The organism is Pseudoalteromonas sp. bablab_jr010, from assembly GCF_016464105.1.
GTDB classification, from domain to species: Bacteria; Pseudomonadota; Gammaproteobacteria; order Enterobacterales; family Alteromonadaceae; genus Pseudoalteromonas; species Pseudoalteromonas simplex.
This window is the reverse complement of sequence record NZ_JACDWV010000201.1, coordinates 115,344-230,686: the sequence shown is the minus strand read 5'-3', so window position 1 is coordinate 230,686 and position 115,343 is coordinate 115,344. Positions and strand designations below refer to the sequence as shown.

The 115,343-nt window shown below is 41.2% G+C and carries 108 protein-coding genes and 1 pseudogene (2 of these 109 cut by a window edge); 58 read left to right on the top strand and 51 right to left on the bottom strand.

From position 1 onward, the window contains the following. Together JIG37_RS21760 and JIG37_RS21755 are read left to right on the top strand one after the other, a co-directional pair. A protein-coding gene (locus tag JIG37_RS21760) for a GMC family oxidoreductase (protein WP_199530263.1) crosses the window boundary here: on the top strand, positions 1-1,263 show its 3' portion. Its footprint begins 432 nt before the window's first position; the window shows 1,263 of its 1,695 coding nt (coding positions 433-1,695); its start codon lies off the left edge, out of view; its stop codon occupies positions 1,261-1,263. Next, a complete protein-coding gene (locus tag JIG37_RS21755; RefSeq protein ID WP_199530262.1) occupies positions 1,256-1,768 on the top strand; it encodes a hypothetical protein in 513 nt (170 codons plus the stop codon). The genes JIG37_RS21760 and JIG37_RS21755 overlap by 8 nt, the downstream gene beginning before the upstream one ends. Before the next feature lie 30 nt (positions 1,769-1,798). Here JIG37_RS21755 and JIG37_RS21750 read toward each other — a convergent pair whose 3' ends face one another. Then, a complete protein-coding gene (locus JIG37_RS21750) occupies positions 1,799-3,130 on the bottom strand; it encodes a sugar MFS transporter (RefSeq protein ID WP_199530261.1) in 1,332 nt (443 codons plus the stop codon). 159 nt (positions 3,131-3,289) lie between these two features. Between JIG37_RS21750 and agaR the strand changes: the two genes are divergently transcribed. After that, complete coding sequence (gene agaR, locus JIG37_RS21745; RefSeq protein ID WP_166338756.1) at positions 3,290-4,054, top strand: transcriptional repressor AgaR; 765 nt, start codon at positions 3,290-3,292, stop codon at positions 4,052-4,054. Between the two features lie 46 nt (positions 4,055-4,100). Further along, positions 4,101-4,256: a twin-arginine translocase TatA/TatE family subunit gene (gene tatA / locus JIG37_RS21740; RefSeq protein ID WP_082389242.1), complete on the top strand. Its 156-nt coding sequence runs from the start codon at positions 4,101-4,103 to the stop codon at positions 4,254-4,256. A gap of 11 nt (positions 4,257-4,267) precedes the next feature. Here the strand turns inward: tatA and JIG37_RS21735 are convergent, their stop codons facing one another. After that, complete coding sequence (locus tag JIG37_RS21735) at positions 4,268-5,347, bottom strand: mechanosensitive ion channel domain-containing protein (RefSeq protein ID WP_199530260.1); 1,080 nt, start codon at positions 5,345-5,347, stop codon at positions 4,268-4,270. Positions 5,348-5,469: 122 nt separating this feature from the next. Between JIG37_RS21735 and JIG37_RS21730 the strand changes: the two genes are divergently transcribed. From JIG37_RS21730 to JIG37_RS21715, 4 genes are all read left to right on the top strand, one after another. Beyond that, positions 5,470-6,435 carry a YihY/virulence factor BrkB family protein gene (locus JIG37_RS21730; protein ID WP_199530259.1) on the top strand — a complete coding sequence of 322 codons (966 nt, stop codon included), beginning with the start codon at positions 5,470-5,472 and terminating at the stop codon, positions 6,433-6,435. A gap of 189 nt (positions 6,436-6,624) precedes the next feature. Further along, positions 6,625-8,274: a HAMP domain-containing sensor histidine kinase gene (locus tag JIG37_RS22900; RefSeq protein WP_199530258.1), complete on the top strand. Its 1,650-nt coding sequence runs from the start codon at positions 6,625-6,627 to the stop codon at positions 8,272-8,274. Positions 8,275-8,371: 97 nt separating this feature from the next. Beyond that, entirely contained in the window at positions 8,372-9,214 is an 843-nt protein-coding gene (locus JIG37_RS21720; protein ID WP_054552745.1) for a pirin family protein, read from the top strand. 9 nt (positions 9,215-9,223) lie between these two features. Further along, positions 9,224-10,195, top strand: a complete 972-nt coding sequence (locus JIG37_RS21715; protein ID WP_199530257.1) for a glutathione S-transferase family protein — start codon at positions 9,224-9,226, stop codon at positions 10,193-10,195. Between the two features lie 41 nt (positions 10,196-10,236). Here JIG37_RS21715 and JIG37_RS21710 read toward each other — a convergent pair whose 3' ends face one another. The 4 genes from JIG37_RS21710 to JIG37_RS21695 all read right to left on the bottom strand — a co-directional run bounded on the left by JIG37_RS21710 (position 10,237) and on the right by JIG37_RS21695 (position 11,952). Next, on the bottom strand, positions 10,237-10,812 hold the full coding sequence (locus JIG37_RS21710; protein WP_199530256.1) for an AAA family ATPase: 576 nt from the start codon (positions 10,810-10,812) through the stop codon (positions 10,237-10,239). An 89-nt stretch (positions 10,813-10,901) separates the two neighbouring features. Beyond that, a complete protein-coding gene (locus JIG37_RS21705) occupies positions 10,902-11,159 on the bottom strand; it encodes a hypothetical protein (protein WP_054552742.1) in 258 nt (85 codons plus the stop codon). Next, a complete protein-coding gene (locus JIG37_RS21700) occupies positions 11,159-11,605 on the bottom strand; it encodes a hypothetical protein (RefSeq protein WP_054552741.1) in 447 nt (148 codons plus the stop codon). Before JIG37_RS21700 ends, JIG37_RS21705 begins: the two co-directional genes overlap by 1 nt. Before the next feature lie 5 nt (positions 11,606-11,610). After that, entirely contained in the window at positions 11,611-11,952 is a 342-nt protein-coding gene (locus JIG37_RS21695) for a hypothetical protein (protein ID WP_054552740.1), read from the bottom strand. Positions 11,953-12,411: 459 nt separating this feature from the next. Here JIG37_RS21695 and mraZ point away from each other — a divergent pair, with 459 nt between their 5' ends. The 16 genes from mraZ to lpxC all read left to right on the top strand — a co-directional run bounded on the left by mraZ (position 12,412) and on the right by lpxC (position 30,142). Then, the gene (gene mraZ, locus JIG37_RS21690; protein ID WP_054552739.1) at positions 12,412-12,870 is read left to right on the top strand and encodes a division/cell wall cluster transcriptional repressor MraZ; all 459 of its coding nucleotides are present in this window, start codon (positions 12,412-12,414) and stop codon (positions 12,868-12,870) included. Between the two features lie 30 nt (positions 12,871-12,900). Next, the gene (rsmH, locus tag JIG37_RS21685) at positions 12,901-13,836 is read left to right on the top strand and encodes a 16S rRNA (cytosine(1402)-N(4))-methyltransferase RsmH (RefSeq protein WP_054552738.1); all 936 of its coding nucleotides are present in this window, start codon (positions 12,901-12,903) and stop codon (positions 13,834-13,836) included. Continuing rightward, the gene (gene ftsL / locus JIG37_RS21680; RefSeq protein ID WP_054552737.1) at positions 13,836-14,162 is read left to right on the top strand and encodes a cell division protein FtsL; all 327 of its coding nucleotides are present in this window, start codon (positions 13,836-13,838) and stop codon (positions 14,160-14,162) included. Before rsmH ends, ftsL begins: the two co-directional genes overlap by 1 nt. Further along, positions 14,159-15,976 carry a penicillin-binding transpeptidase domain-containing protein gene (locus JIG37_RS21675; protein ID WP_199530255.1) on the top strand — a complete coding sequence of 606 codons (1,818 nt, stop codon included), beginning with the start codon at positions 14,159-14,161 and terminating at the stop codon, positions 15,974-15,976. Before ftsL ends, JIG37_RS21675 begins: the two co-directional genes overlap by 4 nt. Continuing rightward, positions 15,969-17,447: a UDP-N-acetylmuramoyl-L-alanyl-D-glutamate--2,6-diaminopimelate ligase gene (gene murE / locus JIG37_RS21670; RefSeq protein ID WP_187489731.1), complete on the top strand. Its 1,479-nt coding sequence runs from the start codon at positions 15,969-15,971 to the stop codon at positions 17,445-17,447. Before JIG37_RS21675 ends, murE begins: the two co-directional genes overlap by 8 nt. Next, positions 17,444-18,832, top strand: a complete 1,389-nt coding sequence (murF, locus tag JIG37_RS21665) for a UDP-N-acetylmuramoyl-tripeptide--D-alanyl-D-alanine ligase (RefSeq protein ID WP_166338770.1) — start codon at positions 17,444-17,446, stop codon at positions 18,830-18,832. The genes murE and murF overlap by 4 nt, the downstream gene beginning before the upstream one ends. Next, complete coding sequence (gene mraY, locus JIG37_RS21660) at positions 18,826-19,908, top strand: phospho-N-acetylmuramoyl-pentapeptide-transferase (protein ID WP_054552733.1); 1,083 nt, start codon at positions 18,826-18,828, stop codon at positions 19,906-19,908. Before murF ends, mraY begins: the two co-directional genes overlap by 7 nt. Beyond that, positions 19,909-21,234 (top strand): UDP-N-acetylmuramoyl-L-alanine--D-glutamate ligase, encoded by a 1,326-nt coding sequence (gene murD, locus JIG37_RS21655; protein WP_054552732.1) that lies wholly within the window; start codon positions 19,909-19,911, stop codon positions 21,232-21,234. After that, positions 21,231-22,406, top strand: coding sequence for a cell division protein FtsW (ftsW, locus tag JIG37_RS21650; RefSeq protein ID WP_054552731.1), 1,176 nt, complete (start codon positions 21,231-21,233; stop codon positions 22,404-22,406). Before murD ends, ftsW begins: the two co-directional genes overlap by 4 nt. Next, on the top strand, positions 22,403-23,476 hold the full coding sequence (murG, locus tag JIG37_RS21645; RefSeq protein WP_054552730.1) for an undecaprenyldiphospho-muramoylpentapeptide beta-N-acetylglucosaminyltransferase: 1,074 nt from the start codon (positions 22,403-22,405) through the stop codon (positions 23,474-23,476). Before ftsW ends, murG begins: the two co-directional genes overlap by 4 nt. Before the next feature lie 2 nt (positions 23,477-23,478). After that, positions 23,479-24,930: a UDP-N-acetylmuramate--L-alanine ligase gene (murC, locus tag JIG37_RS21640; RefSeq protein WP_138598840.1), complete on the top strand. Its 1,452-nt coding sequence runs from the start codon at positions 23,479-23,481 to the stop codon at positions 24,928-24,930. After that, a complete protein-coding gene (locus tag JIG37_RS21635; RefSeq protein ID WP_199530254.1) occupies positions 24,927-25,847 on the top strand; it encodes a D-alanine--D-alanine ligase in 921 nt (306 codons plus the stop codon). The genes murC and JIG37_RS21635 overlap by 4 nt, the downstream gene beginning before the upstream one ends. A 1-nt stretch (position 25,848) precedes the next feature. After that, on the top strand, positions 25,849-26,628 hold the full coding sequence (locus tag JIG37_RS21630; RefSeq protein ID WP_054552727.1) for a cell division protein FtsQ/DivIB: 780 nt from the start codon (positions 25,849-25,851) through the stop codon (positions 26,626-26,628). Next, entirely contained in the window at positions 26,625-27,857 is a 1,233-nt protein-coding gene (ftsA, locus tag JIG37_RS21625; RefSeq protein ID WP_054552726.1) for a cell division protein FtsA, read from the top strand. The genes JIG37_RS21630 and ftsA overlap by 4 nt, the downstream gene beginning before the upstream one ends. A gap of 21 nt (positions 27,858-27,878) precedes the next feature. After that, positions 27,879-29,126: a cell division protein FtsZ gene (gene ftsZ / locus JIG37_RS21620; RefSeq protein ID WP_054552725.1), complete on the top strand. Its 1,248-nt coding sequence runs from the start codon at positions 27,879-27,881 to the stop codon at positions 29,124-29,126. 104 nt (positions 29,127-29,230) lie between these two features. Beyond that, positions 29,231-30,142: a UDP-3-O-acyl-N-acetylglucosamine deacetylase gene (gene lpxC, locus JIG37_RS21615; RefSeq protein WP_036971181.1), complete on the top strand. Its 912-nt coding sequence runs from the start codon at positions 29,231-29,233 to the stop codon at positions 30,140-30,142. 71 nt (positions 30,143-30,213) lie between these two features. Here the strand turns inward: lpxC and yjjG are convergent, their stop codons facing one another. Genes yjjG through JIG37_RS21600 form a run of 3 tightly spaced genes read right to left on the bottom strand, consistent with a single transcriptional unit; the run spans position 30,214 to position 32,388 of the window. After that, the gene (gene yjjG / locus JIG37_RS21610) at positions 30,214-30,888 is read right to left on the bottom strand and encodes a pyrimidine 5'-nucleotidase (RefSeq protein ID WP_199530253.1); all 675 of its coding nucleotides are present in this window, start codon (positions 30,886-30,888) and stop codon (positions 30,214-30,216) included. Positions 30,889-30,899: 11 nt separating this feature from the next. Beyond that, positions 30,900-31,439: an inosine/xanthosine triphosphatase gene (gene yjjX / locus JIG37_RS21605; RefSeq protein WP_199530252.1), complete on the bottom strand. Its 540-nt coding sequence runs from the start codon at positions 31,437-31,439 to the stop codon at positions 30,900-30,902. Positions 31,440-31,488: 49 nt separating this feature from the next. Next, the gene (locus tag JIG37_RS21600) at positions 31,489-32,388 is read right to left on the bottom strand and encodes a phosphoribulokinase (protein WP_199530251.1); all 900 of its coding nucleotides are present in this window, start codon (positions 32,386-32,388) and stop codon (positions 31,489-31,491) included. A gap of 230 nt (positions 32,389-32,618) precedes the next feature. Between JIG37_RS21600 and JIG37_RS21595 the strand changes: the two genes are divergently transcribed. Further along, positions 32,619-33,488, top strand: coding sequence for a hypothetical protein (locus tag JIG37_RS21595; protein WP_199530250.1), 870 nt, complete (start codon positions 32,619-32,621; stop codon positions 33,486-33,488). A 169-nt stretch (positions 33,489-33,657) separates the two neighbouring features. Here the strand turns inward: JIG37_RS21595 and JIG37_RS21590 are convergent, their stop codons facing one another. The 6 genes from JIG37_RS21590 to JIG37_RS21565 all read right to left on the bottom strand — a co-directional run bounded on the left by JIG37_RS21590 (position 33,658) and on the right by JIG37_RS21565 (position 39,071). After that, positions 33,658-36,228 carry a M1 family metallopeptidase gene (locus tag JIG37_RS21590; RefSeq protein ID WP_199530249.1) on the bottom strand — a complete coding sequence of 857 codons (2,571 nt, stop codon included), beginning with the start codon at positions 36,226-36,228 and terminating at the stop codon, positions 33,658-33,660. Positions 36,229-36,340: 112 nt separating this feature from the next. After that, a complete protein-coding gene (locus JIG37_RS21585; RefSeq protein ID WP_199530297.1) occupies positions 36,341-37,018 on the bottom strand; it encodes a hypothetical protein in 678 nt (225 codons plus the stop codon). Positions 37,019-37,133: 115 nt separating this feature from the next. Continuing rightward, positions 37,134-37,484, bottom strand: a complete 351-nt coding sequence (locus JIG37_RS21580; protein WP_054552718.1) for a DUF2750 domain-containing protein — start codon at positions 37,482-37,484, stop codon at positions 37,134-37,136. A gap of 17 nt (positions 37,485-37,501) precedes the next feature. After that, positions 37,502-38,080, bottom strand: coding sequence for a glutathione S-transferase family protein (locus JIG37_RS21575; protein WP_194441977.1), 579 nt, complete (start codon positions 38,078-38,080; stop codon positions 37,502-37,504). A gap of 60 nt (positions 38,081-38,140) precedes the next feature. Next, the gene (locus JIG37_RS21570; protein ID WP_054552716.1) at positions 38,141-38,422 is read right to left on the bottom strand and encodes a peptidylprolyl isomerase; all 282 of its coding nucleotides are present in this window, start codon (positions 38,420-38,422) and stop codon (positions 38,141-38,143) included. A gap of 73 nt (positions 38,423-38,495) precedes the next feature. Then, positions 38,496-39,071, bottom strand: coding sequence for a glutathione peroxidase (locus JIG37_RS21565; protein WP_199530248.1), 576 nt, complete (start codon positions 39,069-39,071; stop codon positions 38,496-38,498). Positions 39,072-39,146: 75 nt separating this feature from the next. Here JIG37_RS21565 and JIG37_RS21560 point away from each other — a divergent pair, with 75 nt between their 5' ends. The 3 genes from JIG37_RS21560 (at position 39,147) to JIG37_RS21550 (ending at position 42,877) form a co-directional block, all read left to right on the top strand. Beyond that, a complete protein-coding gene (locus tag JIG37_RS21560) occupies positions 39,147-39,638 on the top strand; it encodes a GNAT family N-acetyltransferase (protein ID WP_138616213.1) in 492 nt (163 codons plus the stop codon). Positions 39,639-39,780: 142 nt separating this feature from the next. Continuing rightward, the gene (locus tag JIG37_RS21555) at positions 39,781-41,730 is read left to right on the top strand and encodes an ATP-binding protein (protein WP_199530247.1); all 1,950 of its coding nucleotides are present in this window, start codon (positions 39,781-39,783) and stop codon (positions 41,728-41,730) included. 19 nt (positions 41,731-41,749) lie between these two features. Continuing rightward, complete coding sequence (locus JIG37_RS21550; RefSeq protein WP_199530246.1) at positions 41,750-42,877, top strand: response regulator; 1,128 nt, start codon at positions 41,750-41,752, stop codon at positions 42,875-42,877. A gap of 16 nt (positions 42,878-42,893) precedes the next feature. On the opposite strand, the gene queG is transcribed toward JIG37_RS21550, so the two are convergent. From queG to JIG37_RS21515, 7 genes and pseudogenes are all read right to left on the bottom strand, one after another. Then, a complete protein-coding gene (queG, locus tag JIG37_RS21545) occupies positions 42,894-44,027 on the bottom strand; it encodes a tRNA epoxyqueuosine(34) reductase QueG (protein WP_199530296.1) in 1,134 nt (377 codons plus the stop codon). Positions 44,028-44,098: 71 nt separating this feature from the next. Next, a complete protein-coding gene (locus JIG37_RS21540; RefSeq protein ID WP_199530295.1) occupies positions 44,099-45,316 on the bottom strand; it encodes a methyl-accepting chemotaxis protein in 1,218 nt (405 codons plus the stop codon). A gap of 84 nt (positions 45,317-45,400) precedes the next feature. Next, positions 45,401-46,095: pseudogene (locus tag JIG37_RS21535) on the bottom strand (glycerophosphodiester phosphodiesterase family protein). Beyond that, positions 46,095-46,961 carry a DMT family transporter gene (locus JIG37_RS21530; RefSeq protein WP_199530245.1) on the bottom strand — a complete coding sequence of 289 codons (867 nt, stop codon included), beginning with the start codon at positions 46,959-46,961 and terminating at the stop codon, positions 46,095-46,097. The pseudogene JIG37_RS21535 and the gene JIG37_RS21530 overlap by 1 nt, the downstream one beginning before the upstream one ends. An 87-nt stretch (positions 46,962-47,048) precedes the next feature. Next, entirely contained in the window at positions 47,049-48,575 is a 1,527-nt protein-coding gene (locus tag JIG37_RS21525) for a polyamine aminopropyltransferase (RefSeq protein ID WP_348535096.1), read from the bottom strand. After that, a complete protein-coding gene (locus tag JIG37_RS21520; RefSeq protein WP_054561029.1) occupies positions 48,565-49,383 on the bottom strand; it encodes a hypothetical protein in 819 nt (272 codons plus the stop codon). Before JIG37_RS21520 ends, JIG37_RS21525 begins: the two co-directional genes overlap by 11 nt. Before the next feature lie 20 nt (positions 49,384-49,403). Next, positions 49,404-50,252, bottom strand: coding sequence for a DUF350 domain-containing protein (locus JIG37_RS21515; protein ID WP_194441970.1), 849 nt, complete (start codon positions 50,250-50,252; stop codon positions 49,404-49,406). A 215-nt stretch (positions 50,253-50,467) separates the two neighbouring features. Here JIG37_RS21515 and JIG37_RS21510 point away from each other — a divergent pair, with 215 nt between their 5' ends. The 5 genes from JIG37_RS21510 (at position 50,468) to rlmB (ending at position 55,899) form a co-directional block, all read left to right on the top strand. After that, positions 50,468-50,794 carry a multidrug efflux SMR transporter gene (locus tag JIG37_RS21510; protein ID WP_054552883.1) on the top strand — a complete coding sequence of 109 codons (327 nt, stop codon included), beginning with the start codon at positions 50,468-50,470 and terminating at the stop codon, positions 50,792-50,794. A 14-nt stretch (positions 50,795-50,808) separates the two neighbouring features. Further along, the gene (locus JIG37_RS21505) at positions 50,809-51,927 is read left to right on the top strand and encodes a histidine kinase (protein ID WP_166338796.1); all 1,119 of its coding nucleotides are present in this window, start codon (positions 50,809-50,811) and stop codon (positions 51,925-51,927) included. After that, a complete protein-coding gene (locus JIG37_RS21500) occupies positions 51,924-52,526 on the top strand; it encodes a response regulator transcription factor (RefSeq protein WP_199530244.1) in 603 nt (200 codons plus the stop codon). The genes JIG37_RS21505 and JIG37_RS21500 overlap by 4 nt, the downstream gene beginning before the upstream one ends. A gap of 146 nt (positions 52,527-52,672) precedes the next feature. Beyond that, the gene (rnr, locus tag JIG37_RS21495) at positions 52,673-55,156 is read left to right on the top strand and encodes a ribonuclease R (RefSeq protein ID WP_199530243.1); all 2,484 of its coding nucleotides are present in this window, start codon (positions 52,673-52,675) and stop codon (positions 55,154-55,156) included. Next, positions 55,153-55,899 carry a 23S rRNA (guanosine(2251)-2'-O)-methyltransferase RlmB gene (gene rlmB, locus JIG37_RS21490; RefSeq protein ID WP_199530242.1) on the top strand — a complete coding sequence of 249 codons (747 nt, stop codon included), beginning with the start codon at positions 55,153-55,155 and terminating at the stop codon, positions 55,897-55,899. The genes rnr and rlmB overlap by 4 nt, the downstream gene beginning before the upstream one ends. A gap of 69 nt (positions 55,900-55,968) precedes the next feature. Here the strand turns inward: rlmB and JIG37_RS21485 are convergent, their stop codons facing one another. Further along, positions 55,969-56,895: a manganese-dependent inorganic pyrophosphatase gene (locus JIG37_RS21485; protein WP_199530241.1), complete on the bottom strand. Its 927-nt coding sequence runs from the start codon at positions 56,893-56,895 to the stop codon at positions 55,969-55,971. A 151-nt stretch (positions 56,896-57,046) separates the two neighbouring features. On the opposite strand from JIG37_RS21485, the gene JIG37_RS21480 reads away from it, so the two are divergent. Both JIG37_RS21480 and mutM read left to right on the top strand, forming a co-directional pair. Then, positions 57,047-57,538 carry a hypothetical protein gene (locus tag JIG37_RS21480; protein ID WP_054552702.1) on the top strand — a complete coding sequence of 164 codons (492 nt, stop codon included), beginning with the start codon at positions 57,047-57,049 and terminating at the stop codon, positions 57,536-57,538. An 11-nt stretch (positions 57,539-57,549) separates the two neighbouring features. Continuing rightward, the gene (mutM, locus tag JIG37_RS21475) at positions 57,550-58,359 is read left to right on the top strand and encodes a bifunctional DNA-formamidopyrimidine glycosylase/DNA-(apurinic or apyrimidinic site) lyase (protein ID WP_054552701.1); all 810 of its coding nucleotides are present in this window, start codon (positions 57,550-57,552) and stop codon (positions 58,357-58,359) included. A 33-nt stretch (positions 58,360-58,392) separates the two neighbouring features. Here mutM and JIG37_RS21470 read toward each other — a convergent pair whose 3' ends face one another. Genes JIG37_RS21470 through JIG37_RS21455 form a run of 4 tightly spaced genes read right to left on the bottom strand, consistent with a single transcriptional unit; the run spans position 58,393 to position 61,975 of the window. Further along, positions 58,393-58,881 carry a DUF3299 domain-containing protein gene (locus JIG37_RS21470; protein ID WP_199530240.1) on the bottom strand — a complete coding sequence of 163 codons (489 nt, stop codon included), beginning with the start codon at positions 58,879-58,881 and terminating at the stop codon, positions 58,393-58,395. An 8-nt stretch (positions 58,882-58,889) separates the two neighbouring features. Beyond that, complete coding sequence (locus tag JIG37_RS21465) at positions 58,890-60,200, bottom strand: ABC transporter permease (RefSeq protein ID WP_199530239.1); 1,311 nt, start codon at positions 60,198-60,200, stop codon at positions 58,890-58,892. Next, the gene (locus JIG37_RS21460; protein WP_138598859.1) at positions 60,187-60,885 is read right to left on the bottom strand and encodes an ABC transporter ATP-binding protein; all 699 of its coding nucleotides are present in this window, start codon (positions 60,883-60,885) and stop codon (positions 60,187-60,189) included. Before JIG37_RS21460 ends, JIG37_RS21465 begins: the two co-directional genes overlap by 14 nt. Positions 60,886-60,901: 16 nt before the next feature. Beyond that, positions 60,902-61,975, bottom strand: a complete 1,074-nt coding sequence (locus JIG37_RS21455) for a CDP-glycerol glycerophosphotransferase family protein (protein ID WP_228482591.1) — start codon at positions 61,973-61,975, stop codon at positions 60,902-60,904. A 217-nt stretch (positions 61,976-62,192) separates the two neighbouring features. Between JIG37_RS21455 and JIG37_RS21450 the strand changes: the two genes are divergently transcribed. The 9 genes from JIG37_RS21450 to JIG37_RS21410 all read left to right on the top strand — a co-directional run bounded on the left by JIG37_RS21450 (position 62,193) and on the right by JIG37_RS21410 (position 71,462). Then, positions 62,193-63,299 (top strand): phosphoribosylaminoimidazolesuccinocarboxamide synthase, encoded by a 1,107-nt coding sequence (locus tag JIG37_RS21450; RefSeq protein ID WP_138598860.1) that lies wholly within the window; start codon positions 62,193-62,195, stop codon positions 63,297-63,299. 352 nt (positions 63,300-63,651) lie between these two features. Then, on the top strand, positions 63,652-64,305 hold the full coding sequence (locus JIG37_RS21445) for a methylamine utilization protein (RefSeq protein WP_138598861.1): 654 nt from the start codon (positions 63,652-63,654) through the stop codon (positions 64,303-64,305). Further along, on the top strand, positions 64,298-66,613 hold the full coding sequence (locus JIG37_RS21440) for an EAL domain-containing protein (RefSeq protein WP_138598862.1): 2,316 nt from the start codon (positions 64,298-64,300) through the stop codon (positions 66,611-66,613). The genes JIG37_RS21445 and JIG37_RS21440 overlap by 8 nt, the downstream gene beginning before the upstream one ends. Beyond that, complete coding sequence (locus tag JIG37_RS21435; protein WP_199530238.1) at positions 66,600-67,433, top strand: DUF3034 family protein; 834 nt, start codon at positions 66,600-66,602, stop codon at positions 67,431-67,433. Before JIG37_RS21440 ends, JIG37_RS21435 begins: the two co-directional genes overlap by 14 nt. Beyond that, the gene (locus JIG37_RS21430) at positions 67,433-67,852 is read left to right on the top strand and encodes a group 1 truncated hemoglobin (RefSeq protein ID WP_194441943.1); all 420 of its coding nucleotides are present in this window, start codon (positions 67,433-67,435) and stop codon (positions 67,850-67,852) included. The genes JIG37_RS21435 and JIG37_RS21430 overlap by 1 nt, the downstream gene beginning before the upstream one ends. 81 nt (positions 67,853-67,933) lie before the next feature. After that, entirely contained in the window at positions 67,934-69,004 is a 1,071-nt protein-coding gene (locus tag JIG37_RS21425) for a CDP-glycerol glycerophosphotransferase family protein (RefSeq protein WP_244664422.1), read from the top strand. Then, positions 69,001-69,408: an adenylyltransferase/cytidyltransferase family protein gene (locus JIG37_RS21420; protein WP_054552692.1), complete on the top strand. Its 408-nt coding sequence runs from the start codon at positions 69,001-69,003 to the stop codon at positions 69,406-69,408. Before JIG37_RS21425 ends, JIG37_RS21420 begins: the two co-directional genes overlap by 4 nt. A gap of 339 nt (positions 69,409-69,747) precedes the next feature. After that, positions 69,748-70,626 (top strand): capsular biosynthesis protein, encoded by an 879-nt coding sequence (locus JIG37_RS21415; RefSeq protein ID WP_244664421.1) that lies wholly within the window; start codon positions 69,748-69,750, stop codon positions 70,624-70,626. Then, the gene (locus JIG37_RS21410) at positions 70,623-71,462 is read left to right on the top strand and encodes a sulfurtransferase (RefSeq protein WP_199530236.1); all 840 of its coding nucleotides are present in this window, start codon (positions 70,623-70,625) and stop codon (positions 71,460-71,462) included. Before JIG37_RS21415 ends, JIG37_RS21410 begins: the two co-directional genes overlap by 4 nt. Here the strand turns inward: JIG37_RS21410 and JIG37_RS21405 are convergent. From JIG37_RS21405 to JIG37_RS21395, 3 genes are all read right to left on the bottom strand, one after another. Beyond that, positions 71,437-72,975 (bottom strand): sulfotransferase, encoded by a 1,539-nt coding sequence (locus tag JIG37_RS21405; RefSeq protein WP_199530235.1) that lies wholly within the window; start codon positions 72,973-72,975, stop codon positions 71,437-71,439. The two genes, JIG37_RS21410 and JIG37_RS21405, sit on opposite strands and share 26 nt — an antisense overlap. An 83-nt stretch (positions 72,976-73,058) precedes the next feature. Beyond that, positions 73,059-75,500, bottom strand: a complete 2,442-nt coding sequence (locus JIG37_RS21400; RefSeq protein WP_199530234.1) for a TonB-dependent receptor — start codon at positions 75,498-75,500, stop codon at positions 73,059-73,061. A 180-nt stretch (positions 75,501-75,680) separates the two neighbouring features. Next, positions 75,681-76,037: a DUF5522 domain-containing protein gene (locus JIG37_RS21395; protein ID WP_199530233.1), complete on the bottom strand. Its 357-nt coding sequence runs from the start codon at positions 76,035-76,037 to the stop codon at positions 75,681-75,683. 43 nt (positions 76,038-76,080) lie between these two features. Here JIG37_RS21395 and JIG37_RS21390 point away from each other — a divergent pair, with 43 nt between their 5' ends. Continuing rightward, on the top strand, positions 76,081-76,401 hold the full coding sequence (locus JIG37_RS21390) for a hypothetical protein (RefSeq protein ID WP_199530232.1): 321 nt from the start codon (positions 76,081-76,083) through the stop codon (positions 76,399-76,401). Positions 76,402-76,467: 66 nt separating this feature from the next. Here JIG37_RS21390 and rapA read toward each other — a convergent pair whose 3' ends face one another. Further along, positions 76,468-79,362 (bottom strand): RNA polymerase-associated protein RapA, encoded by a 2,895-nt coding sequence (gene rapA, locus JIG37_RS21385; protein ID WP_199530231.1) that lies wholly within the window; start codon positions 79,360-79,362, stop codon positions 76,468-76,470. Positions 79,363-79,661: 299 nt separating this feature from the next. Here rapA and JIG37_RS21380 point away from each other — a divergent pair, with 299 nt between their 5' ends. The 3 genes from JIG37_RS21380 (at position 79,662) to JIG37_RS21370 (ending at position 85,441) form a co-directional block, all read left to right on the top strand. Further along, positions 79,662-81,059: a PhoH family protein gene (locus tag JIG37_RS21380; protein ID WP_055197676.1), complete on the top strand. Its 1,398-nt coding sequence runs from the start codon at positions 79,662-79,664 to the stop codon at positions 81,057-81,059. Positions 81,060-81,120: 61 nt separating this feature from the next. Further along, on the top strand, positions 81,121-84,549 hold the full coding sequence (locus JIG37_RS21375; RefSeq protein WP_199530230.1) for an ATP-binding protein: 3,429 nt from the start codon (positions 81,121-81,123) through the stop codon (positions 84,547-84,549). After that, positions 84,518-85,441 (top strand): diguanylate cyclase, encoded by a 924-nt coding sequence (locus JIG37_RS21370; RefSeq protein WP_199530229.1) that lies wholly within the window; start codon positions 84,518-84,520, stop codon positions 85,439-85,441. Before JIG37_RS21375 ends, JIG37_RS21370 begins: the two co-directional genes overlap by 32 nt. 37 nt (positions 85,442-85,478) lie before the next feature. Here the strand turns inward: JIG37_RS21370 and JIG37_RS21365 are convergent, their stop codons facing one another. After that, positions 85,479-85,859: a DUF3192 domain-containing protein gene (locus JIG37_RS21365; protein WP_199530228.1), complete on the bottom strand. Its 381-nt coding sequence runs from the start codon at positions 85,857-85,859 to the stop codon at positions 85,479-85,481. Between the two features lie 163 nt (positions 85,860-86,022). Further along, complete coding sequence (locus JIG37_RS21360; RefSeq protein WP_199530227.1) at positions 86,023-86,967, bottom strand: D-2-hydroxyacid dehydrogenase; 945 nt, start codon at positions 86,965-86,967, stop codon at positions 86,023-86,025. Between the two features lie 94 nt (positions 86,968-87,061). Between JIG37_RS21360 and zntR the strand changes: the two genes are divergently transcribed. From zntR to JIG37_RS21340, 4 genes are all read left to right on the top strand, one after another. Further along, the gene (gene zntR, locus JIG37_RS21355) at positions 87,062-87,475 is read left to right on the top strand and encodes a Zn(2+)-responsive transcriptional regulator (RefSeq protein ID WP_199530292.1); all 414 of its coding nucleotides are present in this window, start codon (positions 87,062-87,064) and stop codon (positions 87,473-87,475) included. Continuing rightward, positions 87,459-88,688 (top strand): SO_0444 family Cu/Zn efflux transporter, encoded by a 1,230-nt coding sequence (locus JIG37_RS21350; RefSeq protein WP_138616258.1) that lies wholly within the window; start codon positions 87,459-87,461, stop codon positions 88,686-88,688. The genes zntR and JIG37_RS21350 overlap by 17 nt, the downstream gene beginning before the upstream one ends. Before the next feature lie 155 nt (positions 88,689-88,843). Continuing rightward, complete coding sequence (locus JIG37_RS21345) at positions 88,844-89,974, top strand: 1-acyl-sn-glycerol-3-phosphate acyltransferase (protein WP_199530226.1); 1,131 nt, start codon at positions 88,844-88,846, stop codon at positions 89,972-89,974. 99 nt (positions 89,975-90,073) lie between these two features. Continuing rightward, on the top strand, positions 90,074-90,319 hold the full coding sequence (locus JIG37_RS21340; protein ID WP_138616262.1) for a DUF1289 domain-containing protein: 246 nt from the start codon (positions 90,074-90,076) through the stop codon (positions 90,317-90,319). On the opposite strand, the gene JIG37_RS21335 is transcribed toward JIG37_RS21340, so the two are convergent. Beyond that, positions 90,316-91,020 (bottom strand): transporter substrate-binding domain-containing protein, encoded by a 705-nt coding sequence (locus JIG37_RS21335; protein WP_166338838.1) that lies wholly within the window; start codon positions 91,018-91,020, stop codon positions 90,316-90,318. The genes JIG37_RS21340 and JIG37_RS21335 overlap by 4 nt on opposite strands. 151 nt (positions 91,021-91,171) lie before the next feature. Between JIG37_RS21335 and JIG37_RS21330 the strand changes: the two genes are divergently transcribed. The 3 genes from JIG37_RS21330 to JIG37_RS21320 are packed head-to-tail and all read left to right on the top strand — an operon-like array spanning position 91,172 to position 96,321. Then, positions 91,172-91,372, top strand: a complete 201-nt coding sequence (locus JIG37_RS21330; protein ID WP_036966037.1) for a DUF3283 family protein — start codon at positions 91,172-91,174, stop codon at positions 91,370-91,372. Positions 91,373-91,374: 2 nt separating this feature from the next. After that, entirely contained in the window at positions 91,375-91,800 is a 426-nt protein-coding gene (locus tag JIG37_RS21325; protein ID WP_054552678.1) for a GNAT family N-acetyltransferase, read from the top strand. Positions 91,801-91,815: 15 nt separating this feature from the next. Continuing rightward, a complete protein-coding gene (locus JIG37_RS21320) occupies positions 91,816-96,321 on the top strand; it encodes an EAL domain-containing protein (protein WP_199530225.1) in 4,506 nt (1,501 codons plus the stop codon). 21 nt (positions 96,322-96,342) lie between these two features. On the opposite strand, the gene JIG37_RS21315 is transcribed toward JIG37_RS21320, so the two are convergent. Together JIG37_RS21315 and JIG37_RS21310 are read right to left on the bottom strand one after the other, a co-directional pair. Beyond that, a complete protein-coding gene (locus JIG37_RS21315; RefSeq protein WP_054552676.1) occupies positions 96,343-97,296 on the bottom strand; it encodes an ion transporter in 954 nt (317 codons plus the stop codon). A gap of 9 nt (positions 97,297-97,305) precedes the next feature. Beyond that, complete coding sequence (locus JIG37_RS21310) at positions 97,306-99,975, bottom strand: bifunctional acetate--CoA ligase family protein/GNAT family N-acetyltransferase (protein WP_054552675.1); 2,670 nt, start codon at positions 99,973-99,975, stop codon at positions 97,306-97,308. A 169-nt stretch (positions 99,976-100,144) separates the two neighbouring features. On the opposite strand from JIG37_RS21310, the gene JIG37_RS21305 reads away from it, so the two are divergent. Continuing rightward, entirely contained in the window at positions 100,145-100,861 is a 717-nt protein-coding gene (locus JIG37_RS21305; protein WP_054552674.1) for an SIMPL domain-containing protein, read from the top strand. Here JIG37_RS21305 and JIG37_RS21300 read toward each other — a convergent pair. From JIG37_RS21300 to JIG37_RS21260, 9 genes are all read right to left on the bottom strand, one after another. Beyond that, positions 100,850-102,106, bottom strand: a complete 1,257-nt coding sequence (locus tag JIG37_RS21300; protein ID WP_199530224.1) for an oligosaccharide flippase family protein — start codon at positions 102,104-102,106, stop codon at positions 100,850-100,852. The two genes, JIG37_RS21305 and JIG37_RS21300, sit on opposite strands and share 12 nt — an antisense overlap. 4 nt (positions 102,107-102,110) lie before the next feature. After that, positions 102,111-102,794, bottom strand: coding sequence for a hypothetical protein (locus tag JIG37_RS21295; RefSeq protein WP_054552672.1), 684 nt, complete (start codon positions 102,792-102,794; stop codon positions 102,111-102,113). A 99-nt stretch (positions 102,795-102,893) separates the two neighbouring features. Further along, positions 102,894-104,729, bottom strand: a complete 1,836-nt coding sequence (locus JIG37_RS21290; protein WP_166338844.1) for a DUF885 family protein — start codon at positions 104,727-104,729, stop codon at positions 102,894-102,896. Positions 104,730-104,769: 40 nt separating this feature from the next. Beyond that, entirely contained in the window at positions 104,770-105,903 is a 1,134-nt protein-coding gene (gene hemW / locus JIG37_RS21285) for a radical SAM family heme chaperone HemW (RefSeq protein ID WP_199530223.1), read from the bottom strand. Further along, entirely contained in the window at positions 105,900-106,499 is a 600-nt protein-coding gene (locus JIG37_RS21280) for an XTP/dITP diphosphatase (RefSeq protein WP_058586594.1), read from the bottom strand. Before JIG37_RS21280 ends, hemW begins: the two co-directional genes overlap by 4 nt. A 7-nt stretch (positions 106,500-106,506) precedes the next feature. Continuing rightward, positions 106,507-106,947 carry a DUF4426 domain-containing protein gene (locus tag JIG37_RS21275; RefSeq protein WP_054552668.1) on the bottom strand — a complete coding sequence of 147 codons (441 nt, stop codon included), beginning with the start codon at positions 106,945-106,947 and terminating at the stop codon, positions 106,507-106,509. Positions 106,948-107,005: 58 nt separating this feature from the next. Further along, the gene (locus tag JIG37_RS21270; protein ID WP_054552667.1) at positions 107,006-107,539 is read right to left on the bottom strand and encodes a YggT family protein; all 534 of its coding nucleotides are present in this window, start codon (positions 107,537-107,539) and stop codon (positions 107,006-107,008) included. A gap of 23 nt (positions 107,540-107,562) precedes the next feature. Beyond that, positions 107,563-108,384, bottom strand: a complete 822-nt coding sequence (gene proC / locus JIG37_RS21265; protein WP_199530222.1) for a pyrroline-5-carboxylate reductase — start codon at positions 108,382-108,384, stop codon at positions 107,563-107,565. A gap of 17 nt (positions 108,385-108,401) precedes the next feature. Further along, positions 108,402-109,115: a YggS family pyridoxal phosphate-dependent enzyme gene (locus JIG37_RS21260; RefSeq protein WP_138598891.1), complete on the bottom strand. Its 714-nt coding sequence runs from the start codon at positions 109,113-109,115 to the stop codon at positions 108,402-108,404. Positions 109,116-109,117: 2 nt separating this feature from the next. On the opposite strand from JIG37_RS21260, the gene JIG37_RS21255 reads away from it, so the two are divergent. Together JIG37_RS21255 and JIG37_RS21250 are read left to right on the top strand one after the other, a co-directional pair. Beyond that, complete coding sequence (locus tag JIG37_RS21255) at positions 109,118-110,158, top strand: type IV pilus twitching motility protein PilT (protein ID WP_054552664.1); 1,041 nt, start codon at positions 109,118-109,120, stop codon at positions 110,156-110,158. Positions 110,159-110,172: 14 nt separating this feature from the next. Beyond that, positions 110,173-111,306, top strand: coding sequence for a PilT/PilU family type 4a pilus ATPase (locus JIG37_RS21250; protein ID WP_054552663.1), 1,134 nt, complete (start codon positions 110,173-110,175; stop codon positions 111,304-111,306). 67 nt (positions 111,307-111,373) lie between these two features. Here the strand turns inward: JIG37_RS21250 and ruvX are convergent, their stop codons facing one another. From ruvX to JIG37_RS21220, 6 genes are all read right to left on the bottom strand, one after another. Continuing rightward, positions 111,374-111,823, bottom strand: a complete 450-nt coding sequence (ruvX, locus tag JIG37_RS21245; protein WP_054552662.1) for a Holliday junction resolvase RuvX — start codon at positions 111,821-111,823, stop codon at positions 111,374-111,376. Between the two features lie 20 nt (positions 111,824-111,843). Further along, complete coding sequence (locus JIG37_RS21240) at positions 111,844-112,401, bottom strand: YqgE/AlgH family protein (RefSeq protein ID WP_054552661.1); 558 nt, start codon at positions 112,399-112,401, stop codon at positions 111,844-111,846. A 24-nt stretch (positions 112,402-112,425) separates the two neighbouring features. Beyond that, a complete protein-coding gene (gene gshB / locus JIG37_RS21235) occupies positions 112,426-113,379 on the bottom strand; it encodes a glutathione synthase (RefSeq protein WP_199530221.1) in 954 nt (317 codons plus the stop codon). A gap of 68 nt (positions 113,380-113,447) precedes the next feature. Then, complete coding sequence (gene rsmE / locus JIG37_RS21230; protein ID WP_187490296.1) at positions 113,448-114,182, bottom strand: 16S rRNA (uracil(1498)-N(3))-methyltransferase; 735 nt, start codon at positions 114,180-114,182, stop codon at positions 113,448-113,450. A gap of 62 nt (positions 114,183-114,244) precedes the next feature. After that, complete coding sequence (locus JIG37_RS21225) at positions 114,245-114,712, bottom strand: hypothetical protein (RefSeq protein WP_054552658.1); 468 nt, start codon at positions 114,710-114,712, stop codon at positions 114,245-114,247. Between the two features lie 28 nt (positions 114,713-114,740). After that, a protein-coding gene (locus JIG37_RS21220; RefSeq protein WP_054552657.1) for a hypothetical protein crosses the window boundary here: on the bottom strand, positions 114,741-115,343 show its 3' portion. The gene runs 291 nt beyond the window's last position; 603 of the gene's 894 nt are visible here — the last part of the coding sequence; its start codon lies beyond the right edge, outside the window; its stop codon occupies positions 114,741-114,743.

Below are 115,343 nucleotides of genomic sequence, written 5' to 3'. Positions count from 1 at the left end.
TATCAAGATATTGCGCCTTGGTACGATAAAGTCGAAGCCTACATCGGGGTTATCGGCGAAGCGCTGAACTTACCTCAGCTACCAGATGGACCTTACTTACCTCCTTTTGCGCTTAATGCCGTAGAGCAGCAGCTTAAACAAAGTTTATTAACTCACTACACTAATCGGCACCTCACCATCGGGCGAGTTGCGCATTTAACTAAGGCCAAGCCTGAGCAAGGTCGTGCTCCATGCAGCAAGCGCAACCGCTGTATGCGAGGTTGTCCAACCGGTAGCTATTTTAGTAGTTTAGCCTCGACCTTACCTGCAGCGATGCGTACTGGGCGACTCACTATTCAGACTCACTCCATTGCTAAAGAGATTATTTACAATCCAGAAAGCGGGCAAGCCACAGGTGTGAAAGTAATTGATGCTGAATCTAAAAAAGAGCGTATCGCGCAAGCGAAGATTATTTTTTGCTGCGCATCAACGGTGGCTACAACAGCCTTGTTATTAAATTCAACCTCTGCACGTTTTCCTAATGGCTTAGGGAACGATAGTGGAGAGCTTGGGCATAACCTCATGGATCACCATTTTAGGGTTGGCGCAACGGGTGAACCAAAAGGTTTTGCTGATGACTTTAATGATGGCGATAGACCCGTTGGCTTTCATATCCCGCGTTTTCGAAACCTTAATGATAGCGAGCAGCATAGCTTTATTCGCGGCTATGGCTATCAAGGATACGCAACACGCAAAGATTGGCGACGGGGCTTTAAAGAACTTAGCTTTGGTAAGGCTTTTCGAGAAGAGCTTGCCAAACCTGGGCCTTGGCAAGTTGCATTAATAGGCTTTGGTGAATGCCTGCCTTATCATCGTAATAAAATGAGCTTAGATCCGGTATTAAAAGATCAATGGGGATTACCTTTAGTTAATTTTGATTGCCAATTTGCTGAAAACGAGCAGCGCATGCGCGAGGATATGAAAGCGCAAGCCGTAGAGATGCTCAGCAAAGCTGGTTATCAAAATGTGCAAGCGTACGATAAAGGCTCAGCGCCGGGGCAGGCCATCCACGAAATGGGAACTGCGCGCATGGGACATGATGCTACAACCTCAGTGCTTAATCGTTACAACCAAATTCATAGTGTGCGTAACGTCTATGTCACTGACGGCTCGTTTATGTGCTCGTCGGGTTATCAGAACCCTTCGTTAACCTATATGGCATTTACTGCGAGAGCCGCCGATCATGCTGCACGACATTATCAAAATGGGGTGTTCAATGGCTGATCTACAAAGGCGAAATGCCATTAAATGTTTAGCTGCATTATTCGGTGCGGCTATTACGCCAGTGGCTGCGACTCAGCTATTTGATAAAGTGGATGACAATCATTTTGAGGTGCTTAAAACAGCGGCGCATCGGGATGTGGTCACGCAAATGCAGGCGGTTATTTTAGAACTGGAGCCAAATGAGCAGCTGTATTTTAATTTAGTCGCTTTCACAGATTTAATGCTAGCAAATACACTAACAGTGACTGAACGTGCGGCATGCTTAAAAGGCGCTGAGCTGATTGCAGACGGTGCTTTTTCATCGTCGCAATTAGCAGATAAACTCACAGGCTTATTTACTATCTCTTTGCAGCAGCAACAGCGCATAATAGCGCAGCAAGCCTTGCCTCTTTCAGAAGTGAGCCCTGATAAGCGTGACGAGTACTTAATATATAAGTGTATTTTTACCGTGCGTGAATTTTTGCTACTGGGCTATTTCACATCAGAAAAATTGCAGGCTAGTTAAACAGTAAAACAACTAAGCCTGCCCATGTCGTTACTTACGCCAACTTGTTAGTTTGTGACCAATCAGTGCGTAATAAAGAATAAACGCATAGCAAGGGATCAACAGATAGTAAGCTTGTTGTGCATTGTCCGTATATTCTGCAAACACACCGTATACCAAAGGCAATAGAGCGCCACCAGAAATCCCCATAATCAGTAATGCCGCGCCGGTTTGAGTTTTATCGCCGAGATTTGCAAGGGCCATAGGCCAAATGGTCGGCCAAACTAGCGCATTCGATAAGCCAAGTAATGCAACAAATAACACGGTATCTGGAAAACTGTTATCAGCAAGCCAAAAGAGCACTACGTTTGCAATCGCAGTTTGTTGCGGATCAATCAAAATGATGCCAAGTGAAAACACACAACCACTTAACGCGGAAAATATCAGCGCCTGTTGCTGACTAAAAAAACGAGGAATTAACACGATACCTAACACATAACCTAGCACCATAAAGCCCATGGTGTAAGAGGTGAGTTCAGCGAACTGCAATACCCCTTGTTCTTTGCCGTAAAGGCCAATGGTGTCGCCGGCAATAACTTCTGCGCCTATGTAAAAGAATAGAGCTATCACGCCTAAAACCAAGTGTGGGAATTGCAGTACTGATTTACTCTCGCTGTTGTTGCTAGTTTTTGGTTGCTCAATATCAGGTAATGGAGCCAGCATAATCAACGCCGCTAATATCGCTAATGCGATTGCCATTACAAGGTAAGGAGTAATTAAACGATTAGCCAGTTCTTGTAACTGCAATTGCTTTTGAATGCTGTTCAATTGGGCGAGAGCTTCAGGGCTAAAGCTGGCAATGTCGCTAAACACAATCGCAGAGAAGAGCAATGGAGCAACCACACCTGCGCTCTTATTGAGAATACCCATGATGCTAATGCGTACGGCTGCCGTGTCTTTAGAACCAATTAGCACGATGTAAGGATTCGCAGCGGTTTGTAATAAGGTGAGGCCGCTTCCTAAAGTAAATAAGGCAACCAAAAATAACCAATAAGCCTGAATTTGTGCGGCAGGAATAAACAACAACGCGCCAAATGCCATGGTGCCTAAACCAAATGACATACCATGCTTATAACTAAATAATTTCAATATCTTAGCGCTCGGCAGTGCCATGACGGTATAGGCGATATAAAACACCAATGTCACCATGTAAGCTTCAATATGGTTGAGATCACAGACCATTTGTAGAAATGGAATCAAAGATCCATTGAGCCAAGTTATAAAGCCAAATAAGAAAAACAAGCCACCTATGATCAACATAGGTAGTAATTGTGTACGGTTGGTGTGTTCTGTTTGCTCTAATAGTGAGCTTTGTGTTGTCATTTTTGTCACCAATAATTTAACGGTAGATTAATGATAAAACATTTTTCGTAAGTTTTGAAAGTTTTATTTTATTTCGAAACTAAGCTTGGCTTTGAAACTGTAAATTGTGTAATATTGAACTACGAATTTGAAAGCAGCTATATAAACAACAGGCCAGCTATGCTAACCACAATAGAAAGAAGACAAAAAATCGTTCTGATGACCGAGGAAAATGGCAAAGTAAATGTTAAAGATCTTGCGAAAACTTTTGATATTTCTGAGGTTAGTATTCGCCATGATCTTAACGAACTGGGCAAGCGTGGTCTGGTTGTTCGTTCTCGCGGCGGCGCAATTGCTTGTGATAAATTGGTCAAAGAGTTATCAGTTAAAGATAAGCATAACGAAAATTATGCTGTGAAAGTTCTACTGGCAAAAGCTGTTGCAAATTTAGTTGATGATGGCGATTCACTAATTATTGATTCGGGCACCACAACCGAAGAAGTCGCGAAAGCATTGACCAACAAACAAGACTTAACCGTGATGACAAACGGCCTCAATATTGCACATGTACTGGCAGATATAGACGATGCCAATGTATTTATGCTGGGTGGGCAATTGCGCAAGAAATCAATGTCTTTTTACTCAAATGAAGTTGAACAAGCACTCAGTAAATATAATTTCAAAAAGGTTATTTTAGGAGTGGATGGCATAGATCCTGAAGCGGGGATCACCACCCATTATGAGCCTGAAGCAATGTTAAACCGAACAATGTGCACACGTGCAGATCAAGTGATTGCTGTAACTGATTCAAGTAAATTTGGTAAACGGGCTTTGTATAATGTATTACCACTAAAATCAATCGATGTGCTAGTAACCGATAAAAACATGCCAGCTGAATTTGTTGAGTCATTGGTTGCTTTGGGGATCGACGTAATCACTGTTTAGAGCTAGTAGCATACTGACAAATTACCTAAACCTTAAGGAGGTTATTATGGCAGGAATAAGTGTTTGGCAATTAGCTATTATTGCCGCAATTGTGGTGCTTTTATTTGGCACAAAAAAACTGTCACGGATCGGTGGTGACTTAGGGACATCAATTAAAGGGTTTAAACGTGCAATGCAAGATAAACCCAAAGACGAAGCCTGATAATCTTTGTCTCAAATAATATTATTACCTTGCTCTGGGTCGCGAGATTGATCTGCTTGTTCGCGGATATCATCGGCATCACTGCTAACATCATCAAGGCTATGGTCGTCGAGTGATTTTGCTGTTTTTAGCTCTGCGCTTACATTATTGTTTGGCTGTTCGGTATCGTTTTCGCTATTTAAAATAATTCGCTCGCGAGCATCATCCGGCATGCTTATTTGCTCCGCTAAATAAGTATTGACCAACTCTCGCATCAATTGTGAGGCCACTTTGATAGTACTGTGTTCGTTACTATTTACCCAAAAATAAATGGTTAGATTAAGAGTTGCTGAGCCTAATGAATTAATAAGTACTTGGCTTGGCGGATCATTAATAACAGCAGGGTTTTGATTAACCACTTTCATTGCTAATTGTTGGGCATAGCGAATTTCATTATCGTAGCCAATGCCAACATTAAAGTGGCCCCGCATTTTTGGGTTTGCGGTGAGGTTTTTAATGACGTTTTTATAGACGGTCGCATTGGGAATTTGAATATGATTACCGTCAAAGTCAACCAAGGTGGTGGCGCGCGCCGTAACCTTTTTAACTACTCCTAAACGACCATCAACTTCGATAACATCGTCAATACGAAAAGGGCGCTGTACGCTAAGTAGCATACTTGAGATAAAGTTTTCGGCGATATCGCGAAAAGCAAAACCTAAAATAAGCCCAACTAAGCCAGTGCCACTCATAATCGCCACAGCAAAGCTGGTTAGCCCTGCTAGACGTAAAAATAAGTAAACGCCAAACAAGATAATAATAATGCTAAAAAAGCGCCTCGTAACGACATGTAAAAGTTTGCTTTCGCTCACAAAGCCAAGCGGTTTTATTAATAGATAAGATAAAGGGCGGGCCAACAAGTAACAGATAATGATGGCCGCAATACCAAGTGTCAGTGCAGGTAACATTTGCCATGCAGTATGTAAAAACTGCGTAATTTGAAAGTTTAAGTCTTGCCAAGATAAGCTTTCAGAAACTGTTTGAGATGCTATGGAAATTGATGCTGTTAAAACGTTAGCTAGTTGATTTTCAGTAAGTAAATAATAACTCATTGCACCGCTCCATGGATCTTTAAGTTGCTTCAATAAGTTTAGTTCAATGCAATTCAGGCGCCATAATTACTGGCAAGTTGTTTGCAGCATTGTACTTTTCACAGTCATTCTTTGGGTCACTTATGGCGAATGGTAACCGCGGTTTTCAAGCTCGTTCACCGATGGAAATCCCAATTCGAGGTTGGTGGGATATCAGTAAACGGGTTTATCACAACCTATCTCAAGACAATTTATCTTTTGTAGCAGCAGGCGTGGCATTTTATGCTCTTTTAGCTATTTTTCCTGCTCTGGCAGCTATTGTATCCGTATATGCCTATTTTGCTTCTCCCACAGATATCCATGATCAGTTAGATAAGGTGATTGCGATATTACCTGCAAGTAGTCGTGACATCATTTTGCTTCAAGTTAGCGATATCACTCAGCAGTCAAATAAGGTATTGAGTGCAAGTGCCATAGGTACCTTGCTATTAACTATTTGGAGTAGCAGTAAAGGCTGCCAAGCACTTATTACCGCCTGTAATATTACTTATCATCAGCGTAATAAGCGTCAGTTCCTTATGGCATTAGTGGTGCGTTTTTTATTTTCTCTGGGTGCTATTGTAGTTGCGCTGGTGGCATTATTGATCATTGGTATCTTACCGATTGTACTCAACTTAGTTGGCTTAACAGAGCTTATCGACTTAATGATTCAGCTCATTACTTGGCCATTGTTAGCCATTATTTTTAATCTTGCTTTAGCGTTTTTATATCGTTATGCGCCTCATCGAACTCCAGCTAAATGGCGCTGGATCACGCCGGGCTCAATGCTTGCTACGTTAATGTGGATCATCGCATCAATTGGTTTTTCATATTATGTATCTCAATTTGCTAGTTATAACGAAACCTATGGATCGCTAGGTGGTGTGGTGATCATGTTGATGTGGCTTTATATCAGCGCATATATCATCATTTTTGGTGCGGCTATCAATGCCAGTACAGAGCAACAAACTCTAGTTGATAGCACTATTGGGCCAGAAAAAGCTGTAGGGAAACGCGGCGCGATCGTGGCCGATAGATTGACAATTAAACAACGAGAAAATGAGCAATAAGACGCAGTCGAGTTACTCCTTTAGGTAACCCCTAGGCCCTAATTGACATTTTTAGAATTGACTTCTATTAAATATTTAATCCTAAAGTTCGATTTTGGTTTTTATGACTCGTACTGTGATTTTACGTATCAGTAGGTCAGAAAGTTAAATCTGCGATCTCTAGCTGTAATCATATTTATAGGTCATGAAATGCAAAAAGAGCTCCAACTTAATATTAAGCGTTTATCTTTACTTAATTTGGTTGCTGTAATTCTAGCTGGGTTAACGGCTTTGTCAGTTTATTTAATGTATGGCAGTTTAAAAACCATAGAGGCTGAAACTAAGGTTAGGTATCAGTCTTATATTTTGGCTGAGCAAGTCAGACAAAGTTCAGATCAATTAAGTTTAATGGCAAGGGCTTATACGGTAACAGGCAATACTAAATTTTTAGACTTTTTTAACCAAATTCTAGCTATTCGAAATGGTGAAGCTCCACGTCCAGAATATTATCACCGCGTTTATTGGGATATGTTAATGCCTCATAACGGTAAGGCTCCATTTCCTGACGGTGAAAAAAAATCACTCCAAGTTATGCTAAATTCCATTGGTATAACAGATGAGGAGATGCAACAAATCCGGCTTGCAGAAAAAGCATCAAATGATTTAACAAAAATTGAGTACGCTGCTTTTCAAACTTTAGCAAATAAACCTGACGAGAATATGGAAAAGGAGCAAATTGACGCGATTCTGAGTTTGTATAGTGATGATTACTTTTTGGCAAAGTCAGAAATAATGAGTCACATTAATAACTTTTTGTTTATGTTAGATTATCGAACCGAACAAAACCTTGATATCGCGACGCGAGATCACTACTTGATGTCGCTTTTCTCTTTTTGCTGCTTTATTACCATTTTAATTGTGCTGTATTTTATCGGCCGTTTGCGCAAATCACTTAATCATTTATATGTGTCTTCACTTGAAGCTGAAGTGGCAGAAAAAACATCTTCTTTGACTGAGAAAAACTTGCAGCTTAAAGAATCTATGGATTTAATGGCAAAGACTCAAAAATACTTAATGGAAGCAGAAAAAACAGCAGCACTAGGTCGTCTAGTTGTTGGGGTAGCACATGAAGTCAACACGCCTGTAGGTATATGTATAACAGCTGTCAGTTACCTTGAAGATGAAAATAAAAAGATGGGAAAAGTGCTAGCTGATAAACGCGTTAGTAAAGGCTCACTTGAAAAATATGTACATACTTCAGAAGAAATTAGCTTATTACTTCATTCTAATTTAGATCGATTAGTTGAATTGATAACAAGCTTTAAACAAATTGCCGCTGATCAGCATTGTGATGAATTAAGGTTAATTAACTTGAATCCGCATCTGCATGATATTGTGATGTCGTTTAAGTCAGATTCTAAAAATAAAAATGTTGAGGTGATTTTTAACATACCCGATGATTTAAAAATTCAAAGTTACCCAGGAACATTTAATCACGTTATGACAAACTTGTTTTCAAATGTTTTTTTTCATGCGTTTGATGGGCAGATTAAAGGCGCAAAAATAGAAGTTTCGGCAAGTTTTAAACATAATAATGTTTTTATAAGTGTTAAAGACAATGGCTGCGGCATAAGCGAAGATATTCAAGATAAAATATTTGATCCTTTTTTTACTACTAAGCGTGTCCAAAAAAATACTGGTCTAGGGCTTTATGCTGTTATGAATTTAGTTACGCAAAAATTAAAGGGCTCGATTAGTTTCGAATCTGAAGAACAGACAGGCACCACTTTTTATTTAACTTTGCCAAATCTTCAAACTGAGCATGAAATAACGCAGAGCGATGATATAGAAGCTCTTTAGTATTCGCTTTTATAGAATGTTAGGTGCTTATTTTACTCATGGTTGTTAGTTAAAATAGCGCCTAAAATCACTTCATACAATTTACGGGAGTAAAGTTATGAAAGTGATTCAACAATTAAATAGCCATGCCACACAAGATGGTGATGGCGTAAACATCAGCCGTATTCCAGGTTTTGATGGCAAGTACTTAGACCCTTTCTTAATGATCGATGAGCTTAAATCCGATGATCATAGTGATTTTATGGGCGGCTTTCCTGCGCACCCTCACCGTGGTATCGAAACCTTTACTTATATTATTAAAGGTGGCTTTGAGCACCAAGATCAAATGGGTAACAAAAAAGCAATTCGTGCTGGCGATGTGCAGTGGATGAGTACCGGTTTTGGTGTGATCCACAGTGAAATGCCATTAGCAGATGCTAAAGAAGGTATGCATGGCTTTCAGATTTGGTTAAATATGCCAAGTGCCGAGAAGCTAAGAGCGCCGCGATATCAAGATACCACTGAAGCGCCAGCACCAACGACTCAAAATGAGCAAGGTGTTGAGCTAAAAGCATTAGCTGGAAGCTGGCAATTTGCCGGTGAAAAGCAGGACTCTAGCCTACAAGATCTCGCCGCTGATGGCATGCTTGCTGATGTGACTTTACCGGCTGGCACGCAGTTTTACCATACACCGCTTACACAAACTAAGGTGATGATCTATATCCATACCGGAGAAATTCATACTGAACAGGGCGGACCAGTTAAAGCAGGTAGCTTATTGATTTTAGAGCCTGGCAGTGACATTGAGTTTAACTCGCAAACGGGTGCAGGGGCGTTAATTCTAGCCGGTGAGCCGCTTAAGCAACCAATCGCTCATATGGGCCCGTTTGTAATGACAACCCAAGCTGAGTTACAACAAGCAGTACGTGACTATCAGCTAGGTAAATTTGGCACACTATAGGAGGTTATTGTGGGATTACTAGTAAATGGCCAATGGCAAGATAAATGGTACGACACCGATAACAATCAAGGTGAGTTCAAACGTGAGGCAGCCCAGTTACGCAACTGGGTTACAGCAGATGGTAGTGCAGGGCAAAGCGGTGATGCGGGCTTTAAAGCTGAGAAAGATCGTTACCATCTATATGTCTCTTTAGCTTGCCCGTGGGCTCATCGCACTTTGATTTTTCGCCATTTAAAAGGCCTTGAAGATTATATCAGTGTGTCGGTTGTCAGTCCTGACATGCTAGAGCATGGCTGGACCTTTGATAAAGACAATCACAGCACCGGTGATGCACTTTTCGATAGCGACTTTATGCATCAAATTTATACGCGTAACAAAGCCGATTATTCAGGTCGTGTTACGGTTCCCGTGCTTTGGGATAAAAAAACGCAGCGTATTGTTAGCAACGAATCTGCTGAAATTATCAGAATGTTTAATAGCGCGTTTAATTCCCTAACAGGTAATGAACGCGACTTTTATCCGCAATCGTTACGTTCTGAAATTGATGAAGTTAATGAGTTTGTTTATCACAACATTAATAATGGGGTGTATCGTGCAGGCTTTGCGACAACGCAAGAAGCTTACACTGAAGCCTTTGATGATCTCTTTGCAGCTCTTGATAAAATTGAGCAACGATTATCAGCTAATCGTTATTTAGTGGGGGACACACTGACTGAGACCGACTGGCGTTTATTTACTACTTTAATTCGCTTCGACAGTGTTTATGTGGGCCACTTTAAATGTAATTTGCGTACTATTGAGAGCTATCCGGCGATCAGCAACTATTTACGTGAGTTATATCAAATTGAAGGTGTAAGTAAGACCGTTGATTTTTATCATATAAAACGTCATTACTATTTTAGCCACACCATGATCAACCCAACTCAAGTTGTGCCAAAAGGGCCTGATATAGACTACGCTCGGCCTCATAACCGTGGTTAATAAACCTTGATAACTAACAGTTTAATGACTTGATTGAACTGTTAGTTATAACTATCCATAACCTTGCGGATAGTGTCGATGCCAAACATCACCTTTTGAATAAATGACTCAGAACTTTTCACTAAATTAAAATTAGGGTGCTGAGACCAAACTGCTTGCAGTTTGTCATCAAGCAATATGGCTTGCTGATCAGACTCGTTTCTGACTGGGTTATTAGAATGAATACTTTGCCCAGACTTCGCTGCTGTTTCAAAAAAGATCACTGCATCATATTTATTCAGCTCGGTATGTAGGTTGGTATTCAGACACTCAAAAAACTCATCTTGCTCACCGGGCCAGTAGGCAAGTCCATCTAAGCTACCACGATCGCAAAGCATTAAACGATCTGGGTGCATGGTTCGTTGAATATGTTCAAGGTGTTTTTGTAAGCTGAAGATAGCTTGTTGGTGAGCTTTGATCAGGTGAGTTGCATCACCACGTTCTATACCACCGCTGAACAGCATGGTCGCAGATTCTGGTACAACAACAATTTGATTAGAAAATTCACGTCTTAATAGATCGATGGCTGTTGTTTTACCACCGCCAGGGCCACCAGTTAGTACAATCCTTTTCTTCACCTTACATCCTCACAAATTGCTCGTTTGTGTTTAAGGTAATGAAAATAGGTGGCAAAGAGAAGTAAAAAGCAAACATTACATGATAATGATCACAACAAACGCAGTAACCAGCTGAAGCGGCTGACTTGTTTCAATTTACTGTCCTTGTGGTCTGAGTTATTAAGTGCTTCATAACCCATACCCGCAGTGAATGCACTGGCAACACCCACTTTACTTACCGCAAAGCGTTTTAAACGGTATTTGAACGCTTGATGGTGTTGACGTTTAAGCTCATCTTGTAAATCCATTTGCTGGCTTAGCTTAGTTACTCTGTGTTGCGGTTTATTAATAAAATAATCAATTAACATCATTCATCCTTACTAATATTCAATAATTGACGAATACTTTTTAGCGTATGATCAAAACCTATTTTACTGCTGACATAACCAATGTTCTTCCAAAGCCATGCAAGACAAAGCAATTGTAATGCAATCAGTGAAATAGCGGCTAACCACAATGATTGGCTAAAGCTGAATATCGCGATACCGACAGTAGCAAGTAAACCAGCCCAAAGTAACACTAAACCACCGGCAAAACAGACAAGTAATATAATAGTTAAGGCGAGTGAACGTGTTGATAAGCGCCACTCAGCAGCTGCAAGCTTTTTGCAAGTCCCAGTTTGTTTGCGATAGTCAATGTATAGCTGTTTGCCGTAGTCAGATAATTTAGCAAGGTGATCTTGCCACTGATCAGCGTTTAATGGCTGATCAGTGGCATCTTGCGTTTTCTCATCTGTAGATTGAGAAGTTTGCATAACAATTACTTACGACGAATAAGTGCAGTTACTAACATGCCTGCAGCAAATGCAATACCTGCTGTTGCAAGTGGGTTTTCTGATGCAAGTTTACGAGTTTTACCACTGTATTCATTAATTTTAGCGCGTGCTATTGCTTGCTTTTCCGAAAGTGTTTGAGCAGAGCTAGATGCACCCTGACGTACACTATGTTCAGCACTAGCTGCGCGTGTTGATAATGCATCTACTGCGTGGTGAGCTGCCTCTGTCGCTTTTTCTGTGAATGGCGCCTCTACTTGAGCCGCGTTCGAGTTTGCACTGTTACTTGTTGCCGTGCTTGAATTCGATTTTGAAGTTGCGGTAGTCATAATCATTCCTTAAAAATTGCCATTTAATTGGTGATTAATTCATCGCAACCTTCATACCAAAATATAAAATCAATAATTTTCAATTGTTTATTCTTTTTATTGCGTTCTTGGTTAGTGGTTTTTCGTAACTCTTGCAGGGTGATTAAGTAAAAATTACAGAATAAGATAATTTTGTAATTGTTCATTGGTTATTCATTAACCATTTTTCCCCATTAGATTGCCAATAAAATTGGAAAAAAAATTTTTTTCTATGTTTTCCACTTTTTCCCACGTAATTCAGAGGCTTTGCTTGAGGCCTTATTTTTTCTGGCTTTAGAAGGCACTGAAGATGATCTAGTTACTTGACAAAATAGCTTGTCAAGCCCTAAACTGGAGCACTGTGGTAAAAAGTGGTTTTTAGTGGATCAAATTGGATCAGAGATAGTCAGTTACAATAAATAACCTAATTTAAGGCATGTTATGTTTCGGGGTGCGAGCTCACTGAGTTTGGATGATAAAGGACGTTTTGCGGTACCAACTAAGTACCGAGATGCGATCTTGTCTGAAGATCAGGGAACGGTTATTTGCACTGTTGCTTTAAACGAGCCCTGCTTGTGGTTATACCCGTTAGCCGAGTGGCTTGAAATAGAAGAGCGACTATTAAAAATTTCAAATATGAATCCACGCGCTCGCCGCATGCAACGAATGTTGCTCGGTAACGCTACAGAGTATCAACTAGATAAAAATGGCCGAATTTTGCTGGCACCTTCGTTACGAGCCCATGCAGAACTAGGAAAAAAAATCATGTTGGTTGGCTTGATGAACAAGTTCGAAATTTGGGATGAAGATCGTTGGCATGAACAAATGCGCCAAGATACTGAAATTGAACGCCTAGGTGATTTTGAGGCGAATCCTGAGTTCGATAACTTCTCACTCTAACGACACAAAGAAAAAGGCAAGTAATAGCTAATGACAGCGCAATTTGAACATGTCTCTGTACTGATGGACGAAACCATAGATGCTTTGGATATTAAACCTGAAGGCATTTACATGGATGGCACATTTGGTCGCGGTGGGCACTCGGGGCAAATTCTTGCGCGTTTAAGTGAACAAGGTCGCTTACAGGCGATTGATCAGGATCCACAAGCTATTAAAGCCGCCGAAAAATTTGCCGATGATGCGCGTTTTTCAATTGCTCACACTCGTTTTTCAAACCTAAAAGCGGTTGCTGAAGATAACGATTTAATCGGTAAAGTTGACGGTATTTTGTTGGATATCGGTGTTTCTTCACCACAGCTTGATGATGCTGAACGCGGTTTTAGTTTTATGAAAGATGGCCCACTTGATATGCGTATGGATCCAACCAGTGGTCGCAGTGCTGCACAATGGCTAGCTGAAGCTGAACTAGAAGATATCACGCATGTGATTAAAACCTATGGCGAAGAAAAATTTGGTCGTCGAATTGCTCATAAGATCATTGAAACACGTGAGCACACTGCAATCACAAGTACTAAGCAGCTTGCTGATTTAGTCGATGAAGCTGTGCCAGTTAAAGATAAGCACAAACACCCAGCTACACGCACATTCCAAGCGATCCGTATTTATATCAATAGTGAGCTTGAAGAAATTCAAACTGCATTGCAAGCCGCTGTTGAGGTTTTAAAACCAGGGGGACGTTTAGTGGTTATTTCGTTCCACTCGTTAGAAGATCGCATTGTTAAGCAGTTTATTAAAAAACAGAGTAAGGGAGAGGCGATACCCAGAGGTCTGCCTTTGACGGACGCACAAATAAACAAAAATCTGACGTTAAAGGCAGTGGGTAAAGCCATTAAGCCGAGTAAGGCGGAGATTGAAGCAAACCCGCGTTCACGTAGTTCAGTGTTAAGGGTTGCGCAGAGGTTGTAATGAAAGCTAAAGCGACACATCGCCAACCTAATTTATTTACAGAAATTTTCAAAGGCCTAGGAGCTAATAAGCTGACCTTGGCCTTGTTGGTTGTGATCCTCGCATCTAGTTTGAGTGTGGTTCAGGTGACGCATCTAGCGCGTCAGCAATTGATTGAACAAGACAAATTATTGCAAGAGCGTGATGAGCTCGATCTTGAGTGGCGTTACTTGCTCGTAGAAGAAGAGTTTTATTCACAGCATGCGCGCATTGAAGAAGTCGCGACTATGCAATTAGAAATGAAACGGCCAACTAGCCAAGACGAACAGGTGGTAATACTGCGATGAGAAGCAGAGGGAAAAAGCCAACAAATACCTTAATCACATGGCGTTTTTTGCTGGTGTGCTCAGTGGTGTTTTTAGTCTTTATGACGCTGGTTGCGCGTGCCGCTTTTTTACAGGTTATTGAACCAGATAAAGCGCGTTCTGAAAGTGATAAACGAACTGTGCGTGTTGAAAAACAACATGTGCAACGTGGCATGATCTTCGATCGCAATGGCAAAGAGTTGGCGGTCAGCGTACCTGTGGTAAGTGTGTATGCGGATCCGAAAGCGCTGCATAAATCACTGATCAGTAAGGTACTGCGTCAAGCTAGAAAAAATGGTGAAGATCAACAAGCACTGGCTGAAAATACAGTTGAGTTAGATAAACGTATTGCCGCTTATTACAATAATGATATTCGCTGGCGTGAACTTGCGGATGTATTACGTATTGACCCAAGTAAAGTTAACTCTCGCCTTCGTGATAATCCAAAGCGTCGTTTTGTCTACTTAAAACGTCAGGTTACCCCTGCTGTTGCTAACTATATTGGTGATCTTCGTTTACCAGGTATCCACTTACTTGATGAGTCAAAACGTTATTACCCTGCCGGTGAAGTAACAGCCCATGTTATTGGATTTACTAACATTGATGGTCATGGTATTGAGGGAATCGAAAAGCTTTATGAAAAGGCGTTAACGGGTGTTGAAGGTCAGCGTACTATTCGTAAAGATGCCCAAGGCCGTGAAGTAGAAGTGCTTGATGAGCGTGAACGTGTTGAGCCTGAAAACATTCATTTAAGTATTGATCAGCGCATTCAAGCGATTGCTTATAAAGCAGTAAAATCAGCAGTTCTAACCTATAAAGCTACTTCGGGTTCAGCCATGGTTGTTGATGTAAAAACCGGCGAAGTATTAGCTATGGTGAATAGCCCATCGTTTAACCCTAATAACTTGAATGATGCCGCACCGCATAAGCGTCGTAACCGTGCTATCACCGATTTGTTTGAGCCAGGCTCTACTGTTAAGCCACTAGCCATTTTAGCTGGTTTAGACTACGGCGCAATTCAACCGGATTCAATTATTGATACTTATCCTGGCTGGATGCGTGTGGGTGGCAGCCTTGTGCAAGATACCCGTAACCATGGTGAAATGACCTTAAGAGAAATCTTAAAGTATTCAAGTAATATGGGTGTAACTAAGGTCAGTCAAGAAGTACCAAAAGACTATTTTGTAGGGCTTTACCAAAAGGTGGGGTTTGGCAGTGATAGTGGTACAGGCATGGTTGGTGAAAGCAGCGGTTTATTTTACCCAAATCGACGCTGGTCAGATCATGAAATTGCTGCATTATCATTTGGTTATAACTTAGCTGTAAGTACCGCCCAAATGGCTCGTTTTTATGCCATGTTAGGCTCTGGTGGCGTTATGCGCCCGCTAACAGTTCTTAAACAAGAGTCAGTACCAGAGGGTGAGCGTATTTTCCAACAAAAAGACGTTGAAGCGGTTGTTCACATGATGGAAAGCGTATTCGAAAAAGGTGGTACTGCACAAAAAGTTCATGTTGATGGCTATCGTGCTGCTGCCAAAACAGGTACCTCTAAGAAAGCCGCTGTGGGCGGGTATGGTGACGAATATGTTGGCTATTTTGCTGGTATTGCGCCAGCGAGTAACCCACGTTTAGCGGTAGTAGTAATGATTAATGAACCGGGTGGAGATGTTTATTACGGCGGTGCGACGGCAGGCCCTGCATTTGCAGAGATTGCCTCCAATGCCTTAAGAATTCTAAACGTTGCACCGGACAAAGATGCGGTTGCGTACGTAGAAGGCAAAGATAACGATGCGTGATTTAAAACCGATTCTTAATCAAATTGATGTTGAGGCCAATAGTTTATTGGTTAACCAACTACGTCTTGATAGTCGAGATGTAAAAGCTGGCGATGTGTTTGTCGCCATTAAAGGCCATCAGCTTGATGGCGGACAGTTTATTGACAAAGCCATTGAAAATGGTGCGGTGGCAGTTATTGCTGACCGTTTATGTGAGTTCGAAAGTGAGTTTGAACCACTTTACTTAGTTACCGATTTAGCGAAAAAGCTGCCAGCACTTGCAGCAGCTTTTTACCAGCAACCATCAAAGCAGCTTGATTTAGTGGGTGTGACAGGCACCAATGGCAAGTCAACAACCACAGCAATGATTGCGCACTTAGCACAGCACTGTCATAAACGCGCAGCAGTGATAGGTACGCTCGGTTATGGGCACCCTGATAATCTAACTGAGCTTGCAAACACCACGCCATCGAGCGTTGATTTACAGCGTATTTTATCTGAGCTTGTCGCAGAGCAGAATGATGTTGTGGCCATGGAAGTCTCATCTCATGGTTTAGTGCAGCATCGCGTTGATAATTGTCAGTTTAAAGCAGCAGTATTTACTAATCTTACACGCGATCACTTAGATTATCACGGCACCATGGATGCTTACGCTGATGCCAAGTTAATGTTAATGCGTGACCATATGCCAAAGCTTGTGGTGCTTAATCAAGATGATGCGCAAGTTGAAGCATGGTTAGAAAAATACGACTTCAATAATCTAATTTGTTACGGCCATAAAAACCTCACGCCTGAAAATGCGCGTTTTGTTTATTTTAGCGATGTAACTTATGATAACAGCGGTATTTCGGCGAAGTTTGATACCAGCTGGGGGCTAGCCGAAGTTAATTGCACACTGTTTGGCGAGTTTAACTTATATAATTTAGCCGCTGCTATGGCCACTTTATTAGGTATGGGTTACCCACTTGATTTACTCGTTGAAGGATGTAAGTCATTGCAGCCTGTTGCTGGGCGCATGCAGGCATTTAGTGCGCCAGGTCAACCGACTTGTATTGTTGATTATGCCCACACTCCTGATGCATTAGCACTGGCATTACAAGCATTGCAAAAGCACGTTCCAGGTGGCGTTAGCTGTGTGTTTGGCTGTGGTGGTGACAGAGACAAAGGCAAGCGCCCGATGATGGCAAAAGCAGCTGAAGGCAATGCAGACCGTATTATTGTCACTAGCGATAACCCAAGAAGTGAAGACCCTGACGCTATTATCGCTGATGTGGTTGCGGGGCTTAAGCAGCCTGAACGCGCACATTGTGAAGCAGACCGCGCGCAGGCTATTAGTTATGCCATTTCGCAAGCGAGTGCTGATGATGTCATCCTTATTGCGGGCAAAGGTCACGAAGATTATCAAATTATTGGCGACCAACGAATCGACTTCTGCGATCGTCAATATGTACAACAACAATTAAAAGAAAAATCGCAAGGGGCGCAGTTATGATCCCTATGGATTTTGATTGGCTAGCTAAAGTTCTAGCAACCGATTACCAAGGTGGTAATCAAACGGTAAAAAATATTAACACTGACACCCGTACTTTGTGTGACGGTGAAGTGTTTTTAGCGCTACAAGGGCCTAATTTTGATGGCCATAAATTTGTTGCGCAAGCAAAAGAAAAAGGCGCGACAGCTGCTATTGTAGCGCGCCCTGTTAATGTCGATATTGTGCAGTTTGTGGTTAGTGACACACGTATTGCGCTAGGTCACATCGGCGCAGCTGTGATGGCACAGGTTGCACCGAAAACAATTGCTATTACTGGTAGCGTGGGTAAAACGACCGTAAAAGAAATGTGTGCGGCGATTTTATCTGGTCATGGTGAAGTACTAGCAACAAAAGGCAACTTTAATAATGACATTGGCGTACCACTCACGTTATTACGCCTTGAACCACAACACCAATATGCGGTGATTGAGTTAGGTGCAAACCACATTGGTGAAATTGCTTACACCGTTGCAATGACGAAACCTGATGTTGCTGTGGTATGTAATGTTGCAGCTTCTCACTTAGAGGGCTTTGGCTCATTACAAGGTGTAGCAACGGCCAAAGGCGAAATCTATGATGGCTTAAAGCCTGATGGTGTTGCCGTAGTTAATTGCGACAGCGATTATGCCGATTTTTGGCTTGATAAATTAACTAATCGCAACGTAAAACGTTTTTCTACTAGCCAACAATTAGATTATTGGGCAGAAGATGTGGTGCTTGATGAACAAGCGCGCGCTTCTTTTGTGCTTTGCAATAAAGATAAAAAAGTACCTGTCACTCTGGCATTACCGGGCAAGCATAATATTGCTAATGCGTTAATAGCCACCGCCTTAACCACTGAGCTCGGTGTAAGTCTCGAAAGTGTCGCATCGGCGCTGGCAACCATGGGTGAAGTTAAAGGTCGTGTAAACGTCCTTAAAGTGTCAGACACATTGACGGTGATTGATGATACCTACAACGCGAATGTGCAATCGGTTAAAGCGGCAATTGATTTGTTAAGTGATATGCCGGGGCGTCGTATTTTTGCGTTAGGTGATATGGGGGAGCTTGGTGAAGAAGCGCGTTTTTATCATCAACAAGTCGGTGAATATGCACAGCAAAAAGGCATTGATGAGCTTTACAGCCTAGGTGTATTAAGTAAATCAGCCAGTGATGTATTTGAAAAGCCAAACCGCCACTTCTCAAGCCGTGAACAATTATTACAACAATTACAAAGTGAACTTGCTCAATCGACGCAAAAAACCACTGTTGTTGTAAAAGGTTCGCGCAGTTCTCGTATGGAGCTTGTGGTCACAGATTTAGTAAATAGCCAGCAAAATGGCAATAATGGAGTATCGTCATGTTAGTTTGGCTGGCAGAGTATTTAACACAATATTACAGTGGCTTTAATGTTTTTTCTTACCTAACGCTGCGCGCAATTTTAGGTATTTTAACAGCGCTACTTATCTCACTTTATTTTGGTCCTAAGCTAATTCGTGCATTGCAAAAAATGCAGATTGGTCAGGTGGTTCGTCACGATGGTCCAGAATCTCACCTATCTAAAAAAGGTACGCCAACTATGGGCGGCATTTTGATTTTAGGGGCGATTTTTACCAGCACATTACTGTGGGCAGACCTTTCAAATAAATATGTTTGGGCAACCTTATTTGTCGTGGGCTCGTTAGGTGTGGTTGGTTTTATTGATGACTACCGTAAAGTGATCCGCAAAGACCCTAAAGGGTTAATTGCTAAATGGAAATACTTTTGGCAATCAGTGATTGCGTTAGTGGTTGCCAGCGCACTTTATTTTACCTCGCAGCAAGGCAGCGAAACCTCGTTAGTTGTGCCGTTTTTTAAGGACGTGCTACCACAGCTAGGGTTGTTTTATATCGTGATGACTTACTTTGTAATTGTAGGTACGTCGAACGCGGTAAACCTGACAGATGGCCTTGATGGTTTAGCGATTGTGCCAACCATTTTAGTGGCGGCAGCACTCGCCATTATTGCTTATTTAACAGGTAACGTTAATTTCTCAAGCTACCTACATATTCCGCATTTACCGCTCGCCAGTGAGCTTGTGGTTGTGTGTACAGCAATTGTGGGAGCTGGACTTGGTTTCTTATGGTTTAACACCTACCCAGCACAGGTATTTATGGGTGATGTAGGTTCATTAGCACTTGGTGGTGCACTGGGTATTATTGCGGTGCTGGTTCGTCAAGAACTGGTACTTATCATCATGGGTGGTGTGTTTGTAATGGAAGCATTGTCGGTGATTTTACAAGTAGGCTCATACAAATTACGTGGTCAACGTATTTTTAGAATGGCGCCTATTCACCACCATTATGAATTAAAGGGGTGGCCTGAGCCGCGCGTAATTGTGCGCTTTTGGATTATTTCAATCGTGCTAGTGCTTGCTGGCCTTGCGACATTAAAGATCAGGTAAATGACAGTTATTAACGAGATTAAAAACAAACAAATTTCAGTGCTCGGACTCGGTGTAACCGGTCTGGGCATTGTGCGTTTTTTATTATCTCAGAATATTAAGCCAATTGTTGTTGATAGCCGCACAGCGCCGCCGGGTGCTGATTGGCTAAATGAGCATGCCAGTGAGTTAACGACTCACTTTGGTGATTTAGAACAGGCAGACTTAGCCAGCAATGACATTATTATTATCAGCCCAGGTTTAAGCCTCGCGACACCCGCTGTAGCAAAAGCAATTGATGCTGGTGTTGAAGTGATTGGTGACGTGGAGCTTTTTGCCCGTTTAACCGATAAACCAATTGTCGCGGTGACAGGTTCAAATGGTAAGTCGACAGTGGTCACATTGGCGTTTGAAGTACTGAAAGCGGCCGGTTATAAAGTTGGCCTTGGTGGTAACATTGGTACTGCGGTACTTGATTTACTATCGCAAGACTATGATGTTTATGTACTTGAGCTGTCGAGTTTTCAACTTGATACCACGCATAGCTTAAAAGCGAAAAGTGCCTGTGTTTTGAATGTGAGTGAAGACCATCTCGATCGTTATTCAAGTTATCAAGCATACATAGACTCTAAACAAAGTATTTATAATGGCTCAGAGCTTGCTGTAGTTAATGCCATTGATGTGGCAACACACACTGCAAAGCAACCCCAAGTAAGCTTTGCGCTCGCCAATGCAGATTTTGCCTTGGTTGAACATCAAGGCGAACAATACTTTGCAGCACACGGTAAACCAGTATTACCAGCAAGCTGCTTAAATGTTGTTGGTTCACACAATCAACAAAACGCTTTAGCGGTGATGGCATTACTGAGCCCGTTTGATATTGCTAAAGGGCATTACCAGCAAGCGTTTAGTGCTTTTACTGGGCTTGCACACCGTTGCCAGTTTGTCGCTGAAATTAATGAAGTAAAATACTTTAATGATTCAAAAGCGACCAATGTAGGTGCAACTATCGCTGCGATTGAAAGCTTAGCTGATCAAGCAAAGCAATTGGTTGTGATTGCCGGTGGTGATGCAAAGGGGGCTGATTTAGATGCCTTAAAGCCATACTTAAACAACAAAGTGAAAGCGCTTATTTGTTTTGGTAAGGATGCTAAAGCTCTCGTAGCATTAACCGAAAAAGGCCACCTAACCACCAACATGCATGAAGCTGTGCAACTAGCAAAACAGTTAAGCAGCAGTGGCGATATCGTTTTATTAGCACCCGCATGTGCCAGCATTGATATGTACAACAATTACATGCAACGTGGTGATGATTTTGCGCAGTGCGTATTGGCGGAGGCAGTATGATTGCATTTGCTGACATCCGTGACGCATTAACACCAAAGCAATCGCCACAGCTTTATGATGTGCCGTTATTGTATTGCATGTTGATGTTGATTGGCGTTGGCTTTGTGATGGTAACCAGTGCCTCTATGCCAACAGCAGAGCGATTATTTGATAATCCGTATCACATTATTATTCGCCACGGCATGTTCTTAATTATGGGCTTTTTCTTATTTTGGATTGCCACAAACGTGCCTATGGATTGGTGGAAGCGCAGTAACGCCTATTTATTGTTGCTGGGTTTAGGTTTGCTGGTTTTAGTGCTGATTGTTGGCCGTGAAGTGAACGGTGCAAAGCGTTGGATACCTATTGGCCCAGTTGGCTTTCAGGTCGCTGAAGCCGCCAAGTTGTATTTCTTTAGCTATATTGCCGGTTACTTGGTACGTAAACGTGAAGAAGTACAAGAGAACTTAAAAGGTTTTTTCAAGCCATTAGCTGTATTTGGTGTGTATGCATTTTTGATTTTGATGCAACCAGATTTAGGGACCGTAGTTGTACTGTTTGTGACGACAGTTGGTTTGTTGTTTTTAGCGGGGGCTAAGTTATGGCAGTTTTTTGGCCTTATTTTAACGGGTATTGCTGCCGTAGTAGTGCTAATTATCGCTGAACCATACCGTATGGCTCGTGTCACTGGCTTTTTAGAGCCGTGGGAAGATCCATTCGGTAAAGGTTATCAGTTAGTGCAATCGCTAATGGCATACAGTCAAGGTGGTTGGTTTGGTCAAGGCTTAGGAAATAGCGTGCAAAAACTGCAATATCTTCCTGAAGCACATAATGACTTTATCTTTGCAGTGATTGGTGAAGAGCTTGGCTTTTTTGGCGTATTAAGTATTTTGATTGTGCTTGCTGTGTTTGTATTCAGAGCCCTGTTAATTGGTCAAAAAGCATTGAAATGCGGCAAAGAGTACGAAGGCTATTTTGCTTTTGCTATTGGTATCTGGTTTGCGTTTCAAACCATGGTAAATGTTGGCGCAAGTGCGGGTATTTTGCCAACCAAAGGTTTAACACTGCCGTTTGTTTCTTACGGTGGCTCTAGTTTATTAATTATGACCATAGCAACAGGTGTACTTTTGCGAATAGATTTTGAGACAAAAATGGCAACTAAGCAGGCAACCTCTCGAGGAGGTAAGCGATGAGTAAAAAATTACTTGTTGTTGCAGGCGGTACTGGTGGTCATATTTTCCCGGGTATTGCAGTTGCTGATTTTTTAAAGCAGCAAGGCTGGCAGGTTAGCTGGATTGGCACGCCTGACAGAATGGAAGCAACGGTAGTACCTAAGCACAACATTGAGATTGATTTTATCAATGTGAAAGGTGTGCGTGGCAATGGTATTAAACGTTTGGTCAAGGCACCATTTATGGTGATGAATGCCATTTTTCAAGCACGCAAAATTTTAAAAGCACAAAAGCCCGATGTTGTTTTAGCTATGGGTGGTTATGTGACTGGACCTACGGGCATAGCAGCAAAGAGCTTAGGTATTCCTTTGGTTATTCATGAGCAAAATGCTGTTGCAGGCATGAGTAATCGTTGGCTAGCAAAGTTTGCCAATAAAGTTTTAGCTGCTTTTCCATCGGCTTTTGCAAAAGAACAATGTGAAGTAGTCGGTAACCCAGTCAGAGCAAGTGTCGCTAATGTCACTGTAAAGCAAACAGCGACACCGATTAATGTGCTAGTAGTTGGCGGTTCACTCGGTGCGCAAGTTCTTAATGATACTTTACCAGCTGTATTCAGTGAACTTTCAGCGCTAACAACGCTTAATATATGGCACCAAACAGGTAAAAATAATGAACCGAATGTGACTGCCAGCTATCAACAGTTAGGGTTAACTGAAAATAGTAAAGTCGCTGAATTCATTGATGATATGGATAGCGCATATCAATGGGCTGATTTGGTAATTTGCCGTGCTGGTGCGTTAACGGTGAGTGAGATAGCTGCAGCCGGAAGAATGGCCTTATTTGTGCCTTTTCCACATGCTGTCGATGACCATCAAACTGCCAATGCAAAGTATTTAGTGACTGAGCAAGCTGCATTGATTATGCAGCAAAGTGAGTTTAACCAAGCGACGGTTGTTGAGTTATTAACGCCTTACTTAAATGCACCAGAAAAAATTTCAACAATGGCAAGTAAAGCAAAGCAGCTTGCTATTTTAGATGCCACAGCCAATGTTGCAAAACGCTGTGAGCAACTAGCAGATAGAAGAGATTAGTAGTGAAAGAAAGCACGATGAAAGAAAACAACACTCGTCCTGCGATGCGTCGTATCGACACCATCCACTTTGTGGGTATTGGTGGTGCAGGCATGGGTGGTATTGCCGAAGTACTTGCTTTTGAAGGCTACCGCATCACAGGTTCAGACATTGCGCACAGTGCGATGACTGAGCGCTTAATACAAGTGGGTGCAGAAGTATTTATTGGTCATGATGAAAACAATGTAAAAGATGCCAGCGTTGTCGTGGTATCAAGTGCGATTAACGAGCAAAACCCTGAGATTAAAGCAGCAAAAGCGGCACGTATTCCAATTGTTCGCCGCGCCGAAATGTTGGCAGAATTAATGCGCTTTCGCCACGGTATTGCTGTAGCGGGCACTCATGGTAAAACAACAACAACCAGTTTAATAGCAAGTATTTATGCACAAGCGGGCCTTGATCCAACCTTTATTATTGGTGGCTTGTTAAACAGCGCTGGAAGTAATGCCAAGGTCGGTAAAAGCGACTTTTTAATTGCAGAAGCTGATGAGAGTGATGCGTCATTCTTACACTTACAGCCTATGGTGTCGGTGATCACGAATATTGAAGAAGATCACATGGATACATACGGCGGTAGCTTAGAAAAAATGAAAGACACGTATGTTGATTTCATTCATAACTTACCGTTTTATGGTTTAGCTGTTGTGTGTATTGATTCTGAGGTTGCAGCGGAGTTGATCCCTCGCTTTGGACGCCCTGTGATTACCTATGGTGAGTCGGCAGAAGCTGATTACCGCATGGTTGATTTTAGCCAAGCAGCGAATACTTGTTCATTTAATGTTGTGAATAAGCAAGGTGAAAGCCTAGCCGTTACGCTTAATATGCCGGGTAAGCACAATGCGCTTAACGCGACAGCTGCGATTGCGGTGGCTAAAGATCAAAACATAGCTAACCATGCAATTTTAGAAGCGCTGACAAAATTTGAAGGCGTAGGCCGTCGTTTTCAGCATTATGGAAGCTTTGAGAATGAACGCGGTAATGTGATGTTAGTTGATGATTATGGTCATCACCCATCAGAAGTTGCAGCAACAATTGCGGCGGTTCGTGAAGGGTGGCCAGATAAACGTTTAGTGATGATTTATCAGCCGCACCGTTATAGTCGAACCCGTGATTTATACGAAGACTTTGTCAAAGTACTGGCTGATGTTGACCAGTTATTACTCCTTGATGTGTACTCAGCGGGTGAAGAGCCAATTGTGGGGGCCGACAGCAAGAGTTTATGTCGTAGTTTACGCCAGCGTGGTAAAGAACCATTACATATTGCCAACAGCTCCGAGCTTGCTGGTGTTCTTGCCAGTACACTGCAAGATAATGATTTAGTTTTAACACAAGGCGCTGGTAACATTGGCCAGTTAGTGAAAAAGTTAGCAGCAACCGAGTTGTCTATTGAACAACTAAAGCAGGTAAACGTATGAGCCAGTTAAGTGACAAATTTGGCAAAGTAGCGGTACTTTTTGGTGGCACATCTGCCGAACGAGAAGTCTCTCTTAAATCAGGCCAAGCTGTATTGAATGCTTTGCAAAGTGCTGGCGTTGATGCCATTGCTTTTGATCCGAAAGATCAGCCGCTATGGCAATTAAAAGAGCTAAACATTGAACGTGTGTTTATTGCTCTGCATGGTCGTGGTGGCGAAGATGGCACTATTCAAGGTGCACTTGAATTTATGGGTATCCCATATACTGGCAGTGACGTTTTAGGTTCTGCGCTTGCGATGGATAAAGTGCGTTGTAAGCACTTATTTAAAGCAATGGGGCTAAGCACAGCACCTTACACTGTTGTTGATAGCCGCCATGAGTTTGATAGCCAAGCGATTATTAATGAATTTGGTAAAGTGATGGTAAAACCCTCACATGAAGGCTCAAGCATTGGTATGGCAGAAGCAAGCAGCGCTGAGCAACTCGATGCGGCGCTTAACGCTGCATTTAAGTTTGATAGCCAAGTGCTTGTTGAGCAATGGATCACTGGCCGTGAATTTACTGTTGCTGTACTTGGGCAAGATGTTCAGCCTGTCATTGAGATGACGACGCCAAATGGCTTTTATGACTATCAAGCTAAGTATCAATCGAATACAACTCAGTATCATTGCCCTGCAGATATATCTGCGCAAGAAACTGAATTGTTGCAAGATATGGCATTAAAAGCATTTGATTTAGCGGGTGCAAGTGGTTGGGGGCGTGTTGATGCGATGCGTGATCAGCAAGGTAACTTTTACTTATTAGAAGTAAATACGGTACCAGGCATGACAGAAAAGTCTTTAGTGCCCATGGCAGCGAAAGCGAATGGTGCAAGCTTTGAGCAATTAGTTGTTCGCATTTTGGAGCAAACCCTTTAATATGCATCCTTTTTTAGAAAAAGCGCAACAATTAAAACAACAACTAAATTGGTCGTTGATTTTTGGTGTGAGCTTTTTTCTAGTCGTGATTTTTGCATTAGTAAAAATCACGACAGGCGTCTCAGATTGGTTGGTAGAAAACAAAGACGCACAAATAAAGCATTTATCAGTACTTGGACAGCCCCAATATACTGATGAAAAAGCAATTATTGGTGCAATAAAAAAAGCCGACTTATCGAGTTTTTTTGAATTAGACGTAAAACATGTGCAACGCTTAGTACAAAGCTTGCCGTGGGTGGCAACTGCATCGGTCAGAAAGCAATGGCCAGATACCCTGCAAGTATATGTTGTTGAACATCAAGCTGTAGCTCATTGGAACAGTGATATGCTGTTAAACCAAGCAGGCGAAGTGTTCCAAGCAAGTAGTGATAAATTACCCACAAGCTTGCCACAATTATACGGCCCTGAAGGCAGTGAGATTGAGGCGTGGACAGCATTTAGTCAATTTCAAGAAATGCTCAAAGTGAATAACTTAGAGCTGACTAGTTTAGCGCTTTCTGAGCGCTTTTCGTGGCAGTTATGGCTTGATAACGGCATTCGCCTGAACTTAGGCCGCAAAGAAAAAGCAAAGCGTGTACAGCGTTTTATTGACGTGTATCCGCGCATGGAACAACGTGCAGATGCACAAATCGATGTTGTTGATTTACGGTATGATACCGGTCTTGCAGTGAGCTGGAAGCCAGTGCAAGAAGAGCAATTAGAAAATAAGAGTAAGGCATGACCAAGTCAGCAGAAAGAAACCTAGTGATTGGATTAGACGTTGGCACATCGAAAGTTGTGGCCACCGTTGGTGAAATCACCGCAGATAACAAACTAAGCATTGTGGGTGTTGGCAGCCAAGTATCGCATGGTATGGATAAAGGCGGCGTTAACGACCTTAACCTTGTTTCTGAATCGATTCGTCGAGCTATAGATGAAGCTGAGCTAATGGCTGATTGCCGTATTAGCTCTGTTTATTTAGGGATTTCTGGAAAACATATCCAGTGCCAAAATGAAAGCGGTGTAGTGGCAATTAACAACACGGAAGTGACAGACGAAGATATTGAAAATGTCATCCACATTGCGCGTTCAGTGCCTATTTCGGCAGAACGAAAAATGCTCCATGCATTGCCACAAGAGTACAGCATCGATATGCAAGAAGGGATTAAAAACCCACTTGGCATGAGCGGTGTACGTATGGAAGCTCGCGCGCACATCATTACTTGCTCAAACGATATGGCAAAGAATATCGAGAAATGTGTTGAGCGTTGTGGCCTTGAAGTCGATCAGTTGATCTTCACGGCACTGGCATCATGTTACTCAGTACTTACAGATGACGAAAAAGAACTGGGTGTAGCCGTGTTAGATATTGGTGGCGGTACCATGGATATCACCATTTATATTAATGGTGCGCTTCGCCACTCAGCCGTTATTCCTGTAGCCGGTAACCAAGTGACTGGTGATATTGCAAAAATATTTAGAACGCCTATATCACATGCCGAGTCACTCAAAGTACAATATGCGTGTGCGAGTAGCCAAATGGCAAGCAACGAAGACACTATTGAAGTACCGAGTGTGGGTGGCCGACCAGCGCGTATTATGTCGCGCCATACCTTAGCTGAGGTTGTTGAGCCACGTTTTAGAGAATTATTCGAGTTGGCGATGGAAGAAATCCGCCGCTCAGGTTTTGAAGACCAAATTGCTGCAGGTCTCGTCATTACTGGCGGAACAGCAAAAATGACGGGTGCAATGGAAGTGGCAGAAGACATTTTCCAAATGCCGGTCAGAATTGGCAAACCAATCGGGATTGTTGGTTTGACAGATTATGTAGATGATCCTTCGTACGCGACCGCGGTTGGTTTGTTACAATACGGCCGTACAATGCAATCGATGAATGCACAAAAGTCGAAAGCAGAAGGTGATAATAATTGGTGGAACCGTATTACTAAATGGTTCCAAGGTGAGTTTTAAGACTCAAGTCGGAGAGTAAACATGTTTGATATGATGGAACAGCACAGCGAAGAAGCTGTCATTAAAGTAATTGGCGTGGGCGGTGGCGGCGGTAACGCTGTTGAGCACATGGTAAAACAACAAATTGAAGGTGTACGTTTCATTGCTGCGAATACGGATGCACAAGCATTACGTAATTCATCTGCTGATGTAACAGTGCAGCTAGGTACACAAATCACCTCTGGTCTAGGTGCAGGTGCTAACCCTGAAGTGGGTCGTAACTCTGCTGAAGAAGACGCTGAGACTATCCGTGCCAGCTTAGAAGGTGCTGACATGGTATTTATCGCAGCAGGTATGGGCGGTGGTACGGGTACAGGTGCTGCGCCAGTGGTTGCTAAAATTGCTAAAGAGTTAGGCATTTTAACGGTTGCTGTTGTAACGCGCCCGTTTGACTTTGAAGGTAAAAAGCGTGCTGCAGCTGCTGAACAAGGCATTAATGAATTGTCAGAAACTGTAGACTCACTTATTACAATTCCGAACAATAAATTGCTTAAAGTTTTAGGCAAAGGCACTACACTATTAGATGCCTTCGCAAAAGCGAATGACGTGTTATTTGGTGCGGTACAAGGTATTGCAGAACTAATCACACGTTCTGGTCTAATCAACGTGGATTTCGCCGACGTACGTACAGTTATGTCAGCGATGGGTACTGCGATGATGGGCACAGCATCTGCGTCTGGCCCTGACCGTGCGCAAGAAGCTGCAGAAGCGGCTATCTCAAGCCCACTACTTGAAGATGTCGATTTAACAGGTGCTAAAGGTATCTTAGTTAATATCACGGCAGGTATGGATATTGCGATTGAAGAATTTGAAATTGTTGGTAACCACGTTAAAGCACTTGCGTCAGAAAACGCAACAGTGGTTGTGGGTGCGGTAATTGACCCTGAAATGAGCGACGAGTTACGTGTAACGGTTGTTGCAACAGGTTTAGGCGGCGATCGTCGTCCACAGTTTGGTATTGTGGATAATGGCTTTAAAAAAGCATCAGGTTCTGATGTACAAAGCTCAATGAACCAAACAACTAGCAGCATGTATGTGCCAAGCTTTGCAAGTCAAGGCAGCGGTGATGATGTAAGCATGTCATCTGCGTCTGAAAAGCAAGAGCCAGTACAACAAAGTACAACGAGCAGCTCAGTATCTAGCAGCACTGAGAGCAGCAAAAAGTCTGATAAATCAGAGGGTGGCGATTACTTCGACATTCCAGCTTTCCTAAGAAAGCAAGCTGACTAAGACAGTTTTTGTTGGTAATTTTGTTCGATAAATAAACAAATTGGCAGTTGAATGTATTTATGATACAATTCGCCGTCTAACTGTAACTATAAGTGAGCGAACCTATGATTAAACAGCGTACGATTGCAGAAGTAGTCAAAGCCATAGGAATTGGACTTCATAAAGGTGAGAAGGTCACTATTACTCTCCGACCTGCGAGCGCAAATACTGGGATAGTATTTCGTCGCGTAGACCTTGATCCGGTTGTTGATTTTGAAACAACACCAGAAGCCGTTGGTGATACGCAACTGTGTACCTGTTTGACAAACAAAGATGGTGTTCGTTTATCAACGACTGAGCACCTTATTGCGGCGGTAGCGGCAATGGGTATTGATAATCTAATTGTTGAATTAGACAGCTCAGAAGTACCAATCATGGATGGTAGTGCATTACCATTCATCTATTTGTTACAGAAAGGCGGCATTAAAGAAGTAAATGCAGCTAAGCGCTTTATTCGTATTAAAGAAAAAGTACGTATTGAAGAAGGCGATAAATGGGCTGAGATCGAACCATACGATGGTTTCCACATCGATTTTGAAATTGCGTTTGATCACCCAGCAATCAATGAAAGCCGCCAACGTATCGGTTTAGATATCACGGCACAAAGCTTCACTGAAGAAATCAGCCGCGCACGTACTTTCGGCTTTATGAAAGATATCGAGTATATGCACGCTAACAACCTAGCATTAGGTGGTAGCATGGATAACGCAGTTGTATTGGATGAGTTTAAAGTACTAAATCCAAACGGCTTACGTTATAGCGATGAGTTTGTTAAACACAAGATCTTAGACTGTGTGGGCGATATGTTTATGACTGGCCACAACATTCTAGGTAAAATCACGGCTTATAAATCAGGCCATGATTTAAACAATAAACTACTTCGTAAAATTATGGCGACTGAGTCAGCATGGGAATGGGCAACTTTCGATACCCCAGTGACTATGCCAGCACCAGGCTTAGAAGTAGCGACAGCTTAATCGCAAGCATATTACAGTTATAAAAAATGACGCTTTAAGCGTCATTTTTTTTGCCAAACTATTATCAAGAATTATAAGCCTAGAATAGCTTCAAGCTCGACCAACTGATTGATTTGATAAGTTGGTTTAATATCTTCAGGTAGCTCAACTTCTGGGTGTTGTAACCAACACGTGTCGATACCCACATTGTGACCACCTAAAATATCACTGGCAGCTGTATCGCCTACCATTAAAATCTGCTCTTTTGGTGGATTGCCCATTAATTGAAATGTATGTTGAAAAATCTCTGGGGCAGGTTTTGCTTTACCGACTAACTCTGAAATAACCAGCCAATCGAACATATCCTGTAAACCGGTGTGCTCTAGGCGTTTTTGTTGTAACTTAGCAAACCCATTGGTAATAATGCCTAGCTTGGCGTGTGGTTTTAACTTTGTAAGCAAGTCAACTGCACCAGGTAATGGCACACAAATAGAGGCCATAGCATCCAAGAAGCCATCGTTAAGCTCTTTTGCTGGTACATCGAGTTTATTTGCCCATTCTGTAAAGCGAGTAATCTGTAGTTCACTGGCGGTAATTTCGTGCTTTTGATATGCAACCCACAGCGGCTTATTGGTTGCTTGGTAATGATGATAATCTGACTCAGTAAATTCTACGCCGTAATGTGCAAACATCACTTTTAAACCTTCAAATGCATTAAAGCTAAAAAGCGTTTCATCGGCATCGAATAATACGTGGCTATACTTCATGGTTATCCTAATTACTGGTTGAATAGGGTAGGGTGTGAAAATGGCGACATGGCCAATGTCAGCGCTTGTACATAAGTACTTTCGCGCGTGGCAAGATGATTGGTTAATAAGCCAATAGCACCACCTTGTTGTTTGATATTAACGGTATTGAATGCCTCATCCATGACATCACCTAGTTCTTTACCAGCTAGCAAGGCATCGTAAAAAGGTTGCGGTAACGGTAGGTTGCTACTGCGACCCACGCTAAATTGCTGCTTGTTTGCAATCACTACAAAGGCAAAGGTTGCAGCGCCATAACTAAATTGTTCTGCGCCACCTTCCATTGCTGTATAAAAATCGGCGTCAAAGTGATCTTGGCAATACTTAACGCGATTTTCAGCGCCGATACGGGTTTCATCTTCACCTAGTGGCTGATCAGGTACGCCAGAAGGTGCATCTTCACCTTTGCACTCAATGGTATGATGTGGGAAATAAAGACTAAAGACATGTTTAGCCGCGTTAATTTTAACGGGGTTCTTTGAACCAACAATAACACGTAATGTTTGTTTCAAGGCGACGACTCCATTGTTTTCACCAGAGTCAGCAGTGTACCCGAGTGAGTTAAATCGGCAAGTCAACCGGGGCTAAATTTTCAAGGGCGCGTTTTTTCAAAATAATATCTTTGATCAACGGGGTTAGCACAAGCTCCATTGCTAAGCCCATTTTGCCTCCAGGTACCACAAGCGTATTGATACGAGACATAAAGCTGCCTTCAATCATGCTCAAATAGTACGGAAAATCGACGTCATCTATGCCACGAAAACGAATCACAACAAAGCTTTCGTCTAAAGAAGGAATATCTTTTGCGCTGAATGGGTTTGAGGTATCAACCGTCGGCACTCGCTGGAAGTTGATATGAGTACGTGAAAACTGCGGGGTAATGTGGTTAATGTAGTCATCCATTGAACGCACAATAGAGCCCATTACCGCTTCTCGCGAATGGCCTCGTTCAGAGGTGTCGCGAATGAGTTTTTGGATCCACTCAAGGTTGATAATTGGCACCATGCCAATCAATAAATCGACATGCTTAGCAACATCATGATTCTCATCGACAGCACCACCATGAAGACCTTCATAGAATAAGATATCAGTATTTGATTCTAAATCTTGCCAAGGGGTAAAAGTTCCTGGAAGTTGGTTATAAGGGACCGCTTCGTCGAAAGTATGTAAGTAACGTCTGATTTTACCTCGGCCGGTTTCGCCATATTGGTAAAAAAGCTCTTCAAGGGCACCAAAATCATTAGCTTCTCGGCCAAAGTAGCTAATGTGCTTACCTTCTTGTTGTGCTTCACGGATTTTTTTATCCATTTCAGGGCGAGTATAACGATGAAAGCTATCGCCTTCGATGAAGGCTGCATCAATGCTTAAGCTTCTAAAAATGTGCTTAATTGCATTGGTGGTTGTGGTAGTTCCCGCCCCAGATGAACCGGTAATAGCGATGATAGGGTGTTTAGCTGACATAATTATTCTCGTTATTGTTGATACCAGTCGGCTTAAAAATTTAACCATTCTAGTGTGTTAAATGGTCAGTGGCATAACTCGATTGGTATTATCGTGCATAAAATCAATCAGTAGAAACCGATAAAAAACGAACACGTCCTAGTTATAAAGGTCGAGCATGGTAAGGTCAAGTGACTGGCGGATTAATTAACGCTATCATGGGTTGATAAAAATTAAAACGAGAGAACAACATGAAATTGATTTCGTCTTTACTTTTCGTCGCAGCAGGGACATTGTTTACCAGTCACGCACATGCAGCGATGCCTAAAAGCGAAATATTACTTGCCGATTTAGACACCCCATATGGTATGCAGGTGTCGCGAGTAACCGATGATAAAACGTATAATAATCAACCATTTTTAGTTGATACTGGGCTTTACTACACCCATGAAGTTGTTGGCGAAAATGGCCAGTCACAAACCGATATTGCGTTTTATGACTTTGCATCTAAGAGCAGCGTGAATATCACCAACACTCCTGTCAGTGAATACTCGCCAACGCTAATGCCAAATCAGCAAGCCTTGTCGGCAATCGTGGTCGAAGCAGATGGTAAGCAAAAGTTATGGCAGTACCCACTAGCAGAAGAGCCTGCCGCGAGCCGAATTTTTGAATGGATTGAGCCGGTTGGCTACCATGCGTGGGGCGCTGATGAAGACCTCATCATGTTTATCTTAGGTGAGCCGCATACATTGCAATACACTCGTGTTGCAGCTGCTAGACCGCGTGTCATTGCCGGTGGTATTGGCCGTACTTTAATTTTTGATAAACACACAAACAGTTATTTATTTAGTTATAACAAAAACAACCAACATTGGGTTGCACGCTTTGCGCCGCAAACTGAGGAAGTTAGTGATTTATTTAGATTACCTGAGTCGGTGCAAGACTTTGCTTTAATTGACAAAGACACTGTGGCCTATGCGGTTAATAACCGAGTTCACAAGCGCAGTTTGACTGAGCCTGAAGTGGTATCACAGTGGCTTGATTTAAGACGCTTTTGTGAAGGTTCAATCTCACGGTTAAATTACAAACAGAGCAAACTGGCATTTGTATGTAATAAGTGAAATGACCCGTTTTCCGACTCGCGTTTATAAAAGTGTATAGCCCATTCATTATGGTATTGCATTTAAAGTCACCTCACCTGAAGCTGCAGAGCAATTTATAACTAAGTTAACTGCTATTTTAGCGCAATAAAAAAGGACCACATTGTGGCCCTTTTTGCATTTGCTTTAATTAGCGCTTAAGGAAGCTATTCACCGAGTTTAACTCACGGTTTTTCAGTGCAATACAATCATTAATGCTTTCTTCAAGCTTACTAAGAGAACGTGCATAACCTGGTACTTCAGTGATTTTATCGTTGAAGAAGGTTTTGGTTTTCTCTAGGCTTTTCGCATCACAGCTTGCCGTCGTGAAGAACGGTAAGTTTGGTACAAAGAACGGCGGTAAGTTCTTAGTGATGGCATCGTAATTGTTGTAAATCCACTCAATAAACAGTGCTTCACGTTCTTTACCATAGCCTAAACCACCTAATAACGTACGCATATCAGAGGCTGTTACGTTATCTGTTAAGCTGTATTCTAGAACCGCTTTTTGTAACTCAGGTTTACCAAAGTAACCCATCGCTGCCAGCATCTTAGTACGCACTTGTGGATCTTTGGTGGTTTTAAAGGTTTGTTTGTACTTTTCAAGTAACTTTGCATCGCCATGGTAAGCCGCAAGGTTTAAGTAAGTTGAGGCTAAATATGGGTCAACATTTTCAGGGTTGTTTAAGTACAGTGCCGCTTGTGCTTTTGCAGTATCAATGACTTTTTGGTCTTGACCATCAAAACCTAAACGGGCAATAACTTGCGCACGCAATTGCGATACCGCCGCGTCTTCACCTGTTTTTGCTGTTAAACCATATTGTTTAGCAGCTGGTGCAATGCTGTTACGGATAAACTTAGGCCATAGGTCACGGTTACTATCGTCTTCGAATACGCGCTTTTGAGAAGCAAGGTAATCCAATGCTGTGTTTGCTACTAATGGGTGAGCATCACTCACAAAGGCTTCTAAAGTTTGCATTAAGTGAGCCGCAGAGATAACACCTGCATCAAGTAATGAATCAACCGCAGAAAGTAGCGCTAAGCGCTCACGTACCGTTAGCTTGTCAGCAGCGTTCTCTAACAGGGCATTAAACTGTGCATCATTTAATACCCAGCGGTAATAACCCATGGCACCTTGATCTGGGTAGATCCACTCAGGTTCAAAGTCGAGAGTTAGTTGCTGTGTTTCTTTATTCAGCAGAACACTTGCGGTTTTAACTTTGTCGCCCGCACCATACTTAATTGCAACCGGAACATTCCAAAGTTGTGCAGGTGCATCAACGCCAGCATTTACAAAGCGGCTTTGGCTGATATTAATTTTCTTTCCGTCTTGCGTTACTTTGATAAGTGGGAAAGATGATTGTTCGATAAACGATTTAAGAACGCTTGCTACATCTTTATTAGACGCTTCGCCTAGTGCTTGCCATAGATCAGCAGCTTCTGCATTCTTGTAAGAGAATTTCTTCAAGTAAGCACGAATACCTTGCTGGAATGCCTCTTCGCCAATCCAGTTTTCAACCATAGATAAAACTGCACTCCCTTTACTGTAGGCAAGGCCAAGGCCATCCATGATATCAGCTTCAGTTTTGATTGGCTTACGAATAGGTTTAGTACTTAGACGCGCATCTAGTGCCATCACATGGTTTTGTGGCAAGTCTAAGTGCGACTCAAACTCAGGGTTGATTTGTGCAGTGATTTTCGCTGCCATCCAACTTGCGAATGCTTCGTTTAACCATAAATCATTCCACCACTTCATAGTCACTAAGTTACCGTACCACTGGTGCGCTAACTCATGGGCAATGATTGATACATTACGCTCTTTTTTGCTGCGCGTTGCTGTTGCTAGGTCTACTAGTAAAATGTCTTCACGATAAGTCACTAGGCCTGCGTTTTCCATTGCGCCAAATGGAAACTCTGGCACTGCCACTGAGTCTAGCTTTTTGTATACGTAAGGAATGCCAAAATAATCTTCTAGGGCTTTTAACACTCGCGGCATATTTTCTTTTGCGTAATCAGCAAGGTGAATTTTGCCTTGTGGAGTCAGTACGCGGCCAGGAATTGGCATGCCTTTAATTTCAAGCTCTTCAAACGGGCCCACAGCCATGGCGACTAAGTAAGAAGGAATAGGAGGCGTTTTGTCAAAAAAGTGCGTTGTCATATCGCCATCAACTTTGGTTTTTAAAACCGGTGTATTGGCATACACTTTTTGTGATGTTGGCGCTGTGATAGTTAGCTGAAATGGAATTTTATAACTTGGCTCGTCAAAAACCGGGAATGCACGACGCGCATCGCTCATTTCAAATTGCGTGAAAAGATAAGGTGTGCCTTGATCTAAAGTTTTATATAAACCAACACTTTGGCGGTTATAAGGGGCGGTAAAATCAACTTTTAAAGTGTATTTACCTGGTTGGATTTTTTCTTCACAAGTGAATTTAACTTTGCCTGTTTTTAGCATTTCAGCACTTAGGTCACAGTTTTCTGCACCTAAAATTTTCGCCATGCTAACCGCATAATCAATACCGTTTAATTCGATATAATTGGTTGCTTTTAGAACCTCTAAAGCAATTTCGGTATGACCAGAAAAATTGTCTTTGGCAGGATCAAGCGTAAGTTCTACTTGTTGTGAGCTGGGCTTGGCAAGCTTTTCGATAACATATTCATTGGCATGGGCAGAGCTAACAGCAAGTGCAACACTCACCGTTAATAGGCTTTTTAAGAACATAAGTATCCCTGATTTTTTGTTGTTAGAAAGGCACCTGCTATGAGGGGCGAATAACTATGCTATCAGGTTTTAATTTGAACAGTAATAAATAGTTAGTAACAAAGTTTGTCAGCTAATTATGGCGGTCAATGAAACGCAGCCAATGCAGTTGCGGGTTTATTTGTCGGACGTTTTGCAGCACGGTATTTAATAATTGTATATCAGCAAAGCGTTGTTCGTTGAAATCTTTAAAACCAAGCAAGTAGTTAAAGGCGTCTTTGCAGTTGGCTTGCAGTGCATGAATTCGCACTTGTTGTTCAAAGTTGAGCCGTAAGCTACTAATTGCGGTTTTCATACCTTGCTGATCAACAGTAGGAATAGCACACTTTTGCAAATAACCAGCGCGTTCACCTTCACCCGAAAACCAAATGCGTACTTTTTCGCTATAGCGACCTGATTTTGCAGGTAAATCAAACATTAGTCGTTGTTGATTTTGATCTGTTAAAAAGTCTAAGTATTGATCAAGTCCAGCATCGAGTAATGCATTATGGATAGGCACATAGCGGGGTTTTATCTTGCCATGTGTATGAAAATCAAAGCAGCGAATGCCATCAAGGGTGACGATGTTATCTAGGGTTAAATGGCCAATTTCATCGCTGTAGGCACCAGTATAATAAGCAAATAAAGGCAGCCAAAAGTGCCAATGCTTAGCTTGTTCACGTGCTAAACGCTGATCACCATAAATGTAACCATTATACAGGGTATGTAATTCCATGGCCGAAAAGGGCCTGCGACCAAGATGGGACTTCAACCTAATACCTTGATAATAAAGATGTGTCGAAGAGTATACCTGATAAGTATCAAGTTTCCAGCTTAACGACACTGCCATAAATACGGCCGTGTCGTTATAAGCTTAGGGATTGCTATTAATCGCAAAGAGCTTTAGCTAAACCAACCGGTTCGATTTCAACGCATACTTGATCATCGTTCCAGTTTAAACCAACAAGCGCATCATCTTCGTTAAGGTCTTCAACCCACTCATCAAGAAATTCGTCTAGGCCAATTTCAACAGGGGTATAGTCTTGCCACTCATCTTTACATTGTGCTTTTGCAGCGTCTTCAGTGCCCCAAAGTAATAGCACATCTGTGTCGCTAAATTGGTTTGATTCACAGACAACAAAACCACCATCTTCGGCACCGAGTGCCCACATAGATTCGTTCAAACGAACTTTTTCTACAAAGCTAACTAATTCTGATTCAATTTCGATATCGCTCATTTGCGTAACCCTTATCTTTATTTTCGTGGATCTGTTTGTTGTACTGCCGCTTTATCGGCGAATTTATGATAAAAATCAACTAAGTTATTTAGTTGGCTAAAATCAGTTAATTCGCGGAAGCGGATCCAATCTAGCAAGCAGTATAAACTGATGTTGAGGTATTCACAGCTTTTAAATACTGGCTCCGATAAATGAGTATTTAAATAGGCTAATGTTTCAACAATTCGTTCATTCTGTAAATTAAAAAATAGTTTATCGCTGCTGGTATCAAACCCTGAACGCTGACAAAGTAAAATTTCTACCAGTGAATCATTGCAGGCATTGATAATGGTTAAGTAGTTCTCTTGCTGCCAGCTAAGTAATGGCTGATCTGCTTTTTCGAGCAGATAGCGAATAATGGAGTTGGAATCACATAAGGTAAAATCATGGTCGATTAATACAGGAATTTTTCTGGCAGGGTTATGAGCAATCATGGTTTGTCTGTCTTGCTCAGAGAAAATATCCAAATTAATAAAATCAATAGCTAGGTTATTAAGTGCAGCCCAAATCCGAATACGGCGCACAAAAGGTGAGGTGGTCGAGCCTAAAAGTTTCATTTTGAGATCCTTCGCAAAAAAAAGCCGCTATGAAGCGGCTTTTTGAAATCGATTTGTAAATTAGTCAGTACGGCTTGTTACTTCTAGAAGATGATAACCAAACTGGGTCTGCACTGGGCCTTGTACTTGGTTTATTGGTGCAGAGAAAACGACTTTGTCGAACTCTGGAACCATCATGCCAGGGCCAAACTCACCTAATGCACCACCATCTTGACCTGATGGGCAATTAGAATGAGCACGAGCAAGCTCTGCAAAGTCAGCTCCTTGCTCAATTTGCTGCTTTAAATCCAAACAGTGAGCTTCACTGTCTACGAGAATGTGTCTTGCACTGGCTACTGCCATAACATCTCCCTAATGTGTGTTTTAGTATTAAATCACTAGTTTAGTTCAATATTTACCGAACGAAAAATTAAATTTATTTTGCAGTTAGCTCAGCTTCAATTGCATCGCGTAAAGTTTGCGATTGTGGCTTAGTTTTACTATTAAAGCGCTGCACTGTCTTACGGTCAGCAGACACTAAATATTTGTAAAAGTTCCAGTTAGGTGAGCTAGTTGCTTCGTTTAGGTGTTTAAATATCGGGTTTGCATCGCTACCGCGAACGGCACTGGTAGCCAGCATATTAAAGGTTACGCCATAATTGATGAAACATACTTTTGCAGTGTCTTTTTCATCGTCTTCTTCTTGGAAAAAGTCATCTGATGGAAACCCTAGTACTACTAAGCCTTGGTCTTTATATTCTTTATGAATGGCTTCTAAGCCTTCAAACTGGCCGGTAAAACCACAATTACTAGCGGTATTTACAATGAGCAGTGGTTTGTCTTTGAATTCGCAGAAGTTAATTGACTCTTTTGAGCGTAACTTTCTCATAGTGACATTGGTAAAATCATCACATTGGCTATTTGCTTTAGCAGTTTGCGTAGCCTCAGTGGTTTGTGCTGCAAGGTTAGTTGCTATTAGGCCTGCTGCAAGTAACAAAGCATATTTATACATAGTTATTTCCCGCTAGTTATTTGTGATGAATATACGCTAATATGCAGCAAAGTGATCATTTAATTTCAGCTATTTATGACGATTCGCAAAGCAACACAAAACGATTTAACTGACATAGTCGCGATTTATAACGAAACCATCCCTGGGCGAATGGTAACTGCAGATACCGAAGAGGTATCGGTTGCAGACAAACAAGCTTGGTTTGATAGCCATACAGAAAAAAGACCTATCTTTGTTTTTGAGCAACAAGGTAAAGTAATTGCTTGGTTAAGTTATAAGTCTTTTTATGGCCGCCCAGCTTACGATGGCACGGTTGAGATTAGTATTTACATCACCCAGCAGGCTCAAGGGCAAGGGCTAGGTAAACAATTGCTTACATTTTCAGAACAGCATGCAAAAACACTTAATATCAAGGTATTGTTAGCTTTTATCTTCAGCCATAACCTACCGAGCATAAAACTGTTTAATCGTTTTGAATACAAGGTTTGGGGAGAGCTTCCAGAAATTGCAATTATGGATGATAAAGCTTATGGCTTGACAATTTTGGGTAAGCACTTGCAGCCTTAACCTTCTCAAAAACTAGTAAAAAAATACGGTGTAAATTGTGCGGTAAAAGATTTTTAGACTACGCTAAAAAGGTCGGTTTTTATAGTGAGTCTTATTTACGGTGCGAAAAATATTAATAGTTGATAGTAATAGTGTACTTGCGATGCGTGTAAAAGTTCTACTCGAGCTTATCGGTTGCGAAGTTGAGCTATTACACTTTTCAATGATAGATGATACCGTTCTAAAACAGCAATATGATCTCGTTGCTGCTTCACATGGGGTGCCAACAAGTATCATTGAAGAACTAATGAATGACTTTTCTCAAGAGCATTTCTTATTACTCGCACCGAAAGCACAACGCAGTGACTTACTTGAACATTTTAGTGAAATTAACCGTCTCTTACCTAATGCCGTTGTTATATACCCTTTTTTCGCAAATAAAGAGATAAGCACGCTTCTAGAGGGAATATTAGAATTAGACAGCGACAATATCCTCAAACTTCCTACTGTATTGCTCGTTGATCATTGTCCCGACCGGTTACAAAAAATAGCGCAAAACTTAAAGGGCGCGCATATCAAAACCATCACCGCTGATAACATGAGCTTTGCAATGGAGTTAATTCATGAGCATGCAATTGATTTATTGATTAGTGATTTTACTTTTGAAGATGGAACAGGGCTTGAATTGTTTATAAAGCTGAAGTCGTTGCAGCCTGAAAGTCGTTGTTTATTGTATACCTCAAAGCCTGATCAAGTTTCCATGGTTGCTGCCATTCGTCAGGGTGTTGAAGATGTTTTGATCAAACCGATTGATGATAATGGTTTATTGCAATCAGTTCATAAACTATGGCAAACAGAGCTTCTCAAACGTCATAATTCAGAACTCGTTGAAAGACTGCAGAGTACCGTTGATGCGCTTATAGAAAAGGACAGTTTATTAAGAGTTATTTTTAAGCATACTCCCGACGCTATTATTTTATTTGAACGATGCGGAAAGGTGATCGAAACCAACGATGCCTGTGAACAATTATTTGATAAACAGCACCATGAATTTGAAAGCTGTTCGATATTTGATTTTTTTGATGCGCCTTCAATAACACGTATTAAAGAAAAAATTACGACGCTAAGTAAAAACCGCCAATTTAGCTGTGATCTAAGAATGCTTAAAAAAGATGGCAATGATATTCCATTAGTGGGATCGTTTAATGAAATAGATCATCACGGCGAGATTGCGTTAGCGGGGATCTTTAAAAACGTTACACACTTAAAAGAAAAGGAAGATTTGCTACTTGAAGCAAAAGATTTGCTTGAAGAAGAGGTAAAAGCGCGAACAGCTCAACTAGAGCACGCAAAAGATGTGGCTGAAGCTGCAAACTTAAGTAAGTCTGAATTTTTAGCGAATATGTCTCATGAACTCAGAACGCCAATGCATTCAATCTTAAGTTTTGCTCGTTTTGGACTTGATAAAGTTGCCAACAATGATCTGAGTAAAGACAAGTTAAATAAGTATTTATCGCGTATAGAACAAAGTGGTGAGCGCTTATTGTCACTGCTTAATAATTTGCTTGATCTTTCAAAACTGGATGTTGGTAAATTTCCCTTTAATCCGCAAAAACATAACCTTAGCAGTATTATAAAAACCAGTATTGATGATGTCTCTGGGACTGCTCTTGAGAGAAATATTGCTATTCGTTTAATTGGCTTTGAGAAAAGTATTTTGCTCGATTGTGACGAAGAGCAGATAAACCAAATAATGCGCAACCTGCTTGGTAATGCACTTAAATTTAGTGAGCCTGCCAGTGAGATAGATATTCAGCTAACTATGAATAATGAAATGGCTGAAATATCAGTAATAGATCGTGGTATAGGAATTCCCGAGTCTGAACTTGAGAAAATTTTTGCGAAGTTTGAGCAAAGTAGTAAAACCAATAGTGGTGCTGGAGGTACAGGACTTGGTTTAGCTATTTGTCGTGAATTTGTAGCCTTACATCAAGGAACGATTACGGCAAGAAATAATGAATATGGAGGTGCAACTATTTTAGTAAAGCTTCCATTGAGGATAGATCTACCTCAACACTTAGCGAATGAAGATAGATCTGTAAAGTTAAATTAATAAAACGGAAGTGTTAGACATGGCCTTAAAGAGAGTTTTAGCCGTCGATGATGAACCATTTAACTTAGAAATTATTGAAGAGATTCTTGAAGAGCTCGACTTTGAACTGAAAATGGTCAGTAGCGGTCCAGAGTGTTTGGCAGTAGTTGAAGAGTTTGATCCTCAGGTTATTCTGCTTGATGTGAGTATGCCACAAATGAGTGGTTATGATGTTTGTCGAAAACTAAAAGAGAATCCAAATACCGAGAAAATCATCGTTATGTTTGTTTCAGCAAGAGGAACGGTTGAAGAGCGTATGGAAGGCTATTCAGTCGGAGCTGAGGACTATATAGTTAAACCATTCGGGCATGAAGAATTAAAGCTTAAACTGCAGCACTTACATCAAGTATTGATAGAAAAAGAATCGCTAGAGCAACAAGTTGAAGATGCGACTTCAACAGCATTTAATGCCATGGCGAACAGCAGTGAAATGGGGCAAATAGTCAACTATATCGAGCATATAGGTGCTATTGAAGATGAGCAAGAGCTGGGCAAGGCTCTGCTTAACTGTCTAAGCTCATTTGATTTACAAAGCAATGTTGAGTTTCGCTTAGAGTCTGGCATTGAGCACTTTTCAATTTCGGGCATGTGTTCGCCAATCGTTATTGAGTTATTTGAAATGCTCAAAAATAAAGGCCGACTCCATGAATTTTCGAATCGAATTTTAGTCAATTACGACATGATCAGCTTACTAATCTTAAATATGCCAGACCAAGACCCTGATAAGCATGGTCGAATTCGGGATCATATTTGCTTTTTAGTCAGTGTTACAGAGCAGCAGCTTAAAGCGATCATCACAAAAAAAGAATTGCTCAGACAACAGCAACAACTTAATGATGCTGTAGGTAAAGTTCACAGCAAGTTTTCGGGACTCATCGAACTTCTAAATGAAAATCGTGTAAATAACGAGGCTGTATTTAAGCAGCTCCAAGAAGACTTAGAACGACGTATTCCGACCATGGGCTTAGATGAGGACCAAGAGGTTTTTATCTATCAAAAGGTCGACGAAACCATTCAAAACTCTGTTGCACGTGAAGAGTCAGTTCAGGGAGTAAAAGCGGCCTTTAAAGAGATTGAAAATGATTTATCGCAATTATTAAAGCAGTAAGTTACAACTTAAGCTATCAAGCATCTCTGGGTAGGCCTTTTTCAACAATGCGAATTAAGCGCGCAGTTTTACGAAGCTTTAACTGGCGCTTATTTTTTTGCTGATCAAGCGCCCATTCAATATGCTCAGCGACCAAAGCGCTAGCGGTTGTTAATCTTTGCTCTAAAGCCTCAATTATCTGCTCATTGTAATCAGCGTTACCTAATCCGACAGCGAGGTTCCTTAACCAGCGCTCGTGACCAATACGGCGTATAGGGCTGCCTTCGGTATTTTTAAGAAAGGTTGCTTCATCCCATGCAAATAAAGTCAGTAAGTCTTGATCTTTAAGTTGTTTTCTTGGATGAAAGTCAGCTTCATCGGTGAGCTGACCATAACGATTCCATGGGCAAACTAATTGGCAGTCATCACAGCCATAAACGCGATTACCTAACAGTGGGCGATACTCTTCAGGAATAGCGCCTTGCAATTCAATGGTAAGGTAAGAGATACATTTGCGGGCATCAACTACATAAGGCTCGACAATCGCGCCGGTTGGGCACAGTGTCATACAGGCAACGCATTTACCACAGCCCTCAAAGCTATTTTCTTCATCAATAGGCAGGGGGATATCAACAAACAGCTCCCCTAAGAAAAACCAAGAGCCCGCTTCTTTATTGATTAGCAAACTGTTTTTACCACGCCAGCCTAAGCCTGCTTTTTCGGCTAGTTGTCTTTCAAGCACGGGGGCTGAATCAACAAAAGGACGAAAACCTAGCTGGCCTATATGCTGCTCTATTTGTTGGCCTAATTTTTTTAGGCGGTTGCGAATTAATTTATGATAGTCACGACCTAATGCATAGCGACTGATGTACGCTTTATCTGTTTGCTTGAGGTTCCTAGCAAAGCTTGCATCAGGCGGTAGGTAGTTCATTTTTACTGAGATGACTCGCTGCGTGCCAGGTACCAGCTCTGCGGGGCGTGCTCGCTTCATACCATGGGCTGCCATGTATTCCATCTCACCGTGATAGCCTAAATCTAACCAGCGCTGCAGTTGAGCTTCATGTTTCGTTAGGTCAATATCAGTGATCCCGACTTCTGCAAAGCCAAGGTCTTTACCCCATTGCTTTATTTGCAGTGCGAGTTGTTCATAATCAATAGCGGGTGTTGTCACGGTCAATAAAAAAGTAGCCAAGAAGCGGCTACTTTAACATAGTTTGACTCAGAGCAGCAGTTAAAAGCCGATTACACAAAGCGTTTTAATTGCTCTTGGGTTTGTTGGCTCAGTTTGTGTGATTGTTGGCAGTCAGCGAGTGATTCATCAATCTGCTGTTTTGCTTGTTCACCCAGAGCAACTATTTGCTCAACAGTTTGATGAGTGTGGGTTTGAGTTTGCTCTAGTAAATGCACCGCACTAACAATCTGCTGTAGTTGTTGTTGGTTTTGCTCAAATTCGCTAAGCATATTACTAAAGCCTGTAGAGGTATTGCTAATCGCTGTTTCAGCTTCACTCGAGTGGTTAATTAGTTGCTCAGATTCTTTATTGGTTTCGCTAACCAGACTATTCATTTGATTAATAAAATCGGTTATTTGGCGGGTTGCGTCGTTTACTTTAACCGATAGTGATCTAACTTCATCGGCAACCACGGCAAAGCCTCGGCCAGCTTCACCTGCACGTGCCGCTTCAATTGCAGCATTCAGTGCAAGTAAATTGGTTTGGTCAGAAAACTCTTCTACCATTTTTAAAATGGCGCGAATGTTCTCGCTGTTTTCTTTTAGGCCAGACACAGTTGCTGAGAAGTTACCCAAAATTTGGCTAATCATCGCGACCTTTTTAACTAATGCTGATAACTCAGTGGCTGAGTGTTTTACAAAGTTTAAGTGCTCACTATTAACATGGTGCACGCTATCAGTGTTCGCTGAGATATTCTCAAGGCTTGAAGTTATTTGGTTACTCGAATCAGTAATGGTTTGGCTAAACTTGATTTGCTGGTGGCTCATTTCTGCGGTTTGCTGCATTGAATGAGTCATCTTTGAACTACTATCTGCACTGGCTTGTGCACTTTGGTATGTGGTGGCTAATAGATTTGCTAAATGAACTGTAAAGGTATTGTACTGCTCACTTAAATCACGAAATTCATCGTAGGTAAAATGCGGTAACTTGGCAGATAAATCTGCATCATGACGGTTGATTTGCTCAAGTGTATCGCGCATTGCTTGCACTGGGCGCACAATTAAAAAGCGCATGTAGAAAATAGTAAAAATAAAGCTCGCGATGATAACAAAGGTCATTAACCAAAATAGTCCCATGCCAACTTGTTGCTCTGACAGGCTGCTATAAAGCCAGATTAAAGTAGTAGCTTGAAACGCAAACACAAAACCTAAATTACCGACAATCTTACGTGTAAGAGTGTAAAAGAATGTTTGTTCGATAAAATTATAAATGCGCATATAGCTACTCATTAAGGTGTTGTGTTGATTCATTTTGGCGTAATTTTTTATTATTCAATGTCACATAATTCAACAGTATAGCTTAGTTTTGTTGAGTTACAGTGACTGCAGTGTCATTTGTGCATGGCACGGAAAATTAGTAAAAATACCATCTACGCCATACTCTAGCATTAATTCGATATCTTCCACTTTATCGACCGTGTAAGCATAAACTTGAAGGCCGCGTTGTTTTGCGTCAGCAACAAACTCATGGTTTATAAAGTTTTTATCTACATGAATGCTATAGGCATGCAGTTTTTGCGCAAACTCGCTGTAATTAATTGGGATAGAAGCGGTAAGTGCACCAATCTTTACCCACGGCAGTTTTTGCTTTAGCCACATCAGTTGGTGGTGATCAAATGAAGAGACTAACAGGTTATCCCGAGATATTTTCCCTGCACTGACATTTGACTCAATAAGCTCTACAAACTTGTCTAACGAAAAAGTATGTTTAAGCTCTAAATTAAGTAAAGTTTTATTACCAACCCAATCGATTGCCTGTTGTAAAGTGGGCACGCATTCGCCATTGCCTGCATCGTATTGTTGAATTTGCTCTTTTGAGCAGGCGTTTACTTTACCGCGACCTGAAGTTGTACGATCAAGCCAAGTGTCGTGAATAATCATGTAATCATCAAGGCAGCTTTGCACATCAATTTCGATGCCATCTACTGCTAAATCAACAGCGGCGATAATGGCGCTTGAGTATTTTCTGGGTAGGTACCACTGGCACCTCTGTGAGCGAATACTTTCATCATTGCTTATACCTACGAGTCACTGACCATGTTTCATAAAAAGCGGCGCTAATAACTAGTGCGCCACCAATAAGAGTGCTAATTGAAGGTTGCTCATGCAAAATTAAAAAAGCGAAAAACGTACCGTATAAAGGCTGCAAACAGGATATCAAACCAGCGGTTGAAGCTGATAAGTTTTTTAGGCTTGCTGCAAACAGTGAATGCGGTGCTGCTGTAAAAATAACCCCTACAGTAATTAATAGCAGCCAATTTATTGTATCAACTTGTAATGGCGGTACCTCGACAAAGGCACACAGCATAATGCAGGCGATCCAAGTTTGGTAAAGCATGGTTTGTGGGCCGCTATATTGGCTAAAGTAACGCTTATGAACGATATTTCGAAACGCAAAAAAGAACGCAGACAAAATACCAATAGCAATACCGAGGGTGACATCATTGCCTAAGCTGGCATCAGGAATAAGTAAATAAATACCAAGCATCACCACCAAGGCGCTAAAAATATCTTTGAGCTGTGGTTTACTTCCATGAAATAAAGGCTCTAAAAATACCGTGATAACAGGGTAAGTAAAAAAGGCAATCATACCGACTGCAATACCTGCTAGTTGCATACCTGCGAAGTAGGTGAGCCAATGTATTCCAACAGTGACGCCAAGTAACAAGGCTATAAGGTAGTCACGACGCGAGTGAAGCTTAATCGCTTTGTGTTGAATTGTAAGTAAGATCAGTAAGGCACAGCCAGCAATTGCTGTTCGGTAAACGGTAATATCTAATGCACTTAGGCTGACTAGTTTAGCGAATAATGCAGTCCCCCCAAATAGGAGTACTGCAATATGTAAGTATATTAGGCTCTGTTTGTGCGCCTGCATTACAAACCTTGTTATTGTTGTTATTAACTCTCTTTGTAACGGTAATCCTTTACTTTGTAAACTCCCCAAATGGGCTAATCCATTCGTTTAGTTCCAATATTTCCATCCCTGCAAGTAATAGTGCAGCACATTAGGCTCATCAAGCGTCGATACTTTTTCATTGTTAGCGCTAATATCCGGGGTAAAAATGAACAATTGTGCGTCATTTTCTGGGCGGTAAAAGCGGGTTTTAACCGGTAATACTTGTTGGTTACTACACATCAAGTTGCAAGCCATAACAAATCCCCATTCGCCAAAAGAGGGCACATTCAAATGGTAAGGCAAGGTGTGCGCAAAGCCTGCTGCACTGAGCGTATTATTGATAGACCAAAATGCGTGTTTCGCAAAAAATGGGCTGGTGGCCTGGGTCACTACAATACCGTTATTTGGTAATCGTGTTTTTACTAGTTGATAAAACTGCTGACTGTAAAGCCGTGCTAAATTGATTGCTTTTGGATCAGGTAAATCAATAAAAATAATATCGAACAGCTGTTCGCTTTGCTCAATAAACACATAAGCATCTTGATGAATAACCGTCACTTTAGGGTCACTGAGTGAGTGCTTGTTAAGAGTTGTCAGGTTGTGATTAGTTTGCGCAAGCCTAGCTACTGCAGGGTCTAAATCGACTATAGTAACAGACTCAATTTGCGGGTATTTCAAAAGCTCTCTGGCCGCCAAGCCATCGCCACCACCTAAAATTAGAATACGTTTTGCATTACCATGGCGCACCATAGCGGGATGAATAAGCGCTTCGTGATAGCGATACTCATCAATCGATGAAAACTGTAAGCCACCGTTTAAATAAAGCCGAATATCATCTTTATGACGAGTCAGTACAATTTGCTGATAGGGCGTTTGTTCTGAGTGTACAACACGGTCATCGTAGATTTGGCTTTGCCAAAGATGGGTGAGCTGTTTACTCGCAAATAAACAAAGCACCAATATTAAGCTAACTAAAACAAGCGTGAGCCTAAGCACTTTTCGACGATTTGGGCTGATATGGTCGATAAAGTACCACAGCAATAACAGCGCAATACTTAGATTCATTAAGCCAAAACTTAACGCTGTTTTAAAAACCCCAAGCCAAGGTAAAAATAGAAAAGGAAACAGTAAAGTCGCAAGTAGGGCGCCAAAGTAGTCAATAGATAACACATTGGCGAGGTTTGCTTTTAGCGCATAATGTTTTTCCATTAGGCGACTTAATAGCGGAATTTCTAAGCCAATCAAAATCCCTATTAGCGTGATGAGTAAAATACTAATGGCTTGCAGTGGTAAACCAAACGCATAACAGAAATACAGCAAGGGCACACTCAAACCACCGAGTAACGCAAGCGCTAACTCAAAACCAATAAAATAAGCTAGCAATGGTTTATCGGGCACAAAACGCGAAAAATAAGAGCCTATGCCCATTGCCGCCATATAGACGCCAATCGTCAGAGAAAATTGGGTGATGCTATCACCCAAAAAGTAGGCACCCGTTGTTGCGATCAGTAGCTCATAGATAATTGAGCAAAGGCCAGCAACAAAAATACTAAACAGTAAAATGTGGCTTTCGCGAATTGACTTATTTACCACCAGGGCCGCCTCGTGAACGGAAACCTGCACTACCAATACTTTGCTCACGCAATTGTTTATCAACGCTTATCGTGAGGTGGTGATAGGAGTAAACTTGCCAATCTTGCTCTTTGTCACCTTTGCTATATGCCAAGAAGGAAAAGAAGAGCACGGGTGCTAAAAAAAGTAACACAATAGGCCAAACAGAGATGCGCGATTCCATTGCTTTTATAGCCTCAGGGTTTAACTTATTGATTGGTTTATAAGTAATATCGGAGCCTTCACGCTCAGCTTCTAAACGATGCAGCATTACAAATAGCGCTACACCGCCGATGAAGCCAGAAATCCATAACAGCGGTAACATGAAATTACTGTTACCTTTGATTGGGATAATACGAAACGTATAACTAAAATGTTCGGCACGCTTATTTGGGCCAAACGTACTACTGACGTAGGCGCTATATTGCCCCTTCTTAGGGAAGTGGACATCGTGATGAGTATAATCACGGTACTCAGTCCATTTACCATCTGAATCGTGTCCGGTTTCTGCCCAAAGTTCATCAGAGTAACTAAATAAGTAGTTACCATCAGGGTCAAAAATTTCGATATCAATGGCTTTCCATGAGTTTAAAGGCAGTCTGCCTTTAATTTCTAAGCGCATCATTTGGCCATCTTCTGGCACTGTAAATAGGTAAGGTTTGTCTTGTCCGTCGTAGTCTTTAAAGTTGCCATATTGGCCACTAATAAGTGGCGCTTGTAGATCTGCACGTATCACTAAGCAAACAACAAATGTGATAGCGGCAATAATAAAAAGCTTATAGATGTTCATCCATTACTCCATAAATAAGCTTAAATAGCGATAGTGATGATAACAGCAACACAGATTGCAATGCTGCTTTCAATAACCGCTACGGCGGTGTTTTTGTCGTACATTGCTTGGTCGAGTGAAATTTTGCTAAAGATAATTTTATCAACGAGGTAACGCACAATTGGTAAAATTAAAAAGCCAAATAATGCGTCAATAAAGAATAAGCTTAAGCTTTGTTGCCAAGTATGAAAGCCACCAATGAGCGCATGACACAAGATAATAGCTAGCGCCAACATGGTGCCAGAAAAGCTAAGCGCTACGGCTTTGTTACCTTTTTCGAGCTGTTCGTGAAGATTAAAAGCAGTGAGGTGATCATAGCCTTTGGCAAAAATGATCAGCATTAGTTGCCCTAAAAAATAAAACACAATGGCCGATAACCAGCTGCCTTCGCCGGTTAATGCACCACCAATGATCAGCGCTGCAGCCATATAGTTTGCCGCTTGTACTAAGCCTACGGCCTCGTTTTGTTGGTTAATTAATTGCTCCTGGTTACAGAACAAACGCAGCAGTAACTTGTCATTCAAAATACGTGAGCAGGTTAGCAGTACCATACCTAATACACTGTACAGAGATACATTCATCAAATCGCTTAGCAAACCTTGACTAGGCCCAGCTAAAACAAAGCCATAAATAATGGTAATTGCCCCTAAATAGCCACCAATAGATAAACCTAAGGCACTGTTGGCATTATCGGTTAACTGGCTGGTGGTGTTATAAGGGGTTGCTAAGTTATACGACAGTTTTGCAACGGCTATGATCGCAATGAATAGACCAATATAGGCGCTGTTATAGGCCATCGTTGCGAGGTAGTGGGTTAAGTTAATATCCATATAATTATGTTAGCTTGTTGTTATTTTCCGAAAATATTAACACAGAGTGTTTGTTGCAAAGAATATCAAAGCTTCATTTTTGGCAGAATTAATCAATTTCTTAAAAGTTTCATCGCTTTTTTATGACAATTGTCAGTTCAATCAATGACAAAATTCACTTATTCCGGCAAGTAGAAAAAGTAATAGTTAAGCTTCTACTTTCTGGAGGAATAAAAATGAATAATGCGGCGTGGATAAGTTTATTAATTGCAGGAATTTTTGAGGTTATTTGGGCACTTGCTATGAAGCAGTCAAATGGCTTTACTAAGCTATGGCCTTCAGTTGTTACATTTGCAGCTATGTGGGCCAGCTTTGCCTTTTTGTCATTTGCTTTAAAGTCATTACCTCTCGGGATTAGTTATGCGATTTGGGTCGGTATTGGTACTGTTGGGGTATCAATATTTAGTGTGATATGGCTTAGAGAGTCTATTACGATATTTCAGATAATCTGTATTATATTAATTTTAGTCGGAATAATTGGGCTAAAATTTCAAACCAACTAAAAGAAGCAAGTGATATGTTAAATAGTCGGCTTAAGGATAAAAAAACGAATTTGACCTCTTTTTGGAATTGGGGGCCACTGCTTTTTTCGGGATTCTATTTGCTTCCGAGTATTTTCCAAATTGAAAGCACTGACTTTATGCAGATGTTCACGATTGTTCTGTTGTACTTAATTTTTATTTATTTGTATGTGAAAGCAACACAAAGAGGAACAGAACAAGTTTGGCTGCAGCTAATGTCGCTTATTTTGGTTTGTGTCATTGCTAGTTATCTAACAGTTGGCTCCGCGACTTTATTTGGTTTTGTAGCATATATTGTAGGCTATAACTTTTCGAACCGTGCGCGTATTTTTGCAATTTCGATACTACTTTTAGCTTTGCTATCTAGTAGCCAGATAATCAATGAAAATTATGCTGAGTACTTTCTCAGTGGTTCTCTTATATTGCTTGTCGCTTTATTTAGTTATGGTATTGCAGGGCGTAATGAATTTTTCCATAAACGCCGAGAAAAGCAAAATAGCAAACAGTTAGAGCAGTTTGCAGCAATTGCAGAGCGAGAGCGCATAGCTAGAGATTTGCATGATGTGTTAGGCCATTCTTTATCTTCAATCGCTTTAAAAGCGGAGCTCGCGAGCAAATTAAGTCAAGCTAATAGACAGGCTCAAGCAAGGTCGGAAATTTTTCAGGTTGCGGAGTTGGCTAGGGAGCTATTAAGCGATGTAAGAAAAGTTGTAACTGATTTAAAAGAATTGGATATAGATACACAAATTAATAGGTTAATTGTTCGGTTAGAGGAGAGTGGCTTCAAAGTTATTCGTAATATTAAGGTTGTTGACTTGCCGGCAAAATTAGAAGGAGTTGTTAACCTAATAATTAAAGAGGCTGTAACCAATATATTGCGCCACAGTAGTGCTAAATATTGTGAAATATCAATATTACAAACACTGGATAGTGTTGACATTAAAATGAAAAATAATGCAAATGAAACTAGCCAAATTACACTTGGAAATGGTCTATCGGGAATTAAAGAGCGATCTCTACAGCTAGGGGGAAAGGCCGAGTTTAGTTTTTGTAATCAACAGTTCGTTGCATTTATTAAATTGCCTTTGAGTATTAAATCGGAGCGGGCAGAATGATAAGAGTCTATCTTGTTGAAGATCAAGCGTTAGTTAGAGGAGCTGTTGCTGCTCTTTTAGGCCTTGATGAAAATGTTCAAGTAATTGGTCAGGCTGAAAATGGCAAGGTGGCGCTTGCTGAAATACCAAAGTGTAAACCTGACATCGTTCTTACAGATATTGAAATGCCGGAGTTATCAGGAATTGAACTTGCTGAAAAATTGGCAATAGAAAAGAGTGAAAGTCGTATAGTAATCATGACTACTTTTTCTAAAGCAGGCTATATCAGGCGCTCTTTAGATGCTGGTGTAAAGGGGTTTATTCTTAAAGAGGCATCAAGTGATAGTTTAATTCTAGCACTTAAAAAAGTCATGTCTGGGCATAAAGTGATAGATCCTGAATTAGTTTTAAGTGCTTTAGATGATAGAGACCCACTAACTGAAAAAGAGCGGGCATCATTAAAGTTAGCTGCAGAGGGGTTAAAAACGCAAATGATTGCAGCTAAATTATACTTAAGTGAGGGAACCGTACGTAATTACTTGTCAGAGGCGATTAGTAAATTAAATGCAAGTAACCGTATCGACGCTGCTAGAATTGCAAAGAGAAAAGGGTGGTTATAAGGTCCTTAATTTTGCTATTAAATTATTGAGCAAGTTTGAGTGCGAAAACAGGTTTAATTAATTTCTTAAAAGTTTCATAGCTTTTGCCTGTCTCATTGTTAGGTTATGGGTTAAAATAACAACATAACCAACTAACAAGATAGTGAATGTCAAAACAGGATCCAAATCTCAGTCGAGAACAAGAAAAGTACGAAAACCCCGTCCCTAGCCGTGAGTTTATACTTACTCACTTAGAATCTCGTGCCAAACCAGCAAACTTCACACAACTTTGTGACGAATTACATGTGAATGATACAGAACGTCAAATTGCGTTCAAACGTCGTTTACGTGCTATGGAGCGCGATGGTCAACTGTATTTCAATAAGTTTAAATGCTACGCATTGATTGATGAATCAGGCTTGGTTAAAGGCAAGGTCATTGGTCATCGTGACGGATTCGGCTTTTTAGAAGTTGAAGGTGAGAGTAAAGATTGGTTTATCGCCAAGCACCAAATGAATATGGTGTTGCACGGTGACATTGTGCTTGCTAAAGGTAATCGCAAAGGCGCTAGCGGCAAATGCGAAGCACGTATCATTAAGGTATTAACCAATGAACGTGCACCGATTGTTGGCCGCTATTTTGTTGAGCATGGTATTGCAGTTGTTGTGGCTGAAGACCCACGCATAACGCAAGACATTATGATACTACCGGGTAGTGAAAATGGCGCGCGCCACAACCAAATGGTGCAGGTGCAAATTACCCAAAACCCTAGCCGACATATGAATGCGGTAGGTAAAGTCACTGAGGTACTAGGTGAGCACTTAGCACCGGGTATGGAAATTGAAGTTGCACTACGCAATCACGATATTCCTCATGTGTGGCCAGAAGCGGTTGAAAAGCAAGTTGCTCATTTAGGTGAATTTGTTGATGAACAAGCAAAGCAAGGTCGTGTTGATTTACGTGACTTACCGCTAGTTACAATCGACGGTGAAGATGCCCGTGACTTTGATGATGCCGTTTATTGTGAGCGCAAACCATCAGGTGGTTGGCGTTTATGGGTGGCCATTGCCGATGTGTCGCACTACGTAGGAATGAACACGCCTCTGAATAAAGAAGCGATTGAACGTGGTAACTCAGTGTACTTCCCTGAGCAAGTTATTCCGATGCTGCCAAAAGTGTTATCGAATGGCTTATGCTCATTGAACCCGAAAGTTGACCGCTTGTGTATGGTTGCTGAGATGACAGTATCAGAAGCAGGTAAGTTGTCTGGGTATAAATTTTACGAAGCGGTGATGAATTCACACGCTCGTTTTACTTACACGAAAGTGAATGCGATTTTACAAGGCGATGAAAAGCTGCGTGAAGAATATGCCGAGATGGTGCCACATTTAACTGATTTACAGCAAATGTATATGGCACTCAAAGCTGCTCGCCAAGAGCGTGGTGCGATTGAGTTTGAAACCTTAGAAACGCGTTTTGTGTTTAATGCACACCGTAAGATTGAATCAATCGTGCCAGTGGTTCGCAATGATGCACACAAACTTATCGAAGAGTGCATGATTTTAGCGAACGTATCGGCAGCCCGATTATTAGAAAAGCACGAGGCAAGTGCGCTTTATCGTGTGCATGATGAGCCAGATGCTGAAAAGCTTGGTTTCTTCAGAAACTTTTTATCAGAGCTGGGCATCGAAACCGCGATTTCTGATGAGCCAACACCAAAAGAAATCACTCACGTGTTAACTAAATTAGGCGACCGCCCAGAAGCTGAGCTTATTCAAACCATGTTGCTTCGTTCAATGAAGCAAGCGGTGTATCAGCCAGATAACATTGGCCACTTTGGTTTAGCTTTACCGGCGTATGCCCACTTTACGTCGCCTATTCGTCGTTATCCTGATTTAGTGGTGCACCGTGCAATTAAAGCGGTACTTAAAGCGCAAGGTCAGCAAACATCGGGTGAGTATGCCTACACTGATGACGAAGTTGATATTTTAGGTGAGCAGTGCTCAACCACTGAACGCCGTGCTGATGATGCGACTCGTGAAGTCGCAGATTGGCTGAAATGTGAATTTATGCAAGACCATGTTGGTGACGAATTTGGTGGGGTGATCTCATCGGTAACTAACTTTGGTTTATTTGTACGCTTAGACGATTTACAAATCGACGGCATGATCCATGTAACTAACCTGGGCAATGAGTACTTCCATTACGATGGTGCTAAGCATTGCTTGATTGGTGAACAAACGCACACCGTTTATCGTTTAGGCGATAAACTAACGGTTCAGGTGTCATCTGTCAGTCTTGATGAGCGACGCATAAACTTAGTGTTAGCAGGTGAAGCGCAACAAGACCGTTATGCGCGTCGTCGTGGCCGTAGTGCCCCTGCAAAACCAAGTGTTCGTGCCCAGCTCAAAGCAGGTAAAATTCCTGGTAAAAAAGCGCAGTCAGGCAGCTTTGAGGCAAAATCAGGCGACAAAGAGAATGAAAAACGTGGCAAGTCTTCACCTTCTAAAGGGCGTAAAAAGCCTAATAGTAAACAAGCTGATGCTGTAAAAGCTGGCAAAAAGAAGAGTAAGAAAAAAGCCACCAAAAAGGCAAAAAGACCGGGTAAGAATGCCCGTAAACGTAATGGCCGAGGAGCAAATAATACGTGAGTAATGAATTAATTTTTGGTTTTCACTCAGTTGAAGCAATATTAGCAAAAGAGCCTGAGCGCTTTTTAGAAATATACGCTTTAAAAGGACGTGAAGATAAACGTTTAAACCCGGTTATTGACCAAGCACGTAAATTCGGTATTTCGGTACAATTTATGCAGCGTAAAGTGCTTGATAATAAAGCAAATGGTGAGCAGCACCAAGGCATTATCGCTAATGTAAAAGCGGCGCGCATGTACAATGAAAAAGATCTAGATGAGATCATAGCCCGTGAAGAAACGCCTTTCTTATTGGTGCTTGATGGCATTACTGATCCGCATAACTTAGGTGCCTGTTTACGTAGTGCAGATGCTGCGGGCGTACACGCGATTATCGTTCCTAAAGATAAATCTGCAAAACTAAACGGTACAGCGCGCAAGGTAGCGTGTGGTGCAGCAGAAACAGTGCCATTGGTACAAGTAACCAATCTTGCGCGTACGCTACGTGAAATTAAAGATGCAGGCGTTTGGGTTGTTGGTACTGCCGGTGAAACAGATACTGAGTTATTTGATGCAAATCTAACAGGGCCAATGGCTGTTGTTATGGGTGCTGAAGGGGATGGTATGCGCCGTCTTACACGTGAGCATTGTGATTTATTAGTTAAAATCCCAATGGCTGGTACGGTATCTAGCTTAAATGTGTCAGTTGCGACCGGTATTTGTTTATTTGAAGTGTTACGTCAGCGTAATGCAACGCAAATCTAACTACCGCGAAAATTTCAGACACAAAAAAAGCCGATGTAACATCGGCTTTTTTGTATCTATTTCGTAAGATTAGATCTTTGCAAAAGCGTCTTGTAGTGGTGGTACTACTTGCTTCTTACGGCTTAATACGCCACCTAACCATACGCGACCGTCTTCTGATTTAACATCATAGGCAGCTTCGATTACTGATACGTCATCAGACGCAATTAGCATTTCAGAGCCTTCTTTCATGATATCAGTTAACAGGAGTAATACTGAGTGGCGACCGCCTTCTTCTTTAAGCTTTGCGATGTCAGCTTCAAGGTCTGCTTTGATCTCATCAAATACAGCAAGGTCGATAACTTCTAGCTGGCCAATACCTACTAGCTTACCGTTCATGTTGAAGTCTTTGAAATCACGCATTACTAAATCACGTGCAGGCGTGCCTTCAACTGCTGATTTAACCTTGAACATTTCCATGCCCAGTTCTTTGAAATCTTCGATGCCAGCGATTTCAGCAAGTGCTTCAACACATTTGATATCAGCTGTTGTACACGTTGGTGATTTAAAGATTACAGTGTCGCTTAAGATAGCGCATAACATGATGCCTGCGATATCTTTTGGAATCTCTACGTTGTAGAAGTCATACATCATTTTGATGATAGTGTTTGAACAACCCACTGGGCGGATCCAACACTCAAGTGGTGTTGATGATGTTAAGTCGCCTAGTTTGTGGTGATCAACAACACCTACAACGCGTGCTTCATCGATGTCATCAGGTGCTTGTGTTTTTTCTGTGTGGTCAACGATATAAACGTCTTCGCCTGCGTAGCTAAGTTTTAGCTCAGGTGCTTCGAAACCGAATTTATCTAGGATAAATTGTGTTTCAGGTGATACTTCACCTAAACGCGTCGGGATCGCAGGTTCATTGATCTGGTTTTTTAAGTAAGCAAGCGCAATTGCACCGCAAATTGAATCTGAATCAGGGATCTTATGACCCACTACATACATTGACATTGACGGAACTCCTTTAAATTTGGCGGATATTTTAGCAAAGTATCGACAGATTGATACATAACAGACATGAAATTTTGTTGATCAATTACAACTGCCAATTAATGTCCTTTTTGGTTACACTTTAAGATATTGAAAACTGAGGAAGATACTGATGCGCTTGAGCCGAAAAGCATGGAATAATGTGGTGATTATTTCGATGCTATTGATGATTTTTTTCTTCAATGGCCTTCATAAAAAGCTCAATACACAGCCTGTTGAAGAAGGAGTACAAGCATTACTCCCAGAGCAAAGCTTTATTTTGGCGATGGCATTTCCAGAATTAAAAATCGAGCGTATCGGCACCTCTTGGCGTAGCCAATCACTGCAAGAAACCACATGGCAAGGCGATGAGCAGCAGCTCGAACAACTTGTTGAACTTTGGCAACATCAAAAACTGACTATTGCCAGTCTCCCTGTTAGTAAAATTTCACAGACATCGGCTGATTATGTTGCCTCCGTGTGGCTAGCCGGGGAGCAGTTGCCAGCGGTGTATCAGTTGTACAACATAGATCAGCAATACTATTTATTAGATAAGCGGTTACAACGAGTATTTGAGCTTGAACAAGCTGATGCTGCTAAGTTATTTCCGTTATACCCGTTTTAAGAGAGTCACAGATGCCTGAATTACCAGAAGTTGAAGTTAGCCGTTTGGGAATTACGCCGCATGTGCTTAACCAAACAGTGACCAAAGTAAATATTCATAACGCCAGTATGCGTTGGCCTGTGCCTGATGATGTATATCAATTACAAGGACTTAAAGTTACTTCAGTGGAGCGTAGAGCAAAATATTTATTACTCGGTTGTGAGCTGGGTAGTGTTATTTTGCACTTAGGAATGTCGGGCAACTTACGAGTTGTGAGCGCAGATGAGCCATTAAAAAAGCACGACCATATCGAATTTATTTTAGCCTCAGGTAAAGCGTTAAGACTCAACGACGCCCGTCGCTTTGGTGCCTGCTTATGGCAAGCACCAGGCGAATGTCATACCTTGCTAACCAAGCTTGGACCGGAGCCTCTTACCGATGAGTTTGCTGCAAAGCGTGTTTACGAACAGTCTAGAAATAAAAAAGTACCAATTAAACAGTTTATTATGGATAACGCTGTGGTAGTTGGTGTAGGTAATATCTATGCCAATGAGTCGTTATTTAAGGCTGGAATTCACCCGAAACGAGAAGCCGGCAAGGTGTCTTTAAAGCGTTATCAGCAATTAGTGCCTATTATTAAAGAAACACTTGCTGCGGCTATCACGCAAGGCGGCACAACATTAAAAGATTTTGCTCAAAGTGATGGTAAGCCCGGTTATTTTGCCCAGCAATTACTAGTTTATGGTCGCAAAGGTGAGCCATGTGTAACGTGTAAAGAGCCATTAAAAGAAATTAGGTTAGGACAAAGAAGCACAGTGTACTGCTCTAATTGTCAAAAATAACAATGAAGAAGCACGCCAAGGCGTGCTTTTTCATTAGAGTTCAAATGGTGCTACACCAACGGCTTTCATTTTATAGCCGACTTGAGCAATTTCACCAGACCAGGTTTCGGTGCTGATAACGCCAGTCACGACAATCGCATCGTATAGGCTTTCGATTGGCACGCCATCTTTAATCGTGACATGCACAATTTGATTTGGTGGCGGTGGTGGCACGTGAATACATGCACCAAAATAAGGAACCAATAAAAACTCGGTGATCACTTCGCTGTCGCCTTCAAGCGGAACAACAAAACCAGGCAAACTTACTGATTGACCATTAAGTTCTTTTACCACGGGAGCATCAAGGTCTGGTTGCACCCAGTTTTGCTCAGAGCCTTCATGGTTTGCTTGCGCTTGGGTATCGATTTGCACATGACCTTTTGGAATTAAATCTTCCCAGAAGATTTCTTTAGGTGCGCCAGCATTAGCTCCAGCACACACAACTAATGCGACTAAAGCGATGAACTTTCGAAAAAACGGCATAACATTCCTTAAATTTTAATACTCATACCATCAGCAAGAGAGTAGAAATACGCGCGAGTTGCGGGAATTAACCCAACAATAAAGCCTGCAACCATTATCGCAGCTAAAAGCATGAGTTCATAGGATGACAATAAGGCTATATTTAGGCTTATTCCGGCATGGCTTTGCAAGTAATCTGCGCCGAGTAGCATTAAAGCATAGAATAATGCGATACCAACAATGCAGCCAAGCCCTGTAATGAGTAATGATTCGACACTGATCAAGGTGAAAATATGCCAAGGTCTTGCGCCAACAGAGCGCAAAATTGCAAGTTCTCTGCGGCGTTGATTTAAGCTTGAAAGCAGGCTAGTTAACATGCCAAGCAAACTGATCAATACCACAACAATAGAAAATAACAGCAAGATTTTTTCAACGATAGAGAGCATTTCCCAGAGTTCACGCAAAGTAACACCCGGCATGATGGCAAGCAGTGCCTCATCTTTATATTGGTTGATATTACGACGTACTTGTAAGGTATAAAGAGGTGAATCGAAACCAAGTAAAAAAGCGGTTATTTGCTTTGGTGTGCCAACTAAATCAACATCATCATGCTGGTCGTGGTCGTGGTCGTGGTCGTGGTCGTGGTCATGGTCATGGTCATGGTCATTTGCATCAGCCTGAGCGGCTTCATGCTGATGAGCATGACCGCCATGAATCGCGTCAATTGCTGCAAGTGGGATATGCAGGGTTTTATCAACAGGTGTCCCCGTTGGTTTTAAAATACCAACTACTTTAAATGGGTTATCGTCATGATTATGAAAGCTGGTATTGCCCATGCCGTGTGCAATCACCACTTCATCACCAAGTTGATAGCCAAGGGTATTGGCAACCTCAGCCCCTAGTACAACCTCAAATAAATGATTAAACTCATGACCTTGTGAAAAGCTTAACGGCTGTTTTTTAGCAAAGCGATAGTGCTCAAAATAGTCTTTATTTGTACCAAGTACAGCTAAACCTTTATGGCTGTCGCCAAGCGACATAGGGATAGCCCATTTTACACCGCGCTGCTCAGAGATGTATTGGTAGCTTTTCCAACTCACACCATTATTAGCATGGCCAATCCGAAATACCGAAGACAGCAGTAGTTGGATATCACCGGTACGCGCACCGACAATTAAATCAGTACCAGAAATTGTATTGCTAAAGCTACTTTTTGCATCGACACGAACCCGCTCAATCGACATGAGTAGCATTACGCTGATAGCAATGGTAAACAGGGTGAGAAGGGCGCTGGCCTTTCGGTTTAATAAACTTTTTGTGGCGAGTTTAATGAGTAGCATCTGTGCCTCCTTGTAACTCAACAAGGCTGATACTGCGGGTAAATAGCGTTTGTAATGTTTCATCATGGCTAACAAAAATTAGCGTGCTATTTGCTGCGTTTGCCTGTTCAAATAATAATTTTACGAAGGCTTGGCGATTTTGCGTGTCGAGTGCTGAGGTAGGTTCATCTGCAATGATAATTTCAGGGCTGCCGATAAAAGCTCGCGCTGCGGCAACTCTTTGTTGCTGACCTATACTCAGCTGTGCAACGGCTTGATGTTGCAAGGCGTCGTTTAGTCCTAAAGCAGTGAGTAAGCGGCTTGCCTCCGCGGCTATTGTTGCACTATTTTTTAATGCGTTTTTTTGCCTTTGCTTTGAAAATTGGCAACCCAAAGTCACGTTTTCAATGGGCGATAAATAGGGCAGTAAATTAAAGTTTTGAAAAATATAGCCAATATGGTCGGCACGAAAACGGTCACGTTTACTATTGCTCAGTTGGTTAATCGCTTTACCAAGAAGCTGGATATTGCCTTGTGTTGGCACTGTGACACCAGCAAGCAGGGATAATAACGTTGATTTACCACAACCACTCGGACCGTGAAGAAAAACATGTTCGCCTTGATCAATATCTAGCTTAGTAATATTGATCGTCGGCTCAGGTTGTTTTGCGTGCCATTTAAAAAGCACATTTTCAAGCGTGATCATAACGACCTATGAATTGTTACCATCGCCAGTAATTTAACTCTTTGCGCATTTTAAAATTACGAATAAAATTACGTGGTTTCGGCTTAAGTGCAGGATTGCTCAATAGTAATTCATTGCTAGCAGCAAGTACACGTTGACTCGATAAGCCGTCTTGGTAAGGATGCAGTTGCTGGCAGAAGTGTTCGATTTTTGCCATTAATTCCGCAGGCTTACTCAATGCATAGTCAATTGCCTCGGCAACTTTATCTGCATCTGTAATATCAACTAAATGCTCACCAGCACCATGATTACAAAAAGTCACCACAGGTTTTCTTTGTAAGATAAACATAAGCAAAATAGACGAGGTATCACACAGCATAACATCCGCTGCTTGTAATAGTGGTAATACGTTATCAGTCTCGACAAAGGTTAGATTGTCGTTTTGTAGAGCCTTGTATTGTTCAACAATCTCGCTTGGCATTTTTGGGTGAAATTGCACCAAAATTCGCCACTTGCCTTGTTCACTGTATGCTTTTATTTGTTCGTATAATTTAGGTGCAAGAGAAAGGCGCTTTGAGAAAGTCGAGCAAATCAATAAGGTTTTTCTGTTGTCATCATGATTTTTGTATGGATTGTTTTCAATCTCACTAAAGTAAGGATCGAGCGTCGGCCAGCCCGTTTCTTTTACTTTAAAGAATCCATGTTGCTGGGCAAGCTCTAAAAAAGTAGTCGTGGTTGTTGGCCCTTGAGTGCAATATAAGTCGAAGCACCCTCGAATATTAAAGTGATTATCAACACCTTTATTCATGCGCTTTCCTGAATTGAAACCATGGAAAACAGCCACTTTTTTTCCAGGGATGAAATCCGGCACCACATTCCCTGGTACATACACGATATCTGGGCGCCAGTCTTTGAGCTCATCTACTGATAATAATCGAATCTCATCTTGGTGAAGGAAGTTTGGATTTACTTCATCGCCGTACAAAAACCAGCGAACTTCGCCACCTCGGGCTAAAATCTCCCGTTGTAATGGGCGTAAGATCGCGTACGAATAGTTCTGCGAAATAAACATTAAGTATTTTTTGTTTGCGGTAGCTGCTAAGTAATCCAAGAAAACCTCCTATTGCGAGGTCGCTATTATAGCGAAATAATGTTTATGACAGCAAAATTACTGGAAGTTTAAATTTTTATGTTTTTTATCACGTCCGCAGGCTGCTGATGATAGTGCAATGATTGAGCTTTCAAGGCGTCTAGATTATTATAGGCGGCCATAACCCCAATCCCATACATGTGCTCACATGAGCATGCCAAATACTATCGGAGATAGCATGACTAGCTATAAAGTTTTAGACGTAAACGATGATTTACCGATCCGTACCAAAGGTGCGGTACACAGTGGTAAAGTGCGTTCAGTTTATTGGTTAACGGATGAAGACAGTGCTCGTTTAATTAATGAAAAAGGTTATCAAGTTCCAAAAGGAACTGAGCTAGCTATTATGGTTATTTCTGACCGTATTTCTGCGTTTGATTGTATTTGGCAAGGTGAAAACGGTTTAAATGGGGTGCCTGGTAAAGGCATCGCGCTAAACTCTGTGGCGTCTCATTGGTTTAAGTTATTTGATAAAGCAGGTCTTGCTGGTAACCATATTGTTGATATTCCACATCCATATGTATGGATTGTGCGTAAAGCAAGTACAGTAAAAGTTGAAGCCATTGCGCGCCAATATATTACTGGCAGTATGTGGCGTGACTACGCCAAAGGTACACGTAGTTTCTGTGGTATTGATTTACCAGAAGGCTTAGCTGCGAACCAAAAGTTAGATGAAGTGTTAATTACGCCATCAACGAAAGGCATTATTACCGGTGTTGCTGAGATCCCTGAAGTAGATGATGTAAATATTACCCGTGAAAATATTACGAATAACTTAGCTGTTTTTAACTTCAAATCTGAAGATGATGTCGCTAAATATGAGCAATTACTTGTTGAAGGCTTTAAGCTGATCAGTGATGAACTTGCACAGCTTGATCAAATCTTTGTCGATACTAAATTTGAATTTGGTTATGTTGAAGACATTGATGGTTCAGATAAGCTTATCTATATCGATGAAGTAGGCACACCAGACTCATCACGTATCTGGGATGGTCCAGCTTACCGTGACGGTAAAATCATTGAAAACTCAAAAGAGGGTTTCCGCCAGTTATTAATTAATAACGTGCCAGACAGCGACGTGTTATTAAATAAAGACCGTATGGGCGAGCGTGAGCAGCTTGCTAAAGACTACACCTTGCCAGAATCAGTGATGCTTGAAGTGTCTGATACCTACGTTGGCATTGCGAGTAAAATTATTGGTCAAGAAATCACTATTCCTAGTGACCCAAGAAATGAAGTAATCGCAATTTTAGATAGTGATTATGGCTTAATTAAGCACGATTAATAGGCATTTACTAATTTTATTCATAGCTAAAATGCTATTTTTAAAGCCAAGCTGTCACAAATAACATTGCTTGGCTTTTTATTACCTTCTGTACTCATTTCTGAATGATGTATAAGGTAATTAAACGGGATAAACATGATCCCAATAGTCTCCACCTTTCTGACATTACAGATTAATTGATAACGAAAGTAACACTAAGCAAAGTTATTACTGTAACTAATTCACTAAGTTTTAAGTTTTTCGTCAATACTTTCTTGCCTAAAACCGGTCTCTATCAATGAAATGATTAGGTATAACTTAACAATAGATTAATCTATACTGAATTGTGAACTAAGAGCGGAACTAATTAATTATGTTGATGTTTGCGAATTTTTTTAGCCGGGTATGTTACGTTGCTTTGTTATTAGGCTCAATGAATGTACTTTCAGCGGACTTTTCCTTTGTTGTACGCGATCAATTTGGAGAGCCATTAAAAGATGCTGTTATTGAGTTTAAGGATCAGCAGTTAAATCACCAAGATAACTTATCAGTTGCCGTCATGGACCAGGTTGATAAGCACTTTACTCCTAAAGTACTTGTTATTCAAAACGGGCAATTAGTTGACTTCCCAAATAGTGATAATATTCGCCATCATGTGTACTCATTCTCGACTGTAAAGCAATTTGACATCAAACTTTACTCTGGTCGGCCTGAAAAACCCGAAAAATTTGAATCACCCGGGATTGTTGTTCTCGGTTGTAATATCCATGATTCAATGGTCGGATACATTTATGTTGCAGATAGTTCAGAAGTGCTAAAAACGAGCGTAGATGGGAAGGTTCAATTAAATGTGAGTACATTTCCTGTTAGCTTTACGGTATGGCAACCAAACCAACAGAGTGATATCGATCAGAAAAAAACAATTACATTTGCTGATTCTTCGCAGGTTGCAGATATTGTCATTACTACAATAGAGCCGAAACCACGAAATACATTTGGAGAAATGTTTAAGGGTACTAATGATTAATAGTTTAAGAGGGCGAGTTATTGCCTTATGTGTTGGTCTTGTTCTGTTAACAAGCTTAGTCAGCCTAGTTAGTTCTTGGTGGTCTGCGAATCGTTTTAATGACCAAAAGCTTCTAGAAGATATTAATGTTGCTGAGAATGTTTTTAACCAGTATTTAAGTGCGAAAGAGAGCCTTCTTCTAACTGCTGCAAAAGTGTTAACAGCAGATTTCGGTTTTAAACAAGCTGTCGCAACTCAAGACGCCGATACTATCAGCAGTGTCTTAAATAATCATAGTAGGCGGATTAATGCTGATTTAATGATGCTCATAAACTTATCTGGGGAGCTTGTTTCTGCTAATACGGATTTCGCTCACATGCCAAATGAGTTTACGGCATTAATGAAGCAGTTATTAGATAACCCTGAGCAGTCAAATTTCATTGTTATCGAGCAGACTCTTTATCAAGTTATTATATTGCCAGTTCGAGCACCGAGAACAGTTGCATATAGTTTGGTTGGTTTTGAAATCACAGATCTAGTTGCCGAAGAGTTAAAAAAACTTACAACTATGGATGTAAGTTTTATCGGAGAGGATGATGATGTCGTTGAAACCTCTCTTGTTGATAAGCCAGAAGATAATGCAGTACTTAGGCATTTTGAAAATAAATCTACACAGCGAATTTTTGGGGAAAAGCCAGTTTATCGTAATCGCCTTGTTGAGCTACCTTCGGTTTCTGGGCATAAAGTATCAGTGCTACTAAGTGCCGATTTAACTCGAAGTTATCTTGAATTTGAGCAGCTCTTTTTTACTATTATTTCATTAGCAGCTATCACAGTTGTGATTGGTGTTTTAGCTAGTGGGATTTTGGCTAAAAACCTTACCACACCGCTTTCTAAACTTACTTTACTTGCTCAGCAATTCGCGCGGGGTAACTACAAAGCTGAATTTATAGGAAAAAAGCAAAGTACTGAAATTACGACGTTAGTTGATGCATTCAATAATATGGGTAATGACATTAAAGAACGTGAACGACAAATCAACTTTCAAGCAAGTCATGATACGTTAACAGGGTTTTTAACACGCAGTGCCATGTTGGAAATTATGGAATCGCTATTAGGGCAAGGCACTGAATATACTTTAGTTGCTATTGATATAAGAGGTTTGCGGCATATCAATGACAAACTTGGCCCTCGTATTGGAGATGATTGTTTAAGAGAAGTTGCTGAACGTATTAGTGAGTATTCTGAGCCGCTTGGTGGAGTTAATGCACGCATAGGTGGAGATGAGTTTTTAACCTTATTTCCAAGTGGAAAAGCAGAGCAATTAAAAAGTGGAGTCATGGATTTAATGGCTCAGCTACAAGTCGGTTACACTATTCAAGGCTTGAATATTACCTTGCGATTTAGCGCTGGTGTAGTTCATTGTACCTTTGAGGGAGTTAAGCCCGATGATCTAATGCGCCGAGTTTTAATCGCAATTGATACAGCTTCGTCAAAAAAGAAGAATGTTCATTATTATCAAAACGGCGAAGATGAAGAGTATCTGGAACGGTTGGCAATTATTGATGAATTAAAACATGCATTACAAGCAGACGATGGCCAATTGTTTATGACTTATCAACCAAAGCTAAATTTAAACACCTCTAAGATCGATAAAGTGGAAGCGCTGATCCGTTGGCAAAGAAAGGATGGGCAGTGGGTATCACCGGAGCTATTCATTGATTTAGCTGAGCAGTCAGGTGTTATTGTTGATTTGACTGCTTGGGTAGTTAAAACAGTTGTCACTCAAGTCGCAAGGTGGCAAGAACAAGGCATTATTATGCAAGCCGCTATCAATGTTTCGGCTCAAGATATTGCCTTCCCAAGCTTTTTCTCTCATTTGGCAAAACAATTAAAAGAGAATGATGTTAATGGACAGCTTATTACAATAGAGCTGACAGAACGCGACATGATAGAAAATGAAGAACAAGGTATTAAAGCATTAGAAAACCTAAAATCACTTGGGGTAAAAATATCGCTAGATGATTATGGTGTTGGGCAAACTTCATTGGGTCGCTTGAAATTACTACCTATCGATGAACTTAAGTTAGATAAATGCTTTATTCTTCAATTGGAGCAATCTAAACAAGATCAGTATATTGTTGAATCAACAATAAACTTAGGTCATCAGCTAGGTTTCTCTGTCGTTGCAGAAGGTGTTGAAAATAAAGCTTCTTTAGACTTTTTGAAACTAATGAAGTGCGATTATGCGCAAGGGTATTACTTGAGCAGGCCACTAAAATCAGAGCAGTTTTTACAATGGCTAGAGGTCTATAATGAAGCATCTTAATTGGCTATTTGGACTAACTTTCATTGTTTTTACAAGTTCAGGGTTTGCAGCTTCAGGTAAATTATTAGCAACGCCCGGAGTCTCTCAGGTTGAAGGCAGTGCGGGTGGTGGGATTGTTCCATGGGCTCAGCTCGCAGGCTATGCAAGTGATGATGAAATCGCTTTGAATGGCTTTTGCAGTCGTGCAAATGTAAGTGATTACCGCTTAGATGTTTGTGGTGCGCAGCTAAATGTTTATGATCGCGTGGAATTTAGTTATGCGGAGCAACGTTTCGAAGTTCCCGCATTAAATACCGATATTGAGCAATCAATTACCGGGGCAAAAGTACGCTTATATGGTGACATTGTTTACAGTAAATGGCCGCAATTAAGTTTAGGTGTGCAGCATAAGTCTTTAGATGATGGCAGTATTGCTAGTTTATTAGGTGCAAAAGATACCAGCGGTACCGATATTTACCTTGCTGCTAGTAAATTACATTTAGGGGCGCTTGCAGGGTATAATTGGTTTTGGAACACCACCTTTCGTTATAGCGATGCCAATCAGCTAGGTTTGTTAGGTTTTGGCGGTCCTGATAGTGATAAAAAATTGTTGTTTGAAGCATCTACAGCGGTGTTTTTAACCCATGAAATAGCTTTGGGCGTTGAGTATCGGGTAAAGTCCAATAACCTTGGTTTAGGAGAGCAAGATTGGCAGGATGTATTTGTGGCTTGGTTTCCTAATAAGTATGTTAGCATCACCGCTGCTTGGTTAGACTTAGAAAGTATTGCTGGTGCTGAAGACCAAACTGGTTGGTACTTATCAGTAACAGGGTATTGGTGATGATAAAAACACTTTTTACATTTGTATTTACCGTTATGCTTGTGGGTTGCGTAAGTAGCAATAATGGCACCTTGTACCAGCAACTTAATGGTAAACAAGGGGTTGAAAAATTGGTTGAAAGTTTTATCAATCAAATAGGCCATGACGAACAGATTTTAGCTTATTTTAAACAAAGCAATGTTGCGCATTTTCGCCAAGGCTTTATCACTCATTTGTGTAGTGTCACCGACGGTCCTTGTGAATACAAAGGCGATAACATGGTTGATATACACACTGGAATGAATATCTCAAAAAAAGACTTTAACCGTGTGGTAGAGCTTTTGATTAATGCTATGGACGAACAACAGATTCCACAAACAGTACAAAATAAAATTCTTAGTCGCTTAGCACCCCTTCGCCCTGAGATAATTGATATTTAGCTTGTACAAACTTCAATTGTGGGCTGAAACAAAAATGTAATTTATGTACAATGGCTATTGATTTAAGTTATTAAGTTGTAAATGATGCAGTTATATTTTGATGTTCAACATCTATATTATATTCCACAATACCTGTCTGTTTTAAAGGAGTTAAAAGAAAAAGGCCACAAAGTTTCGATGGTTTTCTATAAAGAACAAGATGAGTGTAGTCGTGCTGTATGTTGTGACTTTATAGATAAAAACGCAATAGTTGCAAAATGGTTAACGAGTGCGAGTGAAACCTTTGACTTTTATCAGAACTCAGATGCAGATTGGGTTGTATTTGGAAATACGTTCGTAGGTGCTGAGAATTTAAATAAAAAGACTGTACTGATGCAGCATGGAATCGGCCCAAAGCAATGCTATTACGACGTATCAAACAACAAGATGACAGTGCGGTTTGTTGAAGGTGAACACCGACTACAACGTTTAAAAATGCTCTATCCCGAAGGTAACTTTATTGATAGTGGCTACGCAAAATTAGACCCTATTATTAATCAGACTCTTGGTACTATTAACCTCAAAAACCTAGGCCTAGATCCAACAAAGAAAACCTTGCTGTATGCGCCTACTTTTTATCCAAGTTCTTTAGAATGTTTTAGCGATGATTTCCCTGAGCATTTTGATGAATTTAATATTATCGTTAAGCCTCATTTCTTTAGTTTGTTTAAGAAAAAATATAAAAAACAACGTCTAAAACTCGATAAGTGGGCCAACGCTAAGAATGTTTACCTTGCGAATGAGTACGATTTTGACCTTACTCCTTTTTTAGAACTTGCTGATATAATGATTTCTGATGCATCGTCAGCCATATTTGAGTTTGCAGCATTAGAAAAGCCTGTAATATGGTGTGATTTCTATAAGCTGCGCTGGTCTTACAGAGGTATTTTTTCTTATAGGCTAAAAGCTCGGCTTGATGAAGATATCAAGTACTTTAATGAGTTATGTGCTCGTGCAGGAAGTTATAAAGATTTAAAGTATTTATTAAGTTCAAGTTTTAATGAATCAGCTGAATTTAAAGAAAAAAGAAAAGAAATTGTTTATAAGCTGGCAGGTATTACCGATGGTCACTCTGCTAAGAGAATTGTATCTTATTTAGAGGAGCATCAATGAAGCGGGTAATTACATTTGGCACGTTCGATATTTTTCATGTGGGACACATCAATATATTAGAACGAGCTAAAGCGTTAGGAGATTATTTGATTGTTGGTGTATCTTCTGATGAACTAAACTTCTCTAAGAAAGGTCGAAAGCCCGTATATAGTGAAGCTGATAGGCTGAAAATTATTAGTTCATTGAAGTGTGTCGATGAGGTATTTGTAGAGCATTCTCTAGAATTAAAAGGTGAGTATATCAAAGATCATCAAGCTCACTTGCTAGTTATGGGGGATGATTGGGCTGGTCAATTTGATCAATTTAACCAAATTTGTGATGTAACTTATCTAGAGCGAACTCCCTCTATCTCTACAACAGAAATAATAGAAGTTGTAAGGCAACCTTCCAACTGTCATTTATAATTAATAAAATTGCTATATGCGCTAACGTTCAATCAAAAATAAGATGTGTAAATGGCTTTTTTATTTATCTCTCGCAATAATGTGCACGCCCGCTATTACAAAAAACTCACTAGGAAGCTGCCTTTAAAGAGTAAAGTGCATTGCATGGGCTTGCCTAGATTTACTGCTTTAAGATACTTGAGTCAGGCGAAAAAAGTTGATTTTAATAAAATAATTGCGGAACAACTCTTACGAAAACAAGCTCGAAACAAGCTATGGAAGAACCCACTGATAATCAAAAGTTACTCTGCTTTGATGTATTTAGTAGAGCGATGCCGGTTTGCCAAGTATTATGATTTATTGCAGTCAGAATCCCCACAAGCGCTAGTTATTTGGAATGGTAATAAATTACCTAATGTTACTGTTTGTATGGCTGCTAAGGCATTAGGAGTGACCACCTATTTCTATGAAAATGGGTTATTGCCCGGAACAACAAGCTTAGATCCTAAAGGTATTAACTTTGCGGCTTCTGTACCGCGAGATAGTCAATTTTATTTAAACTTTGATCCGCAAAGGAAGTTGCCATTTTCTGCGCCTGATTTAATTCCAAGAGCGGCTCATAAGAAGCGCTGTAAGTTTGACGCAATTGAGTTACCCAAAAAATACTTATTTGTGCCATTTCAAGTTCCACATGACACCCAAATAGCTTGTTATTCTCCTTGGCTTAAGTCCATGGAAGAATATTACGATGCTGTTGTTTCAGCCGTAAAAAAGTTAAATGATCCAGAACTTAAAGTTGTTTTTAAAGAGCACCCTTCATGGCATAAGCACTATGAACATTTGTACGACAAAGATGATGTTGCCGTTTTTGCTAACGGAAATTGTACTCGAGAACTTATTGATAATGCTGAGGCTGTGATCACCATTAACTCGACCGTTGGCTTAGAATCTTTATTACTTGATAAAAAAGTAATTACCTTAGGGCTTGCTTGTTACAACATTGATGAGCTTGTACTACACGCAAGTGAACAAGCTACTTTGGTTAAGTGCTTAGAAAAACTGCAGAATGGCTGGCAACCTAATAGTATTCTGAGAGATAAGTTTTTTACCTACTTAAAGCATGTGTATTGCTTGCCCGGTGTTTGGAAAGAATGTACAACGGAGCATGTTGAAGCGGTCGAAAAGCGTTTAACTCAGCAAGATACATTTGCACAGCTATCGCAAAAGGAAAGCAAATGAAGAACATCGTCTCGCCAGAATGGCTTAACGAGCACTTAAGTCACGATAATTTGGTTATTTTTGATGCAGGAATGGTACGCCCTGGTTTACCGGGAGAATATGCACCTAAGGCGATGCTTCCTAATGCACAGCGTTTTGATTTCAAAAAAACGCTAGCAGATAACAGCAATCCTGTACCAAGTATGATGTGCAGTAGTGAGCAGTTCACAGAGCATATGCAACTTGCTGGTGTTAACCAAGACTCTCTGGTTGTGATTTATGAAGACCAAGGCTTGTTCAGTTCTGCCCGTGCGTGGTGGATGTTTAAAGCAATGGGCTTTGATAATGTAAAAGTTTTAAGCGGTGGTTTGGCTAAGTGGCAAGCACTTGGCTTTGCAACACAAGCAAGTTACTCAGCTGCTTCTGGTCAAGGCAACTTTGTTGCCAGCCCGCGTGTTGATTACTTCATCAGTGCTGAGCAAGTACTTAACTCACTTGATGAACAAAGCACACTAACACTTGATGCTCGTCCTTATGAGCGCTTTACCGGTGAACACGCTGAGCCGCGTGAAGGCATGCGCAGTGGTCATATTCCAAATAGTCGCAGTTTATCTCTTGCAACAGTGCTAAATAACGGTGAGCTTAAATCGCTAAGCGAGTTGCAGGCATTATTTGAGCAACACATAGCGCCGCATCACACCCAGTTGCAGTTTAGCTGTGGTTCAGGTGTAACCGCTTGCGCAATTGCATTGTGTGCCGATGAATGCGGTTACGCTAACTTACGTGTTTACGATGGCTCATGGAGTGAGTGGGGCGCTCGTCACGAGCTACCTATTGAAATAGGCCCGCATCAATAAACTCAGCGTAATTTTGCCAGCTGCCGATACTGTTTTTATTCAGTGGCTGGCGAATTTGCTTTTTACTCGCCGTGGCTGATGCTGCATTGTTTTTATAAAAAGTCAGGCAGTTTTCCTGCCAGCTTAAATCACAAAACGCATAGAGCTTTTGAGTTTGTGGGGTAGGTTCTGCCACCAATTGCTCATAGCTTTGCAAAAAAACGTTCTCAGGATACTTGTTGGCAAAATGACTGACTAATGCCGAGTAATCTTGATGGAACGAGGCAATATCTTCAAGTGTAAAACTGTAGTGATGAAACACACTTTGCGGGTTATACATCTGCCTAAAATTGGCGATGCTGCAATCTTGCCAGCCCCGCTGCATACAAACGATTTTAGCATTAGGAAAAGCCGCTAAAATAAAATCAATATAGTAAAAGTTAAATGGCTGTTTATCACAACTTCTTAGGCCGCCACTTAGCAGCTGGGCTCTCTGTTGATAGCTAGCCAGTGCTGTCTTTATCGCCTCAGATTGATATGCCTTATCGAGCATTTCGCTGTCAATTACACGAGTTGATTGCGTGGCGTGCTGTATGAGTTGCGCAATATCGTTTAATTCCCCAACCCCTTGCAGTTTTGAACTTTGATTAAGGATTTTCTCAACTAAGGTTGTACCAGAGCGGGGCATGCCAACAACAAAAACGGGTGAGAACTCAGAGTCACTACTTTTAATTGCTTGCTGTTTGCTCTGAGTAATAAGTTTTTGACAAAAATGGCGATGCTGTGTGGCTTGATAATTAAGTTTACCGGCTATCGCTTGCTTACTTAGTGCAAAGTATTTAAATGCATTTTTGTAGTCATTAAGGTGCTCATAATTAAGAGCAAGACTATGAAAATACACTTGTTGTTCAACAATGCTTTTTTCTTTATCCGCCAAGGCTTGTAGTTTTTGGATATGTTGCTCTGCATCTATAACAGTATTGAGTTCAGCCTGTGAATAGTGGGCTTGATAAAAGCGAGGTTGCTTTTTGGTTAGTTGCAGCAGCAAGCTTTTAGCCTCATCGAACAGTCCGTGAATTTTATAACACACTGCCAAATTATAGCTAATTTGTGGGTTATCTTTATTGCGTTGGTAGGCTGCTTTTTGAAAGCTAAGGGCGTCGTTATAATACCCTAAACGGGTCGCGATATTGGCTAATGTATCAAAGTCAGTGGCACTAAAGTCAGCTGCTTGTTTAGCACTTTGATAGTGCACAGCTGCATTACTTACTTTGCCTAACAGTACATATAACTTGGCAAGTGCTAAATGATAAATCGCAAAAGGGGCTAGGCTTAGCGCTTTTTCAAGCAGCTTAATCGCTTTGTTGATATCGCCAGCTGCGGTGTTGACTTCGTTGAGTAAAAAGTAACAAACGTGGTCTTCAGGATTTTGTTTTAGGCGCTGCACAAGTAGGTGATGTGCATCGTTTAGTTGCTTGTTGTTTAACAACTGTTGGATATGAGCGCGAAGCGCTTGTTGGGTATCATTTAGCATAAGCGCATAGTATATCAATTAATTATTTTCAGGTATTAAAAAGCCCTGCCTAAAGGCGGCAAGGCTTTTATGGTGATGTTTAATTACAGCTCAAAGTTGTAGCTAAACTTCATACCGATAGTACGAGGCGCGGTGGTGTAGTGACCATAAACACGCTGTAGCTCAGGTAGCTCTTTGTTAAGCTCAGCATATTGTGACATACCTGCCCAAGACTTATCACGACGTACAGAAGTGAATGCGTACTTATCGAATAAGTTGTCTACGTAAAGCGTTGCAGACCACATATCACCGGTAATTTTTGCAGATAAGTTACTTAGTGCATAACCAGGTAATACTTCGCCGTCTGCTTTTAAACCTACTTTGGTGATCACATCGCTTTGCGCTGTGATACCGTAGTTTACGCTTAATAACTTATCGCCTAGGATATCTTGCTCGTAACGAAGACCAAACGAGAATTGATGCTCAGGAGCGCCCGGTAAACGGTCGCCCTTAGCGCCATCATAGTAGCTTTGGTACTCTATTACCTCTTCATCAACTAGAATCCCTAATAACTCAGGTGCATCTTCTGTCAATTCAGCCTTTGCATACGCGTATGTCGCATATGCAGCCCAGTTATCACCAATCATAGCGCGAGTAGAAAGCTCAACACCTTTTGAATTTGCAGTGCCCGCGTTCGAGGTAATTAATTCTTGACCATTTACAGTGCTACTACCCACTTGCGCATCTTTCCAATCAACATTAAATAGAGCCGCATTGAAATGTAGGCGGTTACGTAACCATGATGACTTAAAGCCTAGCTCGTAGTTGACTGTTGTATCTGGTTTGTAATCTTCTTCGTTTGGCAGGGCACAAACAATTTGTTGCTCAGGTAATACATCAGGACAAGGAGCAATACCGTTACCACCACCAATACGGAAACCTTCACTCACTGTAAAGTAAGCAAGTACACCATTATCGAATGTATAGTTAGCATTAAACTTAAATAAGTTACCGTTATCACTAGCGCTCACATTTTCCATAACAAGGTTATCTAGTGAATCAAAATCACCAGAATAAAGCGGTGTTGCAGAGCCTGACGTTGTTGATACATCGTATTCGTAAAAACGAGCACCTACAGTTACATCAAACTGATCTGTGATGCTGTAGCCGATTTCACCAAAAAGTGCTTTTTCAGTGGTTTCACTATCTGAAATTAGAATGTACTCAAGATCTTGTTCAACATTAGGAATACCACCACCCCAGTACTCAGTCAGACCCGGCGTATACTCTCGGTCATCTGAGTGACTTTCTACTTTGTTGTAGAAGCCGCCTACAATCCAGTTAAAAGCGCTATTGCTATTTGACACTAAACGAAGCTCTTGCGTAAAGGTATCGCGATCAGAGGTATCGTGCGTGTAGCCAACAAAAGAAGGGAAGTCGGCATAACCTGACCAAATATCGTAAAGTAGATCGGTTTGATCGCGTTGACCAGACTGCTCATAGCTAGACCAACCAGATGCAGATACCAGCTCAGCAAAACCAAGATCTGCTTTTACTTCTAAGCTTAATAAATCGTTTTCTTCTTCACCAGGCTCAAGTACACGAGCTACGTTTTCGTACTTTCCTGGGACACCTTGTAGTGCACTGCTATCAGCAAGAGAGCCGTATTGCGATGTCGAGTTACCGCCATTTTCTTGCTTTTGATAGAAGTAGTTTAGCGTTGCATCAATACCTTCGGTTGCAAGCCAACGAAGTGATAAACGTGCAGTGGTGATTTGCTCATCGTTAACATCGCTTACGCTTTTTAAGTTGGCATTTACATCGCTACTGTCTGAAAAGTCAGGATTTGGGTTTGATACACCCGGTTCTTGAACCACGTGAGTGTAGTCAATGTAACCAGGGTTATCGTAATAATTTAAGCTAGCACGAAGCGCTAATGTTTCTTCAATTAGCGGGGTGTTGAATACCACACCAAACTCACCACCTGTGCCGTCACTTTCGTTAATGCTAAATACATCGCCTGTAACCTTACCTTCAGTGATATCAAGCTCTGGTTGTTTTAGTAAGTAACGAATTGCACCACCTAAAGTCCCTGCGCCATACAGTGTACCTTGCGGGCCAATTAGCACTTCAACACGGTCAACGTCAGTTAAACGTAAGTCGATGCTCAGTGGAATTTCACCAACATAGGTTGCCACTGTGCCGCTATCAGAAATACGGTCAGAAGTATTTGTATTCAAACCACGCACGATAATCGGAGAACCTTCACGGCCACCTTGATCAGAAATTGTTAAGCCAGGTACCCAGCGTGCGACATCTTCTAGATCGCCAATGTTTTGGTCGCTAATTACATCGCCATTGAGAGCGGTGATATTAAGCGGTGCATCTTGCACAGAGCCTGCACGTCGTGTTGCAGTAATTTGAATAGTTTCAATTGATTTATCAACTTCGATAGCATCTTCTGCTTCTGCAGCAAACGCCATATTGCTATTGATTAAAACTGCAGAAATTGCACTTGCAAGTAGAGCAGGCTTAAAAGTGTTCATGATTGATTCCGACTTAGTTATAGTAAATTTATGCTTAAAAAATAGACATTACTAGCGATTTAAGCTTAAAAATTGATGATTTAGTGAATTTATATCCAATTATAATGTATTTTTATTCTTATCGTCCATGCGTTATTTGCAATTAAATGCAAAATAATTGAATAAATACTCTGTAAGGGATTAGCTGTCGGAATAAGGGCAATAAGTACAGCCATTACTACAGCAATGGCCGCGTTTTAAAAAGAACCAGCGGCTAAATACCATGTAGTTGTTTTGCATGGTGTAATCGAGATTTTCTATTAAATTACCTTGAGTAAAATAAGGCTTAGCAAAGGCAAGCTGCTGTTCAAGAGGCTGTTGGTAAAGTTTAGATAAAAATAAATTTATCTTTTTTATAGTACAGTCTCGGCATAAACACTCTGTTGCTGCCTCATCGAGTGGTAAAATGTTGGGCAGCTCATTACACCAACAAGCATTAATATTGTCGGCTTGGCAGTGAAGGGTTGCTTTGCATTGTGAGCAAGTAAGGGTTGTCATTAAGTAAAAAGATGCTTTGAGATTGAAAAGGTAAGCATAGCAAATGGATAAATTAGACGCATTAGATGAGTTTGCCCGTTTTGGTGATAACCGATTTGAGGCAATTTCAGTAATTACCAGTACTCCAGACACGCAAGGTGATGTGTATATTCTAACGCAAGACGTTTTCTGTCAGGTTTTACAGCGTGTTATCGACGGCGAAATCGATATCGATGAATTAGAACTTTGGGCAAACGTAGTAGAGTCTAGGCAAGACATCGACGAAAGTGCCGTTGAAGGAGCTATTTATGCGCTAAGTAATAACGAACAAATGGGTGAGTTAAATAAAAGTACGCTAGAGAAGTTGTTAAGAATAATTCACTAGCATGAACGAGATTGAGAGTCGAAAGCTTTAAGCAAACCTTAAAGCTTTCGCTCACTAGCCAATGGGTTAGTGAGAAACGACAATTAAACGAATTGCATCCAGTTTAACTTGGGCTTTTTCGATGTAAGTAGTGAGTTCACTACGTTGCTTATCAAAAAAGCTAAGCTCTTCATCACGAATATTTGGGTTGATCTGCTTAAGTGCCGTTAAACGAGCTTGTTCTTCACCGAGTGCAGTTTGCATTTTCTCTAGTGATTCAGCACGCAGTGCTTCTAGCTTGGTTTGTGCCATGCCTTGTGCGCTGGTGATCATTGGGTGAATGGCACTTTGTAGCGCGCTGGCTAATTTACTTGCAGTTTGGCGACCAACCGCAGACAACTGCTGATTGAAAGCATCAAAAGCAACATTATCAGCCAGATTGTTACTGCCCTTATCTAATAAGATACGAATAGGCGTTGGTGGCAAGAAGCGGCCAACCTGAAGTGCTTTAGGCGCCATCGCCTCAGCAATGAAAATGAGTTCAACAAAGAAGGTACCAGCAGGTAGCTTTTTGTTTTTCAGTAACGCCACAGAGGCAGTACCAAAGTCATCATCACAAATCATGTCTAAGCTGCCTTGCACCATTGGGTGGTCCCAGCTAATGAAATGGGCGTCTTCTTGCGAAAGCGAGGTGCTGCGATCAAACGTTACTGTAATGCCATCATCTTTTAAGCATGGGAAAGAAGGATTTAGCATGTGCTCAGTTGGTTTTAAGATAATGGTGTTTTCACCTTTATCTTCTTGGCTTACCCCAAAGGTGTCGAACACATTGATCATGTAACTTGGTAGCGTGAATTGGTCGTCTAATTCTTCGATATCAGCAACAAGGCTTTCTGCTCGGCCTTGGCCACTTGAGTGCAGCTCTAGTAAGCGATCACGACCACTTTCCATTTGCTTACGAAGCTTGGCATTTTGAACCGCCACTTGTTCTAGTAGTGGGTCTAGCTCCTCTTCGTCGCAATTGTGTGCACCAATAAACTCAAGTAGTTCTTCGCCATACTCTTTATACAGCATTTGCCCTGTTGTCGATGTTGTTTCAAACGCATCTAAGCCTTCGTTGTACCAACGAAGTAACACTTCTTGTGCGGTGTTTTCAAAATACGGCACATGAATGTTTACGTCTTGAGTTTGACCAATACGGTCAAGACGGCCAATACGTTGCTCAAGTAAGTCTGGATTAAGTGGTAAATCAAACAATACTAAGTGATGCGAGAATTGGAAGTTACGACCTTCAGAACCAATTTCAGAACAAAGTAGAATTTGGGCGCTGTCGTATTCATCGGCAAAATAAGCCGCTGCACGGTCACGTTCAACAATCGACATGCCTTCGTGGAAAACAGAGGCTTTAATTGCTTCACGCTCACGTAGAATCTGCTCTAGGCTAAGTGCGGTTTCGGCTTTAGCACAGATTAGCAGTACTTTTTCGTGTTTAAGGGTTTTTAAGGTTTCGATTAACCAATCAACACGTGGGTCAAATGCGCCCCAGCTAGCATTTTCACCTTCAAACTCTTGGAAGATCTTTTCAGGGAATAGAGCGCGAAGTGCCGTTAATTCAGCATTTTGAATGCCGCCCATGTTCCCCAGTACCGACATCGCCGTTTTATATTGTTTTGGCATTGCCATAGGGTATGCATGAAGCTTACGGCTTGGGTAACCATCAATACCGCTGCGGCTATTTCTAAATAAAATACGACCCGTACCATGGCGGTCCAGCAGCATTGATAAAATTTCGTTGCGCGCCGTTTCATCACCTTGCTCCGCTTTCGCTAAAATGTCAGTGATGTCGGTTTCTTTTAATAACTCTTTTAATGTTGCACGAGATGCATCATCAAGGCCTTTTTCACCCAGTAATTGATTAGCAGCTTCAGCAACCTCTTTGTAATTGCTTTCTTCTTCAACAAACGCATCGTAGTCGTAGAAACGATCTGGGTCGAGTAATTGCAAGCGGGCAAAGTGACTGCGGTGACCAAGTTGATCTGGCGTTGCAGTTAATAAGATAAGGCCCGGAATGTCTTGGCTTAACTCTGCCATGCGTTGGTATTCAGTGCTTGGCTTACCATTATTGATACTTAAATGGTGCGCTTCATCAACAACCAATAAATCCCAATCAGCCAGGGTTGCTTGCTCAAACCAACGTTTTTTCTTGCTTAAGAACTCAAGGCTAGTAAGTACTAACTGTTCTGTTTCGAATACGTTTGGTGAGTCTGCAAATGCTTCATCACAACGCTCTTCATCAAAGATTGAAAAACGTAAGTTAAAGCGGCGTAGCATTTCGACTAACCACTGATGCTGTAAGTTTTCAGGCACAACAATCAATACACGGCTAGCTCGGCCACTGATGATCTGTTGATGTAAAATCATACCTGCTTCAATGGTTTTACCTAAACCTACTTCATCAGAAAGTAATACGCGTGGTGCAAAACGTTTACCCACTTCTTGTGCAATATAAAGCTGATGCGGAATAAGGTTTGCACGCTGACCAATTAAACCTTTTAAAGGAGATTGTTGGCGCTCAAACTGGTGCTGCCAAGTTTGGTAGCGCAGCGTATAGCGGTCAAAGCGGTCCACTTGACCTGCAAATAAACGGTCTTGTGGTTTATTGAATTTGATAAAGTGATCTAAAAAGGTTTCTTTTAACTGCGCTTTTTCACCATTATCAACGCGAATGCCGTGATAGCATAGTAACTCGCCTTGCTCTTCAACAGACTCAACTTCTAATTCCCACTCTTCAACGCTGCGAATAATATCACCTGGATTAAATGCGACACGAGTAACAGGCGCTTCTGTTAAAGAATAAACTCTGTTTTCTCCACTGGCTGGAAATAAAATGCTGACCTGACGGCCTTCAAGGGCAACAACGGTGCCTAATCCTAAATCTGACTCAGTATCACTGATCCAACGCTGACCTAAGGAAAAATTCATGTATGTCTCGTCTATGAAGAAAAAAGGCGGCTATGTTACCTGTAACGCCATGCTACTTCAAGGCAGTAAACTCGCCGCACACAATTAAATTTAGTCAACCTTTTTAAGCCATTATCAATGGTAAAAATTGTATGTATTTTAACCAGTTAAATAATTGTATATTTGTTTGTCATAAAAAGGACTTTTGTCGTAAATAGACTAAACTGAGTATATACCTGACGAATAAACCATAGCTTCATCCGCCGCTTGTTTAGTTTATTGGGTATAGCATAAAAATCATAAAACGTAAGGAAAGTGCTATGGAAAAAGCTTCGAACCTTGATAGTAAAATGTATGTGCTCGATACCAATGTATTACTCCACGAACCCCTCGCTTATTTATCTTTCCAAGAACATGATGTTGTTATCCCCATGACAGTATTAGAAGAGCTCGACCACATTAAAGATAGGAAACATGACGTTAGCCGTGACGCCCGTGTTGCTATTCGTGGTTTAGATGAAGTTCTAAAGGACGCTTCGCCAGAGCAAATGTTGCAGGGTGTCGCGCTCCCTAGTAACAAAAAGGCAAAATCAGAATCTCGTGGCCGCTTAATTATTGTTAATGACCATTTATTTGCAGACAGTATTTCGGGTTTACCTGGCAACGAAAACGACCATCGTATTATCAATTGCGCTGTACATCTGCAAAAACAGCACAGTGACAGCAAGGTGGTGCTTGTCACTAAAGACATCAATATGCGCCTTAAAGCGAAAGGGGCAGGGCTTAAATTTGTTGAAGACTACAGAACAGACCAATTAATTGACGACATAGCGTTGCTTACAAGCGGCTATAAAAAAATTGAAGGTGATTTTTGGCAACAGGTTGGAGAATGTGAAACAGAGCAGCAAGGCCGAGATACCTATCATCATGTGGCAAAAAGCACGATTAGCGATGTGTTCTGCAATGAATATATTTTAGATGAAAGCGACCACTTTGCGGCTCGAGTAACAAGCTACGATGATAAACAAATTACTTTAAAAGATATCAGTGTTGAGCGCTTGATGAGTCATACCGCGTGGGGTGTAAAACCAAAAAATGTTTATCAAGGGATGGCACTTGATGCGCTACTTGACCCAAGTATTGAATTGGTAATTTTAACTGGTCCCGCTGGCTGTGGTAAAACCTTACTTGCTCTTGCTAGTGCCCTCGAAATGATTATTGAAAAAGGCATTTACGATAAAGTGATTGTTACGCGTAATACCCCAGAGATTGCTGAATCAATAGGCTTTTTACCTGGTACTGAAGAAGAGAAAATGGCGCCGTGGTTAGCTGCTATTACCGATACGTTAGAAGTGCTGCATAAAGGGGACGAAAATCCAATTTCGAGCCGTAATTACATTATGGAAAAAGCCAATGTACAGTTTAAATCGGTAAACTTTATGCGTGGTCGTAGTATTCAAAATGCGGTTGTCATTTTGGATGAAAGTCAAAACTTAACTGCTTCACAACTGAAGACCATTATCACTCGCTGCGGCGAAGGCACTAAACTCATTTGCTCAGGAAACCTAGCGCAAATTGATAGTAACTACCTCACGCCTGTCACCTCAGGCTTAACCTATATTGTTGAACGTTTTAAAGATTTTCAGGGCAGTGCCACCGTTAACTTAAACGGTGTGGTACGTAGCCGCTTAGCCAGCTTTGCTGAAGAAAATTTATAACTTGCCAGTATTCCTATGCCTCGTTAACCTAGCTTTATCGAGGTAAGGTACTTATAAGCCAGTGAATTTTTTACCGTTAAAGCATTACTATCGCTCTTTAGCAGTGGCACTTATTGTGCCGCTGTTAGTGGCGTTTTTTTTGTGTTTACACCTATATAATTTAAAACTTGAGCGGGCGATAGAAAGCAGGCAAAGCGGGTTTAATAATATATCCGCTCAGCTTAGCCATGCGATGAGTGCCGCAGATGGCCTTATAGACACCATGTTCAAGCTTTACGAGCAGCCACTTTCTTATGACTTTGATCCAAGTTGGGCACGCAATGTGAATCAATATGATCACTATTACTACCAAAGTGTTGGCGATGGAGTGGGGGAGATAGTCGGACAAGGAAAGTTTGCCTCAACCGCTTATGCAATTAATCAATGGCGGCGAGTTATCGCCCTTGGCCCCTCTTTTAATACTACCCTGTCACTTGTTCAATCTTTAGAAGCCGTGGCTTATGTTAATGAGCAAGGTTTTGCTTATATTAAGCGCCGAAGTACAGCAAAAAGTGAATTCTTGACCAGCGTGTTAGATAACAAATTTAGGCCTCAATTAGTTAATAGTAATAAGCTTTCCTCAAGCTCTGTGTTGACGATTAATGGCCATGCTTATTTTGCAATTGGTAAGCAACGAGCAGCCAATAGTCGTGATTACATCGTGTTGATTTATGATCTTAAAGCAATTTCTAGCTGGTTAAAGAAAATAGCGCCTAACTATGGTGAGTATATTTTTATCAATCAAGATAACCAAGTTATTGCCAGCTCAAAAACAGCGCTTAACACTGCCATCAGTGCTAGCGAATATTGGCCGAATGTTGCTGTCGATATGCGCAAGAATAACCACAGCCATTTAGTGCAAGAGGCAACAAACTTACCTATTTACACTCGTTTCTATGAATCAAAGCAGGCCCTGAGTGAACCTGTTGGCTACGACATCTTTTTAGAATTCGCGTTTTTGAGTGTGTTTTTAGTGATGATGTTCAGCGCTGTTTTTTGGCTGAGTCAACGTATTTTTGTAAAACCAATGACGCACTTAATGAATTACCTTGAGCAGCATGATGAAGGTAAACAAGCGTTAGTTCATTATCGTATTCCTGTCGATTGGCAGCCTTGGTTCAGCCGTGTAAAACGAGTGTTTAGCCGCAATGAAGAGCTCGTCCAATCATTACAAGAGGCGAATAAAGCGCTTGATTCTCAGGTACAGGTAAAGTCAAAACAATTGCGTCGTAGTATTGATGCGAAAGAACGTCACTTAGCGTTATTAAATACCATGCTCAATAACGTGCCGGATCTTATTTATTTTAAGAATATTGATGGCTCGTTTTTAGGCTGTAATAAAGCGTATGAAGGCTATATTGGTTTGCCACAAGAGAAGTTAGTAGGCCAGCAATTATGTGATATTAGTGATGATAACGGCGAGTTAAATGAACTTGAGAAGCAGGTTTTAAGAGACAAAAAAACGTATCAAACTCGTCTTTCAAATTATGAGAAAACTTACCTTTTTAGCATTGTGCCATTTTACAACGAGCACCAGCAATTTCTTGGTACCATGGCGATTGGTCGTGATATTACCGAGCAGTATAATGCACTGAATGCACTACAAAGCTCCGAAGCGAAATTACGCAGTGCTATGGAGTACGCAGCAAATGGGGTGCTTCTGGTATCACTTGAAGATCAAGTGCTGCAAGCAAATAAAGCGGCACGAAAAATCTTTGCAATTGTAAACGTTAATGGCCTCGAGTTGACAAACTTATTTGCTGAGCAGTCTTATCAGACGTTGAAAAATACTCTGACAGAGCTGCTGCATGAGAAGAAAAAAGTTTATCACTTTAGTCTTGAGCAGCAAGAACAGCAGCGCTGGCTGCAAATTAGTGTGTCCCTAGTTTGGAATGCCGAGCAAACACCAGATTATTATGTTGTTCATGTACAGGATGTGACGGATTTAGTTCAAGCAAAAGATGATGCAGAGCGGGCAACGCTCGCTAAAAGCCGCTTTATTGCTAATCTAAGTCATGAAATACGCACACCACTCAATGCAGTACTAGGCTTAATTGATGTTATTGCATTGCAAGGGCTAACTGAGCATCAGCGCACTCATGCAGAGCAGGCAAAAACAGCAGCTAATAGTTTACTGACGCTTTTAAATCGAATGCTTGATTTTGCACGTGCCGAAAGTGCTCAACTGGAAATGAATAAAGCGCCTATGAGTTTATCTGATCTAATTGATTTTAGTCGAGGCGTGATCACTCCCTTATGCACAAATAAAGGCATTGATTTTATCATTGACCGTGACGAGAACATCAACGAATTCTTAATTGGCGACCAAATTTGTTTGCAGCAAGTATTAGCCAATTTATTGACAAATGCAGCCAAGTTTACTGAACAAGGCACAATAACTCTGTGTTTAGAGCTGATTGAAGAGTCTTTAGAGCAGCAACTAATTTGTTTTACAGTTAAAGATACAGGTATAGGTATAAATAAGGCTGATCAAGGGCGGTTATTTGATGCTTTTACGCAAGGAGATGAGTCTTTAACACGCTCTCATCAGGGGGTCGGTTTAGGTTTAGCGATTGTTAAATATGAAGTCGCTTTAATGGGCGGAGAGATAAAACTTGATAGTGAAAAAGGTAAAGGCAGCAAATTTAGTTTTTGCTTACAGCTAGATAAAGCATCAGGACCTACAAAAAGAGAATTAGTTTGTTTGCCTTCGAGTACTGACTTATCTGGACTTTTAGTACTTGCAGTTGATGATAATCCGCTTAATTTGAGCATCATTAAGAGTATTTTGGAGCAAATAGATATTACTGTCATTTGTGCTCTAAATGGTAAAAAAGGTATAGAAATTGCTAAAGAGATCAAACCTGACGTAATTTTTATGGATATTCAAATGCCTGTGATGGATGGTTGCCAAGCGACGCGAATTATTCGTCAATTATACACCAAAGAGCAAATGCCGATATACGCGCTTACCGCTCATAGTGAGGCTGCAGATATTGAGCATTCAATTGCGGCAGGAATGAATAAACACCTAACTAAACCTATTGTTGCGAGTAAATTGTTTTTAGCAATGAGTGAGCTTAAAAACTCAAAAGAAGCTTTTTTTGATAAGGCTTTTATCTTATCTCAGTTTGGAAATGATAATAAGTTAGTATTAACTATGTTGTCGAAGTTTGCGACTATGGCAGCAGAGCAGTTAATACAAATTTCTACATTAAAGACTACCGACGAGTTGATCCGCGTGGTGCATAATGTGAAAGGATCGGCTGGTAACCTTGGGTTTAAACGATTGTCAGCGTGCGCTCAGCATTGCGAGGCTACACTAAAAGCTAAAGGTGAACTTTCCGAACAATTAATTGATGAGTTGCAATGCCAAATAAAACAGGTTATTGCCTTTATCATCGAACAAGGATCTACTGATGTTGAAAAGAGCCAAGGTACTGATTGTTGATGACGATCCGTTAAACCGCTTGGTATTAGAAAAAACATTACAGCAAGACTATGATGTTTTTTGTGTTGAGAGTGGCGAAAAAGCACTGACGTTTCTAAAAACACAAAGTGTGGATCTGTTGATCTTGGATATTGTAATGCCAGGAATCGACGGCTATGAAGTACTCAACAAATTAAAAGAGAACGCAACGACAAGCATGCTACCGGTAATCTTTATCTCGGCAAATACTAGCCATGATGATGAAGCTAAAGGGTTAGAATTAGGGGCGATGGATTACATCACCAAACCTTTTAGTGCAGCGATCGTTCGTGCACGTGTGCGCAATCAATTAATGATCAAACAAAAAAATGACTTGCTTGAAATGCTCGCCTCAATTGATGGCCTAACAGAGATCCCAAACCGACGTTATTTAGATGAAAATTTAGCGCGAGAGTGGCGTCGTTGTCGTCGTGATCAAACACCATTATCAGTATTATTAATGGATGTTGATCACTTTAAACGTTACAACGATTGTTATGGTCACCGAGCAGGCGATGATTGTTTAAAACAAATTGCTCATGCCTTAGTTGGAGCATGTGAGCGAGGTAGTGACTTTGTTGCTCGTTATGGCGGTGAAGAGTTTGCAGCTGTACTTCCAAATACCTCTGCAAAAGAAGCTATGTCGTTTGCAAACAAATTACGTAATGCCGTTAATGAGTTAAATATTCCGCATAAAGCGTCACTAAATGCCGACCATGTCACAATTAGTATTGGTATTGCAACCACGGAAAATGGCCAGGTGTATGCAGAGCAAACATTACTTGAAGAAGCTGATTTAGGTCTTTATCAGGCAAAAGATGCTGGGCGTGATCAGATAGTATCGAGAATGATAGCGGTGAGTGAACATAAGTAGGCAATAGCTGCCTACTTACAGAATTTAAATATGCAAGCTAGCCATTGCTAAGTGATTTATAAATCGTATCACCCACACCGATTAACTTATCATTTTTAAAAACCAGTGGTGTACATTCGTCTTTAGTTATCTTGCCATCAGAATGAATACTATGGGTTGCATAGAATAATACTTGGTACACATCATCACCCTGCTTTAATAACTCGCTAAAGCTAGGAGTATTTAGTTTGTTTAATACAGTTTGATAGCTGGTATCTAATGCAAGATTAGAGATCACTTCACGGTTATTTTTATGCTGCTTTTGCCAGCTAGATGAGCTTCCCGCCCAATGTGTGTTTGCTTCACCGTCAGAAACAGCAATGACACAACCAGTTAAAAATGGTGCAGTTAGCGCGGCAATTAGAAGTGCTTTTTTCATGTTATTTTATCCCGTAGAAATTGTTTTATAGTTGTTCACTTATTTGCAAACTACTTGCCAAACTTATAAAAGTAAATTAAATCAGTTTCTTAGGTTGTTTTTAGGTAAAGAGCCAAGTAATAAATTACTAACTACTTAGCTCTCTTGACTAATAAATTGCGATTTAGACCAACCTGTTACGCATCTCGCCTTGATTAAATGCTTGGATATTCAAAGCAATTTCGTTAACTAAACGCACGATAGATTCTTGGCTGGCCCAAGCAATATGCGGAGTAAGTAATAAGTTTGCGCCTTTATACTGTGCCAGCGGATTTGATTGCTCTGCAGGTTCTTTACTGAGTACATCAACACCAGCTCCGGCAATAACATTATTAGCTAATGCGTCAGCTAAATCGGCTTCATTGATAATCCCACCACGAGCAGTATTAATAATGATAGCTGTCGGTTTCATCATGCTTAATTCTGTCGCGGCGATTTGGTTGCGTGTTTCATCAGTAAGTGGGCAGTGAACACTAATAATATCTGCTGTGGTTAGAGCATCATTAAAACTAACACGACCTTCACGAGGTGCATGGCCTTTTCGTTCACTGATGATGACATTAGCACCGAAAGCACGCGCTACATCGGCAACGGCTTTACCTAGTGAACCGTAACCAATAATTGCCAATGTTTTGCCTGCAATTTCTTTAAAGCTGTAATCTAAACGGCAAAACATTGGACTTTGTTGCCATAAGCCTTGCTGGCAATCATTAATGTATCTGTGAGTATTACCCAGTAAATTAGTGATGAGGGTAAAGGTATGCTGCACTACACTCGGCGTTGAATAACCTGCGACATTGGTCACTGCGATGCCATGCTCTTTTGCTGCACCTAAATCAATGTTGTTAGTCCCTGTCGCTGCAACACATATTAATTTTAAATTAGGTAATTTGCTCATGGCGTGCTGATCAATCACCACTTTATTACTAACAACAACATCGGCATCTTGGCAGCGCTCAACAACCTGTTCTTTAGCGGTTAAATCGTAACAGGTTAATTTACCTAATTGCGCTAAGGCATCTAACGACGTGTTGGCTAATGTCGCTGTATCAAGGACAGTAATATTCATGTGCTTTCCTTTTTTAATTTATTGCTTGACCTTGGGGTGTACTCCAAGGTTTATAGTGAGCATAATAAATAAACGCTTCACAATGGAGACGGTGATGAAAATAGGTGAGTTTGCCCGTCAGTTGGGTGTCTCAACAGATACGCTACGGTACTACGAAAAGCATGGTTTGTTAACGCCTAGTTCGCGTTCAGACGTGGGATATCGTTTTTATTCTGAGAATGACCATAAACAAATGGCGTTTATTCTCAGAGCAAAGAATGTTGGCTTTAGTCTGGCTGAGATCAAAGAGTTATTGCAAATTAAGTTTCATAAAGATCAGCATTCTTGTCATGAAGTTAAAGAAATGACGTTACAAAAACGTGACCTCGTTGTACAACGAATTGCAGAGCTTACTCGCTTTTATGACTCACTTTCATTGTTGGCAGATAAATGTTGTGGCGGTGAAGAGCCTGCTGAAAACTGCTCAATACTAACGACGCTGGAGGATATCGATGGACTTACTCAATAATTTTTGGCATCTGTTTTTACTCTCAGCACCTTGGTTAATGCTGGGCTTATTCATAGCAGGTCTTCTCAATGTATATTTGCCTGCTAACTTTCTTAACCGGCATTTAGGCAAAGAAGGGTTGTGGACCACAGTTAAAGCAGCCTTTATAGGTGCTCCAATGCCCTTGTGCTCATGTGGTGTGATCCCAGCAGCCATTGGTTTAAGAAGAGCGGGGGCATCGAAAAGTGCCACCACCGCATTTTTAGTTTCAACCCCTGAAACAGGGGTCGATTCGGTTTCGGTATCTTATGTGTTGCTAGGCCCATTTATGGCGATAATACGTCCTATTGCCGCCGTGTGCAGCGCCATTGTGGCCGGCGTCTTAGTGGGGAAAGACAGTGAACTCCAACAAGTACAAAGTACAGAATCAGATAAAGAAAGTACTAAAGCAGACTCTTGTTGTAGTAGTAAACAGCCAAAGCCTGTGACCACAACGAGCTGTTGCAGTAAAGAGGCGCCAGCAAAGCCCGCACAAAGTTGTTGTAGTAGCAAGGAATCGCAACCAATACAGGAGCAGCAACAAAGTTGCTCAACAGAAAAAGCAGCGCCTATACAGAAAAGCTGTTGTAGCAGTGAGCAGCCAACCAAAGCCGTTGAAAGTCGTTTTAGCAAACTGAAACGCGCGGTGAGCTTTAGTTGCAATAAGCTGCTTGAAGACACCATGATTTGGCTAATGATCGGTTTATTCTTTGCAGCGCTTGTACAAACTTATGTACCAGAATCTTTTTTAAGCCAGTGGGGGAATGGTATCCTTGCTATGCTGGTGGTTATTTTAATCAGTATTCCTATGTATATTTGTGCAACTGCATCGACACCTATAGCGGCAGGTTTATTACTCAGTGGTGTATCTCCGGGGGCGGTGCTGGTGTTTATGTTAGCTGGGCCGGCAACCAATATCGCAACGCTTGGTGTCGTTGGTAAAGAGCTTGGCAAGCGAGCGGTATTTGCCTACCTAATAGGTGTGATTGGCACGGCACTGGCTTTTGGCTTTTTAACCGATTATTTAGTGGCGCAATATGGTTTTGTGGTAGCGCCGATGATGGGTGAAGAGCACGAGGTTCTACCTCATTGGTTAAGCCTTGCTGCAGGTATTGTGTTGGCAATTTTAATACTCAGATTGCTGTTAAAAATGGTATTAAAAAAATCCTCGCAAACTGGTAAGAGCATTGCTTAATTATTTGTTATAGATAAATATTTTCTACATTAATTGGCATTTAATTTGGTTAACTATCGCGTCTCGGTTCGCATTTAAAATTGCCTGAGTTATAATCCGCCAATTATTTTTAACGGTACGCTTTGCGTGCCGTTTTTTAACTTAAGTAGTTTTTAATGAGTGAAAGTGTGGATAAATACGCCGACATAAGACCTTACAATGATGATGAAGTAGCTGACTCAGTAGCGCGTTTGATTGCTGATAATGCCTTTGTAGATGTAATCGCTAAGTATAACTTACCGCGCTTTTTATCGAACTTCCCATTTATTACTCGCCCATTAGTGCGCAGCCAGCTGCGTAAAAAGTGGGGTAACACCTCATCGGTTGAGCAAGTTCAGCACGAAGTGGCTGATTATTTGAACAAACTAATCACCCGCACTACTTCAGAGGTAACGTTTTCGGGCATTGATAAACTAGACCCAAAACAAGCTTACTTATTTATCTCTAATCACCGCGATATAGTGCTTGATCCTGCGCTCGTTAATTGGGGCTTGTTTAAGCACAACATGCCGACAGTTCGTATCGCCATTGGTGATAACTTACTGCAAATTCCTTATATCACTGAGTTAATGCGTTTAAACAAGAGCTTTATTGTGAAGCGCTCAGCGAAAGCACCGAAAGAGATGCTAAAAGCGCTGTCGCAGCTGTCTGCTTATATTTATGACTCACTTTCTGAAGGCCACTCAATTTGGATAGCGCAAAAAGAAGGCCGAGCAAAAGACGGTTTTGACCAAACAGATCCTGCCCTGCTTAAAATGTTGCAGTTACAAGGCCGCAAGCAGAAGAAAGAGTTTGCTGAATACGTACGCGAATTAAAAATTGTACCTGTGTCTATCTCTTATCAATACGAGCCATGCGCGATTGCTAAAGCGAAAGAGCTTTATCATAAACAGCAACATGGTCAGTATGTGAAACAGCAGGGTGAAGACATAGCTAGTATTGTTGAAGGTTTTAGCACCGCCAAAGGGCATGTACATTTAGCGTTTGGCGAGCCAATTGAGTCGGGCTGTGAATCGCCTGAAGAGCTGGCAAAAACTATTGATCAGCAAATTGTTGATTCATTTTTCTTACACCCAGGCAATTATATTGCAGGTGGTTGTACGCAAGCTGTGATTGATGAAAAAGATGCCGCTGCATTTAATGAGCGTATCGCAAAAGTGCCAGAGGAGTTAAAGCCTTTGGTATTAGCTATGTACGCTAAGCCTTTTCATCGTAAAGCAGAACTTGCAACAAGCGAGTCTAAGTAAGCGAAACAAATAGTTTAAGAAGCCACTTTTTAAAGTGGCTTTTTTTATGGTTAATTTTCAGGCTATACTTTTAATATTACTTATTAACCGGCATTTGTGATGCAACAGATTGAAATATTTGAAATTCCAAGCCCTTGCAAAGGGATATGCCAAGTTAATAACCGGGGTTATTGTAAAGGCTGCTATCGTAGTCGTGATGAGCGATTTTATTGGAATAAGTTTACCAATGCAGAAAAACGTAAAGTGATCAGTCTATGCCAACAGCGTTACAAACGTTACCTTCAGAAAAAGCAACAAGCTGAAAATCAACAATCAACGCCTGAGCAAGGAGGGTTTGATTTCTAAAATTCGGTGAGATTGTACTTTGATTTTAAAAATTGCACCGTGCCATTTTCATCAAATTCCTCTAGTACTCTAGTTAGTTTGGGTATTAGTTTCTCATGACGTTTATGAACAAAATGATAGCTCTGCATTGGCATCAGCACTTGTTTGTGAAATGCATCTTGATCAAAGTCAGGGTGTTTAGTTGATAACATAAAATCGAGTAAAATTGCGCCTTCAACACGATTTTGCGTAAGTAGATTCAATTGAGCCGTGACATTTCTAACTTTTATTACATCACCTTTAAAAGGATGTCGTTCAATGTAACTCTGTGCTGCAGGGTAGCTTGATTGGATTGCGAGCGATTTTAGTTTTGGGTAATAGCATGTTTTGCAGTTTTTTAGCAGGATTAAATTAAAATCAAATAAAGGGTAGTTCACTTTTATTAAGTTTGGATAGCCTTCTTTGACATCAGCAATGCGACCAAGCTGACCATCTAATACACCTTGATTTGCGGCCTCCAGCGCATTTTGATGGCTAAAATCAATGATACTTATTTCGTAGCCAATTTCTTTATAGGCCATTTTAAGTAAATCAATAACAAAGCGAGCTTGTGGAGTATCAGCAGGACGATTAAAAAAGAGAGTGTGGGTATTGGCTAAACTTGAAAAGCAAAAGAATAATAATAAAAAGGCGAATCTGTGGCTCAGATATTTTGACAACATGCGTTCCTTGCGTACATAAATTGCTCGTTAATTTACTGGCAAGTGTTGCTAAAATCAAGTTTCGTCAGAGGCTTTTTTGGGCTAATTTATCGGATTAAACGGTTTGAATTTTGTTATACTAGATAAATCAAATTATTAAAGCTGAGAAAGTATGAGTTTCAATTTATGTAAATTGCCAAGAGAGCAAAAATATCAAATTCAATTGGACTACGAAGCATCATTTTGGGCTTATCAAATAAAGCGCGGTAAAAATACGCGTGAAGGTGTTTATACTGCAATAAATAATCGTCCTATGTCTGAGCAGGCTTTTCTTAAGCAACAATTTGAGCATTACCTTTCGTTAATGAGCTAGTCATGGCAGCGTTTAGATTTTGTTTACTTGAGCCAATTAAAACGCCGTTAGTAAATAAATTTTATGATAAACACAATGCACGTGGCCGAGCAACCAAGGCTGACCAAGTATGGGTTGCCTATAAAGATTCTGAGATAATCGCGGCGTGTAGAGTACAAGACCAATCAGGGCTATTATTTTTGTCTACTCTTTATGTAGATGAATTATGGCGTGGTCAAAGGGTTGCTTCGCAGCTACTTGCGGCCGTAACCGCTCGGCAAAAGAAGGTTGTTTTTACCTTCGTGTACCAAAATCTGATTGATTTTTATCTACAAAATGGGTTTAACTATATATTAACATTACCCAACTCCTTGCAATCACTATTTGAACTTTATGCACACCGAAAAATTGTTGCGATGCACTTTACGCGTGACACAGTGCCAAGTTAGCAATTTGGAACGTCAATGACTAAGTTCTTTTCTAGTATAACCATTTTTTTATTTTTGAGCTTTGTCTTGTTTAGCCACTGCGCTTATTCACAGGTTAAACGGTTATCAACCAGCGAAGGCTTATCGCAAAGTTATGTAAACACCATGCTCATTGATAACAGTGGCTATCTTTGGCTATCGACTGAGGGGGGGCTTAATCGCTACGACGGCTATCAGGTTGTTCATATCAAAGGACCTAATGGTGAGCTTGAAGATGCCATCATTGACCGTATTTACCAAGATCCTCAAGGCTATATTTGGATAGCTTCGCTACAAGCGGGTTTATTCCGTTATGATCCCACTTCCGACACTTATCAGCAGTTTATTGCTAAACCCACCACAGAAGAGCAAATTTTTATTGAGTCGGTGTTTAGTATGGTGGCTGTTGATGACAAAACACTATGGCTAGGTCGGGGTTGGGACTTTGCCAAGTTGGATTTAGAAACAAAACAAGTCACTTCAATTTTTGAAATCCCTGAGCGTGTAAAAAGCAGTGTTATAAGAGAGTTGTATGCTTATAACGGATTCATTTTTATGGGCACAAGTAATGGCGCTTATGTATATCAAATTGCTAGCGGTGAGGTTCGTAAGCTTGAGCACTTACAGCAAAAACCAAGTCATATTTATCAAAATTATGTGAAATCATTTGCAGTAATCGATCAAACAACTCTACTAGTCGGTGCTGTCAGAGGTTTGTATCAAGTTGATATCAGTAATTTAGAAGCGATGTTTGAGACTCCTAATAAGCCTTTCTCTAATAAAACCTTAATAAAAGATTTGAATATTTGGACCATTATTCAAGAAAAAGATGCGATTACTTTAGGTACGGATAAAGGGTTGTTTGAATATGACCTAGTAACAGCAGAGCTTAATAAAAATAAGCGTTTACGGGAAGGCGGCTATACGTTAGCTGATAACAGTATTATTGATGTTGTAAAAGATAAATCGGGTGGCATGTGGCTGGCGACAAAAAATGATGGGGCCTTTTATTTATCTTATGATAATTACAACTTTATTAATGTGACTGCTAACTCACTGAGAGGTGATGGTTTATCACATCACTCGATTTGGAGTATTGCGGAGTTTAAAAATAGGCTTTGGCTGGCCACACACAACGGTTTAACAGCGGTTGACTTACAGACTAACGAAAGTGAAGTGTTCTTAAAAGACTACCAAGTTGACTTAATAACGACAGAGTTCAGCGTTTACCAAATAATGCCCTATAAAGATAAGTTGTGGTTACACACTAACAGGGGAATTTTGAGTTTTGATCCAGACACAAAACAAGCGTCACCTGTTAAGGCTGCAAATCCTGAAAATCAGGTTTTAATAAACGACTGGGTGCATGGCATATTATTAATGCCCTCGGGTGATCTTTACTATGTCCACCCTGATTACGGCATGTTTGTATACAATATTGATAGCCAAAAAGTGACCCGACTTGGTGGGAAATTTGATGAATTTGAGCCATTTTTAGCTTATGGGTTCTTACCCGCCTTATCTTCTAAGCCCGATGCGCCTTTATTTTATAATGCAGGTATTTTATATCAGGTTGATCCGCAGTCTTTCGAGTTGACAACGATTTATACTGTTCCCGAGCAACACGAAAATGTAGCCGTTAATGTGATGTCATACATCATAGATAATAACAATGTACTGTGGTTATCGCTTTCTAACTTTGGCTTGATCGGCCTAGATGCTAGCACTTATGAGCATATCTATACCATTGACCTTGAAAAAAATAAATTAGGAACCTTGTTATATGACATGGTACTTGATGAAGCGGGTATGATTTGGATGAGCAGCCATAAAGGCCTTTGGCGGCTTAATCCTAATAATCTTCATTTTCAACAATTTACAGGCTCGGAGGGGCTATTCTCTACAGAGTTTAATAGTGGTGCTTTCACAAAGCTTGAGTCAGGGCAAATTGTATATGGAACGCTCAAAGGGTTTACTTACTTTTCTCCTATGGATAACCACTACCAGCAAGCTTTAATTGATCACGTTAATATTACTAATCTTGATTTAATGTCTCGTGATCTACCTGCCGAGCTAAAGCAGCCTATTGATAGTGTCGTTCTTGAGCATGATGACATAGGTCTAGAAGTTGCCTTTTCGGCAATGGCATTTAATTATCAAGAACGTATCATTTATGAGTATCAACTCGGTGATGGTCAAAAAACCTATACCCGTAACAACAACCGGGTGTTATTCCCAAAACTTAGTGCGGGTAAGTATCAACTCAAAGTATGGGCAAAAGATCCATTAACAGGGGAGTTAACGCCACCCGCTATATTAAATATTGAAGTAAAGTACCCACTTTGGCGTGCTCCACAATTCATTGTTTTGTATGTTTTATTAGTTGCACTTTTTGTCGCTGCTTGGGTTTTTAGACGAAATCGTATGCAACAAATTTTGCTTGCCGCCCATAAAGAAAGTAAAGAAAGTGAAGCACGCTTAAAGTTAGCGCTTGAAGGGAGTCATTCAGGTGTGTGGGATTGGTCTTCACAAAGTCCAATTATATATCAACCGCGCCTTAAGAATGAGCTAGGCTATGAAACAGACAGTGTTAATTTAGATGATTACTTAGCAAGAATTCACCCTCACGATAAGCAAACTTTCCGCTTAGAGTGGTTAGAGTTTTTATCAACACAAAAAGGTTATTTTAATTGCACCTACCGATTACGCCATGCTGATGGCAATTGGCGCTGGTATAAAGATTTTGGCAAAGTAGTTGAGTGGCAAGATAATGCGCCAGAAAAAGTAGCCGGTACCTATACCAATATGACACGAGAGCTCGTATTTGAAGAAAACGCGCGCTTGTTTGGTGCAGCGTTTGAGCAAACTCGCGATTGGGTGTTTATCTTAGATAAAAACCTGCGAATTCGAGCTACTAACAAATCATTTCAAGATGCATTTGGTTTTCCGGCTGAACCTCGTTCTAGTCGCTCGCTAACACTCGGTTTGTCTATTGCTGCCCGCATACATTATTTAAGAGTGATGCAAAAGCTGCAGTCTGGCGAGCATTTCTCAGCTGAAGACGTTGTAGAGGTAGCAACTGGTGAAAAGCGCCAAGTATTAATTAAAATTAGTGCTGTTGCAGGAAGTAATCGTCAGCTAGATAGTTACGTCATAATCGTGACTGATATTAGCGCGCAAAAATTGGCAGAGAGTGAATTACACTTATTGGCTAACTATGACGCCTTAACAGGTTTGCCAAATAAAACGCTATTTAATGACCGAGTTAATCATGCAATTGAGCAAGCTGCTTATCATCAAAATAAAGTCGCTTTGCTAAATATTAATATTAAACGCTTTAAATATTTTAATGATTCACTCGGTCGGGAAGAGTCAGACGAGTTACTGAAACGTGTTGCTAAACGTCTAAAGCAAGTTCTCAGACCGCAAGATAGTCTTGCACGTTTTGATGGTGATGAGTTTGTTATTTTAGCTGAAGACTTTAAACAAGTAGAAGAGCTTTTATCATTGTGTGGACGAGTGATGGATAGTGTTGAATCGCATATCGAGCTCAGCCAACAAGCAGTAAAAGTAAACTTCAGTGTGGGAGTTGCTGTTTATCCTGATGATGCGCAAACCACCAAAGCATTATTAAAAGCATCTAATGTGGCTCTGTATCACGCCAAACAACTGGTCGAAGGTGGTTATCAGTTTTATAAGCAAGAAATGAACTTACAAGTGCAACGTACTTTGCATTTAGAATCGCAGTTAAGTAAAGCTTACCAAGAGCATGAGTTTTGTAATTTTTATCAGCCAATAGTCAGTGCTGAGTCACGCCAAGTCGCGGGGCTAGAAGTACTTTTACGTTGGCCAAATAAAGATGAATATAAGCCTGAAGATTTTGCGAGCGCAGCAGAAAGCTCAGGGTTAATTACCAAAATAATGCTGCAGACTTTATCACGAGCTTTGATTGAGCTTCGTCAATGGCGCACGACGCATCCTGATTTATATATTTCGATTAATTTATCTGCTCTTGATTTTGAAAGTGTAAACTTAGTTGAAAATATTCATAAGGCGCTTGAAGCTAGTAAAGTGCCTGCCAGTGCGGTGGTTTTTGAAATTACTGAATCAGTCATGATGCATGATTCAGATAAAGCACAGCAGAGCATGGATAAACTCAAGGCCCTTGGTTGTCGGATTTATATGGATGACTTTGGAACTGGCTATGCGTCACTGACCTACTTAAAACGCTTTCCGGTTGATGTGCTAAAAATTGATAAAAGCTTTGTTAATGATATTGGTATTGATAAAGGTGATGAAGCGATTATCAACTCAACGCTTACGCTGGCAAAAAGCTTGGGTAAAGAATGTGTTGCCGAAGGCGTTGAAAACCGCACTCAATTGCAGTTCTTACGCTCTTTAGGCTGTGAGTACTTTCAAGGTTATCTATTTAGTAAACCTGTAGCAGGTGATGAAGTAAAAGCGCTTTTAGACACCCTGTGGGATGATGAGTTTTTAGGGTAAAGCCAAAGCTTTACCCTTTAGTTAATCTTGGCGTTTACCGCAGTGGCGGCAATATAAATTACGATTGCGGTTTTTAAGTTCGTTATGAATCGCTTTGTTCGCCTCTTGCTGACTTAAGCCTAGTTTATAGCGTAAGTTCTCTAAATGTTCTTCTTCAACTGGCGATAAGTGGCCGTCTTCAATGGCTTCATGTACTGCATCGGTAAACACTTGTCTGCGTTTACGTAACTGTTCAGAAAAGCTTGAAGCTAGCAAACCAGTTGGAATTGCCACCATGCCCATACTCACTAGTGTGATAGCACCACCAAATAAGCGGCCTAGAGGAGTCACAGGCACCACATCGCCATAACCAACGGTTGTAAGTGTCACCATGGCCCACCACATTGCAGCAGGTATAGAGCCAAATTTATCGGGCTGCACATCATGTTCAATTAAATAAATACCGCATGAGGCGATGATCAAGACCACGGCCATTATAAAAAATGCAGCAAGCAGTGAACTGCTTTCTTCTTTGAACGAGTTTAGTAATAGCTGCATCGCTCTTGAATAACGAGTGAGCTTAAAAATACGCATTAACCTAAGTACTCGTAAGAAACGTAAATCAACACTCACAAACATCATTAGAATGGTGGGTAAAATCGCAATGAGATCAATCAGCGCCATGGGCGAGAAGAAATACCTAATACGAATCTTTGAGTTTGTCAGCGTGCTTTCTTTGTGCACGCTTTTATCTACACATGACCAAAGCCTGAGCACATATTCTAGGCTGAAAATAGCAACAGAAATCAGCTCAATCATTAAAAATTCATAATGATACTGCTTTGCTAAAGGGCCAACCGACTCCAAAACAATTGCCACTACATTGATCATGATCAGCGACATCAAAAACACGTCAAGTGCGCGTCCTACACGTCGATATTTACCATTACCTTCAAAAACTCGTGCAGTGTAATTTCTTAAACGATGCAAAATAATGATCCAGTTTTAGTTAAGTTTTAGCACCATATTAATGCTGCCTTCTTCAAAGTCGCGGGTGATCTTAAACCCGAGTTTTCTTGCCAGCTCAATCATGCCAGTATTTTCAGGTAAAGTGATCCCTGAAATTTGTTTAACGCCTTGGTTTTTACAATGCTCAATCGCCGCATTCATTAATATTGTACCAAGCCCTAAACCTTGGCAATCAGAGCGCACCACAATTGCAAACTCAGCATCGAGCTTGTCTGGATCCATCAACACTCGAGATACCCCTAATGTACAGGCTGAACCATTTTGCTCTTGGCTGACAATAAACGCCATTTCTCGGTCATAATCAATTTGCGTCATTTTCGCGAGCTGATCATGATTAAATTGCGGTAATTCACCGAAGAAGCGCTTATATCTGTCTTCTTTGCTCAATGATTGATCAAACTCTAAGTGTGCTTGCTCATCTTCCGGTTTGATAGGTCTTAACTGTGCTTGGGTATTATTTTTAAGGGTTACTTCTTTAACTAATTCAATTGGGTAGGGACGAATACACAAGCGTTTACGGTTCGCTTTTGCTTTATAACGGCTAAGACCAATGGTCGCATCAAGGACCAAAAACTGCCCGTTACTGGCTAAAATTGGATTAAGTTCAACACTGGTGATATCAGGTTGATCGATAACCAGCTGCGAAATACGGGTGAGTAGGGCGCATAAACGGTATTTATCGACTTTTTCTGGTAGCACGCGGTCTTTAAGTACGCCTTTATCGTGCGCCGCAGCTATTAGGTATTTTGCCAAGTTCATATTAAGTGGCGGTAATGCCACTGCAGCTTGTGCGAACTCAAGTCCGGTGCCAGCTTCACCTAGTAAAATCACCGGACCAAAGTTAGGCTCTGTTTTGATGGCGATACGTAGCTCATTAGCACCCGCTCGCGGCGCCATTTTTTGCAGTGAGAAACCTTCAATATGGGCATCAGGGTAGGTGTTTTTGATTCGTAGCAGCATGGCAAAGGCTGTTTGCTCAACTTCTTGCGCATCATTTAAATTAAGGACAACACCACCGACTTCTGATTTAGAAGGAATACTTGGGCTAATTAGTTTTAACGCTACCGGAAAACCCAGCTCAATAGCTTGTTCTTTGGCTTCTGTTGGCGTGTAAGCAACCTCAGTTTGAATACAATCAATACCATAATGAGTGAGAATTTGACTAGCTTCATGGGTTGATAAATAGCTTTGCTCTTCGGCTAAAAACTCGCTCACCACAGAGCGTGCAGCGTCTTTATTTATTTTTGCATCATCGGTGTTTGATTCTGGTGTTTGTGTTAAATGCTTTTGGTTACGACGATAACTTACTAAGTGCATAAAGGCACCCACCGCACCTTCAGGTGTACGGTAGGTTGGAATAGCGTTATTGGTACAGACTTTACGTGCAGCATAGGCGGCATCTTCACCCATAAAGTTAGTCATAACATAAGGGCGAGCCATTTTTGGGATTTTTTCCAAGGTTTCAACAATGATCTCTGCATAGTCTTCACTCGGTGCAAGTGCTGAAGGCGTATGAATGATCAGCAAGTTTTTAACTTCTTTAGCTTGTAGTAAGATTTCTAAGGCTTGTTGATAGCGTCTTGGCGCTGAGTCACCAAAAATATCCACCGGATTTGAGGTCATTTCTGATTGCGGGATGACTTTATTAAGCGCAGCTCTAGTCTCATCGCTAAGCTCAGCCAGCTTTCCTGAGCTTTGCAAGAGCGTATCCACAGCCATGACACCTGGGCCGCCGCCATTGGTTAAAATGGTTAGCTGCTCGACTTTAAGAAGTTTTGGGTGCATTGCCAGCGTTTGTGTCGCAGCGAAAAGCTCTCGTAAGTCGTTTACCCTAAGCATACCTGCTCGCTGAAATAGCGCATCATAGACTGCATCTGAGCTTTGTTTGCCACCAGTGTGTATTTCTGCAGCGAGGGCACCAGCACTGGTTTTACCGGTTTTAATGGCGATTACGGGTTTGCTAAACGCAGCGGCTCGCGCTGCGGAAATAAAGCTGCGAATATCTTCAATATTATCGATATATAACAAAATAGCTTTAGTTTTTGCATCTCGGCCTAAAAAGTCGAGTAACTCATCAAAGTCGATATCTAGGCAATCACCCACAGATACAAAATATGAAAAGCCAATTTCTTTGTTTTTCGCCCAATCTAGAATGGTTGAGCAAACAGCCGCAGATTGCGATACAAAAGCAAGCTTTCCTGGGCTTGCAACCGTATGTGAAAAGCTGGCATTTAAACCAATATGAGGAATAAGTAAGCCCAAACAATTAGGCCCAAGTAAAGAGACATTTGCCTCAGCAGCTGCTTCTTTTAATGCGTGCTTTTGGTCGACGTTTAAACCCGCTGCAATTACCACCGCATGCTTACAACCAAGTTCTCCAAGCTCGTTAATGATGTTAATTAAGGTATTTTTATTAGTACAAATAACCGCAAGATCAGGCACTTTAGGTAGTGCAGCAATGCTTGGGTAGGCTAATACCCCGTGTACAGCGCTGTGATTTAAACTAACAGGCATGATTGGGCCTTTAAAGCCCCCCTGTAGTAAATTACGCATCACCACAAAGCCCGCTCGGTTAGGGGAATTTGAGGCGCCAATCACCGCGACCGATTTAGGATTAAAAAATTGGCTAATACGTTTAACGCTCATGCTGTTTCCTTCGCTTGCGATGTTTGTTAAAACTTCAGGGTCTGTTAAGTTTAATACACTCAAACTAGAACCGACACGCTTCCAAAGTATTAAAAGTTATACTCATAAGATAACCTGTTTATAACTACTTTTCGAGTCAAAAACAGTGACCTACATCAAGGAGAAAAGCATGAATAAAGCGCAACCATTTAATATCGTTATTGCAGCGTGTGCATTGGCGGTCGGTTTGCTCGGATTAGGTTTTATTTTGAAAAGTGCTGCCCTTGATGTAAAGGGCATGGAGCGCACAGTTCATGTTAAAGGGCTAGCTGAAATGGAAGTGCCAGCCGACACCGTTATCTGGCCGTTACAGTTTTCTGATGCCGATAACAACCTTGAAAAACTAGTGGGTCGAGTTGAAGAGAAAAGTGATGCGGTTGTGGCTTTTTTAAAACTACATGGTTTTAGTGATGAAGAAATCAGCCTTGGTAGCCAATCGATTATTGATAAACAAGCTCGCGAATATGGCGGCGAGAATCAGCAGTTTCGTTATATTGCTCGTAATAATGTCATTGTTTATTCAAATGATATTGAAAAAGTGCAAAATGCCTTAGGCGCAGTAAGCCAATTAGCCAAACAAGGCATTGCGATAGTACAAGATAATTACGAAACGCGGATTCAATATTTATTTAATGGCTTAAATGAAATTAAGCCAAATATGATTCAAGAAGCAACCGAAAAAGCCCGCGAAGTAGCAATGAAATTTGCCAAAGATTCACAGTCTAAATTAGGTAAAATTAAAACAGCGCGTCAGGGGCAGTTTTCAATTTCTGATAGAGATTCAAACACACCTCAGCTGAAAAAAGTGCGTGTAGTTACCAGTGTTGAATATTATCTATCTGACTAAACCCAATACCACAGATAAAGGTAGCCGCATGCGTGTGCACACAATCACCATGCGGCAAATCGCTCCAAGCATAAAGCCGCCACTAAACGCCACAGCCACCCCCAATAAGCCAAACTGATCTTTTAATAGTACTGCCATTAAAACCGTGACACTGGTTGCACCAAGTAAGACATACAAGTTGATAAGCGGGTTGCCTTTTAACTTGATCATGCTACTGGCTAAAATTCTTGCTGGTAATAATAATTGCCCGAGTAACAGCAGCATTAAAATCCAAAATCCTTCTTGTAATTGGCTTTCGCCATAGAGAGTGAGAAGCGGCTTTGCGAGCAAGGCAAGTAGCAAAATAGCGGCAAAGTTAAAACGCCATACCACTTTCATTAACTCGCTAAGTTGCTGCTCGGTCGTCTCATCGGCCATTAAAATGGGTTTTAAATATTGGTTGGCGGCATTGCCTAAAATAGTCAGTAAGCCAGCAATCACTACCGCAGGAAAGAAGATACTCACGCCTTGTGCACCAAACCAGTGATGCACCAGTAAGACATCGAGTTTTGCTACCAACACGGTGCCTGCACCACTGGCGAGCATGATCAATGAGTCTTTACACCATTGCTTGGTTTGGTAGCGGGCAGTGCTTGCAACGATCATTTTTTTGATTAACCAATATTGATAAATGACTACGCACAAGATGCTACAAAACAACAAGATACAAATCTCGACTAACGATAAGTCGCCACGTATCAAGTACACGAAAAAACAAAATCCCGCTGTTAGCAATTCAAAAATACACTGCTGCGTTATCAGGCCAATTTTTGGTTTATTCAAAGCCACTAAAAAAGCCGATTGGCTTTGCATAATGGCGCCAATCGGCACCAGTAATAGTAAATAGACCACATGCTCTTGAGCGCTTTGGTGCGGTGAAATAGCCTGAAAGCTAATCACCACAGCAGCGACAAAAATCACCCCGAATAAACACGATGCCGCTAAATAAACATGTTTTAAGCCGCGTAGTAAGTCATGTTGCTGAGCTTTGTAGAGCGGGTAGCTAATACGCATTAAAGATGATGCAAAGCCCATACTCGCAGGTAATAACAAAATTTCACACAGTGCGAGTAACGCCGCGAAAGTACCAAACTCATCAGTACTTAATAACCTTGCAAGGCACAAGGTAAGTACAATACGGCTACCATGGTTAAGGGCGGTAAAACTACTGAGCGATAAAAACGCTTTAACAACATCCTTATTCATGGAGTTATTGATTGAGCGCGTTTAATAACTGTGCCGTTGGCACTTGCAAATAGGCCGCGCAAAGCAGCACTTTACTGTCGCTACTCGTTGCTTGATTGGCACCATAAAATTGCTTAAGGGTATTTACCAAGGCGCTGACTGCGCTCGGGCTGTGACTTTGGTCGACTTCCATCATGGCTAATAATGCAGAGAATTCATGTTTGGCTAGCATTTGGGTCGTGCTGTTTAGCGCTATAAAGCAACCTATAGGAGTGAGCTGCTGCTTATTTAATGTTTTTAACGCAACACCCAAGCTTTCGTTGCTTTCAAATAACATTAACGAACGCAAGTAATTAAAGGGTAGGTTATTAGCCTGACACTGCGTAAATAAGTGATGTAGTAGGGTATTGCCTTGGTTGTCGGTAATACAAAAAGCATTTTGAAACTTAAGACCAGGCGTGAAAAAGCTCAGTTTATCGATATCATCAATTAAGGCTACAGCTTCACTTGGCAGCGGGCTTGCTTCGAGTAAATGCGCTGCCACATTTTGTAAAAACAAGTATTTAACTTCACTACTGCACGCTAATTGATAGATATGCTGTAATTGTGCCGCTTGCAAAACTCCCGATAAACTTTGGTAATCGGCAATGAGTTCTTTTAACTGATGATGTTGAAGTCGGCTGTTCAATTGCTCAATCGCGCTTTGCATGGAGATACTCGTTTTTTATTATTTATACATTTATAGCTCAACTACTTGTTTAAATAAATAAAAAAGGCCGCTGAGCGGCCTTTTTCAAGTCTTTATTGGTTAAGCTGCTTGTTTCTTAGCAACCCATTGGTCAACAAACTTCTCTAGTACATTTAATGGTACTGCACCATTTTTAAGTACTACATCGTGGAATTCACGAATATCGAATTTATCGCCTAGTTTTTCTTTAGCCGCTTCACGAAGCTCTAAAATTTTCAACATACCTACTTTGTATGCCGTTGCTTGTGAAGGCATTACAATGTGACGCTCAACCATTTTAACGCCATCAGACGTCGCATTTGGTGTGTTATTTACGTAGTAGTCGATACCTTCTTGACGTGTCCACTTCATTGCGTGGATACCTGTATCTACTACTAGGCGACATGCACGCCATAATTCCATCGCAAGACGACCAAAATCTGAATATGGGTCTTCGTATAAGCCCATTTCTTTTGGTACTAGCTCAGAGTATAAACCCCAACCTTCAACATACGCTGTGTAGCCGCCAAACTTACGGAACTTAGGTACACCTTCAAGCTCTTGCGCGATAGCAATTTGCATGTGGTGACCTGGAATACCTTCGTGGTATGCAAGTGCTTCCATTTGGTATGTTGGCATTGCTTCCATGTCGTAAAGGTTTGCGTAATAAATACCTGGGCGTGAGCCATCTGGCGCAGGTTGTTGGTAGAACGCTTTACCTGCTGCTTTTTCACGGAATGCTTCAACTGCTTTAACTTTAAGGTCAGCTTTTGGCTTAACAATGAATAGCTCGTCTAGACGAGATTTCATGTTATCGATAAGCGCTGTTGCTTCATCAAGGTAGCGTTGTTTACCTTCAGCGGTGTTAGGGTAGTAGAACTGCTTATCAGTTTTCATGAATTGCATGAATGCTTTAAGGTCACCTTTAAAGCCTACTTTATCTTTGATTGCACGCATTTCGTCGTGAATGCGCGCGACTTCAGCTAAACCGATAGTGTGGATTTCTTTCGCTGTTAAATCAGTTGTTGTGGTACGTGCTAAAGCGTTGTTGTAGAACGCTTCGCCGTCAGGGAATTTCCAAGCACCATCACGGTCATCAGCGCGCTTTTCTAACTGAGCTAAGAAGTTAATTAGCTTAGTGTAAGAAGGTTTTACTGCTGCTTTTAGGGCTTTTTCAGCGTCGCTGATAAGTGCAGATTTTTCGCTGTCAGCAATCTCTAATGCGTTAACTTTACGTTTAAAGTCAGCAAGTAACGTTGAGTCTTCACCATCATGGAATGGTGCGCCGCGTAAGATATTATTGCTTGAATCAATCACGTGTGGGAAAACAAATTTAGGCGCGATAATGCCTTTATCTGCACGTACTTCAAGGTCTTTGATTAGTTGATCAATAACCGTTGTAACACCATTTAAACGTGAGATATACGCTTTAGCATCAGATACATCGGCAATTTGATGTTGGTTGATTAAAAACGCAGGGATCATCGAGTGAACACCAAACATTTGGTTCACAGGGTAGTTGTAATGGCGCCATTTGAAATCAGCAATTTCGTTTTCTAAATCTTGCTTTTTAAGGTCGTAGCTTACTTTTGTTGCGTCATCTAATAGCTCGCGGTTAATTGCGTTAAGCGCAACTAGGTCAGCTTTAGTTTGTTCAAAGTCTTCTAAAACGCGCTCTTCGCTGCCATCATCCCATTTATCGTAATCTTTTTTGATGCCCATGTATGTTTGATAAATAGGGCTTTTCATTACATCACGGTTAAAAGTATCTTCGAAGAAGGCGTTAGCTTTATCGATTTCACTTTGTACAGGTTGGCTTTGTACACTTGGTGCAGGCTTCGGTTGCTCTTGCATTTGTTGGCAGCCGCCAAGCAATGCAACACTTACCGCCGCAGCGATGAAGGTCAGTTTACGCATTATCGTTCCTTTGTAGTTGTTAGAAATTTAATTATAATTCTTAAACGAATAATTCTAGCAGGTCATTTAAAAAGCGATGGCCTTTTTGGCTTACCTGCCAGTTATCTTTATCATCAATTAGTAAGCCTTTTGCAATTGCCTCAGTCAAGGCTTGTTCCTGACTTTGCAGTGACAAACTTGTAAGCAAAGGTAAATCAGCTTTGGGGCAGGGTTCGACTAAACGAAAACGATTCATAAAGAATTCAAAAGCTAAGTCGTCTTCTGCTACTTGCCATTGCTGATATAAATACGGTTTGGCAAGGTCCATATAGCCCCGCGGGTGCTTAACTTTCACGGTGCGGGTGATGACTTTATTTTCATCAGTAATTTTACCATGAGCACCACAGCCGATACCGAGATAATCGCCAAATCGCCAATAATTCAAGTTATGACGGCATTGGTAGCCGGGCTTGGCGTAGCCTGAGATCTCGTATTGCTCATAACCTGCTGCTGCGAGTAACGCTTGACCTTGTTCTTGAATATCCCAAAGGGTGTCGTCATGAGGTAAGGTCGGTGGCTTAGAAGCAAACTGCGTATTTGGCTCAATGGTTAGTTGATACCAAGAGATATGAGGAGGATTAAGGGCAATAATTTTTTCAAGGTCGCTTAAGGCGTCTGCAACAGATTGCCCTGGCAAGCCATGCATTAAATCAAGATTAAAACTGTTTAGCCCCGCTTGGTGTGCTTGTTTAGCCGCATAACTTGCTTCATCAGCACCATGAATACGACCAAGGGCTTTTAGCTTGTCGTTTTGCATACTTTGCACACCAATCGAAATACGATTGATGCCAGCGGCAACATATTCTTTAAAGCGACCTGTTTCGACGGTACCTGGGTTTGCCTCTAGGGTAATTTCACAGTCATCAGTTAGGCCAATTAATCTGTCGACTTCACCAAGTAGGCGAGTATATGCGTCACCGGTTAATAAGCTTGGCGTGCCGCCGCCAATAAAAATGCTGTGGATTTTACGCCCTTGCACTAAGTGCAAATCGGCCTTGAGATCATCAATAAGATGCTGAACGTATTCTTTTTCGGGGATTGTGCCTTTTTGACCATGGCTATTAAAGTCACAGTATGGGCACTTTTGCACGCACCAAGGCACGTGCACATATAAACTTAAAGGCGGTAAACTCACAGGCCGCCTTTTTGCTGCAATTGCGCAAGTAGTTGTTTTAAAGCTTGGCCGCGATGGCTAAGGGCATTTTTTTGCTCTTTAGTTAACTGAGCGCTAGTGCATTGCTCAGATGGTACGTAAAAAACAGGATCATAACCAAAACCACCCTGACCATCTTGGCTATGGGTGATTTCGCCTTCCCAACTGGCACTACAAATAAGCGGTGTTGGGTCGTCGGCGTGGCGCATTAATACTAACACACACCAAAAACGCGCACTACGAACAGGGTTATCAGCAAGCTCTTTTAGTAACTTGTCGATATTATCTTGATCGCTAGCACCCGCTCCGGCAAAGCGTGCAGAGTACACACCAGGTGCACCATTTAGGCCGTCTACTTCAAGGCCTGAGTCATCAGCAATCGCAGGCATGCCTGTGATCTTTGCTGCATGGCGCGCTTTAATAATGGCGTTTTCAACAAATGTGGTGCCTGTTTCTGGCACGTCTGGCACTTGAAAGTCGCTTTGTGGAACCACGTTAATATTAAGTGGGCTGAGCATGCTTGCCAGCTCTTTTACTTTGCCAGGGTTACCCGTGGCTAAAACCAAGGTGTTGTTCATAGGTCTATTAATCTACGTAAAATTTTTGCTGAAATTTCAGCGTTTGTAGTTTGCCGTTTTGATTAATTTCGATATCAAAACGGTAAATTTCTTCGTTGCTGTAATCGATTTGCGCGAGGTAATAAATCGCATCGCCTTCAACAACTTCTTTAAATGTAAGCTGCTTTTTATTACCAAGTAGGTTACGTGCAGTGCCAGTTAAAGTTGCTGTCTGCGCTGTTTTATCGCTGTTTTTCAATACCGAAATATTAATAATCCCTTTGCTAGGGCTACGCTCTAAATCATAGTTTTTAGCAATGTTTGGCTGAATAAAAGTCGATGGAAATGCAATGTAATGAACTTCCCAAGGGCCAAGAACTTTGTACTGGGCGCCTGCTTGTTCATCAGCTTTGGCAAAGGTTGTAAATAAACTCAATACAATCAAAGAAAAATAAATAAATTGCTTCATGGTATATCTCACTTAACAAAAGAGGCCTTTCGGCCCCTTACTGCTTAACGTTAAACGCTTAGCCAATTAAATCCATTACTAAAAACTGTAAAAACTGTAGACCAATAATCAACACTAAGATTGATAGGTCTAGACCACCTAGTGGTGGGATAATCTTACGAATAGGGCGCAACATTGGCTCAGTTAGCTGGTGGAATACAGCCTCAATAGGGTTGTAGCCTTGGCTTACCCAGCTAAGTAAAGCACGAATAATTAATACCCAAAATAGTAAGTTTAAACCTTCTTTAATTACTGTAATTAACGCTTGAATAAATACCGGACCTGGCGCCCAAGCGTTATAAAACATCAGAAAAATAACACTGAGTTTGGCTACAGCAACTAAATAAGCAAGCACTAACGAAGCAATATCAAAGCCACCCACTCCTGGGATGATTTTACGAAGTGGGTTCACTGCGAACGAAGTGGCTTTCACCACAAACTGGCTCATAGGATTGTAAAAGTCAGCTTTTGCCGCTTGTAACCAAAAGCGTAAAAGGACCACCATTAAAAAGAGATCAAAAATAATCCCAACTAAAAAGTGCATGGCTTGCATAGTTTTACCTTCAAAAAGTAAGCTTAAAGTTCTTTTTCCATCGCTTCAGCGCGAGCAATACAAGCATCCATTGCATCTGCAACAGTGCCGACTAAACCTTGTGATTTAAGGTGTTCAACAGCTTCGTGAGTCGTACCCCCTTTAGAGGTTACGTTTGCACGTAGCTGAGAAATACTGATGTCTGGTTGCGAAAGAGCCATTTCGGCAGCACCCAGTGCGGTTTGTTGCACTAAACGGCGCGCATCTTCATCACTAAAGCCAAGTGCTTTCGCTTTTTCTTCAATAGCTTCCATAAATAAGAAGAAGTAAGCAGGTGATGAGCCTGTAACAGCAATGATGTCGTTGATTTGTGACTCTTGCTCAACCCAAACAACAATGCCTGTACACTCAAAAACTTGTTGTACAAACTCGTGCTCTTCAGTGGTTTCGCCAGCGCCATAAAGGCCAGAAACACCACGGCCTAGTAATGATGGTGTATTTGGCATACAACGCACCATTTTCACATCTTGACCTAGCATTTCACGTAAACGGTTTACGGTAAGACCTGCTGCTACTGAAATAAATAGCTTGTCGCTAAAATCAACGCCTGAATCTTGGAATGATTGGCAAAGATCGCCCATCATTTGTGGTTTAACAGATAAGACAATCACATCAGCATCGCGAAGTGCCGCGTTGTTATCCGCGGTAGTTTGCACCCCGAAATCAGCAGCAACCTTAGCTAATTTTTCTTGGTTGCGATTGGTTGCAATGATGTTTTTTGCTGCAAAACCGTTCTTTACCATGCCGCCAATGATGGCGTAGCTCATGTTACCCGTGCCTATAAATGCGATTTTTTTGTCTGACATATGTCTGTTATCACCTTTTAATTTCGTTGGCCAAATATATCCGTGCCAATGCGTACCATGGTTGAACCCGCTGCAATCGCCGCTTCAACATCGTTACTCATACCCATCGACAAGGTGTCTACTTGGGGATATTGGGCCTTTAGTTTATCAAAGCAAGCGCTTAATTGCTCAAAATATTGTAATTGTAGCTGGGCATCGTCGGTTTTGGCAGGAATAGCCATCACACCGCGCAGGCATAAATTAGGGCATTGACTGATAAATTCGGCCAATGCCATTAGCTCGTCTGGGTGGCAGCCTGACTTAGCCTCTTCTAAACTAATATTAACTTGAATTAATACATTGAGTGGGGCTTTGTCGGCTGGTCGTTGCTCATTAAGACGTTTTGCAATTTTAGTGCGGTCAACACTTTGTACCCAATCAAAATGCGTGGCTACTTGGGCACTTTTATTTGATTGAATAGGGCCGATAAAGTGCCAAATAATGTCTTTATAATCAGCCAATGCTGTGACTTTTGTTACCGCTTCTTGAACGTACGATTCGCCAAACTGGCGTTGACCATGCTTATAGGCAGCAATAATATCGTCGGCAGGTTTTGTTTTTGAAACAGCCAATAGGTTGATTGATTGCTCATCGCGGTGATTATTTTTTGCAGCTTGAGCAATTCTTGCGTAGGCGGATGTAAGTCGTTCTGCTATTGTAACCATATAATTATCAGTTGGTTGTGGAGTCATAAATGGATATTACCGAATTATTGGCCTTTAGTGTGCAACACAAAGCCTCGGATTTACACTTGTCATCAGGCGTATCACCTATGATACGTGTTGATGGTGATGTACGTCGTATTAATATTCCAGCATTAGAACAAAAAGATGTAAATAGTCTGGTATACGATATTATGAACGATAATCAGCGTAAGGACTATGAACAAAATCTCGAAGTGGATTTTTCTTTCGAAGTGCCAAACCTTGCGCGTTTTCGTGTTAACGCATTTAATTCAAACCGTGGTCCTGCGGCGGTGTTTCGTACTATCCCAAGTGATGTTTTAACGCTGGATGATTTAGGTGCCCCAGATATTTTTAAAACCATTGCCGACAATCCACGTGGTTTGGTGCTAGTCACCGGCCCTACTGGTTCTGGTAAATCAACGACTTTGGCGGCGATGGTCGATTATATTAATCAAACTAAACATCACCATATTTTAACTATCGAAGATCCAATCGAATTCGTACATGAAAATAAGCTAAGCCTTATTAACCAACGTGAAGTTCACCGTGATACGCATAGCTTCTCTAATGCACTTAGAAGTGCACTACGTGAAGACCCTGATGTTATTTTAGTGGGTGAGCTGCGTGACCTTGAAACAATTCGCTTAGCGATGACTGCGGCAGAAACAGGTCACTTAGTGTTTGGTACCTTGCATACTACCTCTGCACCAAAAACCATTGACCGTATTATTGACGTGTTCCCAGGTGAAGAAAAAGACATGGTACGTTCAATGTTGTCAGAATCACTACGTGCCGTAATCTCGCAAACTTTACTTAAAAAGGTAGGCGGCGGCCGAGTAGCAGCCCATGAAATCATGATCGGTATTCCTGCAATACGAAATCTGATCCGTGAAGATAAAATTGCGCAAATGTACTCATCAATTCAAACTGGTGCATCGCATGGCATGCAGACCATGGACCAATGTTTAGGTAATTTGGTTAACTACGGCATTATTACTAATGTTGATGCGCGAGCTAAAGCGCAAGATAAAACCCAGTTTGGTGGCTAACGGAGCTATATAAAATGTCTTTACCTTTAAATCATTTTTTGCAAGTCATGATCGACAAAAAAGGCTCTGACTTGTTTGTTTCTAGCCAACTGCCAGTCAGTGCAAAAGTAAACGGTGAATTAATACCTTTAAGCGATGAAAAACTCTCAGATGAGGATTCACTCGCTTTGGTCGAGTCAGCAATGAACGACAAACAGCGCAAAGAATTTCATGACAGTAAAGAGTGTAACTTTGCGATTGCTACTGATGAAGGTCGTTTCCGTGTTTCTGCTTTTTGGCAACGAGACAGGGCTGGAATGGTTATTCGCCGTATTGTAACACAAATTCCTGATGTGAATGAACTTGGTTTGCCATCAACGTTAACCGACGTGATTATGGCAAAACGTGGCTTAGTGCTATTTGTAGGTGGTACTGGTACGGGTAAGTCAACCTCGCTTGCTGCGCTTCTAGGTTATCGTAACCGCAATCAACGTGGTCATATTCTTACTATTGAAGATCCTATCGAATTTGTGCATGAGCACCGTAAAAGCATTATCACTCAACGTGAAGTTGGTCTTGATACAGAAAGCTTTGAATCAGCGCTGAAAAGCTCGTTGCGTCAAGCACCTGATGTGATCTTAATTGGTGAGATCCGCTCACAAGAAACCATGGAATATGCACTCAGCTTTGCCGAAACTGGTCACTTATGTGTCGCAACACTGCATGCGAACAATGCCAACCAAGCCATTGACCGTATCATGCATTTGGTGCCTAAAGAAAAGCACGATAAGTTAAAGTACGACCTTGCACTAAACCTTCGCGCCATTGTTGCTCAGCAGTTGGTGCCAACTGCCGATGGGGAAGGGCGTGTCGCTGCTATCGAAATTTTGCTTAACTCACCTATGGTGGCAGAGCTTATTAAAAAAGGCGATATCGGTTCTATTAAAGAGACTATGGCTAAATCGAAAGAAATGGGCATGCAGACCTTTGACCAAGCATTATTTGAGCTTTATAAACAGCGCCGCATTAACTATGCTGATGCGCTGCACCATGCTGACTCGCCAAATGACTTACGTTTAATGATTAAGCTACAAAACAATGAACAAAAAGGGGCTGGTTTCTTACAGGGTGTGACTATTGATGGCCTTGACGAAAAAGGTAAATCTTAGTTAAAACAAAAGGGAATTACATGCCAGCACTGTCTGTGCTGGCACTCTTTAAATACGTTGAAGGCGCCTACTCACCATAAAACTGCTCAAAAAAGCTTTCTAAAATAATCACAGCAGACATGTTATCAACATTACCTTTGCCGAGGTTTCGGTAGCCACCTTGTTCGAATAAACGCGCTTTTGCGTCTGCAGTGGTTAGTCGTTCGTCTTGCGTTTCAACCGGTATAGCAAAGTGGTTGTGTAAGCGGTTAGCGAACTTCTTAGCTTTAAAGGTAACTTCTTGATTGGTGCCATCCATATTAAGCGGTAAACCAACCACCATTAAATCGGGTTGCCACTCGTCCACTTGTTTTTTAATTAGTTGCCAATCTGGAATACCATCTTTCGCTTTTACAGCTTGTAAACTTGATGCTGTTCCTGTGAGTTCTTGACCAATGGCAATACCAATACTTTTGGTGCCAAAGTCAAAACCCATTACGGTGCGTTCACCGAGTGCCTTAAACGTTCGTTTTGTCATAGTCTTAAAAATTATAAATGTTAAGCATGGCCTGCTTCAGAGCTTAATTGACCGACATCAAAACCCAGCATCGAAACCGCTTTTTCCCAACGTTTTTCAACAGGTGTATTAAAGATGATCTCAGGGTCTGCTTTGATAATTAACCATGAATTCTCCAGCAGTTCTTGCTCTAACTGTCCTTGATCCCAACCAGCATAACCCAATGTGATAATAAATTGTTCTGGTGCTTCACTCGTTGTTAGGCTTGCTAACACATCCTTTGAAGTGGTGATCATAATATCACTGCTGAGCTTTTGACTCGCTGCATAACCAGGCTTTGGTGAGTGCAAAACAAAACCGCGATCGGTTTTTACAGGCCCGCCAGCATATACAGCTAAGCCTGCTGCTTGCTTACTTTTATCGTTATCAATTTCGATTTTATCGAGAAGCTCGCCCACGGTGATATTGATAGGCTGGTTAATTACCAAGCCCATCGCACCATCTTGGTTGTGCTCACAAATATACGTAACAGCACGCTTAAAAAAAGGGTCTTGCATGCTTGGCATTGCGATTAAGAAATGGTTCTCTAATGACTGCATAGGTCGCCCCTTTTGTTGTTTAAATTAAGTATGGCTCAGTTTTCTTTCAATGGCATCAAATAAGTGACCAGTGATTGAAATGTCATAAGCAGCTTCAATCTCTTTTACACACGTTGGCGCAGTGACATTGATTTCAGTTAAACGATCGCCAATGATATCTAGACCAACAAAAATAAGGCCTTTTTCTTTCAGTGTAGGTGCAACAGCCTCTGCAATTTTACGGTCTGAATCGCTAATTGGACGTGCTTCACCTCTACCACCTGCTGCCAAGTTACCACGCGTTTCGCCATTTTGCGGGATACGCGCTAGGCAGTACGGCATTACTTCACCATCAACCACAAGAACGCGTTTATCGCCTTGCTTGATTTCAGGGATATAATTTTGTGCCATTGCAAAACGACTACCATGCTCGGTTAATGTTTCGCAGATCACACCAATATTGGCATCATCTTCTTTAACTCTAAAGATAGAAGCACCACCCATACCATCAAGGGGTTTTAAAATAATATCTTTATGCTCAGCTAAAAATGCACGAATGTCTGCTTGGCTACGTGTTACTAAAGTATCTGGCGTATGTTCGCTAAACCAAGCCGTGAATAGCTTTTCGTTGGCATCGCGTAAGCTTTGCGGCTTATTGATAACCAGCGTACCAGCTTGCTCAGCACGCTCTAAAATATAAGTAGCGTAGATGTACTCAGTATCAAAAGGCGGATCTTTACGCATTAAAATAACGTCTAAATCAGCTAAAGCAATGGTGGCTTTTTCTTCTAATTCATACCAGTGATTAACATCATTAAATACACGGGCTTTGGCAGCTGTTGCATAGCCTTGACCTTGACGTAGAGAAAGGTCATCCATTTCCATGTAGTAAATTTCGTAACCGCGCTTTTGTGCTTCCATCATCATTGCAAAGCCAGTGTCTTTTTTAATATTAAAGCCACTAATTGGATCAGAGATTATGCCTAGCTTAATTGCCATATTTTTGCCTTAGAATCGTATGCCATACTGTGTTTTGTTACTTTGATATATGGGTATTTTTACTGTTTTCAATTCGCTAAATCGCCAAACTGCAATTGTAATGCGCTCAATACCGTCAGAGCGGCTGTTTCTGTTCGCAGAACACGTGGCCCTAAGCGGATATCAACAAAGTCTTGCTGCTTAGCAATGTTAATTTCTTCATCGGTAAATCCACCTTCAGGACCGACTAAAAAGCGTACCCCTTCACTGGGGATTTGAATCGTTTTAATACTGTGCTCAGCACGCGGGTGCAAAGTAAGTTTAATCGCATCACTTGCTTGTTCTAGCCACTCTTTTATATCGATAGGCGGGTGTACAACAGGCACAACGTTGCGGCCAGATTGTTCAGCCGCGGCAATTGCAATTTTTTGCCATTGTTGATGTTTTTTAGCAAGGCGATCGCCACTTAGTTTTACGCCACAACGTTGACTAAAAATAGGGGTGATTTCTGTAATACCAAGCTCGACTGATTTTTGAATAGTGAAATCCATTTTATCACCACGAGAAATACCTTGGCCTAAGTGAATCTTTAAAGGCGACTCAACATCATGATCAACAAATTCCAGTGGCTTAACGACCACGTTTTTTTTGCTCACTTCAATAATTTCACTGAGGTATTCACCTCCTTCACCATTAAAAATCGAGACCTTATCACCGACTTGCATGCGCAATACGCGGCCAACATGACCTGCGGCATCATCATCTAGTGCTACTGGGGTGTTTAAAGAAATCGCTGAAGGTTGGTAAATATGTGGAACTCGCATGGCTTTCACTTATCAATAAATTTAGCAATATGGTAAGTATACAGCGGCTTAGGTGCAATTATTTATTTTCTATTTAACTCTTCAGCTAATGGTAAAAGATCTGTCGTCGTTTCAGCGATAGTTGTTTGACAGGAAAGGTGATTTATATGGGCGCTGTCGGGGCAAGGCGCAAAGCTAAAACCTTGTTCTTCTTGTTTTACTAAATAACGTATTTTATGTAGGGAATTGTATATAAATTTTTGTGCATCATCCGCTAATTGGTAATCGGTTAAATTAATTAAAACACCTTTAATGTTGTGGTGTTCATGCAGGTAGCTGGCCAGTTCAGAGACACTTATTTCATTACTGAAGTCGCAATAACAGTAATCTTTTATTAATTCATCAAACATAAGTTTGACCATGTGGCGGCTATTTGCGCCTGCCACAACAAGCGTTGAGCCTTCAACGCTCGCAAAGTAATGCTCAGTAAAGGCTCGGCTAAACTCATTGTCTATATCAACTAGTAAATAATCATTAACTTTAAAGGGCATAGAGTCTCACGGTACTAAAACTTCCGTATCAAATTGAAAACATACTAATAAGTAAATAGCCTATTGCGCCAAAAACGGCAAACTCAATACACGCAATACCAATATTATCTTGATGATCAACTTCAAGAGAAGTATCTATATTAGGTAAAGAAATATACTTAATAATGTAGCTCAAAATATAAAGTAATACCCACATAGCACCGCAATGAGATACCAAAGTGAATAAGTTTTCTACCATCTTACCACTAATAAATGATGCACTGGCAAGACCAGCATAACCGGCAAGAGCAAGGCCAATAGACTTACCGGCGTAGCGGATACCGATGGAAGTATTTTCTAGATTAAAATTACTTTGTAGCGACGCACCTTGGTTAGCTTTTGCAAAACGATACTCACGGATTTTACTATCAAGGGCAAACATACCTTGCAGCACAAAAAAGCTCACTGTGGCGATCAATAAGCTGCTATAGCCTTGAGTATGGCACCAGTTATAAAGACCAAGAGCAATAATACAGTTTGCGATTAGCATGCCTGAATCGACCAAGGCGGCGCAGACATTTTGCTTTAGAATAGCGGCTTCTTCATTAAAGCGATGCAAAATCCATTTACGATGAATTAAATGGCCTATTTT

Coding starts and splice junctions, on each gene's coding strand:
- rsmE (WP_187490296.1), bottom strand. CDS start 114,182: ATGCGAGTTCCACATATTTACCAACCTTCAGCGATTTCTTTAAACACC.
- JIG37_RS21580 (WP_054552718.1), bottom strand. CDS start 37,484: ATGAGCGATATCGAAATTGAATCAGAATTAGTTAGCTTTGTAGAAAAA.
- mraY (WP_054552733.1), top strand. CDS start 18,826: ATGTTAGTTTGGCTGGCAGAGTATTTAACACAATATTACAGTGGCTTT.
- JIG37_RS21450 (WP_138598860.1), top strand. CDS start 62,193: ATGACTAGCTATAAAGTTTTAGACGTAAACGATGATTTACCGATCCGT.
- JIG37_RS21520 (WP_054561029.1), bottom strand. CDS start 49,383: ATGAACATCTATAAGCTTTTTATTATTGCCGCTATCACATTTGTTGTT.
- JIG37_RS21460 (WP_138598859.1), bottom strand. CDS start 60,885: ATGATCACGCTTGAAAATGTGCTTTTTAAATGGCACGCAAAACAACCT.
- murG (WP_054552730.1), top strand. CDS start 22,403: ATGAGTAAAAAATTACTTGTTGTTGCAGGCGGTACTGGTGGTCATATT.
- JIG37_RS21295 (WP_054552672.1), bottom strand. CDS start 102,794: ATGCAAAGCGCGATTGAGCAATTGAACAGCCGACTTCAACATCATCAG.
- JIG37_RS21310 (WP_054552675.1), bottom strand. CDS start 99,975: ATGAGCGTTAAACGTATTAGCCAATTTTTTAATCCTAAATCGGTCGCG.
- yjjG (WP_199530253.1), bottom strand. CDS start 30,888: ATGAAGTATAGCCACGTATTATTCGATGCCGATGAAACGCTTTTTAGC.
- JIG37_RS21750 (WP_199530261.1), bottom strand. CDS start 3,130: ATGACAACACAAAGCTCACTATTAGAGCAAACAGAACACACCAACCGT.
- JIG37_RS21305 (WP_054552674.1), top strand. CDS start 100,145: ATGAATAAAGCGCAACCATTTAATATCGTTATTGCAGCGTGTGCATTG.
- JIG37_RS21595 (WP_199530250.1), top strand. CDS start 32,619: ATGAAATTGATTTCGTCTTTACTTTTCGTCGCAGCAGGGACATTGTTT.
- JIG37_RS21350 (WP_138616258.1), top strand. CDS start 87,459: ATGGACTTACTCAATAATTTTTGGCATCTGTTTTTACTCTCAGCACCT.
- JIG37_RS21255 (WP_054552664.1), top strand. CDS start 109,118: ATGGATATTACCGAATTATTGGCCTTTAGTGTGCAACACAAAGCCTCG.
- JIG37_RS21720 (WP_054552745.1), top strand. CDS start 8,372: ATGAAAGTGATTCAACAATTAAATAGCCATGCCACACAAGATGGTGAT.
- JIG37_RS21510 (WP_054552883.1), top strand. CDS start 50,468: ATGAATAATGCGGCGTGGATAAGTTTATTAATTGCAGGAATTTTTGAG.
- JIG37_RS21445 (WP_138598861.1), top strand. CDS start 63,652: ATGTTGATGTTTGCGAATTTTTTTAGCCGGGTATGTTACGTTGCTTTG.
- JIG37_RS21320 (WP_199530225.1), top strand. CDS start 91,816: ATGACTAAGTTCTTTTCTAGTATAACCATTTTTTTATTTTTGAGCTTT.
- murF (WP_166338770.1), top strand. CDS start 17,444: ATGATCCCTATGGATTTTGATTGGCTAGCTAAAGTTCTAGCAACCGAT.
- murE (WP_187489731.1), top strand. CDS start 15,969: ATGCGTGATTTAAAACCGATTCTTAATCAAATTGATGTTGAGGCCAAT.
- JIG37_RS21335 (WP_166338838.1), bottom strand. CDS start 91,020: ATGTTGTCAAAATATCTGAGCCACAGATTCGCCTTTTTATTATTATTC.
- JIG37_RS21465 (WP_199530239.1), bottom strand. CDS start 60,200: ATGCTACTCATTAAACTCGCCACAAAAAGTTTATTAAACCGAAAGGCC.
- JIG37_RS21425 (WP_244664422.1), top strand. CDS start 67,934: ATGATGCAGTTATATTTTGATGTTCAACATCTATATTATATTCCACAA.
- ruvX (WP_054552662.1), bottom strand. CDS start 111,823: ATGACAAAACGAACGTTTAAGGCACTCGGTGAACGCACCGTAATGGGT.
- JIG37_RS21420 (WP_054552692.1), top strand. CDS start 69,001: ATGAAGCGGGTAATTACATTTGGCACGTTCGATATTTTTCATGTGGGA.
- JIG37_RS21270 (WP_054552667.1), bottom strand. CDS start 107,539: ATGCAAGCCATGCACTTTTTAGTTGGGATTATTTTTGATCTCTTTTTA.
- JIG37_RS21485 (WP_199530241.1), bottom strand. CDS start 56,895: ATGTCAATGTATGTAGTGGGTCATAAGATCCCTGATTCAGATTCAATT.
- agaR (WP_166338756.1), top strand. CDS start 3,290: ATGCTAACCACAATAGAAAGAAGACAAAAAATCGTTCTGATGACCGAG.
- JIG37_RS21360 (WP_199530227.1), bottom strand. CDS start 86,967: ATGAATATTACTGTCCTTGATACAGCGACATTAGCCAACACGTCGTTA.
- JIG37_RS21550 (WP_199530246.1), top strand. CDS start 41,750: ATGGCCTTAAAGAGAGTTTTAGCCGTCGATGATGAACCATTTAACTTA.
- JIG37_RS21555 (WP_199530247.1), top strand. CDS start 39,781: ATGCGTGTAAAAGTTCTACTCGAGCTTATCGGTTGCGAAGTTGAGCTA.
- murD (WP_054552732.1), top strand. CDS start 19,909: ATGACAGTTATTAACGAGATTAAAAACAAACAAATTTCAGTGCTCGGA.
- rapA (WP_199530231.1), bottom strand. CDS start 79,362: ATGAATTTTTCCTTAGGTCAGCGTTGGATCAGTGATACTGAGTCAGAT.
- JIG37_RS21560 (WP_138616213.1), top strand. CDS start 39,147: ATGACGATTCGCAAAGCAACACAAAACGATTTAACTGACATAGTCGCG.
- JIG37_RS21250 (WP_054552663.1), top strand. CDS start 110,173: ATGTCTTTACCTTTAAATCATTTTTTGCAAGTCATGATCGACAAAAAA.
- lpxC (WP_036971181.1), top strand. CDS start 29,231: ATGATTAAACAGCGTACGATTGCAGAAGTAGTCAAAGCCATAGGAATT.
- JIG37_RS21340 (WP_138616262.1), top strand. CDS start 90,074: ATGCAACAGATTGAAATATTTGAAATTCCAAGCCCTTGCAAAGGGATA.
- JIG37_RS21390 (WP_199530232.1), top strand. CDS start 76,081: ATGGATAAATTAGACGCATTAGATGAGTTTGCCCGTTTTGGTGATAAC.
- JIG37_RS21540 (WP_199530295.1), bottom strand. CDS start 45,316: ATGAGTAGCTATATGCGCATTTATAATTTTATCGAACAAACATTCTTT.
- JIG37_RS21290 (WP_166338844.1), bottom strand. CDS start 104,729: ATGCGTAAACTGACCTTCATCGCTGCGGCGGTAAGTGTTGCATTGCTT.
- gshB (WP_199530221.1), bottom strand. CDS start 113,379: ATGGCAATTAAGCTAGGCATAATCTCTGATCCAATTAGTGGCTTTAAT.
- JIG37_RS21755 (WP_199530262.1), top strand. CDS start 1,256: ATGGCTGATCTACAAAGGCGAAATGCCATTAAATGTTTAGCTGCATTA.
- JIG37_RS21275 (WP_054552668.1), bottom strand. CDS start 106,947: ATGAAGCAATTTATTTATTTTTCTTTGATTGTATTGAGTTTATTTACA.
- JIG37_RS21505 (WP_166338796.1), top strand. CDS start 50,809: ATGTTAAATAGTCGGCTTAAGGATAAAAAAACGAATTTGACCTCTTTT.
- JIG37_RS21675 (WP_199530255.1), top strand. CDS start 14,159: ATGAGAAGCAGAGGGAAAAAGCCAACAAATACCTTAATCACATGGCGT.
- JIG37_RS21345 (WP_199530226.1), top strand. CDS start 88,844: ATGAGTGAAAGTGTGGATAAATACGCCGACATAAGACCTTACAATGAT.
- JIG37_RS21370 (WP_199530229.1), top strand. CDS start 84,518: ATGTTGAAAAGAGCCAAGGTACTGATTGTTGATGACGATCCGTTAAAC.
- rnr (WP_199530243.1), top strand. CDS start 52,673: ATGTCAAAACAGGATCCAAATCTCAGTCGAGAACAAGAAAAGTACGAA.
- JIG37_RS21590 (WP_199530249.1), bottom strand. CDS start 36,228: ATGTTCTTAAAAAGCCTATTAACGGTGAGTGTTGCACTTGCTGTTAGC.
- JIG37_RS21515 (WP_194441970.1), bottom strand. CDS start 50,252: ATGGATATTAACTTAACCCACTACCTCGCAACGATGGCCTATAACAGC.
- JIG37_RS21735 (WP_199530260.1), bottom strand. CDS start 5,347: ATGAGTTATTATTTACTTACTGAAAATCAACTAGCTAACGTTTTAACA.
- tatA (WP_082389242.1), top strand. CDS start 4,101: ATGGCAGGAATAAGTGTTTGGCAATTAGCTATTATTGCCGCAATTGTG.
- JIG37_RS21565 (WP_199530248.1), bottom strand. CDS start 39,071: ATGTATAAATATGCTTTGTTACTTGCAGCAGGCCTAATAGCAACTAAC.
- JIG37_RS21630 (WP_054552727.1), top strand. CDS start 25,849: ATGCATCCTTTTTTAGAAAAAGCGCAACAATTAAAACAACAACTAAAT.
- mraZ (WP_054552739.1), top strand. CDS start 12,412: ATGTTTCGGGGTGCGAGCTCACTGAGTTTGGATGATAAAGGACGTTTT.
- JIG37_RS21570 (WP_054552716.1), bottom strand. CDS start 38,422: ATGGCAGTAGCCAGTGCAAGACACATTCTCGTAGACAGTGAAGCTCAC.
- zntR (WP_199530292.1), top strand. CDS start 87,062: ATGAAAATAGGTGAGTTTGCCCGTCAGTTGGGTGTCTCAACAGATACG.
- JIG37_RS21730 (WP_199530259.1), top strand. CDS start 5,470: ATGGCGAATGGTAACCGCGGTTTTCAAGCTCGTTCACCGATGGAAATC.
- JIG37_RS21440 (WP_138598862.1), top strand. CDS start 64,298: ATGATTAATAGTTTAAGAGGGCGAGTTATTGCCTTATGTGTTGGTCTT.
- JIG37_RS22900 (WP_199530258.1), top strand. CDS start 6,625: ATGCAAAAAGAGCTCCAACTTAATATTAAGCGTTTATCTTTACTTAAT.
- JIG37_RS21435 (WP_199530238.1), top strand. CDS start 66,600: ATGAAGCATCTTAATTGGCTATTTGGACTAACTTTCATTGTTTTTACA.
- JIG37_RS21300 (WP_199530224.1), bottom strand. CDS start 102,106: ATGAATAAGGATGTTGTTAAAGCGTTTTTATCGCTCAGTAGTTTTACC.
- ftsA (WP_054552726.1), top strand. CDS start 26,625: ATGACCAAGTCAGCAGAAAGAAACCTAGTGATTGGATTAGACGTTGGC.
- JIG37_RS21695 (WP_054552740.1), bottom strand. CDS start 11,952: ATGACTACCGCAACTTCAAAATCGAATTCAAGCACGGCAACAAGTAAC.
- JIG37_RS21225 (WP_054552658.1), bottom strand. CDS start 114,712: ATGCCCTTTAAAGTTAATGATTATTTACTAGTTGATATAGACAATGAG.
- JIG37_RS21470 (WP_199530240.1), bottom strand. CDS start 58,881: ATGCCGTTTTTTCGAAAGTTCATCGCTTTAGTCGCATTAGTTGTGTGT.
- JIG37_RS21705 (WP_054552742.1), bottom strand. CDS start 11,159: ATGTTAATTGATTATTTTATTAATAAACCGCAACACAGAGTAACTAAG.
- JIG37_RS21635 (WP_199530254.1), top strand. CDS start 24,927: ATGAGCCAGTTAAGTGACAAATTTGGCAAAGTAGCGGTACTTTTTGGT.
- JIG37_RS21330 (WP_036966037.1), top strand. CDS start 91,172: ATGAGTTTCAATTTATGTAAATTGCCAAGAGAGCAAAAATATCAAATT.
- JIG37_RS21405 (WP_199530235.1), bottom strand. CDS start 72,975: ATGCTAAATGATACCCAACAAGCGCTTCGCGCTCATATCCAACAGTTG.
- JIG37_RS21365 (WP_199530228.1), bottom strand. CDS start 85,859: ATGAAAAAAGCACTTCTAATTGCCGCGCTAACTGCACCATTTTTAACT.
- ftsL (WP_054552737.1), top strand. CDS start 13,836: ATGAAAGCTAAAGCGACACATCGCCAACCTAATTTATTTACAGAAATT.
- JIG37_RS21430 (WP_194441943.1), top strand. CDS start 67,433: ATGATAAAAACACTTTTTACATTTGTATTTACCGTTATGCTTGTGGGT.
- JIG37_RS21325 (WP_054552678.1), top strand. CDS start 91,375: ATGGCAGCGTTTAGATTTTGTTTACTTGAGCCAATTAAAACGCCGTTA.
- JIG37_RS21500 (WP_199530244.1), top strand. CDS start 51,924: ATGATAAGAGTCTATCTTGTTGAAGATCAAGCGTTAGTTAGAGGAGCT.
- JIG37_RS21240 (WP_054552661.1), bottom strand. CDS start 112,401: ATGCAGTCATTAGAGAACCATTTCTTAATCGCAATGCCAAGCATGCAA.
- JIG37_RS21280 (WP_058586594.1), bottom strand. CDS start 106,499: ATGAACAACACCTTGGTTTTAGCCACGGGTAACCCTGGCAAAGTAAAA.
- JIG37_RS21400 (WP_199530234.1), bottom strand. CDS start 75,500: ATGAACACTTTTAAGCCTGCTCTACTTGCAAGTGCAATTTCTGCAGTT.
- ftsZ (WP_054552725.1), top strand. CDS start 27,879: ATGTTTGATATGATGGAACAGCACAGCGAAGAAGCTGTCATTAAAGTA.
- JIG37_RS21600 (WP_199530251.1), bottom strand. CDS start 32,388: ATGTCAGCTAAACACCCTATCATCGCTATTACCGGTTCATCTGGGGCG.
- ftsW (WP_054552731.1), top strand. CDS start 21,231: ATGATTGCATTTGCTGACATCCGTGACGCATTAACACCAAAGCAATCG.
- JIG37_RS21260 (WP_138598891.1), bottom strand. CDS start 109,115: ATGACTCCACAACCAACTGATAATTATATGGTTACAATAGCAGAACGA.
- JIG37_RS21410 (WP_199530236.1), top strand. CDS start 70,623: ATGAAGAACATCGTCTCGCCAGAATGGCTTAACGAGCACTTAAGTCAC.
- proC (WP_199530222.1), bottom strand. CDS start 108,384: ATGTCAGACAAAAAAATCGCATTTATAGGCACGGGTAACATGAGCTAC.
- mutM (WP_054552701.1), top strand. CDS start 57,550: ATGCCTGAATTACCAGAAGTTGAAGTTAGCCGTTTGGGAATTACGCCG.
- JIG37_RS21480 (WP_054552702.1), top strand. CDS start 57,047: ATGCGCTTGAGCCGAAAAGCATGGAATAATGTGGTGATTATTTCGATG.
- JIG37_RS21380 (WP_055197676.1), top strand. CDS start 79,662: ATGGAAAAAGCTTCGAACCTTGATAGTAAAATGTATGTGCTCGATACC.
- JIG37_RS21395 (WP_199530233.1), bottom strand. CDS start 76,037: ATGACAACCCTTACTTGCTCACAATGCAAAGCAACCCTTCACTGCCAA.
- JIG37_RS21700 (WP_054552741.1), bottom strand. CDS start 11,605: ATGCAAACTTCTCAATCTACAGATGAGAAAACGCAAGATGCCACTGAT.
- rsmH (WP_054552738.1), top strand. CDS start 12,901: ATGACAGCGCAATTTGAACATGTCTCTGTACTGATGGACGAAACCATA.
- JIG37_RS21575 (WP_194441977.1), bottom strand. CDS start 38,080: ATGAAACTTTTAGGCTCGACCACCTCACCTTTTGTGCGCCGTATTCGG.
- JIG37_RS21530 (WP_199530245.1), bottom strand. CDS start 46,961: ATGCAGGCGCACAAACAGAGCCTAATATACTTACATATTGCAGTACTC.